This is a genomic window from Flavobacterium chuncheonense (assembly GCF_042686145.1).
In the GTDB taxonomy this organism is placed as follows: Bacteria; Bacteroidota; Bacteroidia; order Flavobacteriales; family Flavobacteriaceae; genus Flavobacterium; species Flavobacterium chuncheonense.
Genome location: NZ_JBHUPC010000006.1, coordinates 1 through 114,673, shown reverse-complemented (window position 1 = coordinate 114,673; position 114,673 = coordinate 1). Strand labels below are relative to the sequence as shown.

Here is a 114,673-nt window from a genome sequence, read left to right as displayed (position 1 = left end):
CCAACTACAACCAATACTACACAAGAGTTCTGCGCAAGTCAAAACCCTACTGTGGCTGACTTACAAACAAATGAAACACCAGTAATTTGGTATGATGCACCAACAGGTGGTACTGCTTTCGCTCCAACTACTGCCTTAACAAATGGTATTTACTATGCAGCATATCAAGGGGCTACTTGTGAATCAAGTGTTCGTTTAGCAGTTACTGCAAATATTACAGACGAAGCAACGCCAACTACAACCAATACTACACAAGAGTTCTGTGCAAGTCAAAACCCTACTGTGGCTGACTTACAAACAAATGAAACACCAGTAATTTGGTATGATGCACCGACAGGTGGTACTGCTTACGCTCCAACTACAGCCTTAACAAATGGTATTTACTATGCAGCATATCAAGGGGCTACTTGTGAATCAAGTATTCGTTTGGCAGTCACTGCAAATATTACAGACGAAGCAACGCCAACTACAACCAATACTACACAAGAGTTCTGTGCGAGTCAAAATCCTACTGTGGCTGACTTACAAACAAATGAAACACCAGTAATTTGGTATGATGCACCGACAGGTGGTACTGCTTACGCTCCAACTACTGCCTTAACAAATGGTATTTACTATGCAGCATATCAAGGGGCTACTTGTGAATCAAGTATTCGTTTAGCAGTCACTGCAAATATTACAGACGAAGCAACGCCAACTACAACCAATACTACACAAGAGTTCTGTGCAAGTCAAAACCCTACTGTGGCTGACTTACAAACAAATGAAACTCCGGTAATTTGGTATGATGCACCGACAGGTGGTACTGCTTACGCTCCAACTACTGCCTTAACAAATGGTATTTACTATGCAGCATATCAAGGGGCTACTTGTGAATCAAGTGTTCGTTTAGCGGTTACTGCAAATATTACAGACGAAGCAACGCCAACTACAACCAATACTACACAAGAGTTCTGTGCGAGTCAAAATCCTACTGTGGCTGACTTACAAACAAATGAAATTCCGGTAATTTGGTATGATGCACCAACTGGTGGTACTGCTTACGCTCCAACTACAGCCTTAACAAATGGTATTTACTATGCAGCATATCAAGGGGCTACTTGTGAATCAAGTATTCGTTTAGCAGTTACTGTTATTTTCAATACAACTAATGAGGCTACAATTGATGGTGAAGTTGATACTATTTGTTACAACAACATCTATACATATACTACAGAAAACAATATGTCTAATTATGAATGGACAATTGTAGGTGGTACAATAGTAGCAGGTGGTGATTCAGCGTCAAATTATGTAACTATAGATTGGGACGACGTTATGTCGGGTAGTATTACTGTTACTTATTATGATAGTTCACTTTGTAATGGTACAGCAACTAAAACTATAGATGTAACAGCTAATATGTGTTCAAACTTAACTATAACAAAAGTTGCAGATAAAGAAAATGCCCCAGTAGGTGATACTGTTGTGTTTACAATTACGGTGAATAATGAAGGTACTTCAGATATTGAAAATTTAGAAGTATCTGAATATATTCCATCAGGCTATACTTATGTATCACATACTACTACAAAAGGTCTCTACAATCCTACTTCGGGTATTTGGACAATTGATGAATTATTAGCTAATGAATCGGCTATTCTAACGGTAACTGTTACTATTAATTCAACCGGAGATTATGTTAACACCGCTACCATTATAACATCAAATCCTCTAGATGCAACAATTGGAGATAATGACGCTTCTGCAGAAGTTGGTTTAATGTGTTTAACTGTATACAATGAGTTTTCACCAAATAGCGATGGTAATAATGATTATTTTATAATTGATTGTATTGAAAACTATCCAAACAATAGTATTAATATCTTCAATAGACATGGACACGAAGTATACCAAAAAGACGGGTACCTAAACGACTGGAATGGTCTTGCAAATGTTAGTGGCGTTGTTAACAATGGAGAGCCTCTACCTGTAGGAACTTATTACTATGTTCTTAAAATTGATGAGATAAACTACACAAAAACAGGATGGTTATACATCGCAAGATAATTTCAAAAATACAATTCAAATACGTAAAAAGATGAAAACTATATATAACTTTTCAAAAGGTATACTACAACTTTTTGTACTCACGTTGGGCTGTACCGCAATACAAGCCCAACAGCAACCACAGTATACACAATACATGTACAACACTATGAGTATTAACTCAGGATACACAGGTACAAATGGACGATTAGAAGCCACCCTACTCCATCGATCGCAGTGGATTGGTATCGATGGTGCTCCAGATACACAAGCACTAGGAATACATGGCAAATTGAGTGAAAATACTGGTTTAGGTTTAAGCGTAATCAATGATAAAATAGGGCCGCAATCTCAACAATACATTAATGCTAATTTTGCCTATCGCTTGCGTTTAAGTGAAAACACTATTTTATCATTAGGTATTAATTCTGGTCTTGATTTATTAAATGTAGATTGGTCAAAAGGAATTTATCAAAACCCAGATAACGCTTTTGCAAGCAATATCGAAAATAAAGCGCGCTTTATTATTGGTTCAGGAGCCTTTTTATACGGAGAGAAATGGTATTTAGGTCTATCAGTTCCAAATTTCCTAATTACTGATTCCTATGATGACATTGAAGAATCTGTTATTCGCAAAAAAACGCATTACTACGTACAAGGAGGTTATGTGTTTGATCTGTCAAGTAATTTAAAGTTCAAACCTGCATTTTTAGCAAAAATTGTTGAAGGTGCACCAGTAACCTATGACCTTTCTGGTAATTTCATGATTAACGAAAAATTTGTTCTTGGTGCTGCATACCGATTTACCGATGCCTTTTCAGGTTTAGCAGGATTCCAAATTTCAAAATCTTTATTCATTGGTTATGCGTATGATCATTCGGTTACCAAACTGCAAAAATACAATGATGGGTCACATGAGATTATCTTGAAATTTAACCTAAATGATAAAACCAAATTAGCCCGTTCACCACGATTCTTTTAAAACCTATGTACATGAAAAAAAATATTTATATACTTATACTCTTATGTAACCTGAGTGTATTTGCACAATCAAAAGTTGATAAAGCAAACAAATCGTATAATGAAATGGACTATAAAAAAGCTATTGAGTTATACGAAGATGCCTTAAAAAACGGAAAAGCATCAGGACAAGAAACCGTTTTAAATTTAGCCAATAGCTATTTTAATTTAAACGATTATAGCAATGCTAAAAAATGGTACGATAAATTATATGAAATGCAGCAGTCCACTATGACAGAACCTGTTTTTATACGTTACATTGAATGCTTGAAAGCTAATAGAGACAACAATAAAGCAAATGATTTGTTGAAAAACTATTACAAAGACGACGCTACTAAAATAAAAACACTTGCTTTTCAAAAAAAGGAATTGGATAGTTTGAATTCCAAAAAATCGCTTTACACTATTCAAAACCTACAAATGAACAGTAAATTAAGTGATTTTGGTGCTGAAAAATATGGACCAAATAAAGTGATTTTTTATTCAACACGTGATACTTCCGCCTTTAATTCAAAAAATTATAACTGGAATGATCAGCCGTATTTAAATACCTATTTGGGTGAGAAAAATTTAAGTTCTGGAGAAATTGATAACATTACACCTTTCTTAAACAATTTAAACTCAAATTATCATGATGCCACAGTAGCCTTTTCTAAAGACTTGAAAACAGTCTACTATACTACCAATTATTCTAAGAAAAATAGAATGAAAACCAATAAAGACGGTTATTCAAACATGAAAATTGTAAAGGGGCAAATTGAAAATAATGAAATTGTAAACCAAGAAGTACTTAATTTCAATGATGAAATGTATTCATGTGGTCATCCTACATTGAGTGATGATGGTAAATATTTGTTTTTTACTTCAGATATGCCCGGTGGTTATGGTGCAACAGACATCTATTATGTAGAACTTTTTGAAGATGGCACAAACAATTCTCCTATAAATGCCGGTCCTACCATTAATACAGCGGGTCGCGAAATGTTTCCTTATTTTGTAGACAATATCTTATATTTTGCTTCCGATGCGCATTTTGGAATGGGAGGTTTGGATATTTTCGAATCTAAAATGGAACAAAAAGGGCACTTCTCTATTCCACTAAACTTAGGAGAAGCTATAAACAGTAATATGGATGACTTTGCCTATACCTTTGATGCTACAGCCAGTGATGGCTATTTCTCATCAAACCGTGTTATGGGGAAAGGCGATGATGATATTTACTATTTCAAAAAAGAAAAACCTAAAATGTACCAAACCTACTCCGGTAATGTTTTAGATGAAAAAACAAACGAACCAATCCCTTTTGCCTCAGTTAATGTTACCGATGAATTTGGCGACGAAATACAAGCCATTGAAACCGATAGTTTAGGATATTATAAATTAACCTTACCATGTGATTCCGACTTAAAATTAAAATTCTCAAAAGAAAATTATAGTTCTAAAACAGTTGGAGTTATTACCGATAATGTACCTGAAAAAGAAATGAAAAACAATATCGTGTATTTAGTTAACTATGAAAGCTTAGTTGATAAAGAGGGAGAAGTAGAAAAAATTAAAGTAGCCCCTATTTACTTTGATTTGGACAAGTACGACATTACACCTCAAGCGGAAACTGAATTAAATAAAGTATACTATGCTATGACAGAATTCCCAAATATTACTATCAAAATTGAATCCCACACCGATTCAAGAGGTTCTGATAGTCATAATTTAAAACTATCCGATAATAGAGCCAAGTCTACTCAAAAATATTTAATTAGCAAAGGAATAGATCCTTCAAGAATCATTAGTGCTATTGGGTATGGTGAGACACGTTTAAAAGTAAATTGTCCAAATGGTGTAAAATGTACCGAAGAACAACATGCTATTAACCGTAGATCTGATTTTATAATCATAAGCAAATAAAAAAAAATAATCCGTTGTGTTTCATGAAGCACAACGGATTATTAAACTTCCCCATTTTATCTATAATATGAAAACTATTTCTTTTTATTTAATTAGTTTAGTATTCTTTTTCTTTACTATCGATGACAGCTTGGCACAAGTAGGCATAAACCATACAGAACCTGAGGCTACACTTGATGTCAATGGTGATTTAATTGTTCGCGAAATACCGCTTGCTAGTACAACTCCTGAAAAAATGTTGGTACTCAATAATACTAAAAATAAATTAGAAGCTATAAACTTACCGAAATCCTTTATCAAAGGAAAAGGTGGAAAAGGTTTTTCTATTTTAAATGTAACTTTATTAGGCTCCTGGAAACAAGTATCCTTCCCTACAATTGAATTTGATGAAAATAATGATTACGACACTTCAAATCAATATTTTGTTGCGCCAATGGATGGAATCTACAACATATATGCCTATGCAAAAATGACTTCTTTAATAAGTCTTTCTAGTTTAGGAATTGGTATAGTAAAAGAAACTGGGGGAACTTACGAATTAATCGCTGATCAAACGTATCAATCAATAAGTGTTGTAGGATTTGGTGTCGTATCACCTCCCACAAGACAGATACAAACCTTAGTAAAACTCAATCAAGGTGATAAAATTTACTTTGCGATAAAAAGTACAAATATTGCTGTATTTGCAGATGCTGAAGCACAATTTACCATTCATCAAGTTAAATAACAGTTTAATTAAAAATAGTATACAACATCTCTTTCAATAAATCGTGTTGTGAAATAGAATTGGCTCCTACCCCTTTACTTTTCACATCAATATCACGAAGTTTAGCTACAATGGCACTCACCTTTTTCATAGGATAATTGCGCCCAGCAGTTTCATAGTCACCAACAAAATAAGGACTAACTTTTAAAACAGAAGCTACATTTTTAGGATTCTTGTCTTTTAAACCATGATATTGTAACAGTTGGGAAAAAAATCCAAATACCAATCCGGTTGTCATTACAATCGGATTATCTTTTGGATTTTGCGCAAAATATTCTGCAATCTTATAAGCTTTCAACTGACTCTTTTCTCCAATGGCTTTACGCAACTCAAAAACATTAAAATCTTTACTAATTCCGATGTTTTCCTCAATGTCATTTGCTGTTATGGTATGTCCTTGGGGTAATATGATTTTTAATTTATCCAACTCATTGCTGATTTTAGATAAGTCGGTGCCCAAAAACTCAACTAGCATAGCTGCTGCTTTAGGCTCAATAGCATATTTTTGACCAGAAAGAACCCGCTTTATCCAATCCCCTACTTGATTTTCATATAACTTCTTACTTTCAAAAACCACTCCGTGTTTGGCAAGTAACTTGGTAATTTTCTTTCTTTTATCAAGGGTTTTGTATTTGTATGCAAAAACCAAAACGGTTGTAGGTTGCGGATTTTCTACATAAGCTTCAAGCTTATCGATTGTTCGAGCTAGTTCCTGAGCCTCTTTTACAATAACCACTTGTTTATCCGCCATCATTGGGTAGCGCTTAGCAGCAGAAACCACTTCTTCAATTGAAGTATCTCTACCATACAAAACCATTTGATTAAAGCCTTTCTCATCTTCTGTTAACACATTATCTTCAATAAAAGCAGTTAGCTTGTCTATATAATAAGGCTCCTCACCCATAAAAAAATAAATCGGTTTGGTATTTCCTGCTTTTATATCTTTTGTAATTTGAATGACTTCGTCCATGTAGTGGTAGTTGTGCAGTTATAAATTGGCTACTTCAATTATTTCTTTAATTTTGCTTTATGCAACAACTGAATTTTCCAACCTATTCGTTTCGCTTCAAAAATAGTGAAAATAAACCCTATATTTTTGATGAAATTCGAAAAAAATTTATTGTTCTCACTCCTGAAGAATGGGTCAGACAACATGTTGTTCAATTTCTTTTATTAGAAAAAAAATACCCTAAATCACTTATTAATGTTGAAAAACTCGTAAAAGTAAACGGGTTAAACAGACGCTATGACGGTATTGTTTTTAATCCTGATGGCACTATTTTTTTACTTATAGAATGTAAAGCTCCGGAAGTAACCATTTCCCAACAAACATTCGATCAAATTGCACAATACAATTTGATTTTAAAGGCCGAATATTTAATGGTTACCAATGGTATTAATCATTATTTTTGTAAAATGGACTTTGAAAATGAAAAGTACCAATTTCTACAACACTTACCCAATTATAAAAACGAATAACATTGAAAGAAATCGCAGTTGTCATCTTAAACTGGAATGGTGAAAAATTACTACAAGAGTTTTTACCCAAAATACTACTCTATTCCGATAAAGCTACCATTTATGTGGCGGATAATGCTTCAACTGATAATTCTATTTCCATTTTAAAACGAGATTTTCCAAGTGTTCAAATAATTGAAAACAAAGCCAATTTTGGATTTGCAAAAGGCTATAATGAAGCATTACGTGAAATTCAAGAACCTATTCTAGCATTAGTCAACAGCGATATTGAAGTTACCGAAAATTGGTTAAACCCCATTTTAGCGTTATTAAAAAAAGAACCCAATACAGCAATCGTACAACCTAAAATTTTAGATTACAAAAAGCGTGATTTTTTTGAATATGCAGGTGCTGCTGGTGGGTATATCGATAAATATGGTTTTCCTTTTTGCAGAGGTCGCCTTTTTGACACACTAGAACAAGACAACCAACAATACAATGACATCACCAGTATATTTTGGGCAAGTGGAGCTTGTCTCTTTATTCGTAATGAAGTCTTTCAATCTCTAAACGGTTTTGACGAAGATTTCTTTGCCCATCAAGAAGAAATTGACTTGTGTTGGAGAGCTTTTAACCAAGGATACGAAGCTAAATATTGTAGCGATTCAACTGTATACCATATTGGTGGAGCAACACTACAAACTGGCAGTCCGAAAAAAACTTTTCTTAATTTCAGGAATTCACTTTGGATGCTTACCAAAAACGTTCCTTCCAATCAATTGTTTTTTACCTTGTTTATCCGATTAATATTTGATGGAATTGCAGGTGTTCGATTTTTAATTCAAGGAAAGCCTAAGCATTTATGGGCTGTTCTAAAATCGCACTTTTATTTTTATTGGTTCTTACCTAAGTTTTTGAAAAAGAGAACATATACGAAAAACCCTAATTATTATAAAATAAAATCAGTCGTAACTCGTTATTTTATTAACAAACAACACTACTTTGGTGAATTATTTTAACAATATTTTGGCTTAAAAATTTCGCTGAAACCCTTAAATCTCCCTAATTTTGTTTAAAATTTTATATTAATTATGAAAAAAGCTGCTGTATCAATTTTAGTGTTATCACTATCATTAACTTCTTGTGTATCAAAGAAAAAGTTTACTGAACTAGAAGCAAAACAAAAAGAAACTCAAGATCTATTAAACACAGCCACTGTTAAGCTGAATACTTGTTTAACAGAGCGTGAAGCATTGGCAAATCAAATTGACTATTTGAAGAAAACAAATACCGATTTGATTAACAGTTCAAAAGAACTAACTGTTTTAACAACTAAAGGAGCTCAAAATCTTGAAAAATCTTTGGAAAGTTTAAAAGAAAAAGATTTAAAAATTTCTAGATTACAAGATGCTTTAACTAAAAAAGACAGTGTAACCTTAGCTTTAGTAACTAGCTTAAAACGTGAAGTGGGGATTGACGATCCGGATATCAATATTAACGTTGAAAAAGGAGTAGTAATGATTTCTATTGCAGATAATTTACTATTCAAATCAGGTAGCTATAATGTAACGGATAAAGCTAAAGGTGTATTAGCAAAAGTGGCAAAAGTAATTAATAGCAAACCGGATTTTGAATGTATGGTAGAAGGTCATACAGACAATGTGCCAATTAAAAATGCAGTTTTATTAGACAACTGGGATTTATCAGTAAAAAGAGCTACTTCAATCGTAAGAGTTTTACATACTGAACTAGGTGTAAACCCAAAACAATTAATACCAGCGGGTAGAAGTTATTATATCCCATTAGTGGACAATGATACACCTGCTAATCGTGCTAAAAACAGAAGAACTAGAATAATCATTATGCCTAAAATTGATCAGTTTTATGACATGATTGAAAAGGAAATGAAGAATTTAGAAAAATAACAAAATTCAATTTTAACAAAGGGCTCTTTTAAAGGAGCTCTTTTTTTTTTACATTTACAATAAACAAACTTAACCTTAATTTAATCATGAAAAGATTTTTTTGCACAGCCCTAGTGCTATTCTTTGCACTTCAAACTTTTTCGCAAAGTACAATTGAAGTTGATGGTATCAGTATTCCAAAAACATTGAAGTTCAAAGATGGTAAAAGTAAAACCAAATTGAACCTAAACGGATACGGAATACGAGACAAAATGTGGATTAATCTTTATACACAAGCTTTGTATTTAGAAAACGAAACTGATGACGCGGAAAAAATTTTAAATTCCAATGAAACTATTGCTACTCGTTTATTCATAACCTCATCAATGGTTTCCAAAAAGAAATTAATTCAAGCAATTGAAGACGGTGTCCAGAAATCGTATCAAGGTGACATTTCTGCCGTTAGAGAACGTTTGGATAAATTCAAAGCTTTTTTTGAAAAAGAAATTACAAAAAATGGATTCCTTGACTTTGTGTATACGGCAAATGATGGTGTAACTTCTGTGTATGCCAATGAAGAGTTAATTGGAGAAATTGAAGGACAAGATTTTAGAAAAATGTTATTCGGTATTTGGCTTGAAGTAAATGCTGTTGACAAAACATTAAAAAAACGCTTATTAGGTGATTAAAAATCAATTAGAAAACAAAAAGCCAATTGTATATGAACAATTGGCTTTTTTATACTAATAAGCAAAGATTAAAAAATATCCAAGCTTCCTTTCCCTTCACGGATTACTTCAGGTTCATATCCCGATAAATCAATGATTGTTGAAGCTACATTGTCTCCATAACCACCGTCAATCACCAAATCGACCTTATTTTGCCACTTTTCGAAAATTAATTCTGGGTCGGTTGAATATTCCAATACCTCATCTTCATCATGTATCGAGGTTGAAACAATTGGATTACCCAACATAGCAACAATCTGCAATGCTATATTATTATTAGGTACACGAATACCTACCGTTTTCTTCTTACGAAATTCTTTAGGTAACTCATTATTCCCTGGTAAAATGAAAGTATATGGTCCAGGTAGTGCTCTTTTTAAAATTTTAAAAGTAGCGGTATCAATTTGCTTAATGTAATCCGAAATATTACTCAAATCAGAACAAACAAACGAAAAATTAGCTTTTTCAAGTTTAATCCCTTTAATTTTTGCAATACGTTCTAATGCTCTAGAATTAGTAATGTCACACCCTAAACCATAAACCGTGTCTGTCGGATAAATAATCAATCCTCCATTGCGTAAAACCTCAACTACTTTTTTAATAGCCGCTTCACTAGGTTTGTCTTCGTATATTCTAATAAATTCTGACATACATTTTGAGATTAGTACATAAAGATAAAGCAAATAAACCTAAACTATATTATTTTAAAGGTTATTTTTCTGACAATTAACCAATTACTTCCAATTTAGCAAATTTTAGCAGCAACTTTTTCAAACCACCTACATCAAACTTAATTTCTGCTTTTTTATCAGCTCCTATACCTTCAATACTCACTATTTGTCCTTTTCCAAATCGTTCATGCATAACCACATTACCCACTGTTAAATTGGTTTCAAACAAAGAACTTCCTTGTGTCTTTACACCCGAAACTGGTTTTAACTTGCGTAAATTAGGTTTAGGAACTTCTGCACTTAAATGTACTGGTGGTTTGCTCGCAATTGGTTTTGATAATCGCAATTTTGATTTATCGATGTCACCAAAAATATCAATATCCATCATTGGTTTGTAACGATAATTTCCAGTGTCTACAGGGTTTAAATAATCCAAATATTGATCGTTAATCTCTTCAATGAATCGTGAAGGTTCGCTATCGACTAGTTTACCCCAACGGTAACGCGATTGCGCATACGTCAAATACGCTTGATGTTCGGCACGGGTTAACGCTACGTAAAACAAACGGCGCTCCTCCTCTAGTTCACTTCGCGTATTCATACTCATTGCACTTGGGAACAAGTCTTCCTCCATTCCAACAATAAATACATGAGGGAATTCTAGACCTTTTGCCAAGTGAATAGTCATTAGCGCCACTCTATCATCATCACCTGTATCTTTGTCTAAATCAGTTGCCAATGCAACATCTTCTAAAAACTCAGCTAATGCACCACGAGCACCATCAACTTCTTTTTGACCTTCGGTAAAATCTTTAATACCGTTTAATAATTCTTCAATATTTTCAATTCGAGCAATGCCTTCAGGAGTTCCATCCTTTTTCAACTCTTGTACCAAACCTGTCTTTTTGGTAACATGTTCCGTTAAATAAAAGGCGTCTTGATTTTCATTGATAATTTGGAAACTTTTAATCATGGTTACAAAATCTTGTAACTTTGCTTTAGTTCCACTATTCAGTTTTAAATCAATTTTATCAATGTGTTCCATTACTTCGAAAATAGATCGCTTGTAATGATTAGCAGCAACAGTCAACTTTTCTATAGTAGTATTACCAATTCCTCTTGCAGGATAATTGATTACACGAATTAGAGCTTCTTCATCCTTTGGATTGATAACTAAACGCAAATAAGCTAAAACATCTTTTATTTCCTTTCTCTGATAGAAAGACAAACCGCCATAAATACGATACGGTATATCGCGTTTACGCAACGCATCTTCTATTGAACGTGATTGGGCATTGGTACGATATAAAACCGCGAAATTTCCATTTGGCAACTGATGTTGCATTTTCTGTTCAAAAATGGTAGAGGCTACAAAACGCCCCTCTTCACTGTCAGTTAAACTACGATGAACCTTGATCTTTGGACCTTCATCGTTTGCTGTCCAAACTACTTTATCAAGTTTGGTTTTATTTTTATCAATAACGTTATTCGCTGCTTCAACAATATTTCGAGACGAACGATAATTTTGTTCCAAACGATACATTTGAACGTTGTCATAATCTTTTTGAAAGTTCAAAATATTATTGATATTAGCACCACGAAACGCATAGATACTTTGCGCATCATCCCCTACCACACAAATGTTATGAAAACGATCTGATAACGCACGAACAATCAAATACTGAGAATGATTGGTATCTTGGTACTCATCAACCAAGATGTAACGAAAACGATCTTGATACTTTGCCAAAACATCTGGAAAGCGATTTAAAAGCTCATTGGTTTTCAAAAGTAAATCATCAAAATCCATAGCTCCGGATTTGAAACAACGCTCTACATAATGCTGATATATTTCTCCCATACGTGGCTTTTTACTCATCGCATCGGCCTCTTGCAAATCGGGATTATTAAAATAGGCTTTAACTGTAATTAAAGAGTTTTTATAAGATGAAATACGTCCCAAAACTTGTTTCGGCTTGTATACATCTTTATCCAATTGCATTTCTTTTATAATAGCACCAATTAAACGAACAGAATCCTGTGTATCGTAAATGGTAAAGTTTGATGGATATCCCAATTTATCAGCCTCAATACGTAATATCTTAGCAAAAATGGAGTGAAAGGTTCCCATCCAAAGGTTTTTAGCCTCATTATTTCCAACAATATCAGCAATACGAATTTTCATCTCACGAGCCGCCTTGTTGGTAAAGGTCAAGGCCAAAATATTAAACGCATCTACACCCTGACTCATTAAATTAGCTATACGAACGGTTAAAACTCTTGTTTTACCTGAACCTGCACCCGCAATTACAATCATAGGGCCATCTTTCTGTAAAACAGGCGCTTGTTGTGCTTCGTTTAATTGGGAAATTATATTTTGTATCACTTTACTTTCTTGATTTTATCTAATTTACAAAAATACATTACTAAAGGAGTTATTACAAATGAATTTATCAACTAAATTCAGTAGTTAGGGATAAGTAATGAGTTTCTTATTAAAGGTATTTGCTTTTTAAAATATTAGGCTTTACTTTGCGTTACCAATTATAAAAACAGTTATGGATTCTACTAAAATTATTGAACTTGCTTCTTATACATTGCCAGCCTTAATTACAGGAGGCGTCGCTTACTTTTTATTTCATTCTTTTTTCAAAAACGAAGAAAATAGAAGACGATTTGAACTTTTAAAAGAAAACCAAAAGCAGGCACTTCCTATTCGTTTGCAAGCGTATGAGCGTATGGTTTTATTATTAGAGCGTATTCATCCTGCGCAATTATTGTTACGAGTAGCACCAATAAGTGTTGATAAAAATGATTATGCTACTCTATTGATTCATACAATTCAAACGGAGTTTGAACACAATTTGACACAACAAGTGTATTTAACAGCAAATACTTGGGATGTAATTACAAAAGCTAAAAATTCAACCGTTCAAATGATACGTCAGAAATCAATTGAAGAAGATATTCCAAATGCTGAAAAATTACGTGAAGCTATTTTGATTGAGCTCACCGAAACTGAAGCTCCTAGCGCTATAGCAATTCACTATTTGAAAGAAGAACTTAAAAGAGTGTTTTAATAAAAAAATCCCAATCGAATGATTGGGATTTTTTATTATGCTTTTATAAATTTATAATTATAAACTTCTTTATCGCTATACAATTTAAGTATATAAATGTTGTTTTGAAAAGTTTTTAAGTCTATTCTGTCTAAAAATTCTTCGGAAAAATATAAAACTCTTCCATTTAAGTCTAAAACTTCAACTTTATCTATTAACTGATTTTCAGGGTTTGAAATATAAATAAAATCTTTTGTAGGATTTGGATATACTTTAAAATCATTTGAAGTAAATGCATTTGAAGATAAAATATCTAATTCAAATTTTACTAGCCAAAAATCATTCATTCCATTACTATCGGTAATAAGTCCGTTATTAGAACCCGTTTCACCAAAGACTACTAAATTTCCATCTTGATTTTTAATTAACCTTCTCCCTTGTTCATAATTAGAACCTCCAATTAATTTACTCCAAACAACATTTCCACTAGAATCAAATGCAAAAATTCCTATATCACTTTGTCCGTAACCGCCATTATTATGTGCGAATATAGTTCCACTTACATAAAAACTCCCATCTGGATTTACTATAACATCTTGAGCCCAATCTGAAAAAGCAAAACCAACACTTTTGTCCCAAATCAAATTACCTGAACTGTTTAACTTTAAAATCCAATAATCTCCTATTCCATTTTGAACTGTAACATCTCCATCATTTGATTGAGTAGCACCTACAACCAAAATATTTCCGTCGGCTAACTCTGCCATACTTGCCGCTGAATCTGTATTTGTACCTCCATAACTTTTTTGCCAAATAATAGTACCTGTAGTGTCAAATTTTACCAACCAATAATCACTCATACCATTATTCACAGTAATATCGCCATTTGTTGAAAAAGCATAACCACCTATTAAAAAATTACCATCACTTAACTGAATTATTTTTGGAACAGATTCAGCAGAACTTCCCCCAAAACATTTTTGCCACTCAATTGTACCCAAACTATCAAACTTCATTACTAAAAAATCGGAATTACCATGATTTCCAGAAACATCATTATTATTAGAAAAAGTACTTCCAACAGCTATAAAACCACCATCACTTGTTAAAATTACATCATTAAAAACATCTGCTCCGCCACCACCAACATTCTTTTGCCATTGCAAAACACCTAAATTATTCAGCTTAATTATCCAAGCATCAGAGTTTCCCTTATTAGATGTTAAATCTATATCATTTGAACTTGTATGACCAACAACAACATATCCTCCATCTGAAGTTGATTTTACTGCATAAGCTCTATCTATATTACTTCCTCCAAAATTATTTTGCCAAACTAAATTTCCTGTTGCATCAACTTTTGTGACCCAAAAATCTAAATCACCATTATTTGAAGTAATGTCTCCATCAGCCGATTCACTACTACCGGTTAAAATGTAGCCACCATCTAATGTTAAATCAATTCCATAGCCAATTTCATTCTGGTTCCCACCAAAACACTTTGCCCATTCAATATTAGGAGCTTGTGAAAATGAATGAATTGCTACAAATAATAAGAATAGTTGTAGAGTTTTTTTCATTTTATAAATATTTTTAAGAAAGTTACAAAAAGATATTTAATTATTCTTCATCAGGTATTTCTTGAGTGTCAACTTCTTTTGTTTTTGCATATTCATACCCCGATTGCCACCATTTTTTCATTTCTTCTTTTTTAAAAATCAAAGAATTGGTAGTTAATAAAGTGGGCGTATAATAAAAGTTTATCGTAGCATTCTTGAACTTGGCTTCGTATTTCCCTATTTTGATATTTTGATATTCAATACGGTCCATCATAAAAGTAAACAAATTGGTCAAAGCAGTAAATGGGCTTCGTGCTGGTAATCTATTGTACAACGGCGACTCTGTGTGCAAGATAATTGCATCGACATGAGTAGCGCCACGTTTTATAGCTTCTTCAATTGGTACCATAGCTGCAAAACCACCATCTGCGTACTCACATCCGTTTTTACGAACTAAAGACATAAATGGAATATAATTACAGGAAATCCAAATCCAGTCGCAAAAATCTTCATATTCAAAATCGTTAATCGACTTATACTCCACCGAATTCAAAGACAAGTTAGAAACAGTTACGATACTTTCTCTTTTACTTTGCTTCAACTTGTTAAACTCTTCTTCAGTAAAAAAGTTACCAATTAAAGTTCTAAGATTTTTACTCTCCCCAAATGTTTTATTCCCTCTTAAAAAATTTTTCAAAACATTGAAGTGGTTAATCAAGATGACATCCTCACCATAACGCTTTTTGATTTTAAAAGGACAATTGCTGAAAATACTATTTTGATTTACCGAGGTGTACGCTTCTTTAACTTTATCAACCATTTCTAATGCTAAATGCGAAACCAACAAACTACCTGTAGATGTACCAATATACAAATCATAATCCTTATGCAGATCTTGAATTAAATATTGCGCAACACCTCCAGCAAATGCGCCTTTACTTCCTCCTCCTGAAATAATTAGTGCCTTCATTTAGCGTGTTTCGTTTAAAAAAGTTGCAAATCGTTCTTTTTGAATTGTACTCATTTTAGGTTCTAAGTTTATTAGCATTTGGCGTTTTTCAGGATTGGAAAGTAAAACTCGTAAATTGTCTTTTCCAAATTTAACAAACTGCCATTTATGATGCAATGTTGCATCTATTAAACTCAAATATACTTGCTCGGATGGTATGTTCAAGCTTAAAATGGTTTTTATAGCCGCTTCTCTTACCATAGTTTCATATGGTAATTTCGTCATTTGTTCCAGTCCAAATATAGCTGCTATTTTATCTTGAGGGGCAATTCCTTTGGTTACAATTTTTAAGGTATAATTAGCAACTTTTAAATTGTAATTCAAACCTTCCCATTCATTGCTCGTTAATGCATAATAGTATTGGTCGTCTTTAAAATTTCGCCAAAGTTTAAACAATGCTATCTCTCTTGTAATATACGAATTATCTGCCAATAAAGTCTCAAATTCCTGTTGGAAATTTTGAGGAATGAAATCAACGGTTTCAGCTACAGCCTGTCTTACATGTACATCATTAGTTGCCATAGCTAATTCTATCAAACGTCTTTTGTTCTCAAAAGGGACCGTTCTGCATTGGTACAAAATTTCTTTCTTAGCTTGAAAAAAAACATCCGATTGCATAATTGTTTCAAAATAACTTTTCTTTTCTTCAAAAGCTACATTGTAATTGTTCAATATGGTGTAAAACTCATTCAAAAAACTATTAGAACTAATATACTTTTGGACCGCATTAAAATCAAAACCTGCAGTTTCCAACCACATCATTTTAAAAGTTTTGGTATCAAATTGTGATACTTTATTAATTTCTGCTAAAAAAGCATCGGTATCTGCCGTTTTATAAGCATACTTTTTCAAATAATTCTTTATTGCAGTTTTAAAATTATCCGCACCTACCTCACTTCTTAAAATATGCAATGCCCAAGCTCCTTTCTTATAAAAAGTTAATGAACTCGCTTTTTCATTTAACACTGGTACTTCTTCGTTTGCCTGAGAAAGTTGACGCGCCATATCCCAAAGCTGAAAGTAAAAATAATCATCACCATAAATCAATTGTTCGGCTAATAAAGCATAATATGTAGCAAAACCCTCTTGCAACCAATGATGCTTTCCTTCACGAGCTGTTACACAATCACCAAACCACTGATGCGCCAATTCGTGCGCATTTACATTTACGTAATTCTTATCGTTAAAACCGATCGAATCCACTACAAATTCCTGTGAAAAAATGGTAGCTGTAGTATTTTCCATACCAGCATATAAAAAATCACGAACCGGAACTTGACGGTATATATGCCAAGGAAAAGCTTCTCCAATTTCATTTTCTAAAAAATCAAAAATAACTTTAGAATATCGATACGTAGGTTCAAACTTAGCAACATCACTTTGGTCAATATAATATTCAAGCGGTATTCCTGATGCTGAAATCTCTCTCTCTTTATTAAAATGACCGATTGCTAACATTACCAAATAAGAAGACATAGGTTTATCCATTGTATATTTCCATGTCTTACTCCCATTTTGAACAATCGCCGACTCTAATTTACCATTTGACAAAACCGTGAAAATAGGATCATATTCAATTGCTAAATTAAAAATCACTTTTTCATTTACATCGTCAAAACTTGGCAGCCAATGACTGGTATATTTACCTTGTCCTTGCGACCATATTTGATAATCATCACCTTCACCTGTGAAATACAAAGCTTGTTTAGGTGTTGCTTTATAATGGAAAGTTAAAGTGTTTTTCCCCTTTTTGAAACCTTCAAAAAATTTTATTTCAGAGTTTGTAACTTTATAATTTACCGATTTACCATTTATTTTCACATTATCAAATTGCATGTTTATGGCATCAATACTAATTGTATCTTTTTTATTTTTCACCACAAAATCGTAAGTTACATCACCTGTAACAGACTTACTTTCAAAATGGGGATACAATTGGGCATTCAATGAAGTAAAATCAACATTTTCAATTTGCTGACTGTAGGAAATAAAACAAAAAAATAAAAGTAGGTACGTAAGTCGTTTCATATTGATAATTCTGATGTTTCCAAATTTACAAAGCTTTTAGAAAGTTTGAAGCATAATTTGTAAGTTTACTCCAAAATTGTACCCCAAAATGAAAAAGAAAGCACTTTTTAACTGGAGTAGTGGTAAAGATTCAGCACTTGCATTATACAAAACCTTACATAATCCTAATTTTGAAATTGTTACCCTCTTAACAAGCGTAAGCGAACAATACCAACGCATTTCAATGCATGGCGTAAGAGTAGAATTACTAGACCAACAAGCCAGAAGTCTCGGAATTCCACTTACTAAAATGATGATTCCAGAAATGCCAACTATGGAAGTTTATGAAAATGTAATGCGTACAACCTTAACAAATTTAAAAGAACAAGGCGTCACACATTCAATTTTCGGTGATATCTTCCTAGAAGACCTACGCATGTATCGCGAAAACAAATTGAAAGAAATGGGCTTTGAAGGTGAATTTCCACTTTGGAAAGAAGATACGAAAGCGCTAATTGAAGAGTTTTTATCTTTAGGTTTTAAAACAATTGTGACTTGTGTTAACGAAAAGTTTTTAGACAAAAGCTTTGTAGGGAGAATAATTGATCAACAATTCATTGCTGATTTACCTGACAATGTTGATGTATGCGGTGAAAATGGTGAATTTCACACTTTTACTTTTGATGGCCCTATTTTTGACAAGCCTATAGCTTTTGAAATTGGTGAAATTGTACATCGAAAATATGAAAAACCAAAAGGTACTTCAACTTCTAATACTGCTTGTGATACCGATGATACCCCATCTGAATTTGGTTTTTGGTATTGCGATTTAATTCCGAAATAATTTCTATTTTTACTTTTAGAATATAATTGCCATCCAAAAAATGAATCTACTTGAGACTCCTATTGAATATCTAAAAGGCGTAGGTCCCCAACGTGGTGACCTGCTTCGTAAGGAGTTGAACATTCATAAATACGGTGATTTACTGAATTTATACCCCAATCGTTATATAGACAGAACCCGCTATTACAAAATCAACCAATTGGTTAATAGCAACTCTGAAGTACAAGTAGTTGGTAAAATTGTCAATATCAAAACGGTTGAACAAAAACGTGGAAAACGTTTAGTAGCAACCTTTGTTGACGATACAGGACAAATGGAATTGGTGTGGTTTCAAGGCCATAAATGGATTAAAGAAAGCTTAAAAATAAACGTAGTTTACGTTATTTTTGGAAAAGTAACGCAATTCGGTGCAGTATTCAACATGGCCCATCCTGAAATGGAATTGCTAGAAGAGCACAAAGCTAGTTTACGTTCGGCTATGCAACCGGTATATCCAAGCACTGAGAAACTAACCAATAAAGGAATTTCAAATCGTGTCATCAACAAAATGATGCAACAATTATTTGTTGAAACCCAAGCTTTATTCTCAGAAACACTACCTTCCTATTTGGTAGAAGAATTGAAGTTAATTCCTAAAAATGCGGCCATATTCAATGTGCATTTTCCTAAAAATCAAGAATTACTTTCCAAGGCACAATTTCGATTAAAATTTGAAGAGTTATTCTTTATCCAACTGCAATTAATAACCAAAAACTTAATTCGAAAACATAAAATTAAAGGCCATCCATTTGAAATAGTGGGTGATAATTTTAATAATTTCTATAAAAATCACCTTCCTTTTGAATTGACCAATGCACAAAAGAGAGTTATCAAAGAAATTCGAAATGATTTGGGTAGTAATGCCCAAATGAACCGCTTATTGCAAGGAGATGTAGGTTCTGGAAAAACCATTGTAGCCTTACTATCAATGCTGATTTCAAAGGATAACGGTTTTCAAAGTTGTTTGATGGCACCAACAGAAATTTTGGCCAACCAGCATTTCATGGGGCTTTCTGATCTTGCGAAAAATCTCGATATCAATATTAAAATACTTACGGGTTCTACCAAAACCGCTGAACGAAAAATCATTCATGAAGAACTTGAAAATGGCAGCTTGGATATCTTAATTGGTACCCACGCTTTACTTGAAGACAAAGTAGTTTTTCATAATTTGGGACTTGCTATTATTGACGAACAACATCGCTTTGGAGTAGAACAACGCAGTAAACTTTGGAAGAAAAATGAAATCCCGCCACACGTTTTGGTCATGACAGCTACTCCTATTCCGAGAACGTTGGCGATGAGTTTGTATGGCGATTTAGATGTTTCGGTAATTGATGAACTTCCTCCTGGAAGAAAACCCATTCAAACAGTACATCGTTATGATAGCAACCGATTAAAAGTTTGGAAATTTTTAAAAGATGAAATTGCCAAAGGACGCCAAGTGTATGTTGTATATCCGTTGATTCAAGAATCTGAAAAAATGGATTACAAAGATTTAATGGATGGCTACGAAAGTATTTCAAGAGATTTTCCACTACCACAATATTCAATTTCTATCGTGCACGGGCAAATGAAACCCGCAGATAAAGACGAAGAGATGCGTCGTTTTGCAGAAGGGAAAACCAATATTATGGTGGCCACTACTGTGATTGAGGTAGGTGTAAATGTTCCTAATGCTTCTGTAATGGTAATTGAAAGTGCCGAGCGTTTTGGTTTATCGCAATTGCATCAGCTTCGTGGACGTGTAGGCCGTGGTGCCGAGCAGAGTTATTGCATCTTGATGACCGGTCATAAACTAAGCAACGATAGTAAAGTTCGAATGGAAACCATGGTTAAAACTAACGATGGTTTCGAAATTTCAGAAGTGGATTTAAAACTACGCGGACCAGGAGATATTATGGGAAAACAACAAAGTGGTGTACTCAATTTACAAATAGCCGACCTAGTAAAAGACCGAGAAATTCTACAACTTGCACGTCATCATGCTGTAAAAATACTTAAAGATGACGCTCCGATGGAAAAACCGGAACACAAAAAAATGCGAGAGGTTTTTATTGAAATCAGTAAGAAAAAGACAATTTGGAATTATATTAGCTAAAAGCTACTCTCATTTAAACTAAATTTTGACAATATAAAATGATACAATACAACCCAAAAGACTGGATTACATTTATTTTTCGCTTTCATAAATCGGATACTTTTCGTCAATTGATTCCAATGATGCTTACTATCGGATTGTACTCATATGGAGTTGCCTACTTGGAAATTGAATATTGGAAACTTAGCGATAATCATCACTTGAAAAACTTAACAATCATGCATGGTTTGGTAAGTTTTGTTATTTCGCTTTTATTGGTTTTCCGTACTAATACAGCCTACGACCGTTGGTGGGAAGGACGCAAACATTGGGGTGCTTTGGTAAACAACAGTCGCAATTTAGCATTGAAATTATCCGCTTATCTTAAAGATGAAAATGATCGTGTTTACTTTCGAAAATTAATTCCGAGTTATGCTTCAATGTTACAAAAACACTTAACGGATGAAGAAACAGCATTAATGCTTATTGAAGGTCTTGATTTGGAAATTGACCACCACAAACACCGCCCAAACCAAATTGCGAAGATGCTTTTTCAAAAAGCGAATGCTTTGTACACTTCCAATAAAATTACAGGGGATCAGTTTATCATCATCAATGCAGAATTGCAATCTTTTACCGACATCTGTGGCGCATGCGAGCGTATCAAAAACACGCCTATCCCTTATTCTTACAGCTCATTCATCAAAAAGTTTATTTTCATTTATATCATGACATTACCATTTGGTTATGTATTTAGTCTAGGCTACTATACCATTCCTGTTGTGGTGTTCATTTTTTATGTATTGGCGAGTTTAGAACTTATTGCAGAAGAAATTGAAGATCCTTTTGGTCAAGATGCCAACGATTTACCTACTGCAAAAATTGCTGCTAATATTAAAAAACATGTTGAAGAAATTATTTAAAGTACCTTTTCAAAATTTATAATTTCACATTTCTATTTAAAAATTTAAAAAGTATCTTTGCAATCTTAAAATTCGATACAAAATGCGTATTTCATACAATTGGTTAAAACAATTTATTAAAATAGAAAAAAGTTCAGAAGAAACAGCCGATTTACTCACCGACTTAGGTTTGGAAGTAGAAGGTGTAGACAAATTTGAAAGTTTAAAAGGAGGATTAGAAGGTGTTGTTGTAGGACATGTACTTACTTGTGAAAAACATCCTGATGCAGATCGATTAAGAATAACTACAGTTGATTTGGGCGATGGTAATCCACCGGTACAAATTGTTTGTGGTGCTCCTAATGTAGCGGCTGGTCAAAAAGTACCTGTTGCAACAATTGGAACAAAATTGTATGATAAAGAAGGAAACGCTTTTGAAATCAAAAAAGGTAAAATCCGCGGGCAAGAAAGTCACGGAATGATTTGTGCTGAAGACGAATTAGGCATTGGAGAAAGTCATGACGGAATTTTGGTTTTAGACGACCAACTTAAACCAGGTACGCTTGCAAAAGATATCTTTGACATTGAAGTAGACGAGGTTTTCGAAATCGGACTTACACCAAACCGTGCCGACGCTATGAGTCACTTTGGTGTAGCACGTGATTTAAAAGCCGGATTAGCACATAAAGACAAGCATTTCGAATTAATAACACCTTCTGTTAGTAATTTTAGAGTTGACAAACGTACTCTAAAAATTGACGTTGCTATCGAAGATGAAAAATTAGCACCACGTTATTGTGGGGTTACTATTTCGGGAATTACAGTTAGACAATCGCCTTCTTGGTTACAAAACCGATTAAAAGCTATTGGGTTAACGCCTAAAAACAATATTGTGGATGTTACCAATTACGTTTTACACGAATTGGGTCAACCGCTACACGCTTTTGATGCCAACCAAATCAAAGGAAACAAAGTAATTGTTAAAACGGTAGCAGCGGGCACAAAATTCACTACACTTGACGATGTAGAACGTACTCTAGATGCTGAGGATTTAATGATTTGTCACGCTGAAGGACCTATGTGCATTGCTGGGGTTTTTGGTGGTAAAGATTCTGGGGTTACAGAAAACACTCAAACTATTTTCTTAGAAAGTGCTTATTTCAACCCTGTTTCGATACGTAAAACAGCAAAAAGACATGCTTTAAACACCGATGCTTCTTTCCGTTTTGAAAGAGGAATCGACCCAAATATTACTGAATACGCTTTAAAACGTGCTGCTTTATTGATTCAAGAAGTAGCAGGAGGTGAAATTACTTCTGATATTGTTGATATCTATCCTAAAAAGGTTGAAGACTTTCAAGTTTTCTTAAATTTCAACAATGTAAAAAGAGTTATTGGTGAAGATTTACCAAAAGAAACAATCAAGAAAATTTTAGTAGCACTTGACATTAAAGTGAACAATGTAACTGAAGCCGGTTTAGGCTTGGTTATTCCTTCTTACCGCGTAGATGTACAACGTGAAATTGATGTTATTGAAGATATTTTAAGAGTGTATGGCTATAACAACATTGCCATTCCTACAAAATTGAACGCTACTATTGCCAATGTTTCACGTACTGAAGAATACAAAATTCAAAATATTGTTGCCAATCAATTGTGCGCCTTAGGCTTTAATGAAATGATGGCCAATTCATTGACAACACCCGATTACTCAAAACTTTCAGAAAACATTAAAGACGATTTTAACGTATTAATGTTAAATCCTTTGAGTAACGATTTATCGGCTATGCGCCAATCAATGTTGTTCTCTGGATTAGAAGCAATTTCATTTAACACCAATCGTAGACGTAGTGATTTGAAGCTTTTCGAATTTGGTAAAACGTATCACAAGTTACCGTCTGGATTTGAAGAAAACAAGCATTTAACAATGTTTGTGTGTGGAAATAGAAACGACGAAAACTGGAACCAAGCACAACAAAAATCAGATTTCTTTTTATTCAAAGGCTATATCAACAGTATTTTTTCACGTTTAGGTTTGGATACAAAATTAACAAATTTACCACTTGAAAATGATGTTTTTGCAGAAGGAGTTGCTCTAGCTATTGGAAAAGAAATTGTTGTAGAGTTCGGAACGGTTAAAAAGAATATTTTGAAACACTTCGACATCAAACAAGAAGTTTTATACGCTGATTTTGCTTGGGCTCGCATTCAAAAATACATTTCAAACAAACTGAAATTTACAGATATTCCAAAATATCCAGAAGTACGCAGAGATTTAGCTTTATTATTAGACGATACTGTTTCATTTGAACAATTATTCAAATTAGCAAAACAAACCGAGAAAAAACTATTAAAAGACGTAAATCTGTTTGATGTTTACCAAGGTAATAACTTACCAGAAGGTAAAAAATCATATGCCGTAAGTTTCACCATTCAAGATGACAACAAGACCTTGAATGATAAGGAAATTGAAAAAATCATGACAAAATTACAAACCAATTTCGAAAAAGAGTTGGGTGCAACTTTACGATAATCACATACATTACTCCAATAAAAAAACTCCCGCTATGAAATCGGGAGTTTTTTGTTTAACCAAATCTGAATTACAATTATTGTTTAATAAACTTTGCACTTGTACTACCGTTATCGGTATTGATTTTAATGAAGTACGCACCACTTTCTAAACTTGATACATCAACTGTTGTACTAGCATTTGGCATTGCCAAAACCAATTGCCCTACTACATTGTAAATTTCAATTGATTGAATGGCAATGTCATTTTTAGCTTGCAAGTTCAACACCGCTTTCGCAGGGTTTGGATATAAGGCAAATGCCGTATCAAATTCAAAACTTTGTGCATTCAACACTTGATACGTTGAAGTAGCGGTATTGGTAACAATAGGATAGTTGTAATCAAAATATATTTTTGCCGTATTGCTAATGGTACTGTTAACCGTTAAAGTAGACAACGTTTTGATTTTAAAAGCTATATAACCATCATTAGTTGCATCATCAAAATCTAGGTTGATGTTTTCAAAAACAAACTCTACTTTGTTGCCGTTGATACGGGTGTAGAACTCATGACTTCCACTTAAAGGTACTAACGTTGCAATATCAAATTGCGTAGGGTCGATATCATCACGTACAACAATATTTTCGGCTGGGTAGGTACCGGTATTTTCAAAACGAATCATATAATGTACATACTCCCCTATCATTGATGGATTAATAGTTTCCCCTTCCAAACACGTTTTATCATTAGGATCGTAAGAACCAACCACCGTTTGATTCAAAGTTACAGTATTATCAGCTGGTGTTTCATCGGTATTTTGAGTAGTTATAGTGGCGGTGTATACCAAAATATCCCCATTGTTAACCGCTGGGGTTTCCATAGGTGAATTCACATTAAATGCTATTGTAATTGCTCTCGATTCAAAAGGTTGTAAACTGGTATAATTCCAAGTATAACTATTGATTGCCGAATTACTATAAACAGGATTTGATTGTATATAATCCAAAACTGAATCGTCATACGTAAACGTAATACTTCCATTTTCCACTTCTGTTCCTTTGTTACGGAAAATTAACTTGTATGAGGTATCAAAACCTGGACGCGCAGGAGTAGTTGGAATTAATGCAATTTCTACATCGGAATGCACGCCTGTTTTTGTTACACAAAAATCTTGAGTGAACGGACTTGCTTGCGTAGGAAAATTAACGGTTACACTTGAAGGTGAAATCGTAAAATACGTTGGATTCTCCAACACCGGATTTATAGTATAAGTACCCTGTTGCACATCATAAAAATAACTACCCGTTACATCAGCTATTAAACCTCCCACAGTTGTACCATTACTGATATCCAATTTTAAATTTGCAAAATTAATATCACCAGCATCACACCCATTGGTATTAAAATCATAACGATTGTTACCTTCAATGGTATAATAATTGCCTCCTGGAGTAAACGAGCAATAACTGTTAACATGACAGGTAGTATTTAATCCATATTGATTTATCATATTTTGAATCAAGGAAATATCTTCTACATCAACACAAATATATTGAAGATTAGGATTACCAGAAAAATAAAAATTAGACCAATTAGTATTACCATTTTTTAAATTTAAACTTATCAGCTGATTCGAACTACATCCAAAATTTTCTAAAATTGGCAATCCAGAAACATCTAAACTTGTCAATTGATTACTAGTACAATAAAAACTTTCTAAGTTTAACAATCCTGTTACATCTAAACTACTTATCTGATTATCAGTACAGCTAAAATATTCTAAATTTGTCAAACTAGAAACATCTAAACTAGAAAGTTGGTTTGACAAACATGTCAAAAAATTTAAATTTGGCACTCCTGAAAGATCTAAACTTTGCAATTGATTTAATGTACAATCTAAATGCTGTAAATTTGTTGCTCCTGTGAGGTTTAAATTCGTTAACTGATTATTATTACATGATAAATATATCAAATTAGTATTCCCTGAAACATCCAAATTAGTCAATTGAGCATGACCACACTGTAGCCTTTTCAAATTATTCAAACCTGAAACATTTAAATTAGTTAATTGGCTATTGCTACTATTGTATGGGTAAATGCTACTAATGTATAAGTATTCCAAATTAATATTTTGAGTAACATCAAGAGTAGTTGTATTTCTTCCACATATTAGATATTTCAAATTTACCAATCCAGATATATTCGATGTTAATAATTGGCTATCATAAGGACATTTTAAAACTTGTAAATTAACAAACATTTCAAGCCCCGTAAAATCAGCAATAGTTAAACTTGTACTAATTAAATTTAAATACTTAACATTAAATGCTTCCGATACTTGAATTTCTCCATCACCATTAGTATCAATAACATGATAATTTGAAACAACCGATGAAGCCCCTGTTAAACTAATATTTAAAATAGGTGTTTCAGTTGACGCAATCTGATTACTTGAATTAGCATTTAATAATTTTGCTTTAAAATTGGCATCAGGTATGTTTACAATTTGTGCTTGAGCAACTAGCCCCAACACTAAAAAAGCTAAAAAATAAAGTTTTTGCATAAGATTGTTTTTTATTACAATACTAATTTAACTTACTATTTCACAAAAACATATAGTGATTTAGTAAACGAGCCTTTTGAATTAGAATTCGATTTTTTATAGACGATAATAACAGTAGAAACCTACTTGAAATCCAATACTTACAATGTCCATTTCAACTCATTTTCATAAAACAAAACACATAACGTATAACACCTTAAATAAAAAACTCCCGATATGAAATCGGGAGTTTTTGTATAACCAAATCCGAATTACAATTATTGTTTAATAAACTTTGTACTTGTACTACCGTTATCGGTATTGATTTTAATGAAGTAAGAACCACTTTCTAAACTCGATACATCTACTGTTGAACTAGCATTTGGTAATGCTAAAACTAACTGCCCTACTACATTGTAAATTTCAATTGATTGAATGGCGATACCGTTTTTAGCTTGCAAGTTCAACACCTCTTTCACAGGGTTTGGATATAATGTAAATGCCGAATCAAATTCAAAACTTTGAACATTCAACACTTGATACGTTGACGTTGCGGTATTGGTAACAATTGGATAGTTATAATCAAAATATATTTTAGCCGTATTGCTAATCGTACTATTCACTGTTAAAGTTGACAACGTTTTGATTTTAAAGGCAACGTAACCATCATTGGTTGCATCATCAAAATCTAGGTTGATGTTCTCAAAAATGAACTCTACTTTATTACCATTGATACGGGTGTAAAACTCATGACTACCACTTAACGGAATTAATGTATTTATATCAAATTTTGTTGGGTCAATGTCATCTCGTACTACAATATTTTCCGCTGGATACGTTCCCGTATTCTCAAAACGAATCATATAATGTACATACTCCCCTATCATTGATGGATTAATAGTTTCCCCTTCCAAACAGGTTTTATCATTAGGATCGTATGAACCAACCACCGTTTGATTTAAAGTTGTGGTATTATCCGTAGGAGTTTCATCAGTATTTTGAGTAGTTATAGTGGCGGTGTACACCAAAATATCCCCATTATTAACCGCTGGGGTTTCCATAGGTGAATTCACATTAAATGCTATTGTAATTGCTCCCGATTCAAAAGGTTGCAAATTGGTATAATTCCAAGTAAAACTATTGGTTGCCGAGCTACTATAAACAGGATTCGATTGTATATAATCCAAAACTGAATCGTCATACGTTAAGGTAACGCTACCACTTTCAATTTCTGTTCCTTTGTTTCGGAAAATTAGTTCATATGTTGCATCAAAACCAGGACGCGCAGGAGTAGTTGGAATTAATGCAATTTCTACATCGGAATGCACACCAGTTTTTGTTACACAAAAATCTTGCATAAAAGGGCTTGCTTGCGTAGGGAAATTAACTGTAACTGATGTAGGAGCTATATTAAAATAAGTTGGATTCTCTAAAACAGGATTTATAGTATAATTCCCCTGTTGCACATCGTAAAAATAACTACCCGTTCCATCAGCTATTAAACCTCCTACAGTTGTACCATTACTGATATCTAATTTTAAATTTGCAAAATTAATATCACCAGCATCACACCCATTAGTATTAAAATCATAGCGATTGTTTCCTTCAATGCTATAAAAAGTACCGCCTGGAGTAAACGAACAATAACTATTGACATGACATGTAGTATTTAATCCGTACTGATTAATTTTATTTTGCACCATATTAATATCTTCATCATCCACACATACATACTCTATATTAGGATTATTTGAGAAATTTATATTTACCCAATTACTATTAGTATTCTTCGCAAAAATGCTTATTAATTGATTATCATTACAAGCTAATGCCTCTAAATTAGTATTTTGAGAAACATCTATACTTACTAATTGATTATAACTACAAGCTAATGTCTCTAAATTAGCGTTTTGAGAAACATCTAAACTTGTTAGTTGATTATAACTACAAGTCAAATGAGTTAGAGCTGTATTTTGAGTAACATCTAAACTTGATAAATTATTTCCATTACAAATTAAATGAGTTAGAGCAGTATTTTGAGAAACATCTAAATTTGTTAATTGATTACTAAAACAACTGAAATATTCTAAATTAGATAAATTCGATACATCTATACTTGCTAATTGATTACTTGAGCAATACAATATTTCTAAAGCTAAATTTTGAGAAACATCTAAACTAGTCAATTGACTATTAGTACAACTTAAGTATGTCAATAATGTGTTTTGAGAAACATTTAAACTTCCTGATGATATTTTACACGATAAATAAGTGAGAGCAGTATTTTGAGTAACATCTAAACTTGTCAATTGATTATCATAGCAGGATAAACTAGTTAATCCTGTATTTTGGGAAACATCTAAACTTGTCAATTGATTATTATAACAGTATAATCCTGTTAAACCTGTATTTTGGGAAACATTTAAACTGGTTAATTGATTAATACTGCAACCTAAAACTGTTAATGCTATATTTTGGGAAACATCTAAACTTGTTAATTGATTATCATTACAAGTTAAATTAGTTAACGCTGCATTTTGAGTAACATCTAAACTTGTTAATTGATTATTATAGCAGGATAACCTTGTTAACCCTGTACTTTGAGAAATATTTAAACTTGTTAATTGATTATAGCCACAATACAATTCAGTTAACGCATTATTTGAGGAAAAATTTAAACTTGTAAGTTGATTATTTTTACAGTACAAAATAGCTAATACATTATTTGAAGAAAGATTTAAACTCGTCAATTGATTATTATCACAGTACAAATTAGTTAATACATTATTTGAAGAAAGATCTAAACTCGTCAGTTGATTATTACTGCAACTCAAGGTTTTCAGCAATGGACATTGGCTAACATTTATACTCGATACTTGACTGTTATTACAATTCAAAAATTCTAATGCTGTATTCTGTGAAAAATCTAAATTATTTAAATTGTTAGATGCGCATTTCAAATAAATTAAATTAGTAAATGCTTCAATACCTGTTAAATCATATATAGTTGCTAAAGTTAAATTTTTATAAACATCTAAATATTTAATAGCCTGTGCTTCTGACACTTGAATTTCACCATCATTATTAGTATCAATTTTATGATAATTAGTAACATAATTATTACTATTTGAGTTATAAATTGGTATTTCTGTTGAGGCAATATTACTATTAGGACTTGCACTTAGTAGTCTTGCTTTAAAAGCAGGGTCTGGAATATTTACAATTTGTGCTTGGGCTACAAACCCCATTACAAAAAGGAATAAAAAATAAAGTTTTTTCATATAGTCTAGATATTTATAATTCAATACAAAATATTACAAAATACTTTAAAAAAAGATAACAAATTAGAATTCGATAGGTTTGAATTAGAATTCGATTAAATTTAATTAAAAAACAACCTTTATTTACTTATTTTTTATTATAAATGTTAAAATTTAACAAAATTACCAATTTAAGATAAAATATTAACAAATTACAAGTTGTTAATTTACAATAGTTTATTAAACCAAAAACGCCCTCATATGAGAGCGTTTTTTATCATCTTGGTAATCTTTATTCTTTAATAAACTTTGTAGCTGTAATTCCGTTATCGGTATTGATTTTCATAAAATACGTACCGCTTTCTAAACTTGATACATCAATTGAAGTACTAGCATTAGGTAATCCTAAAACCAACTGCCCAACTATATTGTAAATTTCAATTGATTGAATTGCAGTGCTATTTTTAACTTGTAAATGCAACACCTCTTTCGCTGGGTTTGGATACAAGGTAAATACTGAATCAAATTCAAAACTTTGTGCATTCAACACCTGATACGTTGAAGTCGCCGTATTGGTAACGATTGGATAGTTGTAATCGAAATATATTTTTGCCGTATTGCTAATAGTACTGTTCACTGTTAAAGTAGACAACGTTTTGATTTTAAAAGCTACATAACCATCATTAGTTGCATCATCAAAATCAAGATTGATGTTCTCAAAAATAAACTCTACTTTGTTGCCGTTGATACGGGTGTAAAATTCATGACTAGCACTTAAAGGTACTAAAGTAGCAATATCAAATTTTGTAGTGTCTATATCATCACGAACTACAATATTTTCCGCTGGGTAGGTACCGGTATTTTCAAAACGAATCACATAGTGCACATACTCCCCTATCATTAATGGATTAATGGTTTCGCCTTCCAAACACGTTTTATCATTAGGATCGTAAGAACCAACCACCGTTTGATTTAAAGTTATGGTATTATCAGCTGGTGTTTCATCAGTGTTTTGAGTAGTAATAATAGCATTGTACACCAAAATATCCCCATTATTAACCGCAGGGGTTTCCATAGGTGAATTTACGTTAAATTCTATTGTAATTGCTCTCGATTCAAATGGTTGCAAATTGGTATAATTCCAAGTAAAACTATTAGTAGCAGTGCTGCTATAAACAGGATTCGATTGTACATAATCCAAAACGGAATCGTCATACGTTAAGGTAACACTACCACTTTCAACTTCTGTACCTAGATTACGATAAATTAACGTGTATTTTGCATCGAAACCAGGGCGCGCAGGAATATTTTGAATTATTGAAATTTCTACATCGGAATGTACTCCAGTTTTAGTAATACAAAAATCTTGAGTGAAAGGACTCGCTTGCGTAGGGAAATCAACGGTAAAACTCGGAGATGAAATAGTATAATATGTGGGATTTGTTAAAACAGGGGTTACTGTATGAATCCCTGCACCAACAGGCATATAGTAACTACCTGATGTATCTGCTATAAAAACACTACTACTTACCCCATCAGTTATGCTAAATTTTAAATTTGAATAGTTAACATCATCTATATCACAACCATTCGTATTACTATCAAACTTGGCTTGCCCGGATATTTCATAAAAAACACCACCAGGCATAAAGGTACAATAGGTGTTAACGTGGCATGTTGTACTCAATCCGTATTGATTTATCTTATTTTGAACCAAGTTTATATCTTCCTGATCCACACATATATATTCAATGTTGGGATTATTAGAGAAATCTATATTTACCCAATTACTATTATTATTTTTCGCAAAAACGCTTATTAATTGGTTATCATTACAAATTAACGACTTTAAATTAACATTTTGTGATACATTTAAATCCGTTAATTGATTACCACCACAAAACAAATATATTAAGTTAGCTAATGAAGACACATCCAAACTAGTAAATTGATTTCCGCCACAATTAAACATTTCTAAAGCAGTATTATTTGAAACATCCAAGCTAGTCAACTGATTACCAACACAGGATAACTTTTCTAACGCTAAATTTTGAGTAACATCTAAACTTATTAATTGGTTTGTATTACAAACTAAATCTTTTAAATTAACATTCTGAGAAACATCTAAACTTGTTAATTGATTTTGGTCACATTGCAACTTTTCCAAATTCGTTAATGTAGAAACATCCAAATTCGTTAATTGAATATTACTACAAGTCAACACTTTCAAATTTGTACAATTTGAAACATCTAGACTTCCAAGTTGATTTGAAGTAAAATATAAATATACTAAATTTGTCAATGTAGAAAGATTTAAACCTACCAATTGACTATTAGTACCTCCACAGCCTAAAAGTTGTAAATTTGATAAACCCGTAAAGTCTAAATTTAATAATGGATTTCCATGACATTGTAAGTGTAGCAAATTGTTTAAATTTGTTAAATTCATACTTGTTAATTGATTACCTAGACAGTGTAAAACTTCCAAATTGGTAAACGCCTCGATACCTGTTAAATCGGAAATATTTGAACTATTTACATTCAAAAATTTTATAGCTTGCGCTTCACTCACTTGAATTTCACCATCTCCGTTTACATCAATAGTATTAGAAGTATATGAATTTGAAATTAAATAACCCGATGCTGAATCGAAAACAGGTGTTACTGTAGATGCAACAAAATTACTTGAGTTTGCACTTAACAATTTCGCTTTAAAATTAGCATCGGGTATGTTTACAATTTGCGCTTGTGCTACAAAACCTACTGCTAAAAAGAATAAAAAGTAAAGTTTTTTCATGTAGTTTAGATATTTATAATTCGATACAAAATATTTCTAAATAATTTTAAAAAAGGTAACAAATTAGAATTTGAAGTATTTGAATTAGAATTCGATTAAATTTAATTAAAAATAACTTTTAAATACTTATTTTTTTATTAAAACGTTAAAAATGAACAAACTAATTAATTTTAAATAAAATTTTAACAAATAACATACTACCGTAACGAAGTTTATAAAACAAAAAAAGCGCTCTCATATGAGGGCGCTTTTATATATTCTTAGTAATCTTTATTCTTTAATAAACTTTGTACTAGCACTACCGTTATCGGTATTGATCTTAATGAAGTATGAACCACTTTCTAAACTTGATACATCAACTGTTGTACTTGCATTTGGTAACGCTAGAATCAACTGCCCAACTATGTTGTAAATTTCAATTGATTGGATTGTTATGTCATTTTTGGCTTGTAAATTCATTATCTCTTTCACCGGGTTTGGATACAAGGTAAATGCTGAATCAAAAACAAAACTTTGTGCATTCAACACCTGATACGTTGATGTAGCAGTATTGGTTACAATAGGATAGTTGTAATCAAAATATATTTTTGCCGTATTGCTAATGGTGCTGTTCACTGTTAAAGTAGACAACGTTTTGATTTTAAAAGCTATATAACCATCATTAGTTGCATCATCAAAATCTAGGTTGATGTTTTCAAAAATAAATTCTACTCTATTTCCATTGATACGTGTGTAAAACTCATGACTACCGCTTAAAGGTACTAAAGTAGCAATGTCAAATTGCGTAGGGTCGATATCATCACGAACTACAATATTTTCTGCCGGATACGTTCCCGTATTCTCAAAACGAATCACATAATGTACATATTCCCCTATCATTGATGGATTAATGGTTTCTCCTTCCATACACGTTTTATCATTGGGATCGTACGAACCGACTACAACCTGTCGTAAGTCAGAAGTATTATCTGACATATCTTCGTCTGTATTTGTTGTACTAATTTGAGCAAATAAACCTAAAATATCATCAATATTAACCGCTGGCATTTCTGTAGGGGAATTGACATTTAAAACAATATCAATTTCGCGAGTTTCAAATGGAAGTAAGCCTGTATAATTCCAGACTAAACTAGTTGTATTGTTACTAGATGTTGACTGACTATTAAATACAATCGAACTTGATACAAAATCCAACACATTATCATCAAAATCAAAAGAAACATTTCCATTTTCTACTTGATTGCCAATGTTTTTATAAATAATTCTGTAATGAGCATCGAAACCTGGACGAGCTGGTATTGTAGGAATAACAGCTATTTCTACATCAGAATGCATTCCATTAGCAGTGACACAAAAATCTTGTGTAAACGGACTAGCTTGTGAAGGAAAATCTACTGTAAAACTAGTTGGTGAAATGTTGAAATAATTAGGGTTTTGTAAAACGGGAGCTACCGTATGCATTCCTGCTAAAACTGGAATTGAATAGTTGCCTGTTGAATTAGCAATAAAACTTCCTGTATTTGTATAATTAGTAATATTAAACCACAAATTTGAATAATTTATATCAGAAACATCACAACCATTACTATCAAAATCAAAATTAGCATTTCCAAAAATTTCATAAAAAGTTCCATTAGGAACAAATGAACAATAGCTATTTACGTGACAAATTAAACTATAACCATAAAAATCTATTTTACTTTGTATATAACTTAGTTCTTCAGCATCAGCACAAATATATTGAAGGTTATTATTATTAGCAATGTTAAATATCCCCGAAGAATTTATTGTGTTATTTTTAACAATTAAAAATTCTAAATTTGGATTGTTTTGACACTGAAGCGAAGAGATTTTAGTCGAAGAAAAGTCTAAAGAAATAAAATCATTATTATTACACTGCAAATTCCCTAAATTTATATTTGAAGTAAAATCTATATCTACTAATTGATTATAAAAACAATAAAAATTGATTAAAGCTACATTTTGCGAAATATCTAATGAAGACAAACTGTTGTAACCACAGTCCAAGAGTATTAATAAAGGATTTTGAGTTACATTTAATGAGGTAAGTGAATTGGATCTACATCTAAAATCTTGTAAATTAGGATTATTTGTAACATTAATATTAAATAAAGGATTTGATGAACAATCCAAATTTTCAAGTAATGTATTTTGAGATAAATCTAATACGCTAATTTGATTCCATGAACAATTAAGGTTACTTAGCAGAGTATTTGGAGTAATGTCTATTGTACTTAAAACATTATTAGAACAATTAAGGTTACCTAGCAGAGTATTTGGAGTAATGTCTATTGTACTTAAAACATTATTAGAACAATCAAGATATTCTAAAAAAGAATTTACAGTTAAATCAATTGTAGAAATTTGATTGTTATCACATTCTATCCTTTTAAGATTAGCTGATGATGAAAAATTTATTGAAGAAATCTGATTCCCAGAACAAATAATGTTTATCAAATTATTGGAATTTGGTAAATTTAAGTTTGTTAAATTAGCATTAGTCACATTTAAACACTCTAAACTGGTAAGTCCGTTTAAATTTATACTAGACATATTGTATAAATTTGCTGCAAATAACATTTTAAGGTTTTGAAGACCAGACAAATCTAAGTTACCGTTAAAATAATAATTATTACTGCATACAAAACCTTTTAAATTAGTAAAAAACTCGATTCCAGTAAAATCTGATATATTAGACGAACCTACGTTTAGGTATTCTACTGACTGAGCTTCAGATACTTGAATTTCGCCATCACCATTTGAATCAAGAGTTATATATGGTCCCGCACTAAGAGTGAAAGACATTGGGTATAATGACAACAAATTAGTTGCCGCAACATAATTACTAGGACTCGCACTCAATAATTTCGCTTTAAAATTCGCATCGGGTATATTTACAATTTGTGCAATAGTCCCAAAACTAAACACTAAGCAAAATAAGAAGTAGATTTTTTTCATAGCTAACGAATTAATTTTGTTAAAGTTAATAATAAAATAACACAATAAAGCTACAAACGTTAATTTTTAATGAAAACACATTTTAACCTATCTGAAATCAAAAATCATTAATCTTTATTCTGAAATCAATTCTTTAAACAAAAAATAGTATTTTCGCTTTATGCAAAAAGTAACGGTAATCGGCAGTGGTAATGTGGCGCAACACTTAATTAAAGTGTTTTTGCAATCAACTGAAATTGAGTTAGTTCAAGTGTTTGCACGCCAACCTAAAAGTGTATCCCATTTGGTACCGCAAAACAAAATTGTTAGTAATATAACTCAGCTGGAAAAAGTTGATGTTTGTATTGTATCCGTTACCGATAATGCAATAGCTGAGGTAGCGGCACAATTGCCTTTTCAACAGCAACTGGTGGTGCACACTTCGGGGTCTACTGAACTAACGGCTCTCGGGTTAAACAACCGAAAAGGAGTATTTTATCCGTTGCAAACCTTTTCAAAAAACAAAACCGTTGACTTTAGCAACATACCGCTTTGCTTGGAAGCCGAAAATGAGAACGACTATAAACTTTTAGAACAATTGGCACATGCTATTTCTAAAAATGTGTATCGCATTTCTTCGGAGCAACGCAAAAGTTTGCACGTTGCCGCCGTATTTGTGAGCAACTTTGTAAACCATATGTATTACATCGGGAGTGAAATTTGCCGGGAGCATCAAATTCCTTTTGAAATTTTGCAACCGCTAATTCAAGAAGTAGCACACAAAATCACGGAACTACCACCTGCCGAAGCTCAAACGGGACCAGCGCTACGCAACGATACCAAAACCTTGAACAAGCATATTGCTTTTTTAGAAAATTCAAATTATCAAGATATTTACAAATTACTAACGCAATCGATACAAAATGTCAAAAAGCTATAAAGAATTAATGAACGACATCACAACTTTTGTTTTTGATGTAGACGGTGTATTAACCGATGGAACCATACACGTAACCCAAACCGGAGAGATGCTTCGCAATATGAACATTCGCGATGGTTATGCCATGAAAGCAGCTGTTGAAAACGGTTACAATGTGTGTATTATTTCTGGTGGAAGTAATGAAGGAGTACGCGTACGTCTGCGTAACTTAGGCATTACCGATATTCACCTTGGGGTTTCCGACAAAGTGGAAACTTTTAAAGAGTATTGCGACATATATGGCATTAAACCGGAACAAACATTATACATGGGGGATGATATTCCAGATTATCACGTGATGAAGTTAGTAGGTTTACCTACCTGCCCACAAAATGCTGCACCTGAAATTAAAAGTCTATCCCGATATATTTCGCATAAAGATGGCGGTATGGGATGTGTGCGTGATGTTGTGGAACAAGTAATGAAAGTGCAACACAAATGGATGGAGCATTTTGATGCGAAATACGATTAACTTTTTCAATACCCCAAAACAATCAATTAACGAGAATACTTAAAATGAAATACCTAAAACTTGTCCGTTTTCAAAACTTAGCCATGCTTGCCTTGATGCAAATTTTATTTCGCTATACGTTTATGAAATCGGCGACTTATACCGAACTGACGCCTACCTATAACTTTTTAGCTTTATCACACGCGCAATTTTTTCTATTGGTTCTTGCAACGGTTTGCATTGCAGCTGCGGGTTATGTGATAAACGATATCATGGATCAAGAGACTGATGAAATTGCAAAAAAACGTGTTGTAGGTAAAACCATATCAGAAAAAGCAGCTTATAACTTGTATGTGATTTTAAACGTTACAGGAGTGGGTATTGGTTTCTATTTGTCAAATGCAATTGACAAGCCAAGTTTTGCTTCGCTGTTTATATTCACCGCTGCCCTTCTCTATTTTTATGCTACAACTTTAAAACAAATCGCTGTTTTAGGAAATATAGTGGTTGCAGCAATCTTATCGTTTAGTATACTCATTTTAGGGCTTTTCGATTTAGTGCCTTCTACACATGAAGGAAACGCTTTTTGGCAAGGCAACAAAGCACAAATGCGTCAAGTTTTTGGTATTCTTACCGATTATGCCATTTTTGCTTTTATTATTAACTTTTTAAGAGAATTGGTAAAAGATGTAGAAGATACCGATGCAGATTATGCGGCTGGAATTCCTACACTGCCTGTTTTAATTGGAAAAAACAGAACCATGAAAATTGTTTTCGGTTTATCGTTTATTCCAGTGTTGCTATTTATTTACTATGTAAATGCTAATTTAGCGCAGTACAGCTATGTTTTATTCTATGCTTTACTTTTCATAATAGCACCTTTATTAATTTTTACCATCAAAAGTTGGTCTGCTAAATCCAATAAAGAGTTTAAAAACTTAAGCTTTTTATTAAAGGCTGTTTTATTTTTTGGAATACTTTCAATTGCTGTTATAACTTACGCTACAACGCATCATGCTTAGGGAAAAATTACAACATAAGAATATCATTTTAGCTTCGGGCTCGCCAAGAAGACAGCAATTTTTCAAAGAATTGGATATTGATTTTTCAATCCAACTCAAAGAGGTAGAAGAAATTTTCCCCGATTCACTGAAAGCGGAAGCAATTACCAATTTTCTTGCCGAATTAAAAGCCAACGCTTTTAATACATTAGAAGAGAATGATGTATTAATTACAAGTGATACTATCGTGTGGCATGAAGGAAAAGCATTGGGTAAACCCAAAGATTACAACGATGCATTCAATATGATACAATCGCTTTCGGGTAAAACCCACAATGTCATTACTTCGGTTTGTTTTAAAACTTCAAGGTCAACTGAAACTATTTTTGAAACAACTAAAGTTACGTTCAAACCTTTGCGTGATGAAGCCATTCACTATTATCTAGAGAACTATAAACCTTTTGACAAAGCAGGTTCATACGGTATTCAAGAATGGATAGGACTAATTGGAATTTCAAAAATTGAAGGTTCCTATGCAAATGTGGTTGGAATGCCAATTGATAAAGTTTATGATAAATTATTAGAATATGCTGAAGTTTATTGAAAATCCGTATTTACATGAAGAAATAGTAACGCTTATAATCATTATTGTTTTCTTCTTATTCAAATCAATAATTGGTAAAATTGTACGCAAATATGCTACGGTTAACCAAGCGCTCGAACACCGCACCAATTTAATTATTAAGTACATCAACATATTACTGGGTACTATAGCGCTTACAGGAATAGTGATTATTTGGGGTGTTGAAAAAAATCAATTTTTAGTATTTCTTTCTTCTGTTTTTGCAGTTGTAGGTGTTGCTACAGTAGCACAATGGTCTATTTTGAGTAATATAACGTCAGGGGTAATTCTGTTTTTCGCTTATCCTTTTAAAATTGGCGATATTATTAAGATACATGACAAAGATTTCCCGATTGAAGCTGAAATTGAAGATATTAAAGCTTTTTACATTTTATTAAAGACTAAGGATAATGAAATCATTACGTATCCTAATAATTTACTAATGCAAAAAGGAATATCGGTTAAGAAAATTGAACATGAAACTTCTGAATTCACCGACTAAATACAAACTTTAAAATAATGTTAAAAAGAGTGTTACAAAAGCGCTCTTTTTTTTTATTGTTTATTTTTGATTCAAACAAAAAAATATGCTCCGAAAATTTATTCCATTTATACTTTTAGTACTTGCAACGGTAACAGTTGCTCAAGCTCCAAAAAAGCCCAATGCTACCGAAATATATAGTCAAATTCAAAAGCTAAACTTTCTTGGAAAAGTATTATATGTTGCGGCTCATCCCGATGATGAGAACACCAAATTAATTTCGTATTTTTCAAATCACTACCACGCACAAACTGCTTACTTGTCTTTAACACGTGGTGATGGCGGTCAAAACCTTATAGGTCCGGAATTACGTGAGAAATTGGGTGCTATCCGTACGCAGGAATTACTAGCTGCTCGAAACGTAGATGGTGGTCAACAATTTTTTACTCGGGCAAATGATTTTGGGTATTCCAAAGAACCGAACGAAACTTTTGCCATTTGGAACAAAGAAGAAGTTTTAGCAGATGTTATTCAAACTATTGAAACTTTTCAACCTGATATCATTGTGAATCGTTTCAACCACCGTACTCCCGGTACAACACATGGGCATCATACCGCTTCAGCTATGCTAAGTTTGGAGGCCTACGATTTGGTCAAAGTAAAACCGAGTCGCGTGTTCTTCAATACATCATGGTGGTTTTATGGTAGCCATGAAAAGTTTGACAAAGCCGACAAATCAAATTTATATGCAATAAATGCAAACGTATATTTTCCGATAATAGGCAAAAGTAATTTTGAAATTGCTGCTCTAAGCCGCAGTCAACACAAATGCCAAGGTTTTGGAACTACTGGAACAAGAGGTAATGAAACAGAATACCTTGAAATTTTGAAAGGAAAACTACCTTCTTCTGATAATATTTTTGAAGGAATTGACACTTCGTGGAATCGTGTGCAAGGTGGAGCACAAATTGGTGCAATTTTAAACGCTGTGGAAACTAATTTTAATTTTAAAAACCCATCAATACACATTCCTCAATTAATTGAAGCATATCAATTGATTGAACAATTAAAAGATGAGCATTGGAAAACTATTAAGCTAGAACAACTTTCCCGTATTATAGAAGCTTGTAGCGGTTTGTATCTTGAAGCAGTTGCCTCAACTCCTTACAGTACAAAAAACAACACAATAGATATAGCTTTTGAAACCATTAACCGCAGCAATGCAAATGTAAAATTGTTGAACGTTTCAGTTTTAAACAATAAAACTATTTCAAAAAATACCGTTTTAGAAAACAATACTAACGTTACTTTTGAAGAGAAAGGTTTTAGCATTCCAAGTACTATTGAATATTCCAATTTATTTTGGCTAAAAGAACGCCCAACAGTAGGAATGTATCAAGTAAGCAATAAAGCTATTCGTATTTTACCAGAAGAAAAACTACAATTTCCAGTAATTTTTTCATTGGACATTAATGGTAAAAAGATTGATTTCGTTAAAAATTTAGTGTACAAAATTAATACTCCCGAAGAAGGAGAAACCTATACGCCGTTTACCCTCTTACCAGATGCAACTTCTGAAATTGTTAACAAGGTTAGTATTTTTAATGCCAATCAAACCAAAGAAATAACCGTAAAAGTAACGACACACCGTGATAATTTTAAAGGTAATTTGGAATTAGTTACAAATCCTAATTGGACAATTGAGCCACAGAATATTTCTTTTGAAATAACAACCAAAAACGATAGTAAAACCTTTACCTTTCGTGTTACTTCTGCTAAAAAAGAAGAAAATTCAGTAGTTGCAGCAAAAATTACTAGTGATGATTCTGTTTTTGATCAAGAGCTGATTGAAATCAAATATCCACATATTCCCAAACAAACTATTTTACAACCATCTGAAGCCAAATGGGTAAACCTTGATATTAAAACAAAAGGCAAAAACATCGGTTATATTATTGGTGCTGGTGACGAAGTGGGGAAATATTTGGAAAACCTCAACTTCAACGTAAGTTATTTAACACCACAAGATGTAACCGTTGAAAAGGTACAGGCGTTTGATGCTATCATAATTGGAATTAGAGCTTTCAACGTATTGGATGAGTTAAAGTTCAAAAATAAAATTCTATTTAACTATGTTAAAAACGGTGGTAACTTAATTGTTCAGTATAATACTGCTCATAATTTGGTAACCCAAGAAATAGCACCATTTGAGTTATCCCTTTCGCGCGATCGTATAACCAATGAAAATGCAAAAGTGACATTTTTGAAATCAAAATCAAATATTTTAAAATCTCCAAACACCATAACGGAACAAGATTTTGAAGGTTGGGTTCAAGAAAGAGGATTGTATTTCCCAAATAAATGGAGTTCTGATTTTATGCCTATATTAGCCATGCAGGACGATGGTGAAGCTCCAACAAATGGCGCTTTACTTATTGCAAATTATGGAAAAGGACACTATGTATACACAGGTTTAAGCTTTTTCAGGGAACTCCCAGAAGGCGTAAGCGGTGCCTATAAATTACTAGCCAATTTAATTGCTTTAGATTAATTATGGAAAAAAAACAGCATTGGAAAAAAAGTTATACGATTGTATTGTTACTCAATGCCATCTACATTTTAGTGTTCTATTTATTAATGGAAATTTATTCATAATATGGAAAGTTTAGATTGGATTGTACTTTCGTGTACACTGCTTTTCATAGTAGTTTATGGCGCAATGAAAACAAAAGGTAGCGCTAATGTTAAGGATTATCTTTTGGATAATAATGAAACACCTTGGTTCACAGTAGGAATTTCGGTAATGGCCACTCAAGCCAGTGCAATTACCTTTTTATCTACTCCAGGTCAAGCTTATCACGATGGAATGGGATTTGTGCAATTTTATTTTGGTTTACCGCTAGCCATGATAGTTATTGCCTACACTTTTATACCTATTTATCACAAACTGAAAGTATATACCGCTTATGAATATTTAGAGCAACGTTTTGATGTAAAAACACGTTCCCTAGCCGCTATTTTATTTTTAATACAACGTGGTTTAGGAACGGGATTAACCATTTACGCCCCTTCCATTATACTTTCGGCTCTTTTAGGATGGAATTTAACCATGTTAAACATTGTTATTGGAATACTTGTAATCGTCTATACCGTTACTGGTGGTACAAAAGCTGTAAATGTCACCCAAAAACAGCAAATGTTCGTCATCATGTCGGGGATGTTTATTACATTTTTTACCATACTTTCCTACTTACCTGAAGATCTTGATTTTTCAAATGCCCTACATATTGCAGGTGCAAATGGTAAAATGAATATTCTAGATTTCTCCTATAATCCAGAAACACGATACACTTTTTGGAGTGGTATCACTGGGGGGTTCTTTTTAATGCTTTCCTATTTTGGAACCGATCAATCGCAAGTTGGTCGATATTTATCTGGAAAATCGATTAAAGAAAGCCAAATGGGATTAATTATGAATGGAATTTTAAAAGTTCCTATGCAATTCTTTATCCTACTTACAGGAGTTTTAGTATTTGTCTTCTTTCAATTTAATGACACACCACTACATTTTAATCCGAATAATGTAAACCGTGTTAAAGCTTCCGATAAAAAGGAAATTTATGAAGACTTAGAACATAAATTAGCTGAGATAAATGTTGATAAAAAAGTAGTCAATCAAATTTATATCGAACAGTTGAAACACAACGACTACGATAATCCAACTTTAAGAAAACAAATGGTAGCTTTGGCTGATAAGGAAAAAGGCCTGAGGGAATCTGCAAAAGATGTAATTGCTAGTATTGATGGTTCTACTGAAACCAATGATAAAGATTACGTTTTCTTATATTTCATTTTACACTATTTACCAAAAGGATTGCTTGGTTTACTCTTAGCCGTAATCTTCAGTGCTGCTATGTCATCTAGTGCCTCTGGTTTAAACTCATTAGCTGCCACTACTGCAATTGATATTTACAAGCGTAATGTTGGCGATAAATCCGATAAACACTATGTGTATGCTACACAATATTTCACCTTATTTTGGGGACTTGTTGCAATAGGTTTTGCATGTATCGGTACTTTATTTGAAAACTTAATCCAATTGGTAAACATTATTGGTTCTATCTTTTATGGAACCGTTTTAGGAATTTTCTTAGTTGGATTCTACATCAAGTATGTAAAAGGAAAAGCCATATTTATAGGTGCTTGTTTAAGCCAATTAACCATTTTCTATATCTATTATATCGATGTAGTTAGCTTTTTATGGTTGAACTTTATTGGTGCCGTACTAACAGTATTACTTTCATTATTCTTTCAATTCATGTATAATAAAAAATCCCGAGTTTAACTCGGGATTTTTTTATCTTGTAAATACCAGCTTGGTGTCTGTAGACAAATTAGCATCTAAAGCATAACCTTCATAATTAAACTTTTTCAAATCGTCTAATGTTTTCGCATTCATATCAATAATGTAGCGAACCATTAATCCCCTAGCCTTTTTTGCAAAAAAACTTATCATTTTAAGTTTTCCATCTTTGTAATCTTTAAACTCAGGTGTAATAACCGGTACTTTTAAAGCTTTTGTATCTACAGCGCTAAAATACTCGTTACTGGCCAAGTTGATGAACAGTTCACCTTTATCTAACTCTTTATTAAGTGCATCAGTGACATTTTTTTTCCAAAACTCGTATAAATTTTTCTTGGTTCCAACAGTCAATGAAGTTCCCATTTCCAATCGATAAGGTTGAATCAAATCCAAAGGTTTTAAAAGACCGTACAACCCCGAAAGAATACGTAATTTATCTTGAAGTATATCCAATTTATCTGTAGGAATCGTATATGCATCTAAACCTACATATACATCTCCATTAAATGCATATACCGCTTGTCGAGCATTTTCTGGAGTAAAAGGTGTTTGCCAATCTTGATTACGTTGCCAATTTAGATCTGCTAACTTTTCCGAAATATGCATCAACTCCATTAATTGCTTTGGTTTTTTCTTCTTTAATGTTTTCTGAATAGTTTCCGATTTAACTAAAAATTCAGATTGTGTAAAGGTTTCTGTAGGTACAGCAGTTTCAAAATCCAACGATTTTGCAGGAGATATAACTATTTTCATCTTTTTAATTTTGTTTCAAAAATACTAATTCAAAAATGGATTACACAGTACTGAAAATGGAAAGTTTTAATATAAGTATAATCAATATCTATAAAAAAAGCTCCTAATGGAGCTTAAATCTATTTTTTACTTGCTTTTTCATACATGATGGTTTCAACAGTTTCAAAATCTGTTGGCTTGTCATCATTAAAGAAATATTTCACCAAAATCTGTCCCCACATATCACCATTTGAATATTCAGCAATAATCCATCTATGATTTAAAACCTTAGCTTTATTAATGATAAAAGGCTTTCCATCTATTGGTTCATATGGAATCAATGAATTACCTTTTTTGTTTGTATTCAAGCTTACTAAATCTTCATTTACTCTTGCCATTACTTTTTCATAATCTAAATTTTTCGAATAGAAATATTCTTGTGCATCTTGATCTTTTTCAATATCAAAATAGTCATTATACTGCGCAACAGCAACGGAGTCTCTAGCTATTTTCAGTTTCTCATTTAAATTAGCCACTTTACTATTCATATCTTTAGTTGCAGCATCTAAAATTTTATTAGAGTTTACGTATTGAAAAATATTGATTAAAAGTGAAAACACAAATAAGTATAAGAAAGTATTCTTCATATTATATAGTTATATTAAAATTTCTAAATTATCGTAAGCCACAAAAACATTTTCCGGTAACCTTTTTTCAATCTCGCTATGAAAACCAAACAAATGACTGATATGTGTTAAATATGCTCGCTCGGGTTGCACCAAAGATATAAATTCTAAAGCTTCTTCTAAATTAAAATGTGTGTTATGCGGTGTTTCCCTTAAACAGTTTATTACCAAAACTTTGCAATTTTTAATTTTTCCTATTTCGGTTGCTTCTATGGTTTTTACATCAGTCAAGTATACAAAACCTTCTATTTGATATCCAAAAACTTGCAAATTACCGTGACTGGCATTAATCGGGTTTACTTTTACCTTATCTATTAAAAAAGGCTGGTTTTCCACTACTACATGTTGTGTAACAGATGGCGCACCAGGATATTTATTTTCATTGGAAAAAATATAATCAAAACGTTTTGCTAGATTATCCAATACTCTTTTGTGCCCATACACAGCAATATCTCCTTGCTTGAAATAAAAAGGGCGAATATCATCAAGACCTGCAGTATGATCGGCATGTTCATGGGTAAATAAGAGAGCATCAATTTTAGGGCAATTTGAATTTAACATTTGTTGTCTAAAATCGGGACCACAATCGATTACAAACGAAAAATCATCGGAATAAATCCAAACCGAAACACGTAATCGTTTGTCTCTTTTATCGTTACTTAAACAAACAGGATGATTGCTACCTATTACTGGAATACCTTGTGAGGTTCCTGTTCCTAAAAAATAAACTTTAAAACCTTGCATATGCTACAAAAATAAGAATATTTGCAAGATATTTTAAGTATTTCATTAACTTTGCAATATAAGTTTTAAACAAGAGATTTTCACAAATATTTCTAAATGGAAAGTAATACTAAAGATATCCAAATTAGAGGGGATAAGGTTATTGAACACATTCCTTCTATCAAAGATAAAGCGCTTCGAATAAATCTTAATGAAAGTATTTACGGTACTTTTGCCGAAATTGGAGCAGGACAAGAAACCGTTCGCCATTTTTTTAGAGCAGGAGCATCATCTGGAACCATTGCAAAAGCAATGTCAGCTTATGATAAAGACTTCAGTGATGCTATTTATGGTATCGAAGAAGACGGACGCTATGTTACTGAAAGCCGTTTAAAAAAGATGTTAGCACATGAAACGCAACTTATAGAGGAGCGTTTAAAAAGAGATAAACACCCTAATAAAATCTTTTTCAGTTATGCTAATACTGTTGCAACTATTGACTTTGCAAAACAGTACAAAGGTCATGGATGGGTTGGAATTAAATTTCAAGTAGAACCAGATGAGGAGTACAATGAAATCATTCTACACATTCGTTTTAAAGAAACTGATGCTAAACTACAACAAGAAACGCTTGGTACATTAGGTGTAAACTTAATTTATGGAGCATTTTATAAACACAACGATCCAAAACGATTGTTGCGTTATTTATACGATCACTTAGATAAAGATCAATTAGAAATCGACACGATTAACTTTTCAGGACCTCGTTTTGCAGATGTTGACAACCGTTTGATGAGTTTACAATTGGTTAAAAATGGTATGACAGATGCCGTAATGTTTGGACCGGATGGAAATAACATATTACCAGCAGCTGTATTGTATAAAAAGAATATTTTAGCACTTCGTGGAAGCTTCAGACCTGTTACCAAAGTAAACATGAACATGTATAAAAAATCATACAACATGTTTATTGAAGAAAATAAGGTAGATGAAGAAAACACATTTGTAGTTTTTGAAATTACACTTTCAAACTTAAAAGCAGAAGGTGAAATTAACGAACGTGATTTCTTAGACCGTGCAGAATTACTTTGTTCTTTAGGACAAACTGTAATGATATCAAATTTTCAAGAATACTTCAAAGTAGTTGAATATTTCTCAAATTACACCAAAGCACGTATGGGACTTGCTATGGGAGTCAGCAATTTGGTTGATATATTTGATGAAAAATATTACCGCCATTTATCAGGAGGTATTCTAGAAGCTTTTGGTAAATTATTCTACCGTGATTTAAAAGTTTACTTGTACCCTATGAAAGATGAAGATGGTGTAATTATAAATTCTAATAATTTAAAAGTACATCCTAGAATGAAAGAATTATACAAATTCTTTAAATTCAATGGTAAAGTAGTGGATATCACCGATTTTGACGAGAAAAACTTAGAAATTTTTTCACGTAAAGTTTTAAAAATGATTAATACTGGTGGTGAAGGTTGGGAAGAAATGCTTCCTCAAGGTATTGCAGAAATTATCAAAAAAGACCATTTATTTGGTTACCAAGTTGAAACCAATACAATCAATCAATAACAAAAAGTCCCAATTTAAATTGGGGCTTTTTTTATTCATCTAATATTTGCTTGCTGTGTTCTTTCGTTTTAACTTTTTCAATTACTGCATCAATAATCCCCTCTTCATTAATTACAAAAGTAGTACGATGGATTCCATCAAACTCTTTCCCCATAAACTTCTTTGGCCCCCAAACACCAAACGCCATAATTACCGATTTATCTTCATCTGCAAGTAAAGGAAAAGGTAAATTGTTTTTAGCAATAAAGTTTGCTTGACGCTTAGCACTATCTGCACTTACTCCTAATAGTTCGTATCCTTTTGCTTTAAAACGCTCATAATTATCTCTAAGATCACAGGCTTCAACTGTACAACCTGGTGTACTCGCTTTAGGGTAAAAAAAGACTACTAATTTCTTACCCTTATATAAAACCAAACTATGTTCGTTACCATCTTGATCCAATCCTTTAAAATCGGGAGCTTTATCCCCTACTTTTAATGTTGTCATACTATATATTTAAAAAGTTTAACTTTGTTTCAAAGTTTAAAAGTACAAAAATGACGAAGAACGAAAAAGTAACATTTGTTATAAATACCTTAAATGAATTGTATCCTGAAATTCCAATTCCGCTAGACCATAAAGACCCTTATACTTTATTAATTGCTGTTTTACTTTCTGCACAATGTACCGATGTAAGAGTGAACCAAATTACTCCCCTACTATTCGCAAAGGCAGACAATCCATATGATATGGTAAAAATGAGCATCGAAGAAATAAAAGAAATAATCAAACCTTGTGGTTTATCACCAATGAAATCAAAAGGTATACATGGCTTATCTGAAATACTTATTGAAAAATACAATGGTATTGTACCGCAAAGTTTTGAAGCCTTAGAGAGTTTACCTGCTGTGGGCCACAAAACAGCAAGTGTTGTTATGAGTCAAGCCTTTGGAGTTCCTGCATTTCCAGTAGACACCCACATCCACAGACTGATGTATCGTTGGAATTTAAGCAATGGTAAAAATGTTCAGCAAACCGAAAAAGATGCTAAAAGACTATTCCCCAAGGAATGTTGGAATGATTTACACCTACAAATAATATGGTATGGTCGTGAATATTCGCCAGCTAGAGGTTGGAACTTAGAAAAAGATATTATAACTAGAACGATAGGAAGAAAAAGTGTGTTGGAAGAGATACAAAAAAAGAAAGCTTCGTAATTACTTTACGAAGCTTTCTCATTAATTAGCAATAGTTTCAAAAGTCAATTTACCCACTTTTGTAATACTTAACGCCTTTGAATAGTTAAGTAAAAACGAAATCGTTTCTTTTTTAGGTAACATTTCTTGAGTTGCTAATTTTTTCTTAGAGTAGAGTTTTGCCATAAATAATATTAATTATACTACTACAACGCAACAAAACTCATTTTATTGTTTTAGTTCACTAAAATAACTTGATTTTTTTCAATTACCTTTCTTAAGTTCATTAACGCATAACGCATTCTTCCTAAGGCAGTATTGATACTTACTCCAGTCAAATCTGCTATTTCTTTAAAACTAAGATTTTGATAAATACGCATCATCAATACTTCTCGCTGATCATCAGGCAATTCATCAACTAGACGAACTAAATCCATTTCCACTTGCTCTAGTATTATTTGATCTTCAATATTTAAACTCGATTCCGACATAACCGAGAATATTGAAAATTCTTCGGAGTCACGTTGCAATGGCATTTTCTTTGCCTTACGAAAATGATCGATTACTAAATTATGTGCTATTCGCATCACCCAAGGTAAAAATTTACCTTCTTCATTATAAGACGAAGATTTCAGTTTACGAATTACTTTAATAAAAGTATCCTGAAATACGTCATCACACACATCTCTATCAGGAATTTTTGAATAAATAAAACCGTAAATTTTCGATTGATGCCTTTCGATTAATGTAGCAATAGCAGATTCGTCTCCTCCTACATAGTTCTTTATCAAAATTGCATCTGGTAGTACACAATTAGCCATAATAATACTTTTAAATTAGAATTTGGGTTACTCGTTTTTTTAAAAGTATTTTTCTGTAATAGGCCTTTGTTTAAGATTATGGTTCAAATTTAATTCATTTTTCTTCTAAAATCCAAATTATTTTCAAACTTTTTATTTTTTTTCTATACATAATACAAATAAAACACCTAATAAATACATTAATCGTAGTTTATAATATCAACTTCTGGAGCGCAAAAAATACTTAGCAATTGTTATCTTTGCAATTCTTTACTTTTTATCATGATAAAAACAGATTTTTCCAAATTAGAGCCTAAAAAAAATATTTTAATCAAAGGTGCACAACTTCACAATTTAAAAAATATTGATGTTGCCATTCCCCGTAACCAACTGGTTGTGATAACGGGGTTGTCGGGATCTGGAAAATCAAGCCTTGCGTTTGATACTTTATATGCAGAAGGGCAACGTCGTTACGTTGAAAGTCTTTCATCGTATGCAAGGCAGTTTTTAGGCAGGTTAGACAAACCTAAAGTGGAATATATAAAAGGAATTGCTCCTGCAATTGCTATAGAGCAAAAAGTAAACACCACCAACGCCCGTTCAACAGTTGGAACTTCTACAGAAATATATGATTATTTAAAATTATTGTTTGCACGTGTTGGAAAAACGTATTCTCCAATTTCAGGAAGAGAAGTAAAAAAAGATACTGTTTCAGATGTTATTGAAGAAGTAAAATCGCTTGAAGAAAACAGTAAATGGCTACTCCTTGCTCCTATTCATTTAGAAGAAGGAAGAGCGCTTGAAGACAAACTAAAAGTATTGCTACAACAAGGATTTGCACGTATTTTAGTTAACAATGAAATGGTACGTTTGGATGAAATTGACCAACATTCACTCGACAACAAAGACATTTTATTAATCATTGATCGTATTGTAGTAAAAACAGAAGAAGAATTTTTCAATCGTTTAGCAGATGCTATTCAAACTGCATTTTATGAAGGAAAAGGAGAATGTTACTTACAAGAATTAAATTCTGATAAACGCATTGTTTTTAGTAACAATTTTGAACTAGACGGACTTACTTTCTTAGAACCTAACGTCCATCTATTCAGTTTCAACAATCCTTACGGTGCTTGTCCAAAGTGCGAAGGTTACGGAAATGTAATTGGTATTGATGAAGAATTAGTAATTCCTAATACTGCACTTTCTGTATATGAAAATGCCATTTTCCCTTGGAGAGGAGAAAGTATGAGTTGGTTCAGAGATCAATTGGTAAATAACGCTTATAAATTTGATTTTCCCATCCACAAACCTTTTTTCGAACTAACTGCGGAACAAATACAGTTGATTTGGGTTGGAAATAAATATTTTACCGGATTAAACGACTTTTTTACAGAACTAGAAGAAAAGAATTATAAAATCCAAAATCGTGTATTGTTATCACGCTACAGAGGTAAAACTAAATGTACTGTTTGTAAAGGAAAACGTTTACGTCCTGAAGCAAACTATATCAAAATAGCAAGTAAAACCATTACCGAGTTGGTTGACCTTCCTATTGTTAAACTAATTGACTTTTTTAAAACATTAAAACTTAACGAATACGATGCTAAAGTTGCCAAACGCCTTCTAATCGAAATCAACAATCGTTTAGGCTTTTTAGCGAATGTAGGGTTGAGTTATTTAACCTTAAATCGAAATTCGGCAACCCTTTCGGGTGGTGAATCGCAACGTATCAACCTCGCCACTTCATTGGGAAGTAGTTTGGTTGGATCGATGTATATCTTAGACGAACCGAGTATTGGATTACACCCAAAAGATACCGAACGACTTATTGAAGTACTTAAAGATTTGCGTAATCTTGGTAATACAGTAATTGTGGTAGAACACGATGAAGACATTATGAAAGCTGCTGATATGATTATAGATATTGGTCCAGAAGCGGGTACTTTTGGTGGACACTTAGTGGCGCAAGGAACCTACGACGAAATATTACAAGCCGATTCTTTAACAGCACAGTATTTAAGTGGAAGGGCCCAAATAGAAGTTCCAAAAAAGAGAAGAAAATTTAAACACCATGTTGAAGTAATTGGTGCTCGTGAAAACAATTTAAAAAATGAAAACTTTACTTTTCCTCTAGAGTGTTTAACGGTAATTACAGGTGTTTCAGGAAGTGGTAAAAGTACATTAGTCAAGAAAATTTTATTTCCTGCAATCCAAAAGCAATTGGAAGGAGTGGGAGAAAAAGCAGGCCAATTTACAGAACTAGCAGGAAATTATTCCAACATAAAACATATAGAATACGTTGACCAAAACCCTATTGGTAGAAGTTCACGTTCAAACCCAATAACGTATATCAAAGCTTACGATGATATTCGCGATTTATTTTCCAAGCAATCGGTTTCAAAATTAAGAGGCTATCAAGCCAAGCACTTTTCGTTTAATGTTGATGGAGGTCGCTGTGAAACTTGTAAAGGAGATGGAGAAGTTACCATTGAAATGCAATTCATGGCAGATGTACACTTGGAATGTGAAACGTGTAATGGTAAACGATTTAAAAAAGAAATTCTGGAAGTAACATTTGAAGGAAAAAATATCGACGATATTTTGAAAATGACAATTGATGATGCCATATCCTTTTTTGAAAATCACAATCAAACCAAAATTACTCAGAAAATCAAACCTTTAAAAGATGTTGGTTTAGGTTATGTGCAATTAGGACAATCTTCTTCTACCCTATCTGGTGGTGAAGCACAACGTATCAAACTTGCATCCTTCTTGGTAAAAGGAACTGTAAAAGATAAAGCGCTGTTTGTATTTGACGAACCTACCACGGGTTTGCATTTTCACGATATTAAAAAATTACTAGCCTCTTTTGATGCATTAATTGAAAAAGGACATTCTATTATCGTTATCGAACACAACTTGGATTTAATCAAATGTGCCGATTACATTTTAGACATAGGTCCTGAAGGTGGTGAAAATGGTGGTAAACTAATTGCTTTCGGCACACCGGAAGAAGTAGCCAAAAACAAAAATTCCGTAACCGGTACATATTTGTCTGAAAAATTGTAAATTAGAGTTCAATTTTTAAAGAAATACTACTATGAAAAAATTATGGAGCATTTTGGTTTTTGCTTTATTAGTGAGTTGTAGCACTACTAACACAGTTGTTTTAGACAGTTGGAAAGATCCAAAAACTTCTGTTCAAAAAGAGCATTTTAAAAAAGTAAGTGTAGTGGCTTTAGTAAAAAATGAATTGGTCAGAAGACGAATTGAAGATCGTTTTACAGAAATTGACCCAATTTTTCATTCGTCGTATAATTTTTTAAACGAAACCTCAAACATAGACAAAGAACTTCTTGTAAAGCTTTTAAAAAGTGAAAATGTCGATGGTGTTGTTACCATGCGTTTAGTTGACAAAACAAAGGAAACCGATTACGTACAAGGTAGCACTATGCCCTATAATAATTATTACGGTTATAGAGGTTACGGCTACTTATTTAACAATTGGTATGGTGCATATTCGCCTTACTACTACACACCAGGTTATTATGTAGAAAACACTTATTATATCGTTGAAACCAATATCTTTTCTCTAGCTGAAAACAAACTAATATGGAGTGCTCTTACTAAAACTAAACAATTCAATGATATCGAAAACGGAATCAATGATATTATTGCTGCTTTGGTGCAAGAAATGAAAAAAGATGGCTCTATCAGTTCCGATACTGATTCTAAATAAAAAAAACGTTCCTTTAACCACAATCATGAACATAAAATTAATTGCCATAGGCAAAACCGACAACAAAAATTTACAAGCCTTAATTGATGAATACATCAAACGTTTGGGATTTTATGTAAAATTTGATTTGGACATTATACCCGATATCAAAAACGTAAAAAACTTAAGTGAAGCACAACAAAAGGAAAAAGAAGGCGAATTAATCCTATTCAAAATTAATCCTACTGACCATTTGATATTGCTTGATGAAAATGGCAAAGAATTTTCTAGCGTTGGTTTTTCCGATTTTTTACAAAAGAAAATGAATGCCGGTATCAAAACCTTAGTTTTTGTGATTGGTGGCCCATATGGATTTAGTGAAACAGTGTACAAACAAGCTGCAGGCAAAGTGTCTTTATCACAGATGACATTTTCGCATCAAATGGTGCGTTTATTCATCATTGAACAAATTTACAGAGGCTTTACAATTTTAAGGAACGAACCGTATCATCATCAATAAATAGTTAAGTTTACTTCATAAAACAACAATGTGTTATTTTTTTCTTTGTGAATTTTATTTTTTAGTATATATTTAGCAAAAATTAACCTAAAAGACTTTGAAAAATTTAATTAATTAAAATTTATGAAGAAATTTATTTTCGGATGCGCCCTGCTATCTACGTGTTTATCGTTTTCTCAGATTAAAGTTATAGAAACTACACCAATCATTCGTTTAGGTTCTATTGGACAAAATGATGTCTATATTCAAAATGAAGGTGACAAGTATACCTTTTATTATAAAAATATTGAAAACGAAGATGTTATTACTACCAAATCATTTGCTTTTAGAGATTTAGATAATGATTTTGAAAACCTTCATAGAATCATCTTAAATGGCTTTGAATCAAACCCTTTATTGGATATCAAATTAGAATTACCAGATGAATACGTTTGGTTACACTACTCCAAAAGTTTAGATCGTACTTTTGTACAATTCATGACAAGAAACAAGAAAAATGAAGCTACAGGTTTCTCAAAAGTTTTCACAATGGACCAAATCAACAAATTATTTGAGAAAAAATCGCCAAAGCGCAATATTGAAGCAAGTAAAGACGATACTATGTCTGAATTTAAATAAGATATATTCCTATAAAAAAAGACCAGCTTTTGCTGGTCCTTTTTTTTATAAAGTACATCCACACTCGGGAAGCTTATCGGCGTCATATACAAACTCAAAAGAAGACAATTGAATACTGGCAGATGTTAATTGCCACATCATAATTTTGTTTTGAATGTATTGATCAAAAGTTAAGTGTTTTTCAAAATTCAAATGCAAAATGGTAATTTTCCCATCACTCATAAACTCTGAAAACTCTTTAATAAAAGCAATTAAGTCCTTACGTTCAATAGGATTTCCATCTACAGTAATACTATTATCCCTATTAAAATTAATCGTGAAATTATTATAATTCATATACGCTTCCGCATGCTCTTTAATGTAGAATTTTGAAAACTTATCATCATACAAAAACCTAACATCTGTAAAAGGTAAAAAAGCTAAATTTGTTCCTACACTATCTGCATACGAAAAAACATCAATTGCCCCCTCCTTTGTATGTGTAGCATTTTTCTTTTTTTGTTGTAATACTTTTACTTCTGGTATTACCGCATGCAAAGGCAAACGCTTGTCAATATTGAAAATCCAATTGGTAGTACTTATCGAATTTTTTTTGTTTACTTCAGCAATCGTGTCGTTTCCTTCAGTTCTAAAGAACATATAAATAGGTGAATGATCATCAATTTCTTTCATCACTGACACATTTGCTTTAGAAAGCTGAACATCCTCATTATGACAAGCTACACTTAGCATTATCCCTAATAAAACTACAATTTTTTTCATTATAATTGATTGATAATTTTTACACATTCGACAGCTTCTTTCACATCGTGAACTCTTAATATTTTAGCTCCTTTTTGCAAAGCAATTGTATTGAGCACTGTTGTACCGTTGAGCGCAGTATCTGGAGTACTTTCTAATAATTTATAAATCATTGATTTTCTAGAAATTCCAACAAGAAGTGGTAATTCAAGCATATTGAAATATTCCATTTTCCCAAAAACCTCATAATTCTGTTCCAAAGTTTTAGCAAAACCAAATCCTGGATCTATTATAATATCATTCAACCCAAAACTTCTCGCTTTATTGATACGTTCAGAAAAATAGAACATCATTTCTTTAAGAATATCATCATAATTGGTCATTGACTGCATCGTTTCAGGATTCCCTTTCATATGCATCATAATGTAAGGTACTTGCAAGGATGCAACTGTTTCCAACATCTTATCATCCAAAAAACCTGCAGAAATATCGTTGATGATTGCTGCCCCACTTTCAATACATTTTTTGGCCACTTGACTTCTGAATGTATCAATTGAAAGTACAGTATTGGGAAACTCCTTTAAAATTATTGTTATTGTCGAAAGTAAACGGTTCTGTTCCATTTCTTCCGAAACAAATTCTGCCCCAGGTTTGGACGAATACGCCCCTAAATCAATAAAAGTTGCTCCTTCAACAAGCATTTTTTCAACTTGTAATAAAATAGCAGCATCGCTTTTATATTTACCGCCGTCATAAAATGAATTTGGGGTAATATTTAAAATCCCCATTACTTTAGGAATCGATAAATCAATTAAATCACCTTTACAATTTATTGTCATTACTCCTTAAAATCTGCTTTTTAGTACTTTTAAAACTTCTTTTTGTTTTCTATTTTTCTCTTTCTACTTAATTAACTATTTTTGACGCTAGACTAAAGGGTCAATTACCAAGAAAAAATCACACAAATATACCGAATAAATGACGAAAACTTCTCAACAATATGATGCTGTAATTGCGATTTGTCGCGATTTGTTTACTAAAAAAACAAAAGATTACGGTACAGCTTGGCGTATTTTACGTTTACCTTCGTTAACCGACCAAATTTTTATAAAAGCGCAACGTATAAGAAGTCTTCAAGAAAATGAAGTACGAAAAGTAGATGAAGACGAAACTTCAGAATTTATTGGCATTATCAATTATTGCATTATGGCATTAATTCAAATCGATAAAGGCATTGCTGACCAACCCGATTTAGGCTTTGATGAGGCCGTGAAATTATACGATGAAAAAGTAGCCCTTACCAAAAAACTTATGGAAGATAAAAATCATGATTATGGAGAAGCTTGGCGCGATATGCGTGTGAGTAGCCTAACTGATTTAATTCTTCAAAAACTTTTACGTGTTAAACAAATTGAAGATAATAAAGGAAAAACTTTAGTATCGGAAGGTATTGACGCCAACTACCAAGATATGATTAACTATTCTATTTTTGCTTTAATCCTACTAGAAAAAATATAAAAACTAGCATTAACAAGGGATTAACATCTTGTTTGCAAAAATTCCCAAAACAAAGGTTTATTTTTAAAGAAAAATTTTATGAAAAATATAATTACACAAATTTCAAGAATACTTGTTGGAGTATTATTTATCATTTCAGGATTAATAAAACTTAACGACCCTATTGGGTTCTCTTACAAACTAGAAGAGTATTTCAATGCCAATGTTTTAAATATGGAATTTTTAATTCCGTTTGCGCTCTTGATTGCTTGTTTTGTGGTGATTTTTGAAGTTGTATTAGGCGTAATGCTTTTATTAGGTTTTAAACCAAAATTCACCGTTTGGAGCTTACTCGCCATGATTGTGTTTTTTACCTTCCTTACCTTCTACTCTGCTTATTTCAATAAAGTAACAGATTGTGGTTGTTTTGGAGATGCTCTTAAACTTACGCCATGGGAATCCTTTACAAAAGATGTAATCTTATTATTTTTCATTCTTATTCTATTTGTAAACCAAAAATTAATAAACCCATTATTAAGCAAACCTGCAATGAATTTGACGGTTTTTGCAGCATATTCACTGTGTTTGTTTATGGCTTTTTATGTATACCAGCACTTACCGTTAAAAGATTTTAGAGCGTACAAAGTAGGGACTAACATTCAAAAAGGTATGGAAATTCCAGAAGGAGCTGAAAAAAGCGAATACGAAATGATATTTATTTATAAAGTAAATGGTGTTGATACAGAGATAAGCTATGCCGATGTAATGGCCAACAAAGTACCGGCAGGAGCGGAATTTGTAGACCGTAAGGACAAGCTAATTAAACAAGGTTACGTTCCGCCTATCCATGATTTTACGATTGAAAAAGATGGAAATGATTATACCGAAAGTGTATTAGAAGAACCTAAAGTGGTACTATTTGTTGCTTACGATTTGAATAAATCCAAAGAAAAAGGAATGAAATTGTTAGAAGAGTTTAACCAAAAAGCTGCAGCAAAAGGATATACTGTAATTGGATTAACTTCTTCCAATCCAGAATTAATTGCTTTAACAAAACACCGTTACAACCAAAATTTTGACTACTATTTTTGTGATGCTACAACATTAAAAACAATTGAGCGTGCCAATCCTAGTATCGTAATCTTAGAAAAAGGAAATATTGTTCAGAAAGCACACTTTAACGATATTGACAAAGTAGAATTAAAATAACGTTTAATTTTAATTGAATTATTAAAATGAAAAAAATCATCATATTATTAACAGTCGCTATAATTAGCATTTCATGCACCCAAGCTCAAACAAAGTTTAAAAAGGAAGCATTGGAAAATGTAATGAAAACTACCACTAATACCACTATTTCATTTGAGGAAATACTAAAAAAATATAAAGGAAAAACCATTGTAATCGACGTATGGGCTTCTTGGTGTTCTGATTGTATCAAAGGAATGCCAAAAGTAAAAGCATTACAAAAGCAATACCCTGATGCAACTTATCTATTTATTTCAATGGATAAAACTTTTGAAGCATGGCAAAAAGGTATCGAAAAATATGATTTACAAGGTGAGCATTATTTAACTTCTGATGGAATGAAAGGAATTTTTGGAAAATCAATCGAATTGGATTGGATCCCAAGATATATGGTAGTGGATAAAAAAGGAAGAATAGACCTTTTTAAGGTAATTGAAGCGGATGACGAAAAACTAATACATACACTTAACAAACAAAAATAATGAGAAAGTATATTGTTGCAGGAAATTGGAAAATGCATAAAAACAACACTGAAACTACAGCGTTGTTAGACGAAATAATTGCTAAAAAACAAAATACTACAACTGAAATTATTGTAGCTCCTACATTTGTAAATTTAAAAACAGCTGTTGATACGGTTAAAGGACAAAATATTACGGTTGCGGCTCAGAATATGCACCAAGCGGAAGGTGGTGCTTTCACAGGTGAAATAGCAGCAAATATGCTTACAGATATTGGTGTAAACACAGTAATTTTAGGACACAGTGAGCGTCGTGCTTATTTTCATGAAACTGATGGTTTATTAGCAAATAAAGTTGATACCGCATTAAAACACAACATGAGCGTTATCTTCTGCTTTGGTGAAGAGTTGAAAGACCGCGAAAAAAACAATCATTTTAATATTGTGGAATACCAATTGCGTGATGCTTTATTTCATTTGAATAAAAACGATTGGAACAATATCGTATTAGCATATGAGCCAGTTTGGGCAATCGGGACAGGTGAAACCGCTACTCCAGAACAAGCACAAGAAATTCATCAATTCGTAAGAGAGCTTATTGCGAAAGTATACGGAAACACAGTTGCCGATAGCGTTTCCATTTTATATGGAGGAAGTGTAAAACCAGACAATGCTAAAGAAATTTTTTCTAAACCAGATGTAGATGGTGGTCTTATCGGTGGTGCTGCATTAAAAGCAGATGATTTCTTAGCCATTGTAAATAGTTTTTAATTGATAACACAAATAATTATAATATTTAAACTCCGAAACTTTTCGGAGTTTTTTATTTTTGATAACAAAATTTCATTTTATGAATCCTGATATTAAAAAATATAATGATACCCAAACTATAGAAGACCAAGCCATTTGCAATCTATTAGTCAATGCCATTGATACGAATTTAAAAAATGCTGAAAATAAAATTTGGCACAGACACCCTGTTTGGTTTATTGAAGGTAATCCTATTGTGGGCTATAGTAAACTTAAAAATTGCGTTCGGTTACTGTTTTGGAGTGGTCAATCGTTTGACGAGCCTACCCTGAAAATTGAAGGAAGTTTTAAAGCGGCAGAAATTCGATATACTGATTCGTCTCAAATTGACATGGAAGATTTAAAACGTTGGTTGCAAAAAGCACAAGCCATTCAATGGGATTATAAAAATATTGTAAAACGAAAAGGGCAACTGGAACGTTTAAAATAATAAAGGTCCCAATTTAAAATTGAGACCTTTTGAATATTTTATTGATTCATCGAAATCAAAAACTCTTCATTATTGGCCGTTTTCTTGAATCGATCGTGTATGAAATCCATTGCTTCAATTGGGTTCATATCGGCTAAATACTTACGCATAATCCACATACGTTGAACGGTATTCTCATCCAACAATAAATCATCACGACGCGTACTTGAAGAAACCAAGTCGATAGCTGGGAAAATACGCTTGTTTGCAATTCTTCTGTCCAACTGCAATTCCATATTACCAGTACCTTTAAACTCTTCAAAGATAACTTCGTCCATTTTTGATCCTGTTTCTGTAAGTGCTGTGGCAATAATACTTAATGATCCTCCATTTTCTACATTACGTGCCGCTCCGAAGAAACGTTTTGGCTTTTGTAGTGCATTTGCATCTACACCCCCACTCAATACTTTACCTGAAGCAGGTTGTACCGTATTGTAAGCACGTGCTAAACGCGTAATAGAATCCAAAAGTACAACTACATCATGCCCACATTCGACCAAACGTTTTGCTTTTTCCAAAACAATATTGGCAATTTTAACATGCTCCTGTGGTTCACGGTCAAAAGTAGAAGCAATTACTTCTCCTCTAACACTACGTTGCATATCGGTAACCTCCTCTGGACGCTCATCAATTAATAGTACTATTAAATACACTTCTGGGTGATTAGCAGCAATTGCATTGGCAACATCTTTCAACAACATGGTTTTACCCGTCTTTGGCTGTGCTACAATCATACCACGTTGTCCTTTTCCAATAGGAGAAAACAAGTCAATAATACGCGTTGAAACTGTACTACCTCTTTCGGCTAAGCGGAATTTTTCTTTTGGGAAAACTGGTGTTAAATGTTCAAATGAAATACGATCACGAACTACTTGCGGATCATGGCCGTTAATTTTTAACACTTTTACAAGTGGAAAATACTTTTCTCCTTCTTTTGGAGGACGTACTACTCCTTTAACTGTATCTCCCGTTTTTAATCCAAATAAACGAATTTGAGATTGTGATAGGTAAATATCATCAGGAGATGCTAAATAATTATAATCTGAAGAACGCAAAAAACCGTAACCATCAGGCATCATTTCTAATACACCTTCACTTTCAATGATACCATCAAACTCATAATCGGCTTCTCTGAAATTTGATTTTTGATTTTGTTGCTTATTTTGATTTGGCTTTTTATAATCAGGGTGATTTGGATTATTCTGATTGGCCTTGTGATTGTGATTTTTCGTTTGAGGATTTGCTTTTGGAGTCTCTGCAACCTCTTCTGGTTTTGAAGTAGCTGTTTCTGCTACAGGTTTTGCTTCTGCGTTAGAAGCTTCTTTAGGAGTTGGCTTTACAGCTTTTCTAACTTCTTGCTTAGCCACCTCGTCAGTCTCTACAACTTCTCTTTCCTTTTTTTCTATTTCCTTCTCTAAAGGTAAAGCTTGTTGACTTTCTGTTTTCTTTTCCGGTCGTTTTGAAGTCGTCATTCGAGCACGTTTAGGCTTTTCACCAACTTGCGCCTCTGTTGCTTCGGCTTTTATCGTATCTGGATTGGCTGCTTGTACGTCTAAAATTTGATAAATAAGTTCGTCCTTTTTTAACGTCCTGTACTTTTTAACTTTAGCGACTTTAGCAATCTCTTGCAAGTCGGAGAGCTTCATCTCCTTTAATACTTCAATATCAAACATGGATATGGGATAAATAAATTAATTTAGAAAAAATAGTGCTTTGGTTGTTTAAAAAAAATAATAGTTTTTTTTCGGGGCTGTTATAATCGTAGAATGAAGTACTTACGATTGTACTATGCAATATTACGAATAAAAATAAATAAAACAATAGTTTTTTAAAAAAAGAAACTATATTTTTGCTGAGTTAACAAGTGATAACAATGATTCAACGCATACAAACTTTATACTTAACAATCAGTTTTATTGCATCAGCAATAGTACCTTTTATAGTTCCAGTTTGGATAGAAAATGAAACTACTGCTGTGTATTTTACCGATGCATTGCCTAGTATGATTTTATTTGGATTAAGTTCACTGTTGGCTTTAATTAGTATATTTAGTTTTAAAAAGAGACAAACTCAATTTGTATTAAACAGATTGAACATCATATCAAACTTTATTTTACTAGGATTTTTTGTGTATCGAACACTAAACTTATCCGGAGGAACGGAAGTTTCTGAGAAGGGTATTGGGATTGTTCTTCCAGCCATTTCTATCGTTTTACTTGTTTTGGCAAACAAAGCAATTAAAAAGGACGAAGATCTCGTAAAATCTGTGGATCGATTGCGATAAACCTAACATCTTAGTTTATTAGTGCGTTAAAAATCCGAAACTTTAATTAGTTTCGGATTTTTATTTTCTACCCAGTTCAATCACTTCCAACTGTTGAATTTTTTCGCCATCGATTTCAAAACGCAACATGGTACGAACTTGATGAAACCCATGTTTACCACAAGCTCCAGGATTCATGTGCAACAAATTCAATTTCTTATCAAACTGCACTTTTAAAATATGGGAATGCCCACAAATGAATAATTTTGGTGGATTGCTTTGAATTTCATCACGTATAGCAACATTATACTTATCAGGATAACCACCGATATGCGTTATCCAAACATCAACTCCCTCACACATGAACCTATTGTTCAACGGAAATTCCACACGCGCTTTTGCGTCATCTATATTTCCAAAAACAGCTCGCAAGGGCTTTTCTTTTTGAATCGCATCAGTCACACTTAAGTCTCCAATATCACCAGCGTGCCATACTTCATCAGCTTGCCGAACGTATTTCATTATTTGTTCATCAATAAAACTATGGGTATCGGAAAGTAGTAGGATTTTTTTCATGGTACAAAAATAGATTTTTAATATTTTATTAGGAACAGATACTAGCAAAATGCCTAATCAATTTTGTAACTTTGCTACGCTAAAAATTTGACAGTACGATTTGAGATATTTTATTGAATTTGCCTACAACGGAAAAAACTATTTTGGTTTTCAGGTACAACCTGATGCCATTTCTGTACAAGAAACACTAGATAAAGCATTATCATTATTATTTAAAGCGCAAATTGAAATTGTAGGTGCTGGTAGAACCGACAGTGGTGTCCATGCCAAACAAATGTACGCTCATTTTGATTTTGACGGCGAAATTGACACTTCGATATGGGTAAAAAAGCTCAATTCCTATTTACCAAAAGACATTGTTATTTACAACATCTTTACAGTAGCCGATGACGCTCATGCCCGATTTGACGCTAGCAGTAGAACGTACGAATATTACATCCATACTTTCAAAGATGCTTTTATAAATGACAATAGCTGGTACTTTCACAAAGCTTTAGATATTGAAAAAATGAATGAAGCTTGTAAAGTACTTTTTGAATACCATGATTTTGAATGTTTTTCAAAAGTTCATACCGATGTCAAAACCTTCAATTGTAAAATAACCGAAGCAAAATGGGAACAAAATGGGAATCAATTAAAATTCACCATTGCTGCAGACCGTTTTCTTCGCAATATGGTAAGAGCAATTGTAGGCACCATGGTTAACGTTGGGCTTGGTAAAGTATCCATTGACGATTTTAGAAAAATTATCGAAAGTAAAAACCGTAGCGCAGCTGGATTTTCTGTTCCTGCTCAAGGTTTATATTTGGTTAAAGTAGAATATCCCTATATTTAATAAATTTTTGAAACGAATAAAATGAAAGCAATAAGCTCCAAATCATTAAAAAAAGTAATGCATTACACCAAACCGTATCAAAGTCGGTTCAATTGGGTAATTGTTTGGGCTATATTATTATCATTATTTGCCGCTTCACGCCCCTATTTATTAAAACACACGGTTGATGATTACATGACCAATCATGATCAACAAGGCTTATTACTTTATATCGTAATAATGGGCGTTGTGTTACTTTTGGAAGTATTAGCACAGTTTTTCTTTACGTATTGGGCTAACTGGTTAGGTCAAGATATTATCAAAGATATTCGCGACAAACTGTTCCGCCATATCACTTCATTTAAGATGAAATATTTCGACAATGAACCTGTGGGAAAATTGGTCACACGTAGCGTATCGGATATTGAATCAATAGCCAGTATATTCAGTCAAGGACTTTTCATGATCGTAAGTGACATGCTTAAAATGCTAGTTATTTTGGGTATTATGCTGTACATGAACTGGAAACTTACACTTATTGTACTTCTTGCAATGCCCATTTTAATTTATGCTACGAATATTTTCCAAAAGAAAATGAAAGTTGCTTTTAATGAAGTACGTAATCAAATTTCTAACTTGAATACTTTTGTTCAAGAACGTATCACGGGCATGAAAATAGTACAACTTTTTAACCGTGAAGAAATTGAAGCAGAAAAGTTTAGCGTAATCAATCAAAAACACAATAAAGCTTGGCTGAAGAATATTCTGTACAACTCCATCTTCTTCCCTATTGCTGATTTTGTATCCTCTTTGACACTTGGTGCTATTGTTTGGTATGGAGGTGCTAATATTTTAGAAGGAGATGCCACCACTTCGTTTGGTGACTTGTTTGCCTATACAATGTTAATCAACATGCTTTTTAACCCGTTGCGCCAAATTGCTGATAAATTCAATGTGATGCAAATGGGTATAATTGCCGCAGAACGCGTGTTTGAAATATTGGAAACAGACAGTCAAATTCAAAACAAAGGAGATATAATTGCACAGAAATTTAACGGTAAAATCACCCTAGATAATGTACGTTTTAGTTACATACCTGATGAAGAAGTTTTAAAAGGAATCAACCTTTCCATTAAACCTGGAGAAACAATTGCTATTGTTGGTAGTACAGGAGCTGGAAAATCAACCATTATAAACCTTTTGAACCGTTTTTACGAAATTGACTCAGGCATGATTGCAATAGATGATATTGACATCAAAGACTATACTTTAGAAAGCTTACGCCAACAAATTGCAGTGGTATTACAAGATGTATTCTTATTTGCTGATACTATCCTTAACAACATCACTTTATACAACGAAGAAGTGACTGAAGAAATGGTAATTGCCGCTGCTCAGAAAATTGGTGTTCACGATTTCATTATGAGTTTACCAAATGGATACCATTACAATGTAAAAGAACGTGGGGTGATGCTTTCATCAGGACAGCGTCAATTGATTGCATTTTTACGTGCTTATGTAAGTAATCCAAGTATATTGATTTTAGACGAAGCTACTTCATCAATTGACACATATTCTGAAGAAATGATTCAAAATGCGACTGAAGTACTAACAAAAGGAAGAACTTCAATTGTAATTGCACACCGTTTGGCAACCATTATTAACGCAGACAAAATTATCGTTATGGATAAAGGTCAAATTGTTGAAAGTGGGAATCACAACCAACTTTTACAGATAGAAAATGGCTTTTATAAAAATTTATACGAGGTACAATTTTCTGTAGCAACAGAGTAAAATATTAGGTAATAACAAATTATCATTTTGATATGAATTTGCATTATCAAATAGAAAATTTTCAAAATAAATCCTTAAATTCGCAAACGATTTAGAATTTTGAATTTAAAGACTCTTTTTTTCAAATATTCTTCATTTAACAAAACATAAAAATACTTTACAAATGAAATACGATATCATAGTTTTAGGAAGTGGTCCTGGTGGTTACGTAACTGCAATTAGAGCATCACAATTAGGCTTTAAAGTAGCCGTTATTGAAAAAGAGAATTTAGGTGGTATATGCTTAAATTGGGGATGTATCCCAACAAAAGCTTTATTAAAATCTGCTCAAGTTTTTGATTACCTAAAACATGCTTCTGACTACGGTTTGACTGTTAAAGAATTTGATAAAGATTTCAACGCGGTTGTAAAACGTTCAAGAGATGTTGCAGAAGGAATGAGCAAAGGTGTTCAGTTCTTAATGAAGAAAAATAAAATTGACGTTATCGACGGTTTTGGAAAAGTAAAACCAGGTAAAAAAGTTGATGTAACAGCTGCAGATGGTACTGTTACGGAATATACTGCAGATCATATTATTATTGCTACCGGTGCACGTTCACGTGAGTTACCAAACTTACCACAAGATGGTAAAAAGGTAATTGGTTACCGTCAAGCGATGACATTGCAAGAGCAACCAAAATCTATGATTGTTGTAGGTTCTGGAGCTATTGGAGTTGAGTTTGCACATTTTTACAATGCAATGGGTACTGATGTAACTATTGTTGAGTTTATGCCAAACGTAGTTCCTGTTGAAGATGAGGATATCTCTAAACAATTTGAGCGTTCTTTAAAGAAAGCTGGAATCAAAGTTATGACCAACTCTTCAGTAGAAAGAATTGACACTACAGGTGCTGGTGTAAAAGCATTTGTTAAAACAGCTAAAGGAGAAGAAGTTTTAGAAGCGGATATTTTACTTTCTGCAGTAGGTATTAAAACCAATATTGAAAATATCGGTTTAGAAGAAACAGGAATTGCTACCGATAGAGATAAAATCTTAGTTAACGATTTCTACCAAACTAACGTTCCAGGATACTATGCTATTGGAGATGTTACTCCAGGACAAGCATTAGCACATGTTGCTTCTGCTGAAGGAATTTTATGTGTGGAAAAAATTGCTGGTTTACATGTTGAAGCTTTAGATTACGGAAACATTCCAGGTTGTACTTATGCAACTCCAGAAATTGCTTCTGTAGGTTTAACAGAAAAAGCAGCTAAAGAAAAAGGATACGAAATTAAAGTTGGTAAATTCCCATTCTCAGCTTCTGGAAAAGCAAAAGCTGCAGGTACTCCTGATGGTTTTGTAAAAGTAATTTTTGATGCAAAATATGGCGAATGGTTAGGTTGCCACATGATTGGTGCTGGTGTTACCGATATGATTGCTGAAGCAGTTGTAGCTCGTAAATTAGAAACTACAGGTCATGAAATCTTAAAAGCAGTACACCCTCACCCAACAATGAGTGAAGCGGTTATGGAAGCTGTTGCTGATGCTTACGGTGAAGTTATTCACTTATAAGATTTTTCCCTTAATACTTACAAAAAATCCGTTTAGAATTATCTGAACGGATTTTTTTACTTAAAATATGAAACACCTCTTTCTATTACTAGCGTTTATAATAGTAAATAAATGCTTTAGTCAAAAAATCACAAAGGATTCTATAGAAATAACTTATAAGGAATGTCACTTTCAAAATATTTCAAGCAAAAGAAATAGAATAGTAGATGGTGTTACACTCCAATTAGGTTCTATTAAAATTAAAATCAAAAACAAAGAAGGTAAAGAAATCCAATTTAGCGCTTTTTCATTAGTTGACGTTACCAATAAATTTCGATACCGATTAGATAATGTGGGAGAAACACCTAATTATTACTTTTTTTCAACATCAGAAAAAGACGAGTTTAATCCACTATTTAGCGGAGATAAATCCACATTAAAATTTAGAAAAACTAAAATTTACTCTAAAAATGGTTATGAAATTGTATATCAAATTAATATACCTGAATATGACCCAACAGTTAAGGATTATTTTTATGATTATAATTTAAAGGGGATTACCAATCTTGAATTTCAAACGGACTATGGTAGTAAAAAATATCCCAAAAAAACAATTACATACATTGGAAGTCTTAAAAATAAATACATTGCTTGTAGCTTAGAATTTAAAATAGCTCAACTTTACTTGCACTCTGAATATGATTTATATTATAAGGATGAAAAAATAGCCTCTTTGAAATTTTAATAAAAAATCCCAATCTTTCGATTGGGATCTTTTATTTGGAAAATTAAATAACACAAGCTTATTTTGACCATTCAGCAATGCTATCTTTATTCATTTTTTCATAATCCGCATTACCAGCCTTTTTTGCTCCTTCCAATGATAATTTAGCCGTTGCAACAGCTCCTTTTTTATCACCCGATTTTGCCTGAATTAAAGACTTTAAACGTAAATACCAAAAAGGCACATCTTTACCTGATGGTGTCATTTCAATTGCTTTATTAACCCAAGTAAGTGCTTTATTCATATCATTGTCTGTTTGGTAGTAATATTGAGCAGCAGAAAAATATTCACTAGCTGAAGGACCTGCAAATGCTTTTTCGATACTCTCCATTGCCATCTCTTTAGTAGGTACTGAAAACGGTACAGAAACCATTGTTCTTTCCCAAGCAATATCTAAAGTTGCCATATCATTTGACAAATTATTTATTGCAATAGTAAATGTTTCTAAAGATTTGTTTATTGTTTCTGGTTTTACCACAGCTTTTAAAGCTACTTTTGCATCATCCCATGATTGTGGTAACCCCCAGTTATTTGTATCGGTGTAAAAAATTACTTCCCAGCTATCTGCTTTTGGAGTTGTATATAAAGCATACTGACCTTTCTTTAGCGTGTTCCCTTGTATCGTTACATCTTCACTAAAAGAAATTAAAGTGTTTGCATTTGCACCAGTTCTCCAGTGTTTACCATAAGGAACCAACTCACCATAAACTGTTCTACCCTTAGAGCTAGGGCGAGAATACTCTAACTTTACATCTGTTAAACCAACAACCTGCTCCACTTTTGCTGTAGGACTTGCCTGAGGCGTTTTAATTTGTCCTTGCATTGCAATAGATCCTAATGCAAAAATTGCCGTAATAAATAATTTTTTCATTTTCATTTTTTTGTGTTAATATATGTTTACGAAATTACTAAAATTGCCTCAAACTTTTGTTAATCAATTCCTAAAATCATCATTTTTTTGTTTAATAATTTTGTATTTTTGTTAAACAAAAAAATTATGAAAGTATATACCAAATATTCGACTCAAAAATTACCCATATCACTTGAAAAGGCATGGGACTTTTTATCTGACCCTAAAAACCTTAAGACAATTACTCCTGATTATATGGGATTTGAAATAATTTCCGGAGCCAACAAAAAAATGCATCCCGGGCAAATCATTCAATACAAAGTTACCCCAGTGCTAAACATTCCTTGTACATGGATAACAGAAATCACTCATGTAATCGAAAATCAATTTTTTGTTGACGAACAACGATTTGGCCCCTATGCTTTTTGGCATCATAAACATTTTTTAAAAGAGATTCCCGGTGGTATAGAAATGGAAGACCAAATAGATTATAAATTACCTTTAGGAATTTTAGGTCAATTGGTACACCCTATTTTAGTTAAACCCAAATTGGATGAAATTTTTAATTACAGAAGCAATAAACTAATAGAATTGTTTGGTCATTATACTACACATTAATTATGAATATATTTTGGTTTAGAAGAGATTTAAGACTACAAGATAATGCAGGGTTATTTCATGCACTTAATAACGATGAAGAAGTACTCCCTATTTTTATTTTTGATGAAAATATACTTTCACAATTACCCGAAAATGATGCTAGGGTTACTTTTATATACACCCAATTGGAAACCATTAATAACGAACTAATCCAAAAAGGTAAATCTCTAGCTGTATTTTATGGCACTCCAAAAGCTATTTTCGAAAAACTAATCGTTGATAATACTATCAAAACGGTGTTTACCAATCATGATTACGAACCCTATGCTAGAAAAAGAGACAAAGAAGTATATGAACTATTAAACAATAACTCCATTGAATTTAAGACTTGTAAAGACCTAGTTATCTTCGAAAAAAATGAAGTTGTTAAAGATGATGGTACACCCTATGTCGTTTATACGCCGTATTCCAAAAAATGGAAAGAAAAACTATCTACAACAATTGTTACACATTATCCATCTGAAACCAAAATAAACAAGATTGCTAACCACAACTATCCATTTTTGAGCTTAGAAGATATAGGTTTTACAAAAAGTCTGATTTCAGTTCCTCATTTTGATATTTCGAATAAACTAATTGAACAGTATCAAGAAACACGAAACTTTCCTGCCCTTGATGGAACTTCTCGATTGGGGATTTATCTTCGATTTGGAGTTGTTTCTACTCGAGAAATGGTCAAAAAAGCGCAACAATTTGACAATAAAACCTTTCTCAACGAACTGATTTGGAGAGAGTTTTTTATTCAAATTTTATGGCACTATCCACACACAATTAACTCTTCTTTTAAACCTAAATATGATGCCATAAAATGGTCGAACAACGAAGCCCATTTTCAAAAATGGTGTGAGGGCAATACGGGTTATCCATTTGTAGATGCAGGAATGCGAGAATTAAATACCACAGGACACATGCATAACAGAGTGAGAATGGTAGTTGCGAGTTTCCTTTGTAAACACTTACAAATCGATTGGAGGTGGGGCGAAGCCTATTTTGCAACAAAATTACTTGATTACGAACAAGCAAGCAATGTAGGTAATTGGCAATGGGCCGCTGGATCTGGAGTTGATGCAGCACCCTATTTCAGAATTTTTAATCCAATCGAACAACTTAAAAAATTTGACAAAGACTTGGAATACACAAAAAAGTGGATTCCAGAATTGGAAACATCAAAGTATCCAAAACCTATAGTTGAACATAAAGACGCAAGAGAAAAATGTCTTGAAATGTATAAAGAGGCTTTAAATTAAAAGCCTCTTTTAAATGCTTCAATGTCAATCTCATTAAAATGATTAACAATCTTATTTGCTTTACTCAAATCTTGTAATTTTGAGTTTGTACTTCTATAACCTACACAAAATATTTCAGCAGCATTAGCCGCCTCTACTCCATTTGTACTGTCCTCAATTACGATACAATTTGCTTTTGGATGTTGCGACAAACTAGCTGCATGTAAAAAAATCGCAGGATGTGGTTTTGATTTTGGAAAATCTTCACCACTCACAGTATGCGAAAAATATTGGTGCAAATTGAAACGATTGAATACTCTTTGAATCGTTCCTTTTGAAGCTGAAGATGCTAAAATTAACTCCATACCGTGTGCATGCAAGCTTTTAATTAAATCTTCAACTCCTTCAATTAAATATAAATCCTCTTTTGTATCGAAAGCATCGTTAAATAAAAAGCGTTTGCGCAAAATTAAATCTTCAACTTCATGTGATAAGTTAAAAGTATCTTTTACTTTCTGAAAAACATTTCGTGTTGAATTTCCTGTAAACGAAGCATACAATTCATCTGAAACTTCAATATTCAACTCTTCAAAGTGTTTGTAATATGCGTATTTATGTACGGGTTCTGTATCTACAATAACCCCATCCATATCAAAAATTACAGTTTTAAGCATGGTATTTTTTGTTATTTGTGCAAAAGTAATACTAAAATTTTAAACCCAAAGAATTAAACCTTTTTCATTATATTTAGTCCTAAGATAAAAGCTAAAAATTGCAAGACGAAAAGACATTTATTGCTACTTTATTGAACCCTAAAACGCAACAAGAAGCCTTTAGGGAGTTATTGCAATTGTATCAAAAACCTTTATACAATCACATCCGATCTATAGTTTTGAATCATGATGATACCGATGATGTTTTGCAAAATACTTTTTTAAAAATTTTTCAAAATATTGGTAATTTTAAGGGAGACAGTAAACTTTTTTCATGGATGTACCGAATAGCAACTAATGAAGCATTAACCTTTTTACAGCAAAAAGCCAAAAAGCAAGGAATTTCTAATGTTGAGCTTCAAGATAAAGCTTTAAAAAATCTAGAAAGCGATGTCTATTTTGAGGGAAATGACATTCAATTGAAATTACAAAAAGCCATTGCAACATTACCGGAAAAACAACAATTGGTTTTTAAAATGAAATATTTTGAAGAACTTAAGTATGAAGAAATTGCAGAAATTGTTACAACTTCTGTGGGCGCTTTAAAAGCAAGTTACCATATTGCTGTTAAAAAAATAGAAGATTATTTAAAAAGCAATTAAACCATTATAGTAAAAACATGTCATATGAATATGAAACCTTTTGATTTACATAATAAACCAAAAATAGAAACAGGATTCAAAGTTCCCGATAATTATTTTGAAAACTTTGAAGCCAAAATGCTTACTCAAATATCAGCCAAAGAAACTAAAGTAGTATCTATTTTTCATAGAAAACAGCTTTGGATATCGAGTATTGCTGCTGTTTTGCTAGTAATAATTGCATTACCTGTTTATTTTAATTTGGCTAAAAAATCAAGTCTTGATGAAAATGCCCTTGAGTATTATTTAACTAACGAATACTCTACTTATGAACTCGTAGATAAGCTTTCAGATGAAGACATTTCAAACCTAGAAAGTGCTATAACTATTAACGACGAGGTAGTTGAAGAATACCTCATCAATACACCTAATTTAGATTATTACATAAATGAATAAAATTATGAAAACAAAATTCATTATTCTCCTTTTGTTATTCCTTTCTACACTTTCTTTTTCTCAAACATTCAAAGAAAAAAGAGATAAGATTAAAGCACTTAAAGTAGCTTATATAACCGAAAAACTGGATTTAACTTCGGAAGAAGCACAAAAATTTTGGCCAGTTTACAACACCTATGATGACAAACAGTTTGAGATACGTCATCAAAAAGGAAAAAGCATTATGAAAAAAATTGAAGCAACAGGTTATGACACTTTAACCGAAGAAGAAGCTAAAAAATTAATTGTACAAATAGAAGCAAATGAAGAAGAAATGTATGAAGTGAAGAAGAAATTCATACAAGATCTTCAAAAAGTTTTACCTGCTAAAAAAATCATTCTACTAAAAAAATCTGAAGATGAATTCAATCGAAAATTATTAAAACAATTTAGAGAAAATCATCCAAAAAAATAAAAAAGCGACCTCCTTTGGTCGCTTTTTTATTTTAACCAGCCTTCCCTATCCAAACTTCTGTACTGAATTGCTTCTGCTACATGATGAGAGGCGATGTTTACGGATGGCTCCAAATCTGCAATTGTTCTGGAAACTTTTAAAATTCTATCGTAAGCACGAGCGGATAAATTCAAACGATCCATTGCGGTTTTAAGTAACCCTAATGAAACCTCATCCAGCTGACAATATTCGCGAATCAATTTACTACTCAATTGTGCATTATAATGGATATTTGAAAAACTCTCAAAACGTTTTGATTGAATCTCTCTCGCTTTGGTAACCCGATTTCTGATTTCTTTACTACTTTCTCCTTTTCGAGATTCTGATAACTTCTCAAAAGGGACAGGTGTTACTTCAATATGAATATCAATCCTGTCTAATAAAGGTCCCGAAATTTTACTCAAATAACGTTGCATTTCTAGCGGTGAACTTGACACTGCTGCATTAGGATCATTAAAATACCCACCCGGACTGGGATTCATACTTGCAACCAACATAAATGACGACGGATAGGTAATCGTAAATTTAGCTCTTGAAATGGTTACTTCCCTATCTTCCAAAGGTTGGCGCATTACTTCCAAAACCTCTCTTTTAAATTCGGGCAATTCATCTAAAAATAAAACACCATTATGCGCTAGCGAAATTTCACCCGGTTGCGGATAACTCCCTCCTCCAACTAGCGAAACAGAACTTGCAGTATGATGAGGACTTCGAAAAGGTCTTTTCGTTAGTAAACCTGACTCCTTTATCTTGCCTGCAACAGAATGGATTTTAGTAGTTTCTAAGGCTTCATGCATCGACATAGGAGGTAAAATACTTGGTAAACGTTTGGCCAACATTGTTTTTCCAGAACCTGGGGGACCAATTAATATAATATTATGTCCACCTGCTGCGGCAATTTCCATACAACGTTTAATGGATTCTTGTCCTTTTACATCACTAAAATCAAATTCTGGAAAATCTAATGTTTGGTTGAATTCTTGTTGACAATCAATAACTGTTGGTTCAAGACTTTCTTTTCCATCAAAAAAGTCGATTACTTGTAAAATGTTCTCAGCACCATAAACTTCAATTCCATCGACAACTGCAGCTTCTTTAACATTCTGAACAGGTAATACAACTCCTTTAAACCCTTCTTCTTTTGCCATTATTGCCATTGACAATGCGCCCTTTATAGGTTGCAAACCACCATCTAAAGACAATTCCCCCATAATAACATAATCAGCGACTTTCATCGACTTTACTTGACCTGAAGCCGCTAAAATACCAATTGCTATTGTTGCATCATAAGCAGCTCCTTCTTTGCGCAAATCTGCAGGAGCCATATTGATGGTTATTTTTTTTCCGGGAAGATTATAATTATTGTTCTTAAGTGCAGCAGCAATACGATAGCTACTTTCTTTTATAGCAGAATCAGGTAGACCTACTAAGTGATAACCGATACCTTTATCAATATTTACTTCAACGGCTATAGTAGTAGCCGTAACGCCAAAAACGGCGCTTCCAAAAACTTTTACTAACATGGCTTTTACTAATTTACAGGCTTATAATAGACTAATTTAAGATTTTTTCATTATACTTTCAAAAAAATATCCTAAAAAGTGCTGTTTATCTAAAAAAAAGTATATTTACCATCTAATTTCATAATTTGTTATTTACTCATGAAAAAACATTACTATTTTACATTATTATTTATTTTAACAAGCTTTGGTATTTCCTTTGCACAATCCAATTTGTACCTTCATTTTGACGGTGTAGATGACCACGTTCGTTTGGACAATGCTTCTGCACTTTTAAATGGTTCAAATACCATTAGTATGACAGGTTGGTTTTACCCAGATAATCTTAATTATGGTGGAGGTCTAATGGGACTAAGAGGTGAAGGAACGGGTACTGGAGGAATGTATGTTTTAATGCTTGGCAATGGAAAACTTGAATGTAGAGTTTTAACTGGAACAGGTACTCATCAAATTCAAACTGCTCAAAATGCAATTACCCCAAATCAATGGAATCATATCGCATGGGTTTGGAATCAAACAACTCTTACTTTATATATTAACGGAACTCAAATTGGGACCTCAACTGCTAGTGGCACTTTTCAAGCTACAAACCGTCCTTTTGGTATCGGTAAATCATTGATACCTGGGTATAACTTTATATACACTGGAAGAGCAGATGAAGTTACTTTATGGAATAAAGCATTGTCTGCTGCAGAAGTTAGTGCTATGATTACAAATGAATTAACTGGCAATGAATCCAATTTATTATTATATTACAAGTTTGACCAGGGAATACCTAATGCTGATAATTCCTCTATCACACAACTTCATTCTGAAACAGGAACTAGTTATGATGGTGATTTAATGAACTTTAGTCTAAATGGTAACACTTCAAATTTTGGTGGAACATTGGAAGCCGATTTTCAATCTATTAGTTTCCCGAGTATTGCTACTAAAATTACTTCGGATGCTCCTTTTGCTTTAAATGCGGTTTCAAGTTCTGGTTTACCTATTACCTATACTGTAATGTCTGGACCAGCAACAGTAAATGGAAATATAGTAACTTTAAACGGTACTGAAGGTGAAGTAATAATTAAAGCAAGTCAAGCTGGTAATACTCAATACAATGCTGCTTCTAATGTTTTTAATAGTTTTAACGTAGTTGACCCAATGACAAACCTTCCACAAATTGAATTAACTAATCCAACACCTGGAAGTTTAAAAATGCCTACTTTATCAGCTACACAACTTGCAGCGGTTTCAAGTATTCCATATGATGATACTTTTTCAGTGCAAAGTTTAGCATTTCAAGTAGACGGTCAAACTATTCCTGCAGTTCACCATGGAAATGGTTTTTATACTGCTTGGTGGACTCCTAGTTCATTTGGTTCACATACTATTGATGTTATAAGTACAAATAATTTTAATTATTCGTCAACTGTATCCAATACTGTTAATGTTTCCAATTTTGCATTAACACAAAATGTAACTGCTGCTAGCCAAGTTTGGGTTTACAGTCAAGTATATTCTCAAGAAGTAGAAGTGACACTTCCGAGCTTTGTTGGTGCTTACAGCCAAATTAATGGAACTTTAAATATTGATTGTCCTTCAGGAGGTTGTGACCCTTGGGATAGAGTTTCCCATGTTGAAGTACAAGGCCATGATGGAAATTGGTATGAAATTATCCGCTATTTAACTCCTTATGGTGTTGCTTGTAGTCATAATATCAATTTAACCGACTTTATGTCCTTATTACAAGGGAAAGTTAAATTTAGATTTACTCTTGGAACTAGCGGCAATGGCTTTCTCTATACATTAAACCTTCAATATGTTATGGGAGCTCCAACCTATAAATACTCGACTGTAGAACCTCTTTGGAATAATACTTATTCTTTTGGAAACATGGCAAATTTACAACCATGTGAAATTTTAAATGTTAATTTTGATAGTTCTGTTCAGGCAGCCAAAATTAAAATGGTTTCTACAGGTCATGGCTGGGGTGATAACAACTCAGGTAATGCTGCTGAATTTCATCACGATTATCACCATATTTGGGTAAACGGTGCTCAAACTTTTACTCAAGATAACTGGAACATCTGTAACCCTAACCCTGATAACTGTAGCCCACAAAATGGGACATGGTATTACAACAGAGCGGGATGGTGCCCAGGATCAATTGCACAATTTTTCGATTTTAATTTAACTCCATTTATTGGAAATAATGTTGAATTAAAATACATTTTAGATCAAAACTATGTTGATTATTGTCACCCAAGTAACCCTGACTGTGTAAGTGGCGTAACTTGTCCAAACTGTAATGATGGCTTTAATCCACATTTGATTGTTGACTCTTATTTGATTAAGTATTCAAATAGTACTAACTTTTTATCTTCAGAAACTTTTGAAACTACACCAAAAAACTTTGTAGCCTATCCAAATCCTTCTACTGGTAAATTTACTATTGAAAATTATACTGAAGGGACTAATAATGAAATTGCTATCTACAACACTAATGGTGCTTTAATTTATGAGAAAAATGACAAAAATTTAGACGATAAATTTGAAGTAGATTTAAGTGATAAAGCAAAAGGTGTTTACATCATTAAATTCAAAAACAACGAATCGGAAGGGGTTCAAAAAATAATTATTGAATAAATTTTTTGAACATAATAATAAAAAAAGAGGTTGAAAGTTTTCAACCTCTTTTTTTATTATTGGTAAATCATTAAAACACAATAACTAATATTCAGATTAGGGATTCCAAGTTAAAATTTGTAAGTTTGTATTTCATGATTCATTTACCTCTATTATGAGATAAATATCTATTAAGTTATCGTACATAACTTTCTTTTTAATCATTCGATTTGCAGTATACTGCATCTTGCCTCTGGAAAAATTCCAAATCGGGCAGCCTAATTTGAAATACAAAATAATGCACACAGTAGATTATTTAATCTTTGTTGTTTACATGTTAGCTATGCTAGCTGTAGGATTTTACTTTTATAAAAAAAATAAATCTTCTGAAGATTTTTACGTTAGTGGACGTAACATGAACAGTTGGCATATTGGTTTATCAGTAGTCGCTACAGATGTTGGTGGAGGTTTTTCAATTGGTTTAGGTGGCCTTGGATTTACAATGGGAATTTCAGGTTCTTGGATGCTTTTTACGGGTTTAATTGGTGCATGGTTAAGTGCCGTTTTACTCATTCCAAAAATTAGCACATTAGGACACAAACATAAATTCTTCACTTTCCCTCAGATTTTTAATCACTTTTATAATGCAAAAGTAGCTTTATTAGCAGGTGTAATTTCTGCAATTGGCTATCTCGGTTTTACCAGTTCTCAAGTTTTAGCTGGAGCTAAACTAGCCTCAGCAACAATTGAAGGATTAAATTTACAATGGGCTTTAATTATTATGGGAGCAATTGCCGTAATTTATACCTCTATAGGTGGTTTAAAAGCGGTTATTTATACCGATACCATTCAATGGATTATTTTGATTGCAGGATTAGTTTTTATTGGTATTCCAATAGCTTATAATGCCGTAGGAGGTTATGACGTTATAAAGTCTACTTTAGCACCTGAATACTTATCGTTACAAAATGTTACTTGGTACCAAATTTTAAATTGGTCTGTTACTATAATTCCCATTTGGTTTATTGGAATGACATTGTACCAAAGAATATATGCTTGCAAAAGTGAAAAAGAAGCCAAAAAAGCTTGGTTTATTGCTGGTTTATTTGAATGGCCAATAATGGCCTTTATGGGAGTTATTTTGGGAATGCTCGCCAAAGTTGCTGCTGTACAAGGTTTATTTGATGGTATAACGGACACTTCTACTATGGATAGTGAAATGGGGCTACCTATATTATTAAGTACCATCTTACCTGTAGGACTTATGGGATTGATGCTTTCCTCCTATTTTTCTGCAATTTTATCAACGGCAGATAGTTGTTTAATGGCTGCTTCAGGAAATATAGTAACGGATATCATTTCAAAATTTTCCAAAAGAGAATATTCAGAGAAAAAAATGCTTCAAATTTCTCAAATTGTAACACTTTCAATTGGATTATTTGCAATTGTATTGGCTTCACAAATGCAAAATGTTTTGGAGCTCATGCTCTATTCTTATGCCTTTATGGTATCAGGACTATTTGTACCAGTAATAGGAGCTTTATACTGGAGAAAAAGCAATCCTAAAGCTGCATTTTGGAGTATGCTATTAGGAGGTTCAACAACAATTATTTTAATTATAACCAACAATAAGTTACCCTTTGATATGGCTCTACCCAAACATCTTGATGCCAATATTTTTGGGATTTCAATATCTTTAGTAACATTTATACTATTATCCAATTATTACTCTAAAAGAATCAATCATGGAATTTAAAATTATTACTCCTGAAACTGGAGCACACAAAATTTATAACCCTCAAACGATAGCCGAATTTCTTTTCAAACACTTAGAACAATATGGTGATAAAACAGAAGATATTCTTAAATGTATTGCTTACGCGATGAACCCTTCAAAAGGTGGCAATATTATTGTTGGCATTGACAATAATGAAATTGTTGGCATTGTAATTTTAAACAATACTGGAATGGGTGGATTTATCCCAGAAAACATATTGGTATACATTGCTGTAGATAACAGTAAACGAGGTAAAGGATATGGCAAAAGATTAATGCAAAAGGCTATTGAAACAGCTAATGGTGACATAGCACTACATGTAGAACCGGATAATCCAGCAAAAAATTTATATGAAAAACTAGGCTTTACCAATAAGTATCTAGAAATGCGTTTAACGAAATAATCTATTTTGGAAGAACTTAAAAAGTTAAGATATAAACTACATCAAATTCCTGAAATATCGGGAAATGAAAAAAGAACATCTGAAGAAATTCTGGCGTTCTTGAATCAATACCCGCCTTCAGAAGTTATTTCTTCAATAGGGGGAAATGGAATTTTAGCACTTTTCAAAGGAGAAGAAAAAGGAAAATCTGTACTTTTCAGATGTGAATTAGATGCTTTACCCATTGAAGAAATAAATACTTTTCAACATAAGTCTATACACAAAGGGGTTTCACACAAATGTGGACACGATGGCCACATGAGTATATTATGTGGATTAGCTCGTAAATTATTCCAAAACCCTATAAAAAAAGGTACTGTAGGTTTACTTTTTCAACCTGCTGAAGAAAATGGAAACGGTGCCGCAGCAGTAATTTCGGATTCAAAATTCGAATTCTTCAAACCAGACTACGCCTTTGCACTACACAATCTTCCTGGATTTCCTTTACATCAAATTATTATAAAAGAAAATGCGTTTACTTGTGCTGTAAACAGTATAATTATAAAATTAAAAGGAAAAACAGCCCATGCCGCGGAACCCGAAAACGGAATCAATCCTGCGCTAGCCATCAGTGAAATTATTAACCATTTCAATTCTAAAATTCAACCCGATATCACACTACAAGACTATTGTGTAATAACGCCAATTTATATAGCCATGGGAGAAAAAGCTTATGGCGTTTCTGCAGGCTACGGCGAGGTTCATTTTACTTTGAGAAGTGATAGTAATCTATTTATGAAACAAATGGAAAAGGATCTAAAGGCAACGGCTACCCAAATTGCCATACAACATAATTTACAATCTGATATTGAGTGGACTGAAAAATTTCAAGCAAATGAAAATGATAGTAAAGCTGTAGATATCGTTAGAATTGCCGCAAAAGCAAGTAATCTTAACCTATTTGAAAAAGATACTCCTTTTACTTTTGGAGAGGATTTTGGATTGATAACACAACACTTTAAAGGCGCAATGTTTGGAATAGGAGCCGGTGAAGAAAGCCCTTCCTTACATAATCCAGACTATGATTTTCCTGATGAAATAACAGATACCGGAATTCAATTATTCTATCAAATAACAAAAGAAATTATAGATGCATAAAAATTCAATTATAGAAATTGATCATAAAGCACACAAAAACAATATTGCATTTCTAAAAAAACTTTTTGGAAAAAAAATCATCCTATCGTCGGTGGTTAAAGGCAATGCCTACGGACATGGATTGAAAGAGTTCGTTATCATGGCATTTGAAAATGCTATAACACACTTTTTTGTTTTTGATGTTGAAGAAGCTAAAATAATTTTTGAAGCATTAGGAAATAAAGTAACCATTGTTATTATGGGGTTTGTTGCCGATGATGATTTAGCATGGGCAATTACCAATAAAATTGAATTTTTCGTTTTTGAGCGATATCGATTAGTGAAAGCAACAAAGATTGCAAAACAATTGAATCAAAAAGGCATCATACATATTGAAATTGAGACAGGAATGAACCGTACCGGTTTTAAAATCAATGAAATTCCAAAAATAGCACAATATCTCATTAAAGAACGACAAAATTTACATTTCAAAGGTTTATGCACTCATTATGCAGGTGCAGAAAGTATTGCTAACTATCTGAGAATCAAAAATCAAATCACAGCTTTTAAAAAAGCAGAATTACTTTTTGATACTTTTAATTTAAAACCTGACATCAGGCACTCCGCTTGTTCTGCTGCAGCTATTATGTTTCCAGAAACTCGTATGGATTTAGTTCGAATCGGTATCTTACAATATGGATTATGGCCAAGTACAGAAGTCTTGGTAAGCTACTTAAATACAAAAAAGAAAAAGATAGACCCTTTGCAACGCGTTATTACTTGGAAAAGTGAAGTCATGAGTATTCAAAAAGTGAAATCAGGTGAATTTATAGGTTATGGAACATCATTTATGGCTAAAAACAACATGAAAATTGCAACAATTCCATTAGGATATTCACATGGATATAGTCGTTCATTAAGTAACCATGGACGTGTTTTAATTAATGGACAACGTTGTGTTGTAGTTGGAACAGTAAATATGAATATGATTACCGTTGATGTTTCTGAAATTGATCTGGTAAAAAAAGGAGATGAAGTTGTTTTAATAGGAAACCAAAACGATCTCTCTATTTCAGTTGCTTCTTTTAGTGATTTTAGTAATCAATTGAATTATGAATTATTAACCCGAATATCTAAAACAATACCTCGAAAGATAAAATAACTATGGCTTTTATAAAACTATACCGAAATAAATTAAACGACAACTACACCTTTTTGAATGCAATATTCAAAGAGCGAAATATTGAATGGGGCGTTGTTACCAAGCTACTTTGCGGAAACACTATTTACCTTAAGGAATTGATTAATTTAGGTGTTACCGAAATGCATGACTCTAGAATTAGTAATTTAGAAAAAATTAAAGCGCTTGACTCTAGCATTCAAACTTGTTATATTAAACCACCTTCAAAACGAAACATCAAACATATTATCAAGTATGCCGATGTAAGTTTCAATACCGAAATTTATACCATTCAAATGCTTTCTGAAGAAGCTAGAAAAAATAATAAAACCCATGGCATCATCATTATGATAGAAATGGGTGATTTAAGAGAAGGGGTACTAGGTGAGGAATTGTTAAGTTTCTACGAACAAGTTTTCAGTTTACCCAATATTGAAATTAAAGGAATCGGCACCAATTTAAACTGCCTTAGCGGTGTGATGCCCACACAAGACAAATTAATCCAGTTAAGCTTATACAAACAACTCATTGAAGCCAAATTCAATGTAAAAATCCCATGGGTATCTGGAGGTACATCAGTTGCTGTACCCTTAATGTTGAAAAATGCGAGACCTATGGCTGTCAATCATTTTCGAATTGGTGAAGCATTGTTTTTTGGAAAAGATTTATTTACTGGTGAAACTATTGAAGGGCTGCACAACGATGTTTTTAAATTGTATGCTGAAATAATTGAGATAACAGAAAAACCCGATAGTCCAATAGGTGAATTGGGCGAAAATGTTGCAGGGCATACTTATGAAGTGAATGCCGATACCGACTTAAGTGCTTCCTCATTGCGTGCTATACTCGATATTGGTTTATTAGACATGCAACCTCAATATTTAGAAACGGATAATCCCAACATTTCTATTGTAGATGCCAGTTCTGATATGATGGTGGTGGACATTTCAAATTCTGAGAAAGAATACAAAGTGGGTGATCTTATCTCCTTTAAACTTCAATACATGGGTGCTCTTTACCTTTTAAACTCAGATTATATTGAAAAAATTGTAGAATAAATAAAAGTATACTTTACTTTTTGTAAATTTTATTTGTCTATATGTAAAACAAACTTTACATTTGAATAAATCAAAATTATTCAAATATGAAAACACATTTTCTTTTTCCGAATTTTTTTAAAACAATAGGATGGATTATATTAATTCCAAGTTGCATTTTATCTTTATATGTTTTAAGAACAGATTCAGTAATTAAAATTTTAAATTTTAATGTTTTAGCTATTTACTATGATGAAATACTTGGAATAAAATCAGGTTTTTTTGAAATTATCGAAAATAATCTTACAGATGAACTCATAGTTTTTGGCCTAATTGTTGGGGCATTATTAGTCGGTTTTTCGAAAATGAAAAATGAAGATGAAATGATCACAAAAATACGATATGAAAGTTTGGTATGGTCTACCTATTTCAGCTATGGCCTTTTGTTAGGGTTTAATCTGTTTTTTTATGGACCTACATTTTATAGTATTATTATATACAACACATTCACTTTTATGCTATTTTTCATAATCCGCTTTCATTTTATGATTTACAAACTGAATAAAGCCAGCAACGATGAAGAATAATTTGAAAGTCTTGCGTGCTATTAAGAATATATCGCAAGAAGAACTAGCCCATCAAATAGACGTAAGCCGACAAACCATAAGCGCTATGGAAAAAGGGAAATATGTTCCTTCTACGTTACTTGCTCTCAAATTAGCTCGTTATTTTAATAAACCAGTTGAAGAAATTTTTGAACTTGAAGATGATGAATAAAAAAAGCCCAATCTTGCGATTGGGCTTTTTTTATTATTTCTTGAAATTGGCTATTCCATTTTCTAGCCATGTTTTATATTCTTCAACATCTGGTGTATAACCTACCGGTGTTGCAATATCATTTCCTTCAGAATCTAAAACAATGTAAAAAGGTTGTGCGTTATTTTTATAACGTGTAATTTGATAATCACTCCACTTGTTTCCAATTGTTTTAATCTCTTTCCCTGTTTCAGGAGAAATGTATTTATCTGCTTCTGCTAATTCTCGCTTATCATCTACATAAAGTGAAATTAAAACTACTTCACCTTTCAAAATGGATAACACTTCCGGTTGTGACCAAACATGCTCTTCCATTTTTCTACAATTCACACAAGCATGACCTGTAAAATCTAATAAAATAGGTTTTCCTACTTCTTTAGCGTATGCTACTCCTTCTTCGTAATCATGGAAAGCAATTATTTTATGTGGCCCAAAATGAGCATGCTCTGGTAAAGCTTCAGCCACTTCTCCTCCACCTTGTGTGTTTCCTACTCCATAAGGGCTTTCACTATACGTCATTGGTGGTGGGAATCCCGAAATTAATTTAAGAGGTGCTCCCCACAATCCAGGAATCAAATAAATTGTAAAAATTGATACAAATAAAGCTAAAAACAATCTACCAACTGAAATATGTGTTATTGGACTATCATGAGGTAATGTGATTTTACCAAATAAATACACTGCCCAAGCTCCAAATATTACAATCCAAATTGTCAAGAAAACTTCTCGTTCTAACCAATGTGCTTGTAAAACCAAATCGGCATTTGATAAAAATTTGAATGCTAAAGCCAATTCTAAAAATCCTAAGGATACTTTAACCGTATTCAACCATCCTCCAGATTTTGGTAAAGAGTTCATCCAACCTGGGAACATTGCAAACAACATAAATGGTAATGCTAATGCAGAAGAAAAACCTAACATTCCAACAATTGGAGCAATTCCTCCTTTAGAAGCTGCTTCAACCAATAACGTTCCTACAATAGGTCCTGTACATGAAAAAGATACAATAGCCAAAGCCAGTGCCATAAACAATATCCCTATAATTCCTCCTCTATCTGCTTGACGGTCTACTTTGTTTGCCCATGAATTTGGTAAAACAATTTCAAAAGCCCCCAAGAATGACGCCGCAAAAAATACAAGTAAGAAGAAGAAAATAATATTAAACCATACGTTTGTTGATAATGCATTTAAAGCATCAGCTCCAAAAATCCAAGTAACTAACGAACCTAAAAGAACATAAATTAAGATAATTGAAATACCGTAAATAAAGGCATTTTTCTTTCCTTGTGCTTTTGTTTTACTTTGTTTGGTAAAGAAACTAACTGTCATCGGTATCATTGGGAATACACATGGTGTTAACAAAGCTGCAAACCCACCTAAGAACGCTAAAATGAAAATACCCCAAAGACTTTTCTTCTCTTCTTTTGGCATCCCTTTTTCCTCTTTAGCAACTTCTGCAACAACTTCTTTGCTTTTAACTACAGAATCTTCTTGGATTGCTGCAGTTGTCTCCATTATAACCGTATCAGCTACTGCTGCAACTGTTTCTTCTGTTTCAACAACTGTTTCTTCTTTAACCGGTTTTGCTACTTCCTCAACTTGAATTGCAGGAAGTTTAAATGTAAAAGTTTTGTCCAATTGAATACATTGTTCCAGACAAGCTTGATACTCAACATAAACTTTTACTTGAGTTAATTTAGTATTAGTAACTTTTATAAGTTGCTTAAAAGTAGCCTTGTTCTCAAACATGTACTCGTCAACCTCAAAAATATCGTTGTAAACTTTTTTGTATTTGCTTTCTGTTGTTTTACCAACTAATGTATAATTTCCTTTTTGATTTTTATATTCAAATACACTTGGTAATGATCCTCCATCTGGTGTATATTGTGAAAACATATGCCAATGTTCCTCAATGGCAGCCTCCATAACCAATTCAAATTCTGTATTTGATTTTTGCACTACTTTAGTGGTCCATTTAACAGGATCTAAAATTTGAGCATTCCCCAAAAAAGAAAGCGTTAATAGTAATAATGTTAGTAGTTTTTTCATGGAGTAACTTCTATTTTTAAAATATTTATAGTTGATTCATTTGCTAAGAAACGTTGGTCTGCCCTTCTACCCACAACCCAAACAATTTCATTATTGTAAGTAAGCAACCATTGATTGTTTTTATCCAACAATGATAATTTTTCATCTTTAAAGTACTTACTTACCTTTTTCTTTCCTTTCATTCCAGAAGGGAAAAAATAATCCCCTTCTTGTTTTTTTCGCAAACATAAAGGAAAGTCAATTTTGTTTGCGTCCACAAATATAATATTGTTAGTCGATTTTGAAAGGTTATCTACCTTACAAAGGGTAATATTTAAGGGAAATTTAAGAGAATTATCACTCTCCGTTAAATAAAAACGAGCCTCCATATTGGATTTATCATTTTCAAACAACAATAAGTTTGCTCTATTTTTTAAAAGTGTATGTGACGGAGATAATACTTTTTTTCCCGATTGCGCTTCAATTAAATTGTATATGTCTTGCCAGGCTGTAAATCCAAATGGATTCAACCAATGGTACAAATAATTTTCATAATGTTCCGTGTTTTTAATCGCTTCTACTGAAAGCATAAACACTCCATCTTCTTCTTTTATATGTAAACTAGAAAAGTTCTCAAAAGCAGCATCCACCAATTGGTTAGCTTGTTCTAAGTGTTCTAACGTATTTTTAAAGGAACTCAAAAAATTACTGTTTAACTCCTTTAAAATTGGAACAACATGATGTCTGATTTTATTGCGATAGTATTTATCGGAACTATTACTGCTATCCTCTCGCCATTGAATACTCATCTGTTGAGCATACTCTTGTATTTCACTACGTGAAAAATGTAGTAATGGTCGAATAATATTTCCGTTTAACATTGGTATACCTGTTAGCCCTTCTAATCCGGTACCACGTGTAAAGTTGATTATAAAAGTTTCCACTTGATCATCCAAATGGTGTGCCGTAGCGATATAATCAAACCCTTCTGATTTCAGTACTTCATTGAACCAATCGTAACGTAATTTACGAGCTGCAAGCTGAATGGATAACTTATTCTGCTGCGCATATTCTGCTGTTTGAAATGCAATTGCAAAAAACGGAATTTTCAGTTCTTCTGCCAATTGTTTTACAAAATCGGCGTCAGCATCACTTTCTGTTCCTCTAAGTTGGAAATTACAATGCGCAATACCAATATTCAACCCCATTGCTTTACAGAGATGCACCAAAACAACACTATCGATTCCACCGCTTACTGCTAACAATAGTTTTTCTTTTGCCAAAAAAGGGAAATTCGTTACAATATGATCTTTAAATTTTTGAAGCATAGACAAAAATAGGGATTATTTATTTTGTAAAACTTCAAACATCGCTCTAGCTTTTACTAGGCATTCTTCAAATTCCTGTTCCGGAATTGATTTTGAAGTAATGGCACTTCCTACAGAAAACGATAAGTAATGCTGTTCAGCATTGTATAAAATACTTCGGATAACCACATTAAAATCAAAATCACCATTGGGTTTAAAATATCCCACTGCCCCACTATATAAACCGCGCTTAGTTTCTTCAAGCGCTTCAATTATTTTCATAGCTGAAATTTTAGGAGCACCTGTCATACTTCCCATAGGAAAAGTGGTGCGTAAAATTTCAATTGGAGATGTGGTGTTTTCTACTGTTGACACCACTGTAGAAATCATCTGATGCACTTGTTTAAAGGTATAGATACCACATAATTCTTCTACTTGAACACTTCCTTTTGTAGCCGTGTGCGATAAATCATTACGTACCAAATCCACAATCATAATGTTCTCAGAACGCTCTTTTTCATTGGAAGACAAACGTTCTTTTAACTTTTCATCTTCAACCCTATCTGTACTTCTTTTAGCGGTACCTTTAATCGGCTGGGAAATTATTTTAGTATCTTCTTTACGCAAATAGCGTTCAGGTGAAGCTGAAAGTAAATATTGTTTGTTGTTTTTAAAATAAACAGCAAATGGAGGAGAAGAAATTTTATTCAAATCTTCATACACCACTGTAGGATTTATTGTAACGTCATCAGCATAAAATTCCATGCAAAAATTAGCTTCATAAATATCCCCTCTGTTTATATGCCCCAACATTTTCTCTACTTTTTTTATGTAGTTCTCTTTTGGAATACGTTGCTTAATTTGAATACTTTCCGCTTTAGAAAATTCCATTAAAGCATAATTTGAAATTTTATCAAAATCATATTCCAGTTCATCATCACACATTCTTAAATATTGAATTTCAACCTGATTTTCTTTTAAGAGAAAAAGCTTTTTAGGTTGAAAGAAAAACAAATCGGGAAAATCCAATCCGTCAAAATTGTTTGACTTTAAATGTTCAATATCATTTTTTAAATCGTAGGATAAATAACCAAAAAGCCAATCTTGCGTAGTCGACTGATACTGATACAGATCGTCAAAAGCATTATGATAATCGGTTTTTAAAAGCGTAAAAGCTTCCACTGCCAATACACAATCATACTCTGAATAATTATTGCGATAATCATTGGAATCTAAAAACACAACTTCTCGAAATTGATTGGACCAATTTAAGAGTTGTTGTTTGAATTTTTCTGGGTTTTGGATTCCTTTTTTTACTACTGTTCTCAAGATACAATTTTTGGAATTCAAAAATACAATAAATAATAAAAGCCACCTTTACGGTAGCTTTTATTTATAATACAATTCGAATAAAATTAATTGATTTTTTCAACATTTAAAGTGGTTGCATTTGCTAAAATATATGTTTCATAATTTGACATTGTAGCGTATACCGAAACCGCATCATAAGCATTCAATCGGCACAATTTTGTCAATGTAATACTTTCTTTTTCGTTATTTGCAATTGTTACAAATGTACGTGTTCCAGGAATTTCATTTCCATAAATCCCCAAATAAAACTCAGGAACTATCTCACTTCCATTTCCGTTTCCACTACCATATTTTCCTATACCGATAGTATAACTAATACGATAAACTCCTGTAGTTTGAACCTGAATACTATTACTTGTTGAAGATGCCGTTACGTTTGTAGTTGCATTTGTATTTACTTGATTGAAACTAATTTGACCAGCAACCATGTACGTACTTGAACTTTTATATATTTCACCATATGCCAGTGCAGCTGTTAAAGTACTTGGATTCTTCCAACTCGCTTTACCATTTGCATCTGAAGTTAGTACATAATTATTGGCTTGTGTTCCATCAACAATTTTAACGGTTCCTACAACATGTAATTTTTCATCAGGAGAAGAAGTTCCCATACCAATTTTTGAATTTGCAGCACCTAAAACAATAGCATTATCTTGAGCAGTAGTCGCTTGATATCCAATCGCAGTTGCATTTTGACCAGAAGCATTTGTTTGATAACCAATTGCCATAGCATTCAATCCTGAAGCATTTGACTGGTAACCAACAGCCAATGTTTGCTCACCAGAAGCAATTGCACTTGTCCCTATAGCAGTTGCATTATTTGATGATGCTGTAGCATTATACCCTAAGGCCGAAGATAAATGTCCCGATGCAACTGACGTTTGTCCTAAAGCTGTTGCGCCATTATTAGAAGCTTCAGCAGATTTTCCTAAAGCTATAGACTGATAACCATTAGCTTTGGCATCAACACCTAAAGCCACAGCTTCATTATTGTTAGCAGCTAATGCATTTTTACCTATTGCGACTGAACTTTCATCATTTGCACTTGCTCCTTTTCCAATAGTAACACCTCCGTTTGGGTGAAATTTGGCAAAGTTGTCATTATTCACTTTAAGAACCAAAGATTGATAATTTGTAGTACCTATAAAATCATTATTTGAAATAGCATTACCATCCAATTCCCAATAATCAGAACCAGCTGAACCACTACTTGTTGCAACACCAACTCTAGCCCAACTACCATCCCAATAATAAAATCCTTTTGGAAGAACGGCTTCATTTATATTAAAAACCAATAGCCCAATAGCTGGTGACGGAATCGTTGTTACATCCAAAACTCCCTGTAAACTTACTCTAGGAATTAATAATCCAGAATTTGAACTCGTTATATCCAATATCGACGAAGGATCTGGGGAAGTTGTTCCAATTCCCACTTGGCCGTAAAGAGTTGTTACATTGTAGGTTGCAAAAATGGTGAATAGCAGCAAAATTTTTTTCATTACAAAACTTAATTTTTAAATTAATCATAGGTTTAGAAATTGCTAGATTTAAAAATAGCAGTATTCTAAGTAGTTCATTTTAACTTAATATCAATTATATTTTTACATTTTACTATGCAAGCATAACAAAACATAAAAAGCAAAAAAACTCATTCTAAAAATTAGACCATAAAAAAAAGATTAGTACTTGGGGAGAATAACTAAAATGGTTAATAACAGCAATTTCCTTAGACTAATCTTTGAACAATTCAGTGAAGTAACTAAAATGGTTAATAGTAGTAACTTTTCAGTATTGCCTAACTTGAACGTTTCCATAAAATTTATTAAAATCTTATTACCAAGACTTTATCTATTCATTTCATTTTCCTCAACATCAATACGTCTTGAATTGCGATTCAAATATATAACATTAATTAAATTATATTTTAAATTTATAACAATATTTATAATTCAAAAATATCTTACAGAAATTAAATTTTTAATAACCTAAAAGACTCATGATTAATATTATATCAACAAATAGACTTTAAAAAGAAAAAAAATTCAAACTAAACAGAATACGAAATCTTAAATGTTATTTTTAAAACAAATTTACCTTTTATTTTAAATTATTGTACTTTTTGTTAAATTAACAAAATAAAAATAAAAAAGCACCCTGTAAAGGGTGCTTTATAAAATATAGTATAATAAACTATTATACGTGTAAAGCTCTATTATCCGTAGCAGCTAAAGCTGCTTCTTTAATTGCTTCAGCAAATGTTGGGTGAGCATGAGACATTCTAGAAATATCTTCAGCACTAGCTCTAAACTCCATTGCAGTTACTGCTTCTGCAATTAAATCTGCAGAACGAGCGCCAATCATATGGATACCTAAAACCTCATCCGTTTTAGCATCAGCCAAAATTTTAACAAAACCATCAGTATCAGCACTTGCACGAGCACGTCCTAACGCTTTGAATGGAAAACTTCCTGCTTTGTAAGCAATACCCGCTTCTTTTAATTGCTCTTCAGTTTTACCAACAGCAGCAACTTCAGGCCAAGTATAAACCACTCCAGGAATTAAATTATAATCGATATGAGGTTTTTGTCCTGCTAAATATTCAGCAACCATTACACCTTCTTCTTCAGCTTTGTGCGCTAACATTGCACCACGTACAACATCACCGATTGCATAAATATTAGAAGCTGTTGTTTGTAAATGATCGTTTACTTCAACTTGTCCTCTTTCAGTGATTTTAACTCCAGCTTTCTCAGCGTTCAACCCATCTGTATATGGACGACGACCAACAGAAACTAAAGCGTAATCTCCTTCTAAAGTAATAATTTCACCTTTAGCGTTTTCCGCTTTAACAGTTACAGCATCTCCAGTTCTCTCCACCGATTGAACTTTGTGAGACGTATAGAATTTCATCCCTTGTTTTTTCAATACTTTAGTCAATTCTTTTGACAAAGCACCATCCATACCAGGAATAATACGATCCATAAATTCAACTACCGATACTTTTGCACCTAAACGTAAGTAAACTTGACCTAACTCTAATCCGATTACACCTCCACCAATAATTACTAAATGTTGTGGCACTTCTTTTAATTTTAACGCTTCAGTTGAAGTGATAATTCTTTCTTTATCAATTGTGATGAATGGTAAAGAAGATGGTTTTGAACCTGTAGCAATGATGATGTTTTTTGACTCAATTACTTCTGATGAACCGTCATTTTTAGTGATTTTTACTGACGTAGCACTTTCAAATGAACCAACACCTTCAAAAACAGTAATATTGTTTTTATCCATTAAATATTTAACACCACCTGAAGTTTGATCCACAACTGATTGTTTACGAGCAATCATTTTTTCAAGATTCACTTTTACGTCTCCAGAAACTTCAATTCCGTGATCTGCAAAATGCTGTAACTCTTCATAATGATGAGAAGAGGCTAACATAGCTTTTGATGGAATACAACCAACATTTAAACATGTTCCCCCAAGTGTTGAATATTTTTCAATAATAGCTGTTTTGAAACCTAATTGTGCACAACGAATAGCCGAAACATATCCGCCTGGTCCAGAACCAATAATGGTTACATCAAATTGACTCATTTTGTCTATATTTTATTAGTAATTACTAAACTTTTTAAAAATCGGATACAAAAATACAATTTTTAAAAGAATTAAGGATTGGCTTTCACCAAAATTAAGTGTTATTTGCCAAGATTATAAATTTCCTGTATTGATTTTAATTTTTCTTCAAAATTAATGTTCAAATCTATTAATTTACCAGTTTTTATATCAAAAACCCAACCGTGAACTGTAGGGGTTTTACCTGCATTATAGTGTTTTTGAAAAATTGCTGTTTTAATTACATTAAGACATTGCTCTTCTACATTTAACTCAATTAAACGATTGTAACGTGCATCTTCATCTTCAATTGCGTTTAATTCTTCACTATGTAAACGAAATACATCTCTAATATTGCGTAACCATGGATTTAAAACACCTAAATCTTGCGCTTGCATAGCGGCCTTAACACCTCCGCAGAAGTAATGACCACAAACTACTACATGCTTTACATTCAAATGACCAATTGCGTATTCAATAACAGAAGCTGAATTATTATCATTATTAGGTACCAAATTAGCTATATTACGGTGTACAAACATTTCCCCTGGTTTCATTCCCGTCATATCTTCAGCCGTTACACGACTATCGCTACAACCTATGTATAATACCTCAGGTGATTGTCCTTCTGCTAAATGTTTAAAAAAATCAGCATCTGTTGCTTGTTGCTTTTCAATCCAAAGTTTGTTTTTTTCAAATACTTCTTGATACAAATTCATTACTTATAATTTTATCTGTTTCTACTTTAATTTACATTATATCATTAAGTCTACAGCTTAAAAGCTGTGGTGTTTTTTACTTCACCAATCATAAAAGTACTGTGTGTGCTTCCTATATGTTGAATTGTAGTAAGTTTAGTTACCATAAACTCACGATATTCTTCCATATCTTTTACGTAAATTTTTAAGATATAGTCATAATCTCCACTCACATGATAACATTCTAACACCTCATCAATTTTGGTAACCTCATTTTCAAATTGCTTAATTAAGTCAATATTATGTTGTGTTAATTTAATATGACAAAATACTACGAAATTTTTTTCTATCTTTGACTTGTCTAAAATAGCGACGTATTTATCTACAACGCCTTCACGTTCTAACTTCTTTATTCTTTCATAAACTGCCGTAACAGATAAGTTTAATTTTAAAGAAAGTTCTTTTGTTGTTTTTTTGGTATCCTCTTGTAAGAGTTCCAATAACCTTCTGTCTATTTTATCAAGTTTCATTTCGCTTTGTTTTTAGAATAAAAATTACATTTAATAGCTTAAAAAACTACATTTTTAAACAAAAATAGAATAAAATTCTAAAAAAACCACACCTTATTGAGAATTATTTAACTATTCATGATTTTTGAGAAACCAAACTTAAAACAATAAAATTATGAATCAATTCAATCCTGCCGATAAAATCCAAGATTTACAGTATTTCGGAGAATTTGGCGGTGTAAATCCTTCAATATCTGATAGCTCTACTTATACGTTTCTTTCAGCCAAAACAATGTTTGATACTTTTGAAGGTAATGCTGAAGGTTGCTACCTCTATTCACGTCATTCGTCACCTAGTAATTTATACTTGGATCGCGCTTTAGCTGAAATGGAAGGAACAGAATCTGCTAATGTATCTTCTTCAGGAATGGGAGCTATTACCCCTACCCTTTTGCAACTTTGCGGAAATGGAGATCATATTGTATCTAGCAGAACCATTTATGGTGGTACTTATGCCTTTTTGAAAAATTTTGCTCCAAGAATGGGAGTCGAAACATCATTTGTTGATATTACTAAACTTGATCTTGTTGAAGCAGCAATTAAATCGAATACAAAAGTAATCTATTGTGAAACGGTTAGTAACCCACTTCTTGAAGTTGCTAATATTGAAGAGCTTTCAAAAATCGCAAAAAAGTACAATCTTAAATTAATCGTTGACAATACATTTTCACCCTTATCAGTATCACCTATCAAATTAGGAGCTGACATCGTAATCCATAGTTTAACTAAATATATAAATGGAAGTAGCGATACTGTAGGCGGAGTAGTCTGTGCATCACAAGAATTTATCAATGATTTAAAAAATGTAAATTCAGGTGCTAGTATGCTACTAGGACCAACAATGGATAGTATGCGTAGTGCAAGCGTATTGAAAAACTTGAGAACTTTACATTTGCGTATCAAACAACACAGCCATAATGCAGCATTCTTGGCGGAAAAATTTGAAAAAGACGGGTTAAAAACGGTTTATCCAGGATTGAAAAGCCATCCAAGTCACGAAATCTACAAAACCATGATTAACCCTGAATATGGTTTCGGTGGAATGCTGACGATTGATGTTGGAAATTTAGACAAAGCTAATGCTTTAATGGAATTGATGCAGGAACGCAATTTAGGATATCTGGCGGTAAGTTTAGGTTTTTACAAAACGTTATTTAGTGCACCTGGAACCTCAACTTCTTCTGAAATACCATTAGATGAACAAAAAGAAATGGGACTAACAGATGGTTTAATTCGTTTCTCTATAGGTCTTGACAACAATATCGAAAGAACCTACCAAATGATGAGAGAATGTATGGTTGAGTTGAGTATTCTCTAACTTTTCACATAAAATAACAAAAAACCGATTCATTAGAATCGGTTTTTTTTATAAACAGTTGTCTAATTGTGTAATCTTTATAGATTTTCTATCTTGCGCTTTCAAACAAAAATAAATGGATACTAAAATTATTAAAAATAAAGAACTTAATATTTGGGAAGCCTTAATTCCTGTTTTTGCTCTTATTGGCATGCTGGCATATAACGTTTTGATTGCTTATAGCGGCGAAGATGATGATCCACTTGGAGGAAGTAATCAATTTGTATTGCTTCTAGGTGCAGCAGTGGCTGTTATAGTAGGGCTTTTCAATAAAGTTTCTTTCCAAACCATGATTGATGAAGTAGCTGAAAACATCAAATCAACTGCTGGAGCCATTTTAATTTTGTTAATGGTAGGAGCTTTAGCCGGTACATGGTTAATTAGCGGAATTATTCCTTCTATGATTTATTACGGACTTCAAATTTTAATTCCTGAAATATTTTTACCAGCTACCATGGTAATTTGTGCTGTCATTTCCATTGCTACTGGTAGCTCTTGGACTACTTCAGCAACCGTAGGTATTGCTCTAGTCGGAATTGGTGGTGCAATTGGTTTTCCAATAGGGATGGTGGCAGGAGCGGTAATTTCTGGTGCTTATTTTGGCGATAAACTATCGCCAATGTCTGACACTACGAATCTTGCGCCAGCAATGGCCGGTACTGATCTATTTACCCATATTCGTTATATGACTTTAACCACAGTACCGACTTTTATTATTTCTTTAATATTATTTACGGTTTTAGGATTAACAATTGACATAAGTGGTAATACTGATACTAGTGTAATGCTTATTGATATTGAAAAATCATTTAACATTACAGGATGGTTATTTATAGTCCCAGTAATCGTAATTGGTTTAATTTTTAAAAAAACAGAACCACTTATTGCTTTGTTTGTTGGGGTTATCTTAGGTGCTATTTTCGCGTTAATTTTCCAACCTCAAATTATCAACCAACTTACTAATACAGACCACATTTCATTTAAAACAGCATATAGAGGTTTAATGGATGCCATTACAATAGAAACTGTTATTCCTACCGAAAATCCAAACTTGGTAAAGCTTTTTAAAGCAAAAGGGATGAGTGGAATGTTAGGAACTATTTGGTTAATTCTTTGTGCGATGACCTTTGGTGGCGTAATGGATGCCATTGGAGCCCTATCAAGAATTAGTAAATCCTTATTAAAATTAGCAAAATCAACTTTAGGATTATTTGCTTCAACTGTAGGTAGTTGTTTAGCCTTAAACATTACAGCATCAGACCAATATTTAGCAATTGTTGTACCTGGTAAAATGTTTGCAAAAGCTTATAAAGAAAAAGGCTTAGCACCTGAAAACTTAAGTAGAACATTAGAGGATTCTGGAACAGTAACTTCTGTTTTAGTTCCTTGGAATACATGTGGAGCCTATCAATCGGGCACATTGGGAGTTGACACTTTTGATTATCTACCATTTGCATTCTTTAATCTTATAAGTCCCGTAATGACGTTAATATTTGCTGCTTTTAACATCAAGATACGACAATTAGTTTCAAAAGTTGCATAAAAAAAGAGGTCTTTGAAGACCTCTTTTTTTATAGCGTATTCTTATTTAGGCTAAATCAAAACGATCTAAATTCATGACTTTAGTCCAAGCCGCTACAAAATCATGAACAAATTTATCCGAAGCATCATCACTTGCATAAACCTCTGCTAAAGCTCTCAACTCCGAACTTGAACCAAAAACAAGATCGGCACGAGTAGCTGTCCATTTAACTACTCCAGTTTTGCGATCTCTTCCTTCAAATAATTCTTCTGAACCTAGCGGAGTCCATTGTGTTGCCATATCTAAAAGATTTACAAAGAAGTCGTTTGATAGTGTTTCTGCTTTATTGGTAAAAACTCCATGATTAGAACCGTCAAAATTTGTATTCAATACACGCATTCCTCCTACAAGTACCGTTAATTCTGGAGCAGTAAGCGTTAACAACTGTGCTTTATCAACTAACAGTGCTTCAGTAGTTACAGGAAATTCTGTTTTACGATAATTACGGAATCCATCCGCAAACGGTTCTAAGTATGCCATTGAATCTATATCTGTTTGTGCTTGAGAAGCATCCATGCGTCCCGGTAAAAAAGGAACTTCTACGTTTTTACCTGCATTCCTGATTGCTTTTTCAATACCTACATTTCCAGCAAGCACAATAAGATCGGCTATAGAAACTTTTTTACCGCTAGCAACAAATTCCTTTTGAATGTTTTCTAAAACCGTTAATACTTTATTCAACTGTGCCGGATTATTTACCTCCCAACTTCTTTGTGGCTCTAAGCGAACGCGAGCACCATTTGCTCCACCACGTTTATCAGAACCTCTAAAACTAGACGCCGAAGCCCAGGCGGTACTTACCAACTCTGATACTGATAACCCTGAAGCGACAATTTTAGATTTCAAAGCGTCTATTTCCTGTTGGTTTACTACTTCATGATCCAATGCTGGGATTGGGTCTTGCCATAACAATGTCTCTTTCGGAACTTCTGGTCCCAAATAACGACTTACTGGCCCCATATCTCTATGTGTTAGCTTATACCAAGCTCGTGCAAAAGCATTTGCAAATTCATCAGGATTTTCATAAAAACGTCTTGAAATTTTTTCATATTCGGGATCAAAGCGCAAAGACAAATCTGTAGTTAACATAGTAGGTAAATGTTTCTTTGAAGCATCAAATGCATCTGGAATGCTTGGTTCAGCACCTTTAGCCACCCATTGTTTTGCACCTGCAGGACTTTTCGTCATTTCCCATTCGTATCCAAAAAGATTTTCGAAGAAATAATTACTCCATTTAATAGGGGTTTGTGTCCATGTAACTTCTGGCCCTCCAGTAATTGCATCTGGTCCTTTTCCAGAACCAAAACTATTATGCCAACCAAATCCTTGTGCTTCTATAGGGGCAGCTTCTGGCTCTGGTCCAACATATTTACCTGGATCTGCAGCACCATGTGTTTTACCAAAAGTATGTCCTCCAGCAATAAGTGCTACCGTTTCTTCATCATTCATTGCCATACGTTTAAAAGTTTCCCTAATATCAATTGCGGCTGAAAGTGGATCACCATTGCCATTTGGACCTTCTGGGTCTACATATATCAATCCCATTACTACCGCTGCTAATGGATCCTCAAGATCCCTTTTGCCCGAATAGCGCTTGTCTTCTAACCAAGTTTTTTCAGATCCCCAATATACATCTTCCTCAGGTTCCCAAACATCTTCACGACCACCGGCAAAACCAAAAGTTTTGAATCCCATTGATTCTAGCGCCACATTACCCGCTAATATCATCAAATCGGCCCAAGAAATTTTCTTACCATATTTCTGCTTAATTGGCCATAACAATCGTCTGGCCTTATCCAAACTGGCGTTATCAGGCCAACTATTAAGTGGCGCAAAACGCTGTTGACCTGCTCCTGCTCCACCTCTACCATCACCTACACGATAAGTACCCGCACTGTGCCAAGCCATTCGAACAAACAAACCTCCATAATGCCCGAAATCAGCAGGCCACCAATCTTGAGAATCCGTCATTAATGCATGTAAATCCGCTTTTAAAGCATTATAATCTAATTTCTTAAATTCTTCTGCATAATTAAATTGTTCCTCCATTGGATTCGATAGCGAAGAATGCTGACGCAAAATATTAACTTTCAATCGATTTGGCCACCAATCTTGATTTCTAGCACCTCCCCCCGAAGTATCTTTAGGTACTCCTCCAGAAAAAGGACACTTATTACCATTTGAAGAGGCATTGTTGTGAGCGTTGTTCTCCATAATATTATAAATTTTATAGTTGCTAATTATTTCCCTCTAATTTAACAATTTTAATATTATATTATTTGAGTTTTAAATAGAAATAATCTATTTAACTATTATTTAAAACTACTTCCTACGAAAAATGCATTTTAAACAATAAATAGAAACAAAAAATGTGGCACTAAATACATACTCAAAAAGAATAAACTTATACTACAATAGAAAATTACAATGGTAAGCAGTTTTTTAATACGAAAGAAGCACTTAGATTTGCAGCATCAAAAAAATAACATTTAAAACATACAAATTATGTCATTAGTAGGAAAAAAATTCCCAAACATTACAGTTGATGCAATTTCTGAAATGGGAGACAATTTAAGAATCAACGTTTTAGAAGAAGCTACAAAAAACAACAAGAAAGTTTTATTATTTTGGTATCCAAAAGATTTTACATTCGTTTGCCCTACTGAATTACATGCTTTTCAAGCTGCTTTAGGAGAATTTGAAAAAAGAAACACTATGGTTATCGGTGCATCATGTGATACAAATGAAGTTCACTTTGCATGGTTAAACACTCCAAAAAACAACGGTGGAATTGAAGGTGTAACTTACCCTCTTTTAGCTGACACTACACGTAACTTATCTGCTGCTTTAGAAATTCTTGATGCTGAATGGGTTTACGATGAAAACTTAGGAGAAGAAATTCTTGAAGGTTCAAATGTTACTTTCAGAGCTACTTACTTAGTTGACGAAACAGGTAAAATTTTCCATGAGAGTGTTAACGATATGCCATTAGGAAGAAACGTTAACGAATATTTACGTTTAATTGACGCTTATACTCACGTTCAAACTAAAGGTGAAGTTTGTCCTGCAAACTGGGAAGAAGGTAAAGAAGCAATGACTGCTGATCGATTAAGTACTGCTGCTTACTTAAGCCAAAACTAATATTTACTAAAATATATTTAAAGCAATTGCGGTGAATGTGAAAACATTGCAATTGCTTTTTTTAAACCCTCATATTATGTTACAAGAATTAAATCAAGATAATTTACAAGAGATTGTAAATACAAACGAAACTGTAATTGTACAATACTCTGCTTCTTGGTGTGGAAATTGTCGTATTATGAAGCCAAAATTCAAAAAAATGGCAACTGAGAACGAAAATATTCCATTCTTTATTGTTGATGCAGAACAATTTCCAGAATCAAGAAAATTAGCAAAAGTGGACAACTTACCAACATTTGCTACTTTTAAAAATGGTCAATTGGTAAACCAAACTCAAACCAACAAACTTGAAGTTTTAACAGAATTAGTAAGCGAAGTACTTTAATATGAAATTACCTGTAATCAAACAATTAACACAATTTATTGAGGATAATGACCAAGATTACTTGGTAGAAACCATAGAAGTTTTGGAAAACCTAACAGAAATTCCTTCTTTAAAAGACGAAGAACTTGATGTTATTGGTGAATTAATTTCAAATATGTATGGCGCATTAGAAGTACACAAATCAATTCAAGGTGGTGCTGATAAAAAAACTGCTTTAAATGATTTTATGAAACGCGTACTAGGCTCAATAGATAAAGAATAAAAAAGCTCTCAAATTTATGAGAGCTTTTTTTATTTGAACTTAATCACAATGTTGTGTATAAAACAATCCGATTTCTTTTATATCTGCTTCTTTTAATTCTTTTTCATCCAATTTATTTACCAATGCTTCACAACCTGCAAAACATTCTTTTGCCATCTTTTTAAATTTTTTCATTGAATAAGAACTATAAATTAAATCTAATTTTGATGTGGTTTTAAATAAACTATAGTATTCATTATAACTTGATACTAAACTTCCATTATATGTTGGACCATGTCCTGTTGGTACACCCGAACTAAATCCTCCTACTTGCGCCCCTGTTCTTGAAAAATTCAAATTACCATAAATCTCTATTTTATCACTTGAATAGATAACCCCCATTAACTTGTACTTATCGTTAACCAATACACTTTTAAAAAGTACATTTTCTGTAGTTTTCGATTTTTTATCAAAAACAGAAAAATCTACTTTCTCTACCTCGTCAAATTCAAATTTTAACTTTTCATTATTTTGTTTTACAGCAAGTTTTCTCTCAACTCTTGCTAAACCATTTAAAACTTTGCCATTTTTTAATGTAATTGTTGCCTCTTGAAATTTAACATATTGAGTATGTCCAGCTAATGCAAAAAATAAAAATAAAAATGTAATTTTTTTCATATCCTTTTTTTAAAGGCAGCAAATTTAACATAAATATTATTTAAGAATTGCTTTTATATTAGAAAAACTTACAGCTTTTACTAGAATCAAAGCCATCAACATTCCTAAAATAGGTGCTAAAAAATAAAGCCAAAGTACACTTGTGTTTCCTGAAACTAAAGCAGGTCCAAAGCTTCTTGCTGGATTCATTGATGCTCCACAAATATACCCCGCCAACCATGCTTCTAAAAAAACTGTAAAACCAATTAAAAAAGGAGCATATTTTTTTATTTTTTCTATTGTAGTGGAAATTAAAATAACCAACATTAATACTAAACTTAAAAAAAACTCATAAATAAAAGCTTCTTCCCAAGTAGCTCTAGGTAAAGTACTCCCCAATTTAACATTTTCGGGAAATAAAAAGTGTAAAACAAAACTTGCCAATAAAGCTCCTAGCAATTGCAATCCAATAAACACTATACCCTTATTAAAAGTTAATTTTCGATCAGTAAACATCACAAATGTAACGGCTGGATTAATATGACAATCTGAATACTTACCCAAAATTTGAATCAATAACCAAACAATTCCACCAAAAGCCAGGCCGATTCCAAAATCATCAAAATAATCAAATTCTTGACTAATGATTATAGAACCTGTACCCACTAAAACAAGTAAAAATGTACCCAAAAATTCAACAAAAAAATTTAATCTCTTTATCATATTATTTTATTTGAGAAAAAACATAAAACATCTCAGCTGCAATTTGTAAACTGCGCTCTTCATATTTGGCATTCATAAGCTCAGTACCATCAAATGCTTTCGGATCTTCATAACGTATTGGTAAGCGTATCTCCGAACCCGCTACAAATGGACATCCCTCATCTGCCGATGAACAAGTCATTATTGCCGCAAACTTTGAATTTGGATTAAAGACATCGTCAAATGTTTTTGAAAAACAAATTAACGGATGCTCGCATTCATCATATTTAACAGCGTATATTGGATTTGCGGCATCGCTTATTCTAAAAATTTCAAATCCTTGTTCATTCAAAGTCTCACCTACTTTTGGAAACATTGCAGTAACTTCAGTCCCACCAGAATAACAAAAAACATTTGTTACATTAAAATGAAATGCCATTGTTTGTGCCCAAATTTGCCCTAAATGACTTCTTCTAGAATTGTGGGTACAAATAAAGTTTAAACGAATTTCTTCATTCAAGTCTTTTTTGTTTTGAATATAATCTACTAAAGCATCTAATATACTTTTGCGCTCTTGTTCAATTGGTAGATTTGATACATTACCAATTGTCTCGTTTAATTTTAGATACATTTATCGTTTTCTATAATGACAAAAAATAAAATTTTGAATAGTATCAAAAGGTGTTTGATGATCTTCGGTAAAACAGTTTTCAAGTTCAAAATCATCACTAAAAATAGTTTCCATTTTTTCAACAGAATATTGCGTAATATCAAGACCACTACATTTTATTGGTCCCTCTTCTGAAAAAGTTCCTAAAACAAAATGACCATTGCTTTTTAATGAAGCTAAAACATTTTCTTTATACCTTTGAATATCCTTTTCTTCTGTTAGAAAGTGAAATGAAGCTCTATCATGCCATACATCAAATAGTTCTGATGAAGTAAAATTTAAACTATCCGAAACAATAAAAGTTACGTTTTCAGCTTTATCACCTAATCGCTTTTTGGCACGATTAATAGCATTATTCGAAATATCTAATAAATATAAATTCGTATAACCCTGATCCAATAAACTATCAATTAGATAGCTATCACCACCGCCTATGTCAATTATTTTAGCATCTTTGGCTACTCTGCACGATTGTACTAATTGTATAGACGTTTCCGGTTTCTCCTGAAACCAACTTACTTCATTTTCTGCTTTTGTTGCAAAAACGTTTTCCCAATGTGCTACTTTTTGATTTTCCATATTAACAACATCCCGAATTAGGTGTACAATTATTATTTTTCACTTTCCATTCCCCTATTTTAACCTTAGGTTTTTCCTGTGGAACTCCACATTTATCTTTTGCTAAGCAATCGGTTAACTTTGAAATTAAAAGAAAATGCTTTCCATCAAACTCTAAATCGAATTTCCCTATCGTTGAAGCCATTTGGTATTCTACTTCTATTTCTAAATCGGGAATTTGAAGTTTTTCTATTGATAAATCAATAATGTGAATCAATTTTTCTGGATGCAAACTATGATCGTAATCATTTGCTTCCCAAAGTTGGAAATTCACTACTTCTTCCTTTCTAATAGTTCCACCACAATCGATAAAATTTTTAGTTATCATTCCTACTTCAGTGACATGGAAATGACCTGGTACAAAATCGCCATTTGGCAATTGAAACACTATGGTTTCTAAATTTTGTAAAATTGCTTTAATTGCTGATACTTTCATTTTCGTTTTATTTAACAACATTTATTTTTCAATTGAACTGAAATTGTCTTGAAATAAGTCTCAATTACAGCTATAGTTTCTGGATTCAAACAATAACATATAGCAGTTCCTTCTATAGTACCTTTAATAATATTTGCATTTTTTAATTCTTTTAAATGCTGTGAAATGGTAGGCTGTGCCAATGGCAATTCATTTACGATATCTCCACAAATACAAGAATCGACTTGCAATAAAAATTGAATAATAGCAATACGAGCCGGATGTGACATTGCTTTAAACAATGAAGCTAACTTATTTTGCTCGTCTGTAAAAAAATCTGATTTTGATGCTCCCATAAACAAATTACTATATTGCAATATTACGATATAATAATTTACAAAAAAAATAATTCAAAAAAAAAGTCTCGATATAAATCGAGACTTTAATTATTTATAAGAAATTAGAGATTATTTTTCTCCTTTTTCCATTTTAGCTTTTAATTCAGCTAATGCATCGATATCTCCTAAAGTAGATTTCTCAACATTATTGTTTGAAGAAGTTACATTAGCAGATGCTTCTTTAGCAACTTTTTCTTCTTCTTCACGGAAAATTGCAGTATGAGAAGCTACAACTCTTTTGAATTCTTTATTGAACTCAATTACTTTGAAATCTGCAGATTCACCTTTTTTCAATTTCTTACCATCTTCTTTTTCTAAGTGACGAGTAGGAATGAAAGCAACGATATCATCACCAAATTCTACTGTAGCACCTTTATCAACGATTTCAGAAATTTCACCATTGTGGATAGTACCTACTGCGAAAGCATCTTCGTATTTATCCCATGGATTAGCTGTAGTTTGTTTGTGACCTAAAGATAATTTACGTCCTTCAACATCTAATTCTAATACAACAACATCTAAGTTATCACCAACATTTACAAATTCTGATGGGTGTTTGATTTTCTTAGTCCAAGACAAGTCAGAAATATATACTAAACCATCAATACCTTCTTCTAATTCAACGAAGATACCAAAGTTTGTAAAGTTTCTAACGATACCTGTATGCTTAGAACCTACTGGGTATTTAGAAGTAATATCAGTCCAAGGATCTTGTGTTAATTGTTTGATACCTAAAGACATTTTACGCTCATCTCTATCTAAAGTTAAGATAACCGCTTCAACTTCATCTCCAATTTTCATGAAATCTTGAGCACTTCTTAAGTGAGTTGACCAAGACATTTCAGAAACGTGGATTAAACCTTCAACACCTTCTGCAACTTCGATGAAAGCACCGTAATCAGCTAAAACAACTACTTTACCTTTCACTTTATCACCAACAGCTAAGTTAGCATCTAAAGCATCCCATGGATGAGCGTTTAATTGTTTTAAACCTAATTGGATTCTTGTTTTCTCATCATCGAAATCAAGGATAACAACGTTTAATTTTTGATCTAATTCTAATACTTCGCTTGGGTGATTGATACGAGACCAAGATAAGTCAGTAATGTGGATTAATCCATCAACACCACCTAAGTCAATAAACACACCGTAAGAAGTAATGTTTTTAACAACACCTTCTAATACTTGTCCTTTTTCTAATTGACCGATGATTTCTTTCTTTTGTTCTTCGATATCAGCCTCGATAAGCGCTTTGTGAGAAACTACTACGTTTTTGAACTCATGGTTGATTTTCACAACTTTGAATTCCATAGTTTTGTTTACGTATTGATCGTAATCACGGATTGGTTTCACATCAATTTGAGAACCTGGTAAGAATGCTTCGATTCCGAAAACATCAACGATCATACCACCTTTAGTTCTACATTTAACGAAACCGTTTACGATTTCACCAGACTCATGAGCAGCAATCACACGATCCCATGCTTTGATAGTTCTAGCTTTTCTGTGAGACAATACTAATTGTCCTGTTTTATCTTCACGAACGTCGATAAGTACTTCTACTTTATCACCAACTTTTAAGTTAGGATTGTAACGGAATTCGTTTAAAGAAATAACACCTTCTGATTTAGCATTGATATCAACGATAGCGTCTCTATCTGTAATTCTTACTACAATACCTTCTACAACATCTTGATCATCAGTAGATACAAAAGTTTTAGATACTAAATCTTCAAATTCTTGTAAGTTTTTTTCATCTACTGCATCAATTCCTTCTTCGTAATTGTGCCAGTTAAAATTTGCTAAAAACTCTTCTTGTGTTTTGTTAATTTCAGACATGCTGATTAAAAAATTTGTATGCTGCGTCTTTAATGAGTTTCAATGCAGTTTAAAAACAACAACAGTATTTTACATAAATAATTGATACCTAAAGGAAACTCTTCTCTGCCAAAAGGTGCGCAAAGGTAACACTATTTTTCTGATTTGCAAAAACTTATTATTCTTTTTACATACAACTAAACATTTCTAAACCATAAAGATAAATGGCAAGAAGAATAAAACGAAATGCCTAATAACAAGGGTTTAATTTTTCAATTTATCATGCACCAATTGAAGAACCAATTGAAACTGTTCCTCTTTTGACAACGTTGAATTGTCCAATACAACAGCATCTTCAGCTTTAACTAATGGTGAATCTATTCTGTGTGTATCAATATAATCGCGTTTTTCAACATTTTCAAGTACTTCTTCAAATGTTACACGTTGTCCTTTTTCTACCAATTCCTCAAAACGTCTTTGCGCACGAGTACGAGACGATGCTGTCATGAAAATTTTCAATTCAGCATCTGGAAACACCACAGTACCAATATCACGACCATCCATAACAACTGCTTTTTCTTTTCCCATTTCTTGTTGTTGTTCTACTAGTTTGGAACGCACTTCTGAAATTTCTGCAATACGACTTACATTTTGTGACACACTTAGGGAGCGTATTTCGTTTTCAACATTATTCCCATTTAGATACATCTCAGCAAATCCTAAACTTGGATTAAATTGAAAATGCAACTTTATATTAACTAAACTTTTAACAATTTGATCCTTAGCAATTTCCACCTCTGATATCCAATTATTTTGCATGGCGAAAAAAGCAACTGCTCTATACATAGCTCCTGTATCAACATATACATAACCTAATGCTTTAGCTAATTGTTTCGCTAAAGTACTCTTTCCTGTTGAGGAAAAACCATCTATGGCTATTGTAATTTTTTTCACTCTTATTGTAAATTAATCATTAAACCAAATAGACTTGTATTGGCAGCAAGGGTATATCTTGAATACGAATAATCGAAACGAATTCTACCGACTCTAAGTCCAACTCCCAAAGAAAGTCCTGAAAAATTTCTTTGATCTACAATACGTAACTCTTCACCCCTTCTAAAATTATATCCCAATCGTATATTGAATCCTTTTTCCGGAAATAATTCAGCCCCCAATATCAAGTGACGCAATGCATTATTAAAAAAAGACACCTTCTCTTCTATTGTTTCACCTTCAAGAGTTGTCTCTGCACGATTCGGGTTTGAAAAGGCAATATTCCACTGTTGCAAATTTTCCAAAGTAATATGCCAACGAATAGGCACATTCTCCATTAATTGTGAAACACCCGCATCTATAGACAAAGGCAAGCGTTCATTGGTATCAGCATAAGGTTTGATTTGAAAACCAAGATTACGAATCGAAAGTCCGTAATTTATATCATTATCTTCATCGATATACAAAAGACCTAAATCTGTTGCAGCACCCCATGAATTATACGTTTCAAGAGTAGAAGAAATCAATTTTACGTTGGCTCCCACATAAAAATCTGTCCAAGGCAAATTATAAGCATATCCCAAAGACACTGCAGTTTCACTTCCAGTGAAATCAGATGTCAAATTACCAACTTCATCTCTCCCTTCAAAAGTTCCGTAGTTAATATAACTCACACCCGCATGAAAGGTTTGTAAATGTTGATCCCAAGTGTAGGCATATGCAGCAGTACCATAAGAAATTTCACCGTAAAAATTACCATAACTAACCCCTAGTTGGTTGTGCATTTTTCCATTTATGGTTGCTGGGTTATAAATTGCTTGATTCACATCGTAATCGACATTCGTAACCGTTTTCCCACCAAGTGCTGCTTGACGTGGTGATTGTACTAAGTTCAAGAATTGATACACATACTTACCTCCGATTTGGCCATTTACAGCCGAACATAGAAGGAGCACAAATAAACAGATAAATTTTCTTAGCATTTTTTTAGGTATCATTTCTATAACGCAAGTGCGAAGATAAAATTATAAGCTTTATATAAAAAACAAATTCCGACTAATTTAATTAATCGGAATTGAATTCTATACTTTGTAATACGATTATTTTAAACTCTTAGCGTTTTTTGCTTTTTGATTGGTAACCGCAATAGCCAAAACTTCTGACATAGTTTCAACATAATGAAACGTAACTCCTTTTAAATATTCCGGATTAATTTCATCAATGTCTCGCTTATTTTCAGCACACAATATAATCTCTTTAATATTTGCACGTTTAGCTGCAAGAATTTTTTCTTTAATACCTCCTACTGGTAACACTTTTCCTCTTAAAGTAATCTCTCCTGTCATTGCTAAGTTTTTCTTTACTTTCTTCTGTGTAAAACTCGACACTATAGAAGTCAACATAGCAATACCCGCACTAGGGCCGTCTTTCGGAGTTGCTCCTTCAGGAACATGAATATGAATATTATAATTACTCAATACTTCTGATGGAATGCCCAACTCCTCATTATGCGACTTAATATACTCCAAAGCAATAGTGACCGATTCTTTCATAACAGTACCCAAATTCCCTGTCATGGTCATTGTTCCTTTACCTTTTGAAATAGACGATTCAATAAACAAAATATCACCACCAACAGATGTCCAAGCAAGTCCTGTTACAACACCTGCTGTATCATTATTCTCATATTTATCACGCTCTAATCGAGGCGCCTTTAAAACAGCAATGATATCTTCATCCGTAACCTTCACGTTATACTCCTCTTCCATTGCAATTGATTTTGCAGCATGACGAACCATTTGTGCTATTTTCTTTTCTAGTCCACGCACACCTGATTCTCTCGTATAACCTGCTACAATTTTTTCTAATTGCTTTTTACCAATTTGAAGGTCTTTCTCTTGTAATCCATGCTCTTTTAATTGCTTCGGTAATAAATGCTTTTTCGCAATCTCAATCTTTTCTTCAATAGTATAACCGGACATGTTGATAATCTCCATTCTATCACGTAATGCTGGTTGAATAGTTGACAAACTATTTGAAGTAGCAATAAACATAACTTTAGACAAGTCGAAACCAATTTCTAAGAAATTATCATGAAACTCATTATTTTGTTCTGGATCCAAAACTTCCAATAACGCAGATGAAGGGTCACCCGTATGACTAGTTGACAACTTATCTATTTCATCTAAAACAAAAACGGGATTAGCCGTTTTCGCTTTTTTCAAACTCTGTATAATACGTCCAGGCATAGCCCCAATATATGTTTTTCTATGTCCGCGGATTTCCGCTTCATCACGCAAACCACCTAAAGAAATACGCACATACTCTCTACCCAATGCTTCAGCTATAGAACGTCCAATTGATGTTTTACCAACTCCTGGAGGTCCGTATAAACAGATAATTGGTGATTTCATATCGTTACGTAACTTTAACACCGCCAAATGTTCAATGATACGTTTTTTAACATCCTCAAGTCCAAAATGATCTTTATCTAAAACTTTTTGAGCATGTTTTAAATCGAAATTATCTTTTGTAAATTCATTCCAAGGCAACTCTAAAAATAATTCTAAATAGTTACGTTGGATACCGAAATCTGGTGAATTTGGATTTGTACGCTGTAATTTTGAAAGCTCTTTTTCAAAATGTGTAGCAGTTTTCTCATCCCATTTTTTAGCTGTAGCTTTTTCACGCATTTCATCTATTTCAGCTTCATGTGAAACTCCACCCAATTCTTCTTGAATAGTTTTCATTTGTTGCTGTAAGAAATACTCGCGTTGTTGCTGATCCAAATCAAAACGAACTTTAGATTGAATGTCATTTTTCAATTCTAATTTTTGCAATTCCAAATTCATGAAACGCAATGTTTCTAAAGCCCTATCTCTCAAATTGTTAATTGACAATAAGCCTTGTTTATCAACAACCGAAAGATTCATGTTGGATGAAACAAAGTTGATTAAGAACGGATTGCTTTCAATATTCTTAATCGCAAAAGTTGCTTCAGTTGGAATATTTGGACTTTCTTTTATTATCTGAATAGCCAATTCCTTAATCGACTCTACAATCGTTTTAAACTCATTATCGGTTTGATCAGGACGTTCTTCTGGAACTTCTTTTATAGTTGCTTTAAAATAAGGTTCTTCCTGTGTAAAAGCATCAATTTCAAAACGCTTTTTTCCTTGTAAAATAACGGTTGTATTACCATCAGGCATTTTCAAAACTTTGATAATCTGCGCAACAGTACCAATATGATAAATATCTGCAGGTGTAGGCTCTTCAACCGATTCGTCGATTTGAGAAACTACTCCAATTACTTTCCCTGCAGCATTAGCATCATTTAAAAGTTTTATAGATTTGTCTCTCCCAGCGGTAATAGGAATTACAACGCCTGGAAACAAAACCATATTTCGCAACGGTAATATCGGTAAATCAGCAGGAAGTAATTCATTATTCATCTCTTCCTCATCTTCGGGAGTCAACAATGGAATTAATTCTGCATCAGTATTTATTTCTTGTAGTGACAAATTGTCAAGGGATAAAATTTTATTTTGTGGCATAACAATATAATGGTCATTTTGTCATTAAACATATCAATTCTGGGCGTATACAAAATCTTAAAAAGAACAAAATTACTGACTTACAGCATTTTAAACTAAAAAAACTTACATACTATAGTATAAAAGTCAAGATTTGTGCCATAAAAAAAGCCGAAGTAAATTCTTCGGCTTTTAATTAATATTGTGGTTTGAATTAGTTAAGAATATAATCAACTAATAAAGATTCATAAGTAGCTCCTTGTGAAGATGTAGTTGATTTTATAGGTCCAACATCTTTTGCAAACCAAAAATTAGTAACTGTTACAACATTTTGTCCCGTACCTGTTGTTGTTTGTGTAAACTCAACATGAATCACATCGGTATAAGTTACTCCTGAAACAGCCAAAGTAGTCCCTTTTTCTACAATTTTCCCTATATAAGTTGTATTTAACGTTACTGATGGAAATGTAGGATCACTAAACGAACTAACTTGTTGATAAGAACCATCCCAAGTTTCGTTCACGTTTAAATAATCTTTTAAAGTAATATATTCAAAACCTGTCTGAGTACCTGATAAACCTCCAGCGTTGAATGTAAAATCTTCTACTTTAATATAGTAGTCACCTCCTACTTTTTTAGCGCGTGATGCAACACCTGTTACAGAATTACCTGCCATAGATTGTCCCATTAAACTATCAAAATTAAAATACACTTCACCATTTATGGTTGCTGTTGAAGTCACTTCCATATCAGAAATAGAACCATTTTGTGAAAATGACCATAAATTTCCAACAGCTAAAGGCCAATAATCACCTGTTGAAGCACTAGGTATACCTGTTTGTGTTGCCGCTAATGGATCAATTGGTTCAACATTACATGATGCTAAAGAAAATACAGCAAGAAATACAAATAATGTATTAATAATATTTATTTTTTTCATTTTATAGAGATTTAAGGTTTCAAAAATAATATAATATTTTATTTTTTAGGAACTCTCATCAACAAAATTAAACCAACAACAAAAAACAATGTTAGAAAAACAACAGAATTTCTCATACTACCTGTAATTTGATCTATTACACCGTAAATTAACATTCCTATTACAATTCCTATTTTTTCTGCTACATCATAAAAACTGAAAAATGAAGTGGTATCATTGGTCTCTGGTAAAAACTTAGAATATGTAGAACGCGATAAGGATTGAATTCCTCCCATAACCAATCCAACAAAACTTGCAGTGATATAAAATTCAATTGGTTCTGTTACAAAATAGGCACATACACAAATAACAGCCCAAATAGCATTTATAATTATCAAAGCCTTTATATTACCTAATCTCTCTGATAACTTAGACGTCAAATAAGCACCTAAAACCGCTACTAATTGTATCACTAAAATACTAACGATCAGACCTGTTGTTTTTTCACTATCCGATTTCCAATTAATTTCTTGTTCTCCAAAATAAGTAGCGACCAGCATAACGGTTTGAACTGCCATACTATAAACAAAAAATGCAATTAAATAACGCTTTAGTGTAACTTCTTTAAAAAGTTGTTTTTGCACTTTAAGCAATTCTTTAAAACCATTAAACAAAACGCTCTTATGCATTTTATTGGCATTACTATTTCCTTTTGGTAAATAGTAAAAAGTATACTGACTAAAAAATATCCACCATGCTCCTGTTAAAACAAATGACAAACGCATAGCATGTAAAGCTGCTTCTCCTTCTTTACCTAATATTAAAACAAACAAACAAAAAACCAATAAAAGAACACTTCCTATATAACCTAATGAATATCCTTTAGCACTCAAATCATCTTGCTGCTCTGTAAACGCAATATCTGGTAAATAGGAATTATAAAAAACCAAACTCCCCCAAAAGCCAATTAATCCCGTATAAAAGCATAATATGCCAAAATAAATATTATCCGCAGTAAACCAATACATCCCGATGCAAGATGCTGCTCCCAAATAACAAAAAAACTGCATAAATCTTTTCTTGTTTCCAATAAAATCTGCAACACCCGAAAGTAGAGGTGACAAAAAAGCTACTGTCAAAAAAGCAAAAGCAGTAACAAAACTTATTAAAGCCGTACTTTTAAATTCATATCCTAAAAACTGTATTTGAGAATTTTCTTTAGTAAATAAAAATCCGTAATAAAGAGGAAAAATGGCAGAAGAAATTACCAATGCATATACTGAATTTGCCCAATCGTAAAATGCCCAAGCATTACGTAACTTACTACTACCCTTTGCTAAATTTGCCATAATATAAAATTAAAAAAGTCCCACTACTGTGGGACTTCGAATATATAACTTTTTTATAAATTACTTAAAAGTAATGCCAAATTTAGCTGCTTCCTCTTTAGCTTTTGGTATTAACGATTTAATATTTGCTATACGTGTATCATTACTTGGGTGTGTACTCATAAATTCGGGTGGCGCTTGTCCTCCTGAATTTGCGGCCATTCGTTGCCAAAATGCAATTGCAGTATCCGGATTGTATCCAGCGATTGCCATTAAAGTTAAACCTATCATATCAGCCTCGCTTTCATGACTTCTACTAAAAGGCAACATACCGGCATATTCTGTAGTAGCACCGTAGGCTGTCATAGCTATTTGCTGTGTTTGCTCTGATTTCCCACCTGTTGCAATAGCTACACCTGCGGCACCAGCTTGTTGTAACATACCAGCACTCATTCGTTGTTGACCATGATTAGCAAGAGCATGTGCTACTTCGTGCCCCATAACAGTTGCCATACCAGCATCATCCTTACAAATTGGTAAAATTCCAGTGTAAAAAACAATTTTCCCACCTGGCATACACCAAGCATTTACTTCTTTACTTTCTACTAATTTATATTCCCAAGCATAGCCATCAAGATAATTTGAATACCCGTTAGCATTTAACCATCTTTCAGCTGCCGTTTTAATTTTCATACCCACCGTTTCAACTCGCTTTGCATCTGCAGTACCAGTTACTACCTTATTTTCAGATAAAAATTGATTATATTGTTGAAAAGCTGAAGGTAAAATTTCACTATTTGAAACCAATGCTAAACTACTTTTTCCTGTGAATGGATTTTTAGAACAAGACAAAACCAATCCAAACAATAAAATCGCACCTATTTTAATTTTAACATTCATACGTTATGTGTTTTTTACAAATTTAATTAATAATAAAAGTCAATTCAAAACGGATTGCTTTATTTTTTATGATAATTTTAATGTACTTCTATCTCATTAAAATCTAATTTTGTGTAAATTTTGAAAATGAAAAGACATAAGAAAAATACTTACACAAATACTGTTCCTAAACCTATTATATATACAGCAAAGGTCTTACAATTCATTTCAACAAGTTTAGTTGTTGAATTTGCTAAAAAAATTTTTACAACTCCTATTAAATATAAAATTCCAAAAAGGGAGTTTGAAATGAATAAAAATTCAAATCAATATTATTTAAATATTCCTGCAATTGATAAAAAGATAATGGTCTATGAATTCGGTAGTAGTCCAAAAAAAGTATTATTAGTACACGGTTGGTCAGGAAGAGGAACTCAATTGGTAAAAATTGCAGAAAAATTGTTAGAATTAGGCTATTCTACGGTAAGTTTTGACGCCCCTGCCCACGGAAAATCTGCTGGTAAAAATTCTATTATGTTAGAGTTTATTGAAAGTATTTTGGAAATTGAAAAAAAATACGGCCAATTCGATTTTATAATTGGACATTCATTGGGAGGAATGGCTACTTTAAATGCAATAAAAAGAGGATTCAAAGCGCAAAAGGCTGTAATCATTGCAAGTGGTGATAGTGTAAATGATATACTTAATGATTTTGTAAAAAAACTTAAACTAAAAAAAGAAATTGGCAACAAAATGAGAATGTCATTTGAAAAAAAATTCAACGAACCAATGGAAAGTTATTCTGCATATGTGGCCGCAAAAGATGTGACTATACCAGTATTAGTTATGCACGACTATGACGACGATGATGTTCCTTATACTGCTGCAGAAAACATCCATCAACATTTAGAATCAGGATCATTACTCTTAACAAAAGGATTAGGACATCGCAAAATATTAGGCGATAAATATGTAATTTCTAAAATTGAAGAATTTATTCAATAAATCAATCCACTTTTTCCAAAATCAAACCAGTAGCAGTCAATCCAGGTCCAAAAGCAATAGCAATTACTTTTGTATTAGATTTAATTGATCTATCATTAACGATTTCTGTAAAAACATGGGGTATTGTAGCTGATGACATATTACCTCTTTTTTTCAACACTTCGTATGACCATGCCGCTTGTGAAGGATTAATTTCCAATTCAGCAACTACATAATCAATAATTTTTGGACCTCCTGGGTGAATTGCAAAATATATTGAATCTTTTTCAACATCAAAATCAATATTAATTTTATCACACAAAGTAGTCATAAATGCTTTAATGTTTTTTCTGATGAATACAGGAACACGTTTTGAGAGCGTCATCAAAAAACTATATTCACCCAAATCCCATGTCATATCTTCTAAAGAGTCTGGTATTATAACTTCATGAGCTGCTAAAATTTTTAAACCTGCTTGACGAGATTGCTTTTTAAATATATCAAATGACACTTGATCATAAAGTGAATAACCAATAAATCCATCAGAAAACAACGAACAAATCATCGTATTTGCAGATGAAAATTCAGTCAAATTCAAATGTGCAGAAAGTAGCTCCGTATGTATAATATCAACACGCCCATTTACATCACTTTGACACAAAAGCCCTCTTGCTGTTCGAATAGCTGGAAATGCTCCATAACACCCCATGTGATACGAATGTGTAACTTTAACACTAGCCCAATTGCGATGTACAACAGCTTCCTGTGCCAAACTAGGTGATGAATAACCTGAACAAGTAACATGAATAAGATTTTCAGGCATTTCTGGGGTTAACTCATAAAATTTATCAAAAACAAAACGCAATTTCTGCTTAAACCAATCCATCCTAACCTGAATTTTTGGTCCATAATGACTTCCTGGTATAACCTCAAAACCAACAGGAAATTCATATTTACGGGGATCAGTATCTTTCATTTTATTAGTGATAAAATCTTCTACTTCATCAAAAATCAGAACCTGACGCTGATTAATATTCCCAGATGAAACAGCATAACGATCTACTTGATCGGATACATAATCAAAAGTAATTTTATCATCATCTGATTCATTTGAAATGACTAAAGGATGATTTTGAAAATGATGGTATAAAAACTTTGTGTATTGATTTAATTTTGTTTGTTCAATTAATTTTCCAACCAAAATTGGGTGAAAATTGGAAAGTATAGCAGTTTTCATATTCAAGTTATTTTAAGCTTCATACAAAGTTAGCTAATAAAACATCCTTACATAAATTTAACAACTTGATTTTCAATAAACTATATTTAATTAAAAAAATATTAACACGAAAATCGTCAAAGGGTATAAAATATCTATTAACTGTTAATTCTTAATTATAATCAAAATTATAGCCAAAAGAAAACTTAAACTATCCCCAAAACAAAAAAACCTATCCGATTTGGATAGGGTTTCTAAAAGACTCGATAACTATGCTCAACTGAGCATTTAATCGTAAGAGGAGGAAGTCCGGTAG

The 114,673-nt window shown here is 32.7% G+C and carries 100 protein-coding genes; 55 read left to right on the top strand and 45 right to left on the bottom strand.

The features are described from left to right. From ACFS5J_RS00765 to ACFS5J_RS00750, 4 genes are all read left to right on the top strand, one after another. The coding region (locus ACFS5J_RS00765; protein WP_379810003.1) for a T9SS type B sorting domain-containing protein at positions 1-2,049 on the top strand (2,049 nt) is incomplete at its 5' end. Between the two features lie 31 nt (positions 2,050-2,080). Next, positions 2,081-3,010 (top strand): PorP/SprF family type IX secretion system membrane protein, encoded by a 930-nt coding sequence (locus ACFS5J_RS00760; protein ID WP_379810002.1) that lies wholly within the window; start codon positions 2,081-2,083, stop codon positions 3,008-3,010. Between the two features lie 11 nt (positions 3,011-3,021). Continuing rightward, positions 3,022-4,953, top strand: coding sequence for an OmpA family protein (locus ACFS5J_RS00755; RefSeq protein WP_379810001.1), 1,932 nt, complete (start codon positions 3,022-3,024; stop codon positions 4,951-4,953). A gap of 67 nt (positions 4,954-5,020) precedes the next feature. After that, positions 5,021-5,680, top strand: a complete 660-nt coding sequence (locus ACFS5J_RS00750; RefSeq protein ID WP_379809999.1) for a hypothetical protein — start codon at positions 5,021-5,023, stop codon at positions 5,678-5,680. A gap of 4 nt (positions 5,681-5,684) precedes the next feature. On the opposite strand, the gene holA is transcribed toward ACFS5J_RS00750, so the two are convergent. After that, positions 5,685-6,689: a DNA polymerase III subunit delta gene (gene holA, locus ACFS5J_RS00745; protein ID WP_379809997.1), complete on the bottom strand. Its 1,005-nt coding sequence runs from the start codon at positions 6,687-6,689 to the stop codon at positions 5,685-5,687. A gap of 59 nt (positions 6,690-6,748) precedes the next feature. Here holA and ACFS5J_RS00740 point away from each other — a divergent pair, with 59 nt between their 5' ends. The 4 genes from ACFS5J_RS00740 to ACFS5J_RS00725 all read left to right on the top strand — a co-directional run bounded on the left by ACFS5J_RS00740 (position 6,749) and on the right by ACFS5J_RS00725 (position 9,770). Continuing rightward, the gene (locus tag ACFS5J_RS00740; protein ID WP_379809996.1) at positions 6,749-7,198 is read left to right on the top strand and encodes a type I restriction enzyme HsdR N-terminal domain-containing protein; all 450 of its coding nucleotides are present in this window, start codon (positions 6,749-6,751) and stop codon (positions 7,196-7,198) included. A gap of 2 nt (positions 7,199-7,200) precedes the next feature. Next, positions 7,201-8,196, top strand: coding sequence for a glycosyltransferase family 2 protein (locus tag ACFS5J_RS00735; protein WP_379809994.1), 996 nt, complete (start codon positions 7,201-7,203; stop codon positions 8,194-8,196). A 72-nt stretch (positions 8,197-8,268) separates the two neighbouring features. After that, positions 8,269-9,102: an OmpA family protein gene (locus ACFS5J_RS00730; RefSeq protein ID WP_379809992.1), complete on the top strand. Its 834-nt coding sequence runs from the start codon at positions 8,269-8,271 to the stop codon at positions 9,100-9,102. Between the two features lie 86 nt (positions 9,103-9,188). Further along, complete coding sequence (locus ACFS5J_RS00725; protein WP_379809990.1) at positions 9,189-9,770, top strand: chalcone isomerase family protein; 582 nt, start codon at positions 9,189-9,191, stop codon at positions 9,768-9,770. Positions 9,771-9,838: 68 nt separating this feature from the next. Here the strand turns inward: ACFS5J_RS00725 and ACFS5J_RS00720 are convergent, their stop codons facing one another. Both ACFS5J_RS00720 and ACFS5J_RS00715 read right to left on the bottom strand, forming a co-directional pair. After that, positions 9,839-10,459, bottom strand: a complete 621-nt coding sequence (locus ACFS5J_RS00720) for an L-threonylcarbamoyladenylate synthase (RefSeq protein WP_379809989.1) — start codon at positions 10,457-10,459, stop codon at positions 9,839-9,841. Between the two features lie 76 nt (positions 10,460-10,535). Beyond that, the gene (locus ACFS5J_RS00715) at positions 10,536-12,863 is read right to left on the bottom strand and encodes an ATP-dependent helicase (RefSeq protein WP_379810198.1); all 2,328 of its coding nucleotides are present in this window, start codon (positions 12,861-12,863) and stop codon (positions 10,536-10,538) included. 175 nt (positions 12,864-13,038) lie between these two features. On the opposite strand from ACFS5J_RS00715, the gene ACFS5J_RS00710 reads away from it, so the two are divergent. Then, complete coding sequence (locus tag ACFS5J_RS00710) at positions 13,039-13,560, top strand: DUF7935 family protein (protein WP_379809988.1); 522 nt, start codon at positions 13,039-13,041, stop codon at positions 13,558-13,560. A gap of 35 nt (positions 13,561-13,595) precedes the next feature. Here the strand turns inward: ACFS5J_RS00710 and ACFS5J_RS00705 are convergent, their stop codons facing one another. Genes ACFS5J_RS00705 through ACFS5J_RS00695 form a run of 3 tightly spaced genes read right to left on the bottom strand, consistent with a single transcriptional unit; the run spans position 13,596 to position 18,135 of the window. Next, the gene (locus tag ACFS5J_RS00705; protein WP_379809987.1) at positions 13,596-15,119 is read right to left on the bottom strand and encodes a T9SS type A sorting domain-containing protein; all 1,524 of its coding nucleotides are present in this window, start codon (positions 15,117-15,119) and stop codon (positions 13,596-13,598) included. Positions 15,120-15,159: 40 nt separating this feature from the next. Further along, positions 15,160-16,068: a patatin-like phospholipase family protein gene (locus ACFS5J_RS00700; protein WP_379809986.1), complete on the bottom strand. Its 909-nt coding sequence runs from the start codon at positions 16,066-16,068 to the stop codon at positions 15,160-15,162. Next, positions 16,069-18,135: a M1 family metallopeptidase gene (locus ACFS5J_RS00695; protein ID WP_379809985.1), complete on the bottom strand. Its 2,067-nt coding sequence runs from the start codon at positions 18,133-18,135 to the stop codon at positions 16,069-16,071. It abuts the gene before it with no gap. 88 nt (positions 18,136-18,223) lie between these two features. Between ACFS5J_RS00695 and ACFS5J_RS00690 the strand changes: the two genes are divergently transcribed. From ACFS5J_RS00690 to pheT, 4 genes are all read left to right on the top strand, one after another. Then, entirely contained in the window at positions 18,224-18,958 is a 735-nt protein-coding gene (locus ACFS5J_RS00690; RefSeq protein WP_379809984.1) for a Dph6-related ATP pyrophosphatase, read from the top strand. Positions 18,959-18,998: 40 nt separating this feature from the next. Continuing rightward, the gene (gene recG, locus ACFS5J_RS00685; RefSeq protein WP_379809983.1) at positions 18,999-21,098 is read left to right on the top strand and encodes an ATP-dependent DNA helicase RecG; all 2,100 of its coding nucleotides are present in this window, start codon (positions 18,999-19,001) and stop codon (positions 21,096-21,098) included. A 38-nt stretch (positions 21,099-21,136) separates the two neighbouring features. Continuing rightward, positions 21,137-22,000 (top strand): bestrophin family protein, encoded by an 864-nt coding sequence (locus tag ACFS5J_RS00680; RefSeq protein WP_379809982.1) that lies wholly within the window; start codon positions 21,137-21,139, stop codon positions 21,998-22,000. 82 nt (positions 22,001-22,082) lie between these two features. Beyond that, positions 22,083-24,512 (top strand): phenylalanine--tRNA ligase subunit beta, encoded by a 2,430-nt coding sequence (gene pheT, locus ACFS5J_RS00675; protein WP_379809981.1) that lies wholly within the window; start codon positions 22,083-22,085, stop codon positions 24,510-24,512. A gap of 76 nt (positions 24,513-24,588) precedes the next feature. Here the strand turns inward: pheT and ACFS5J_RS00670 are convergent, their stop codons facing one another. From ACFS5J_RS00670 to ACFS5J_RS00655, 4 genes are all read right to left on the bottom strand, one after another. Then, positions 24,589-27,054, bottom strand: coding sequence for a DUF7619 domain-containing protein (locus tag ACFS5J_RS00670; RefSeq protein WP_379809980.1), 2,466 nt, complete (start codon positions 27,052-27,054; stop codon positions 24,589-24,591). A 257-nt stretch (positions 27,055-27,311) separates the two neighbouring features. Next, positions 27,312-30,314: a DUF7619 domain-containing protein gene (locus ACFS5J_RS00665; RefSeq protein ID WP_379809979.1), complete on the bottom strand. Its 3,003-nt coding sequence runs from the start codon at positions 30,312-30,314 to the stop codon at positions 27,312-27,314. Between the two features lie 271 nt (positions 30,315-30,585). Then, on the bottom strand, positions 30,586-33,090 hold the full coding sequence (locus ACFS5J_RS00660; RefSeq protein ID WP_379809978.1) for a DUF7619 domain-containing protein: 2,505 nt from the start codon (positions 33,088-33,090) through the stop codon (positions 30,586-30,588). A 270-nt stretch (positions 33,091-33,360) separates the two neighbouring features. Then, complete coding sequence (locus tag ACFS5J_RS00655; protein WP_379809977.1) at positions 33,361-36,069, bottom strand: DUF7619 domain-containing protein; 2,709 nt, start codon at positions 36,067-36,069, stop codon at positions 33,361-33,363. 160 nt (positions 36,070-36,229) lie between these two features. Here ACFS5J_RS00655 and ACFS5J_RS00650 point away from each other — a divergent pair, with 160 nt between their 5' ends. From ACFS5J_RS00650 to ACFS5J_RS00620, 7 genes are all read left to right on the top strand, one after another. Then, positions 36,230-36,988: a Rossmann-like and DUF2520 domain-containing protein gene (locus tag ACFS5J_RS00650; RefSeq protein WP_379809976.1), complete on the top strand. Its 759-nt coding sequence runs from the start codon at positions 36,230-36,232 to the stop codon at positions 36,986-36,988. Next, positions 36,972-37,499 carry a KdsC family phosphatase gene (locus tag ACFS5J_RS00645; RefSeq protein WP_379809975.1) on the top strand — a complete coding sequence of 176 codons (528 nt, stop codon included), beginning with the start codon at positions 36,972-36,974 and terminating at the stop codon, positions 37,497-37,499. The genes ACFS5J_RS00650 and ACFS5J_RS00645 overlap by 17 nt, the downstream gene beginning before the upstream one ends. Before the next feature lie 44 nt (positions 37,500-37,543). Further along, a complete protein-coding gene (locus ACFS5J_RS00640; protein WP_379809974.1) occupies positions 37,544-38,500 on the top strand; it encodes a geranylgeranylglycerol-phosphate geranylgeranyltransferase in 957 nt (318 codons plus the stop codon). Further along, complete coding sequence (locus tag ACFS5J_RS00635) at positions 38,493-39,083, top strand: Maf family nucleotide pyrophosphatase (protein ID WP_379809973.1); 591 nt, start codon at positions 38,493-38,495, stop codon at positions 39,081-39,083. The genes ACFS5J_RS00640 and ACFS5J_RS00635 overlap by 8 nt, the downstream gene beginning before the upstream one ends. Next, positions 39,067-39,603 (top strand): mechanosensitive ion channel domain-containing protein, encoded by a 537-nt coding sequence (locus ACFS5J_RS00630; protein WP_379809971.1) that lies wholly within the window; start codon positions 39,067-39,069, stop codon positions 39,601-39,603. The genes ACFS5J_RS00635 and ACFS5J_RS00630 overlap by 17 nt, the downstream gene beginning before the upstream one ends. A gap of 85 nt (positions 39,604-39,688) precedes the next feature. Next, on the top strand, positions 39,689-42,133 hold the full coding sequence (locus ACFS5J_RS00625; RefSeq protein ID WP_379809969.1) for a PIG-L family deacetylase: 2,445 nt from the start codon (positions 39,689-39,691) through the stop codon (positions 42,131-42,133). A gap of 105 nt (positions 42,134-42,238) precedes the next feature. Next, on the top strand, positions 42,239-43,927 hold the full coding sequence (locus tag ACFS5J_RS00620; RefSeq protein WP_379809968.1) for a sodium:solute symporter: 1,689 nt from the start codon (positions 42,239-42,241) through the stop codon (positions 43,925-43,927). A 12-nt stretch (positions 43,928-43,939) separates the two neighbouring features. Here the strand turns inward: ACFS5J_RS00620 and yaaA are convergent, their stop codons facing one another. From yaaA to ACFS5J_RS00605, 3 genes are all read right to left on the bottom strand, one after another. Further along, positions 43,940-44,698 carry a peroxide stress protein YaaA gene (yaaA, locus tag ACFS5J_RS00615; protein ID WP_379809967.1) on the bottom strand — a complete coding sequence of 253 codons (759 nt, stop codon included), beginning with the start codon at positions 44,696-44,698 and terminating at the stop codon, positions 43,940-43,942. Between the two features lie 119 nt (positions 44,699-44,817). Further along, positions 44,818-45,324 carry a hydrolase gene (locus tag ACFS5J_RS00610; protein ID WP_379809966.1) on the bottom strand — a complete coding sequence of 169 codons (507 nt, stop codon included), beginning with the start codon at positions 45,322-45,324 and terminating at the stop codon, positions 44,818-44,820. A 9-nt stretch (positions 45,325-45,333) separates the two neighbouring features. Continuing rightward, complete coding sequence (locus tag ACFS5J_RS00605) at positions 45,334-46,107, bottom strand: MBL fold metallo-hydrolase (protein WP_379809965.1); 774 nt, start codon at positions 46,105-46,107, stop codon at positions 45,334-45,336. Between the two features lie 96 nt (positions 46,108-46,203). Between ACFS5J_RS00605 and ACFS5J_RS00600 the strand changes: the two genes are divergently transcribed. Next, positions 46,204-47,670: a TonB-dependent receptor gene (locus ACFS5J_RS00600; RefSeq protein ID WP_379809963.1), complete on the top strand. Its 1,467-nt coding sequence runs from the start codon at positions 46,204-46,206 to the stop codon at positions 47,668-47,670. 31 nt (positions 47,671-47,701) lie between these two features. On the opposite strand, the gene bcp is transcribed toward ACFS5J_RS00600, so the two are convergent. Continuing rightward, positions 47,702-48,157, bottom strand: coding sequence for a thioredoxin-dependent thiol peroxidase (gene bcp / locus ACFS5J_RS00595; RefSeq protein WP_379809962.1), 456 nt, complete (start codon positions 48,155-48,157; stop codon positions 47,702-47,704). Between the two features lie 50 nt (positions 48,158-48,207). On the opposite strand from bcp, the gene ACFS5J_RS00590 reads away from it, so the two are divergent. Continuing rightward, positions 48,208-48,867, top strand: coding sequence for an endonuclease III domain-containing protein (locus ACFS5J_RS00590; RefSeq protein ID WP_379809961.1), 660 nt, complete (start codon positions 48,208-48,210; stop codon positions 48,865-48,867). Between the two features lie 21 nt (positions 48,868-48,888). Here ACFS5J_RS00590 and ACFS5J_RS00585 read toward each other — a convergent pair whose 3' ends face one another. Together ACFS5J_RS00585 and ACFS5J_RS00580 are read right to left on the bottom strand one after the other, a co-directional pair. Then, positions 48,889-49,032 carry a hypothetical protein gene (locus tag ACFS5J_RS00585; RefSeq protein ID WP_379809959.1) on the bottom strand — a complete coding sequence of 48 codons (144 nt, stop codon included), beginning with the start codon at positions 49,030-49,032 and terminating at the stop codon, positions 48,889-48,891. A 50-nt stretch (positions 49,033-49,082) separates the two neighbouring features. Then, the gene (locus tag ACFS5J_RS00580; RefSeq protein ID WP_379809958.1) at positions 49,083-49,667 is read right to left on the bottom strand and encodes an RNA polymerase sigma factor; all 585 of its coding nucleotides are present in this window, start codon (positions 49,665-49,667) and stop codon (positions 49,083-49,085) included. Positions 49,668-49,928: 261 nt separating this feature from the next. On the opposite strand from ACFS5J_RS00580, the gene uvrA reads away from it, so the two are divergent. The 4 genes from uvrA to ACFS5J_RS00560 all read left to right on the top strand — a co-directional run bounded on the left by uvrA (position 49,929) and on the right by ACFS5J_RS00560 (position 54,505). Next, the gene (uvrA, locus tag ACFS5J_RS00575; protein ID WP_379809957.1) at positions 49,929-52,718 is read left to right on the top strand and encodes an excinuclease ABC subunit UvrA; all 2,790 of its coding nucleotides are present in this window, start codon (positions 49,929-49,931) and stop codon (positions 52,716-52,718) included. A gap of 31 nt (positions 52,719-52,749) precedes the next feature. Then, a complete protein-coding gene (locus tag ACFS5J_RS00570; protein WP_379809956.1) occupies positions 52,750-53,388 on the top strand; it encodes a hypothetical protein in 639 nt (212 codons plus the stop codon). A 25-nt stretch (positions 53,389-53,413) separates the two neighbouring features. After that, the gene (gene rlmH / locus ACFS5J_RS00565) at positions 53,414-53,887 is read left to right on the top strand and encodes a 23S rRNA (pseudouridine(1915)-N(3))-methyltransferase RlmH (RefSeq protein ID WP_379809955.1); all 474 of its coding nucleotides are present in this window, start codon (positions 53,414-53,416) and stop codon (positions 53,885-53,887) included. A 123-nt stretch (positions 53,888-54,010) separates the two neighbouring features. Continuing rightward, positions 54,011-54,505 carry a hypothetical protein gene (locus ACFS5J_RS00560; protein WP_379809953.1) on the top strand — a complete coding sequence of 165 codons (495 nt, stop codon included), beginning with the start codon at positions 54,011-54,013 and terminating at the stop codon, positions 54,503-54,505. Positions 54,506-54,550: 45 nt separating this feature from the next. Here the strand turns inward: ACFS5J_RS00560 and ACFS5J_RS00555 are convergent, their stop codons facing one another. Together ACFS5J_RS00555 and folP are read right to left on the bottom strand one after the other, a co-directional pair. After that, positions 54,551-55,267, bottom strand: a complete 717-nt coding sequence (locus tag ACFS5J_RS00555) for a hypothetical protein (RefSeq protein ID WP_379809952.1) — start codon at positions 55,265-55,267, stop codon at positions 54,551-54,553. After that, a complete protein-coding gene (folP, locus tag ACFS5J_RS00550; RefSeq protein ID WP_379809951.1) occupies positions 55,267-56,085 on the bottom strand; it encodes a dihydropteroate synthase in 819 nt (272 codons plus the stop codon). Before folP ends, ACFS5J_RS00555 begins: the two co-directional genes overlap by 1 nt. Before the next feature lie 139 nt (positions 56,086-56,224). Here folP and ACFS5J_RS00545 point away from each other — a divergent pair, with 139 nt between their 5' ends. The 5 genes from ACFS5J_RS00545 to ACFS5J_RS00525 all read left to right on the top strand — a co-directional run bounded on the left by ACFS5J_RS00545 (position 56,225) and on the right by ACFS5J_RS00525 (position 59,691). Continuing rightward, positions 56,225-56,764: a DUF1599 domain-containing protein gene (locus ACFS5J_RS00545; RefSeq protein WP_379809949.1), complete on the top strand. Its 540-nt coding sequence runs from the start codon at positions 56,225-56,227 to the stop codon at positions 56,762-56,764. A gap of 78 nt (positions 56,765-56,842) precedes the next feature. Then, entirely contained in the window at positions 56,843-57,952 is a 1,110-nt protein-coding gene (locus ACFS5J_RS00540) for a BT_3928 family protein (RefSeq protein WP_379809947.1), read from the top strand. A gap of 26 nt (positions 57,953-57,978) precedes the next feature. Continuing rightward, complete coding sequence (locus ACFS5J_RS00535) at positions 57,979-58,473, top strand: TlpA family protein disulfide reductase (protein WP_379809946.1); 495 nt, start codon at positions 57,979-57,981, stop codon at positions 58,471-58,473. After that, a complete protein-coding gene (gene tpiA, locus ACFS5J_RS00530) occupies positions 58,473-59,222 on the top strand; it encodes a triose-phosphate isomerase (protein ID WP_379809944.1) in 750 nt (249 codons plus the stop codon). The genes ACFS5J_RS00535 and tpiA overlap by 1 nt, the downstream gene beginning before the upstream one ends. Positions 59,223-59,301: 79 nt before the next feature. Then, positions 59,302-59,691: a DUF1801 domain-containing protein gene (locus tag ACFS5J_RS00525; protein WP_379809943.1), complete on the top strand. Its 390-nt coding sequence runs from the start codon at positions 59,302-59,304 to the stop codon at positions 59,689-59,691. A gap of 38 nt (positions 59,692-59,729) precedes the next feature. On the opposite strand, the gene rho is transcribed toward ACFS5J_RS00525, so the two are convergent. After that, positions 59,730-61,403, bottom strand: coding sequence for a transcription termination factor Rho (rho, locus tag ACFS5J_RS00520; protein WP_379809942.1), 1,674 nt, complete (start codon positions 61,401-61,403; stop codon positions 59,730-59,732). A gap of 200 nt (positions 61,404-61,603) precedes the next feature. On the opposite strand from rho, the gene ACFS5J_RS00515 reads away from it, so the two are divergent. Further along, positions 61,604-62,014, top strand: coding sequence for a DUF4293 domain-containing protein (locus ACFS5J_RS00515; RefSeq protein ID WP_379809941.1), 411 nt, complete (start codon positions 61,604-61,606; stop codon positions 62,012-62,014). 60 nt (positions 62,015-62,074) lie between these two features. On the opposite strand, the gene ACFS5J_RS00510 is transcribed toward ACFS5J_RS00515, so the two are convergent. After that, positions 62,075-62,569, bottom strand: coding sequence for a metallophosphoesterase family protein (locus ACFS5J_RS00510; protein ID WP_379809940.1), 495 nt, complete (start codon positions 62,567-62,569; stop codon positions 62,075-62,077). A gap of 100 nt (positions 62,570-62,669) precedes the next feature. On the opposite strand from ACFS5J_RS00510, the gene truA reads away from it, so the two are divergent. From truA to ACFS5J_RS00490, 4 genes are all read left to right on the top strand, one after another. Further along, the gene (truA, locus tag ACFS5J_RS00505; RefSeq protein ID WP_379809939.1) at positions 62,670-63,404 is read left to right on the top strand and encodes a tRNA pseudouridine(38-40) synthase TruA; all 735 of its coding nucleotides are present in this window, start codon (positions 62,670-62,672) and stop codon (positions 63,402-63,404) included. Between the two features lie 21 nt (positions 63,405-63,425). Next, positions 63,426-65,177 carry an ABC transporter ATP-binding protein gene (locus ACFS5J_RS00500; protein WP_379809938.1) on the top strand — a complete coding sequence of 584 codons (1,752 nt, stop codon included), beginning with the start codon at positions 63,426-63,428 and terminating at the stop codon, positions 65,175-65,177. Between the two features lie 163 nt (positions 65,178-65,340). Further along, the gene (lpdA, locus tag ACFS5J_RS00495; protein ID WP_379809937.1) at positions 65,341-66,729 is read left to right on the top strand and encodes a dihydrolipoyl dehydrogenase; all 1,389 of its coding nucleotides are present in this window, start codon (positions 65,341-65,343) and stop codon (positions 66,727-66,729) included. Positions 66,730-66,796: 67 nt separating this feature from the next. After that, complete coding sequence (locus ACFS5J_RS00490; protein ID WP_379809936.1) at positions 66,797-67,453, top strand: hypothetical protein; 657 nt, start codon at positions 66,797-66,799, stop codon at positions 67,451-67,453. A gap of 58 nt (positions 67,454-67,511) precedes the next feature. Here the strand turns inward: ACFS5J_RS00490 and ACFS5J_RS00485 are convergent, their stop codons facing one another. After that, positions 67,512-68,363, bottom strand: coding sequence for a DUF2911 domain-containing protein (locus tag ACFS5J_RS00485; RefSeq protein ID WP_379809935.1), 852 nt, complete (start codon positions 68,361-68,363; stop codon positions 67,512-67,514). 126 nt (positions 68,364-68,489) lie between these two features. On the opposite strand from ACFS5J_RS00485, the gene ACFS5J_RS00480 reads away from it, so the two are divergent. Both ACFS5J_RS00480 and ACFS5J_RS00475 read left to right on the top strand, forming a co-directional pair. Beyond that, positions 68,490-68,960: an SRPBCC family protein gene (locus tag ACFS5J_RS00480; RefSeq protein WP_379809933.1), complete on the top strand. Its 471-nt coding sequence runs from the start codon at positions 68,490-68,492 to the stop codon at positions 68,958-68,960. Positions 68,961-68,962: 2 nt separating this feature from the next. Next, complete coding sequence (locus ACFS5J_RS00475; protein WP_379809932.1) at positions 68,963-70,249, top strand: cryptochrome/photolyase family protein; 1,287 nt, start codon at positions 68,963-68,965, stop codon at positions 70,247-70,249. On the opposite strand, the gene ACFS5J_RS00470 is transcribed toward ACFS5J_RS00475, so the two are convergent. Further along, entirely contained in the window at positions 70,246-70,902 is a 657-nt protein-coding gene (locus tag ACFS5J_RS00470; RefSeq protein ID WP_379809930.1) for an HAD family hydrolase, read from the bottom strand. The genes ACFS5J_RS00475 and ACFS5J_RS00470 overlap by 4 nt on opposite strands. Before the next feature lie 98 nt (positions 70,903-71,000). Here ACFS5J_RS00470 and ACFS5J_RS00465 point away from each other — a divergent pair, with 98 nt between their 5' ends. Genes ACFS5J_RS00465 through ACFS5J_RS00455 form a run of 3 tightly spaced genes read left to right on the top strand, consistent with a single transcriptional unit; the run spans position 71,001 to position 72,432 of the window. Beyond that, positions 71,001-71,543, top strand: coding sequence for an RNA polymerase sigma factor (locus tag ACFS5J_RS00465; RefSeq protein ID WP_379809929.1), 543 nt, complete (start codon positions 71,001-71,003; stop codon positions 71,541-71,543). 24 nt (positions 71,544-71,567) lie between these two features. Next, positions 71,568-71,978 (top strand): hypothetical protein, encoded by a 411-nt coding sequence (locus ACFS5J_RS00460; protein WP_379809928.1) that lies wholly within the window; start codon positions 71,568-71,570, stop codon positions 71,976-71,978. Between the two features lie 4 nt (positions 71,979-71,982). Further along, positions 71,983-72,432, top strand: a complete 450-nt coding sequence (locus tag ACFS5J_RS00455) for a sensor of ECF-type sigma factor (protein ID WP_379809927.1) — start codon at positions 71,983-71,985, stop codon at positions 72,430-72,432. Between the two features lie 26 nt (positions 72,433-72,458). On the opposite strand, the gene ACFS5J_RS00450 is transcribed toward ACFS5J_RS00455, so the two are convergent. Next, the gene (locus ACFS5J_RS00450; RefSeq protein ID WP_379809926.1) at positions 72,459-73,994 is read right to left on the bottom strand and encodes a YifB family Mg chelatase-like AAA ATPase; all 1,536 of its coding nucleotides are present in this window, start codon (positions 73,992-73,994) and stop codon (positions 72,459-72,461) included. A 138-nt stretch (positions 73,995-74,132) separates the two neighbouring features. Between ACFS5J_RS00450 and ACFS5J_RS00445 the strand changes: the two genes are divergently transcribed. The 8 genes from ACFS5J_RS00445 (at position 74,133) to ACFS5J_RS00410 (ending at position 82,894) form a co-directional block, all read left to right on the top strand. Next, entirely contained in the window at positions 74,133-76,625 is a 2,493-nt protein-coding gene (locus tag ACFS5J_RS00445; RefSeq protein WP_379809925.1) for a LamG-like jellyroll fold domain-containing protein, read from the top strand. Between the two features lie 277 nt (positions 76,626-76,902). Next, positions 76,903-78,360 (top strand): sodium:solute symporter family protein, encoded by a 1,458-nt coding sequence (locus ACFS5J_RS00440; protein ID WP_379809923.1) that lies wholly within the window; start codon positions 76,903-76,905, stop codon positions 78,358-78,360. Beyond that, complete coding sequence (locus ACFS5J_RS00435; protein WP_379809922.1) at positions 78,350-78,784, top strand: GNAT family N-acetyltransferase; 435 nt, start codon at positions 78,350-78,352, stop codon at positions 78,782-78,784. The genes ACFS5J_RS00440 and ACFS5J_RS00435 overlap by 11 nt, the downstream gene beginning before the upstream one ends. A 6-nt stretch (positions 78,785-78,790) precedes the next feature. Further along, positions 78,791-79,921, top strand: a complete 1,131-nt coding sequence (locus ACFS5J_RS00430) for an amidohydrolase (protein WP_379809921.1) — start codon at positions 78,791-78,793, stop codon at positions 79,919-79,921. Continuing rightward, entirely contained in the window at positions 79,914-81,062 is a 1,149-nt protein-coding gene (gene alr / locus ACFS5J_RS00425; RefSeq protein ID WP_379809920.1) for an alanine racemase, read from the top strand. Before ACFS5J_RS00430 ends, alr begins: the two co-directional genes overlap by 8 nt. 2 nt (positions 81,063-81,064) lie before the next feature. After that, positions 81,065-82,138, top strand: coding sequence for an alanine/ornithine racemase family PLP-dependent enzyme (locus tag ACFS5J_RS00420; RefSeq protein WP_379809919.1), 1,074 nt, complete (start codon positions 81,065-81,067; stop codon positions 82,136-82,138). An 86-nt stretch (positions 82,139-82,224) separates the two neighbouring features. Continuing rightward, a complete protein-coding gene (locus ACFS5J_RS00415; RefSeq protein WP_379809918.1) occupies positions 82,225-82,704 on the top strand; it encodes a hypothetical protein in 480 nt (159 codons plus the stop codon). Next, positions 82,694-82,894: a helix-turn-helix transcriptional regulator gene (locus ACFS5J_RS00410; RefSeq protein WP_379809917.1), complete on the top strand. Its 201-nt coding sequence runs from the start codon at positions 82,694-82,696 to the stop codon at positions 82,892-82,894. Before ACFS5J_RS00415 ends, ACFS5J_RS00410 begins: the two co-directional genes overlap by 11 nt. Before the next feature lie 33 nt (positions 82,895-82,927). On the opposite strand, the gene ACFS5J_RS00405 is transcribed toward ACFS5J_RS00410, so the two are convergent. From ACFS5J_RS00405 to ACFS5J_RS00375, 7 genes are all read right to left on the bottom strand, one after another. After that, positions 82,928-84,982 (bottom strand): protein-disulfide reductase DsbD family protein, encoded by a 2,055-nt coding sequence (locus ACFS5J_RS00405; RefSeq protein WP_379809916.1) that lies wholly within the window; start codon positions 84,980-84,982, stop codon positions 82,928-82,930. Next, entirely contained in the window at positions 84,979-86,289 is a 1,311-nt protein-coding gene (gene tilS / locus ACFS5J_RS00400) for a tRNA lysidine(34) synthetase TilS (protein WP_379809915.1), read from the bottom strand. Before tilS ends, ACFS5J_RS00405 begins: the two co-directional genes overlap by 4 nt. A 15-nt stretch (positions 86,290-86,304) precedes the next feature. Next, positions 86,305-87,597 (bottom strand): anthranilate synthase component I family protein, encoded by a 1,293-nt coding sequence (locus ACFS5J_RS00395; RefSeq protein ID WP_379809914.1) that lies wholly within the window; start codon positions 87,595-87,597, stop codon positions 86,305-86,307. 86 nt (positions 87,598-87,683) lie between these two features. Beyond that, complete coding sequence (locus ACFS5J_RS00390; RefSeq protein WP_379809913.1) at positions 87,684-89,138, bottom strand: hypothetical protein; 1,455 nt, start codon at positions 89,136-89,138, stop codon at positions 87,684-87,686. 694 nt (positions 89,139-89,832) lie between these two features. Further along, positions 89,833-91,236: a dihydrolipoyl dehydrogenase gene (lpdA, locus tag ACFS5J_RS00385; RefSeq protein WP_379809912.1), complete on the bottom strand. Its 1,404-nt coding sequence runs from the start codon at positions 91,234-91,236 to the stop codon at positions 89,833-89,835. Between the two features lie 101 nt (positions 91,237-91,337). Further along, a complete protein-coding gene (locus ACFS5J_RS00380) occupies positions 91,338-91,973 on the bottom strand; it encodes a carbonic anhydrase (protein ID WP_379809911.1) in 636 nt (211 codons plus the stop codon). Positions 91,974-92,023: 50 nt separating this feature from the next. Next, entirely contained in the window at positions 92,024-92,482 is a 459-nt protein-coding gene (locus tag ACFS5J_RS00375; RefSeq protein WP_379809910.1) for an Lrp/AsnC family transcriptional regulator, read from the bottom strand. Between the two features lie 154 nt (positions 92,483-92,636). Between ACFS5J_RS00375 and ACFS5J_RS00370 the strand changes: the two genes are divergently transcribed. Further along, a complete protein-coding gene (locus tag ACFS5J_RS00370) occupies positions 92,637-93,839 on the top strand; it encodes an aminotransferase class I/II-fold pyridoxal phosphate-dependent enzyme (RefSeq protein WP_379809908.1) in 1,203 nt (400 codons plus the stop codon). Between the two features lie 115 nt (positions 93,840-93,954). Next, positions 93,955-95,421, top strand: a complete 1,467-nt coding sequence (nhaC, locus tag ACFS5J_RS00365; RefSeq protein WP_379809907.1) for a Na+/H+ antiporter NhaC — start codon at positions 93,955-93,957, stop codon at positions 95,419-95,421. A 45-nt stretch (positions 95,422-95,466) separates the two neighbouring features. Here nhaC and katG read toward each other — a convergent pair whose 3' ends face one another. Continuing rightward, entirely contained in the window at positions 95,467-97,674 is a 2,208-nt protein-coding gene (gene katG, locus ACFS5J_RS00360) for a catalase/peroxidase HPI (protein WP_379809906.1), read from the bottom strand. Between the two features lie 291 nt (positions 97,675-97,965). Between katG and ACFS5J_RS00355 the strand changes: the two genes are divergently transcribed. The 3 genes from ACFS5J_RS00355 (at position 97,966) to ACFS5J_RS00345 (ending at position 99,248) form a co-directional block, all read left to right on the top strand. Then, complete coding sequence (locus ACFS5J_RS00355) at positions 97,966-98,601, top strand: peroxiredoxin (protein WP_379809905.1); 636 nt, start codon at positions 97,966-97,968, stop codon at positions 98,599-98,601. A gap of 76 nt (positions 98,602-98,677) precedes the next feature. Next, positions 98,678-98,986 (top strand): thioredoxin family protein, encoded by a 309-nt coding sequence (locus ACFS5J_RS00350; RefSeq protein WP_379809904.1) that lies wholly within the window; start codon positions 98,678-98,680, stop codon positions 98,984-98,986. A 1-nt stretch (position 98,987) separates the two neighbouring features. Beyond that, positions 98,988-99,248, top strand: a complete 261-nt coding sequence (locus ACFS5J_RS00345) for a DUF6952 family protein (RefSeq protein ID WP_379809903.1) — start codon at positions 98,988-98,990, stop codon at positions 99,246-99,248. 39 nt (positions 99,249-99,287) lie between these two features. On the opposite strand, the gene ACFS5J_RS00340 is transcribed toward ACFS5J_RS00345, so the two are convergent. The 13 genes from ACFS5J_RS00340 to ACFS5J_RS00280 all read right to left on the bottom strand — a co-directional run bounded on the left by ACFS5J_RS00340 (position 99,288) and on the right by ACFS5J_RS00280 (position 112,178). Beyond that, positions 99,288-99,905: a hypothetical protein gene (locus tag ACFS5J_RS00340; RefSeq protein WP_379809902.1), complete on the bottom strand. Its 618-nt coding sequence runs from the start codon at positions 99,903-99,905 to the stop codon at positions 99,288-99,290. A gap of 36 nt (positions 99,906-99,941) precedes the next feature. Further along, positions 99,942-100,607: an MIP/aquaporin family protein gene (locus ACFS5J_RS00335; RefSeq protein ID WP_379809901.1), complete on the bottom strand. Its 666-nt coding sequence runs from the start codon at positions 100,605-100,607 to the stop codon at positions 99,942-99,944. Position 100,608: 1 nt separating this feature from the next. Then, complete coding sequence (locus ACFS5J_RS00330; protein ID WP_379809900.1) at positions 100,609-101,217, bottom strand: arsenate-mycothiol transferase ArsC; 609 nt, start codon at positions 101,215-101,217, stop codon at positions 100,609-100,611. Further along, a complete protein-coding gene (locus ACFS5J_RS00325) occupies positions 101,218-101,835 on the bottom strand; it encodes a class I SAM-dependent methyltransferase (protein WP_379809899.1) in 618 nt (205 codons plus the stop codon). It lies immediately after the preceding gene. A gap of 1 nt (position 101,836) precedes the next feature. After that, a complete protein-coding gene (locus ACFS5J_RS00320; RefSeq protein WP_379809898.1) occupies positions 101,837-102,310 on the bottom strand; it encodes a DUF6428 family protein in 474 nt (157 codons plus the stop codon). 11 nt (positions 102,311-102,321) lie between these two features. Further along, positions 102,322-102,645: an ArsR/SmtB family transcription factor gene (locus ACFS5J_RS00315; RefSeq protein ID WP_379809897.1), complete on the bottom strand. Its 324-nt coding sequence runs from the start codon at positions 102,643-102,645 to the stop codon at positions 102,322-102,324. 111 nt (positions 102,646-102,756) lie between these two features. After that, on the bottom strand, positions 102,757-104,526 hold the full coding sequence (rpsA, locus tag ACFS5J_RS00310) for a 30S ribosomal protein S1 (protein ID WP_379809896.1): 1,770 nt from the start codon (positions 104,524-104,526) through the stop codon (positions 102,757-102,759). A gap of 243 nt (positions 104,527-104,769) precedes the next feature. Then, positions 104,770-105,459, bottom strand: coding sequence for a (d)CMP kinase (cmk, locus tag ACFS5J_RS00305; RefSeq protein WP_379809895.1), 690 nt, complete (start codon positions 105,457-105,459; stop codon positions 104,770-104,772). 2 nt (positions 105,460-105,461) lie between these two features. Beyond that, positions 105,462-106,481 carry a type IX secretion system protein PorQ gene (gene porQ / locus ACFS5J_RS00300; RefSeq protein ID WP_379809894.1) on the bottom strand — a complete coding sequence of 340 codons (1,020 nt, stop codon included), beginning with the start codon at positions 106,479-106,481 and terminating at the stop codon, positions 105,462-105,464. 117 nt (positions 106,482-106,598) lie between these two features. Continuing rightward, positions 106,599-109,052, bottom strand: a complete 2,454-nt coding sequence (gene lon, locus ACFS5J_RS00295) for an endopeptidase La (protein ID WP_379809893.1) — start codon at positions 109,050-109,052, stop codon at positions 106,599-106,601. Positions 109,053-109,245: 193 nt separating this feature from the next. Next, positions 109,246-109,971 carry a hypothetical protein gene (locus ACFS5J_RS00290; RefSeq protein ID WP_379809892.1) on the bottom strand — a complete coding sequence of 242 codons (726 nt, stop codon included), beginning with the start codon at positions 109,969-109,971 and terminating at the stop codon, positions 109,246-109,248. Positions 109,972-110,009: 38 nt separating this feature from the next. Next, a complete protein-coding gene (locus tag ACFS5J_RS00285; RefSeq protein ID WP_379809891.1) occupies positions 110,010-111,299 on the bottom strand; it encodes an MFS transporter in 1,290 nt (429 codons plus the stop codon). Between the two features lie 60 nt (positions 111,300-111,359). Further along, positions 111,360-112,178, bottom strand: a complete 819-nt coding sequence (locus tag ACFS5J_RS00280; RefSeq protein WP_379809890.1) for a M48 family metallopeptidase — start codon at positions 112,176-112,178, stop codon at positions 111,360-111,362. A 126-nt stretch (positions 112,179-112,304) separates the two neighbouring features. On the opposite strand from ACFS5J_RS00280, the gene ACFS5J_RS00275 reads away from it, so the two are divergent. Further along, the gene (locus tag ACFS5J_RS00275) at positions 112,305-113,162 is read left to right on the top strand and encodes an alpha/beta hydrolase (protein ID WP_379809889.1); all 858 of its coding nucleotides are present in this window, start codon (positions 112,305-112,307) and stop codon (positions 113,160-113,162) included. A gap of 1 nt (position 113,163) precedes the next feature. Here ACFS5J_RS00275 and ACFS5J_RS00270 read toward each other — a convergent pair whose 3' ends face one another. Continuing rightward, on the bottom strand, positions 113,164-114,378 hold the full coding sequence (locus ACFS5J_RS00270; RefSeq protein ID WP_379809888.1) for a 3-oxoacyl-[acyl-carrier-protein] synthase III C-terminal domain-containing protein: 1,215 nt from the start codon (positions 114,376-114,378) through the stop codon (positions 113,164-113,166). Positions 114,379-114,673 lie beyond the last annotated feature (295 nt).

Excerpts from the sequence above, each read along its gene's own strand:
- ACFS5J_RS00445 (WP_379809925.1), top strand. The coding sequence starts at position 74,133 with ATGAAAAAACATTACTATTTTACATTATTATTTATTTTAACAAGCTTT.
- ACFS5J_RS00500 (WP_379809938.1), top strand. The coding sequence starts at position 63,426 with ATGAAAGCAATAAGCTCCAAATCATTAAAAAAAGTAATGCATTACACC.
- ACFS5J_RS00570 (WP_379809956.1), top strand. The coding sequence starts at position 52,750 with ATGAAAAAATTATGGAGCATTTTGGTTTTTGCTTTATTAGTGAGTTGT.
- ACFS5J_RS00730 (WP_379809992.1), top strand. The coding sequence starts at position 8,269 with ATGAAAAAAGCTGCTGTATCAATTTTAGTGTTATCACTATCATTAACT.
- ACFS5J_RS00635 (WP_379809973.1), top strand. The coding sequence starts at position 38,493 with ATGCTTAGGGAAAAATTACAACATAAGAATATCATTTTAGCTTCGGGC.
- holA (WP_379809997.1), bottom strand. The coding sequence starts at position 6,689 with ATGGACGAAGTCATTCAAATTACAAAAGATATAAAAGCAGGAAATACC.
- ACFS5J_RS00695 (WP_379809985.1), bottom strand. The coding sequence starts at position 18,135 with ATGAAACGACTTACGTACCTACTTTTATTTTTTTGTTTTATTTCCTAC.
- ACFS5J_RS00340 (WP_379809902.1), bottom strand. The coding sequence starts at position 99,905 with ATGAAAAAAATTACATTTTTATTTTTATTTTTTGCATTAGCTGGACAT.
- ACFS5J_RS00585 (WP_379809959.1), bottom strand. The coding sequence starts at position 49,032 with ATGGCAAAACTCTACTCTAAGAAAAAATTAGCAACTCAAGAAATGTTA.
- ACFS5J_RS00560 (WP_379809953.1), top strand. The coding sequence starts at position 54,011 with ATGAAGAAATTTATTTTCGGATGCGCCCTGCTATCTACGTGTTTATCG.
- rpsA (WP_379809896.1), bottom strand. The coding sequence starts at position 104,526 with ATGTCTGAAATTAACAAAACACAAGAAGAGTTTTTAGCAAATTTTAAC.
- ACFS5J_RS00760 (WP_379810002.1), top strand. The coding sequence starts at position 2,081 with ATGAAAACTATATATAACTTTTCAAAAGGTATACTACAACTTTTTGTA.
- ACFS5J_RS00390 (WP_379809913.1), bottom strand. The coding sequence starts at position 89,138 with ATGAAAAAAATTTTGCTGCTATTCACCATTTTTGCAACCTACAATGTA.
- ACFS5J_RS00285 (WP_379809891.1), bottom strand. The coding sequence starts at position 111,299 with ATGGCAAATTTAGCAAAGGGTAGTAGTAAGTTACGTAATGCTTGGGCA.
- lpdA (WP_379809937.1), top strand. The coding sequence starts at position 65,341 with ATGAAATACGATATCATAGTTTTAGGAAGTGGTCCTGGTGGTTACGTA.
- ACFS5J_RS00645 (WP_379809975.1), top strand. The coding sequence starts at position 36,972 with ATGTCAAAAAGCTATAAAGAATTAATGAACGACATCACAACTTTTGTT.
- ACFS5J_RS00555 (WP_379809952.1), bottom strand. The coding sequence starts at position 55,267 with ATGAAAAAAATTGTAGTTTTATTAGGGATAATGCTAAGTGTAGCTTGT.
- alr (WP_379809920.1), top strand. The coding sequence starts at position 79,914 with ATGCATAAAAATTCAATTATAGAAATTGATCATAAAGCACACAAAAAC.
- rlmH (WP_379809955.1), top strand. The coding sequence starts at position 53,414 with ATGAACATAAAATTAATTGCCATAGGCAAAACCGACAACAAAAATTTA.
- ACFS5J_RS00405 (WP_379809916.1), bottom strand. The coding sequence starts at position 84,982 with ATGAAAAAACTACTAACATTATTACTATTAACGCTTTCTTTTTTGGGG.
- ACFS5J_RS00420 (WP_379809919.1), top strand. The coding sequence starts at position 81,065 with ATGGCTTTTATAAAACTATACCGAAATAAATTAAACGACAACTACACC.
- katG (WP_379809906.1), bottom strand. The coding sequence starts at position 97,674 with ATGGAGAACAACGCTCACAACAATGCCTCTTCAAATGGTAATAAGTGT.
- ACFS5J_RS00370 (WP_379809908.1), top strand. The coding sequence starts at position 92,637 with ATGAATCAATTCAATCCTGCCGATAAAATCCAAGATTTACAGTATTTC.
- rho (WP_379809942.1), bottom strand. The coding sequence starts at position 61,403 with ATGTTTGATATTGAAGTATTAAAGGAGATGAAGCTCTCCGACTTGCAA.
- ACFS5J_RS00605 (WP_379809965.1), bottom strand. The coding sequence starts at position 46,107 with ATGCAAGGTTTTAAAGTTTATTTTTTAGGAACAGGAACCTCACAAGGT.
- ACFS5J_RS00415 (WP_379809918.1), top strand. The coding sequence starts at position 82,225 with ATGAAAACACATTTTCTTTTTCCGAATTTTTTTAAAACAATAGGATGG.
- ACFS5J_RS00475 (WP_379809932.1), top strand. The coding sequence starts at position 68,963 with ATGAATATATTTTGGTTTAGAAGAGATTTAAGACTACAAGATAATGCA.
- ACFS5J_RS00740 (WP_379809996.1), top strand. The coding sequence starts at position 6,749 with ATGCAACAACTGAATTTTCCAACCTATTCGTTTCGCTTCAAAAATAGT.
- ACFS5J_RS00725 (WP_379809990.1), top strand. The coding sequence starts at position 9,189 with ATGAAAAGATTTTTTTGCACAGCCCTAGTGCTATTCTTTGCACTTCAA.
- ACFS5J_RS00320 (WP_379809898.1), bottom strand. The coding sequence starts at position 102,310 with ATGAAAGTATCAGCAATTAAAGCAATTTTACAAAATTTAGAAACCATA.
- ACFS5J_RS00290 (WP_379809892.1), bottom strand. The coding sequence starts at position 109,971 with ATGAAAAAAATAAATATTATTAATACATTATTTGTATTTCTTGCTGTA.
- ACFS5J_RS00355 (WP_379809905.1), top strand. The coding sequence starts at position 97,966 with ATGTCATTAGTAGGAAAAAAATTCCCAAACATTACAGTTGATGCAATT.
- ACFS5J_RS00535 (WP_379809946.1), top strand. The coding sequence starts at position 57,979 with ATGAAAAAAATCATCATATTATTAACAGTCGCTATAATTAGCATTTCA.
- ACFS5J_RS00700 (WP_379809986.1), bottom strand. The coding sequence starts at position 16,068 with ATGAAGGCACTAATTATTTCAGGAGGAGGAAGTAAAGGCGCATTTGCT.
- ACFS5J_RS00330 (WP_379809900.1), bottom strand. The coding sequence starts at position 101,217 with ATGTATCTAAAATTAAACGAGACAATTGGTAATGTATCAAATCTACCA.
- ACFS5J_RS00380 (WP_379809911.1), bottom strand. The coding sequence starts at position 91,973 with ATGAATTTGTATCAAGAAGTATTTGAAAAAAACAAACTTTGGATTGAA.
- recG (WP_379809983.1), top strand. The coding sequence starts at position 18,999 with ATGAATCTACTTGAGACTCCTATTGAATATCTAAAAGGCGTAGGTCCC.
- ACFS5J_RS00510 (WP_379809940.1), bottom strand. The coding sequence starts at position 62,569 with ATGAAAAAAATCCTACTACTTTCCGATACCCATAGTTTTATTGATGAA.
- ACFS5J_RS00620 (WP_379809968.1), top strand. The coding sequence starts at position 42,239 with ATGGAAAGTTTAGATTGGATTGTACTTTCGTGTACACTGCTTTTCATA.
- ACFS5J_RS00275 (WP_379809889.1), top strand. The coding sequence starts at position 112,305 with ATGAAAAGACATAAGAAAAATACTTACACAAATACTGTTCCTAAACCT.
- ACFS5J_RS00335 (WP_379809901.1), bottom strand. The coding sequence starts at position 100,607 with ATGATAAAGAGATTAAATTTTTTTGTTGAATTTTTGGGTACATTTTTA.
- ACFS5J_RS00455 (WP_379809927.1), top strand. The coding sequence starts at position 71,983 with ATGAAAACAAAATTCATTATTCTCCTTTTGTTATTCCTTTCTACACTT.
- ACFS5J_RS00350 (WP_379809904.1), top strand. The coding sequence starts at position 98,678 with ATGTTACAAGAATTAAATCAAGATAATTTACAAGAGATTGTAAATACA.
- ACFS5J_RS00610 (WP_379809966.1), bottom strand. The coding sequence starts at position 45,324 with ATGAAGAATACTTTCTTATACTTATTTGTGTTTTCACTTTTAATCAAT.
- pheT (WP_379809981.1), top strand. The coding sequence starts at position 22,083 with ATGCGTATTTCATACAATTGGTTAAAACAATTTATTAAAATAGAAAAA.
- ACFS5J_RS00470 (WP_379809930.1), bottom strand. The coding sequence starts at position 70,902 with ATGCTTAAAACTGTAATTTTTGATATGGATGGGGTTATTGTAGATACA.
- ACFS5J_RS00720 (WP_379809989.1), bottom strand. The coding sequence starts at position 10,459 with ATGTCAGAATTTATTAGAATATACGAAGACAAACCTAGTGAAGCGGCT.
- ACFS5J_RS00480 (WP_379809933.1), top strand. The coding sequence starts at position 68,490 with ATGAAAGTATATACCAAATATTCGACTCAAAAATTACCCATATCACTT.
- tilS (WP_379809915.1), bottom strand. The coding sequence starts at position 86,289 with ATGCTTCAAAAATTTAAAGATCATATTGTAACGAATTTCCCTTTTTTG.
- ACFS5J_RS00665 (WP_379809979.1), bottom strand. The coding sequence starts at position 30,314 with ATGAAAAAACTTTATTTTTTATTCCTTTTTGTAATGGGGTTTGTAGCC.
- ACFS5J_RS00755 (WP_379810001.1), top strand. The coding sequence starts at position 3,022 with ATGAAAAAAAATATTTATATACTTATACTCTTATGTAACCTGAGTGTA.
- lon (WP_379809893.1), bottom strand. The coding sequence starts at position 109,052 with ATGCCACAAAATAAAATTTTATCCCTTGACAATTTGTCACTACAAGAA.
- ACFS5J_RS00710 (WP_379809988.1), top strand. The coding sequence starts at position 13,039 with ATGGATTCTACTAAAATTATTGAACTTGCTTCTTATACATTGCCAGCC.
- nhaC (WP_379809907.1), top strand. The coding sequence starts at position 93,955 with ATGGATACTAAAATTATTAAAAATAAAGAACTTAATATTTGGGAAGCC.
- porQ (WP_379809894.1), bottom strand. The coding sequence starts at position 106,481 with ATGCTAAGAAAATTTATCTGTTTATTTGTGCTCCTTCTATGTTCGGCT.
- ACFS5J_RS00410 (WP_379809917.1), top strand. The coding sequence starts at position 82,694 with ATGAAGAATAATTTGAAAGTCTTGCGTGCTATTAAGAATATATCGCAA.
- ACFS5J_RS00345 (WP_379809903.1), top strand. The coding sequence starts at position 98,988 with ATGAAATTACCTGTAATCAAACAATTAACACAATTTATTGAGGATAAT.
- ACFS5J_RS00630 (WP_379809971.1), top strand. The coding sequence starts at position 39,067 with ATGCTGAAGTTTATTGAAAATCCGTATTTACATGAAGAAATAGTAACG.
- ACFS5J_RS00640 (WP_379809974.1), top strand. The coding sequence starts at position 37,544 with ATGAAATACCTAAAACTTGTCCGTTTTCAAAACTTAGCCATGCTTGCC.
- ACFS5J_RS00600 (WP_379809963.1), top strand. The coding sequence starts at position 46,204 with ATGGAAAGTAATACTAAAGATATCCAAATTAGAGGGGATAAGGTTATT.
- ACFS5J_RS00655 (WP_379809977.1), bottom strand. The coding sequence starts at position 36,069 with ATGAAAAAAATCTACTTCTTATTTTGCTTAGTGTTTAGTTTTGGGACT.
- ACFS5J_RS00680 (WP_379809982.1), top strand. The coding sequence starts at position 21,137 with ATGATACAATACAACCCAAAAGACTGGATTACATTTATTTTTCGCTTT.
- ACFS5J_RS00525 (WP_379809943.1), top strand. The coding sequence starts at position 59,302 with ATGAATCCTGATATTAAAAAATATAATGATACCCAAACTATAGAAGAC.
- ACFS5J_RS00540 (WP_379809947.1), top strand. The coding sequence starts at position 56,843 with ATGAAAAATATAATTACACAAATTTCAAGAATACTTGTTGGAGTATTA.
- ACFS5J_RS00590 (WP_379809961.1), top strand. The coding sequence starts at position 48,208 with ATGACGAAGAACGAAAAAGTAACATTTGTTATAAATACCTTAAATGAA.
- tpiA (WP_379809944.1), top strand. The coding sequence starts at position 58,473 with ATGAGAAAGTATATTGTTGCAGGAAATTGGAAAATGCATAAAAACAAC.
- bcp (WP_379809962.1), bottom strand. The coding sequence starts at position 48,157 with ATGACAACATTAAAAGTAGGGGATAAAGCTCCCGATTTTAAAGGATTG.
- ACFS5J_RS00440 (WP_379809923.1), top strand. The coding sequence starts at position 76,903 with ATGCACACAGTAGATTATTTAATCTTTGTTGTTTACATGTTAGCTATG.
- ACFS5J_RS00485 (WP_379809935.1), bottom strand. The coding sequence starts at position 68,363 with ATGAAAAAATTATTTATTACGGCAATTTTTGCATTAGGATCTATTGCA.
- ACFS5J_RS00580 (WP_379809958.1), bottom strand. The coding sequence starts at position 49,667 with ATGGCTAATTGTGTACTACCAGATGCAATTTTGATAAAGAACTATGTA.
- ACFS5J_RS00270 (WP_379809888.1), bottom strand. The coding sequence starts at position 114,378 with ATGAAAACTGCTATACTTTCCAATTTTCACCCAATTTTGGTTGGAAAA.
- ACFS5J_RS00315 (WP_379809897.1), bottom strand. The coding sequence starts at position 102,645 with ATGGGAGCATCAAAATCAGATTTTTTTACAGACGAGCAAAATAAGTTA.
- lpdA (WP_379809912.1), bottom strand. The coding sequence starts at position 91,236 with ATGAGTCAATTTGATGTAACCATTATTGGTTCTGGACCAGGCGGATAT.
- uvrA (WP_379809957.1), top strand. The coding sequence starts at position 49,929 with ATGATAAAAACAGATTTTTCCAAATTAGAGCCTAAAAAAAATATTTTA.
- ACFS5J_RS00450 (WP_379809926.1), bottom strand. The coding sequence starts at position 73,994 with ATGTTAGTAAAAGTTTTTGGAAGCGCCGTTTTTGGCGTTACGGCTACT.
- yaaA (WP_379809967.1), bottom strand. The coding sequence starts at position 44,698 with ATGAAAATAGTTATATCTCCTGCAAAATCGTTGGATTTTGAAACTGCT.
- ACFS5J_RS00435 (WP_379809922.1), top strand. The coding sequence starts at position 78,350 with ATGGAATTTAAAATTATTACTCCTGAAACTGGAGCACACAAAATTTAT.
- ACFS5J_RS00515 (WP_379809941.1), top strand. The coding sequence starts at position 61,604 with ATGATTCAACGCATACAAACTTTATACTTAACAATCAGTTTTATTGCA.
- ACFS5J_RS00660 (WP_379809978.1), bottom strand. The coding sequence starts at position 33,090 with ATGAAAAAACTTTACTTTTTATTCTTTTTAGCAGTAGGTTTTGTAGCA.
- ACFS5J_RS00375 (WP_379809910.1), bottom strand. The coding sequence starts at position 92,482 with ATGAAACTTGATAAAATAGACAGAAGGTTATTGGAACTCTTACAAGAG.
- ACFS5J_RS00625 (WP_379809969.1), top strand. The coding sequence starts at position 39,689 with ATGCTCCGAAAATTTATTCCATTTATACTTTTAGTACTTGCAACGGTA.
- ACFS5J_RS00325 (WP_379809899.1), bottom strand. The coding sequence starts at position 101,835 with ATGGAAAATCAAAAAGTAGCACATTGGGAAAACGTTTTTGCAACAAAA.
- folP (WP_379809951.1), bottom strand. The coding sequence starts at position 56,085 with ATGACAATAAATTGTAAAGGTGATTTAATTGATTTATCGATTCCTAAA.
- ACFS5J_RS00280 (WP_379809890.1), bottom strand. The coding sequence starts at position 112,178 with ATGAATGTTAAAATTAAAATAGGTGCGATTTTATTGTTTGGATTGGTT.
- ACFS5J_RS00460 (WP_379809928.1), top strand. The coding sequence starts at position 71,568 with ATGAATATGAAACCTTTTGATTTACATAATAAACCAAAAATAGAAACA.
- ACFS5J_RS00545 (WP_379809949.1), top strand. The coding sequence starts at position 56,225 with ATGACGAAAACTTCTCAACAATATGATGCTGTAATTGCGATTTGTCGC.
- ACFS5J_RS00490 (WP_379809936.1), top strand. The coding sequence starts at position 66,797 with ATGAAACACCTCTTTCTATTACTAGCGTTTATAATAGTAAATAAATGC.
- ACFS5J_RS00650 (WP_379809976.1), top strand. The coding sequence starts at position 36,230 with ATGCAAAAAGTAACGGTAATCGGCAGTGGTAATGTGGCGCAACACTTA.
- ACFS5J_RS00670 (WP_379809980.1), bottom strand. The coding sequence starts at position 27,054 with ATGCAAAAACTTTATTTTTTAGCTTTTTTAGTGTTGGGGCTAGTTGCT.
- ACFS5J_RS00690 (WP_379809984.1), top strand. The coding sequence starts at position 18,224 with ATGAAAAAGAAAGCACTTTTTAACTGGAGTAGTGGTAAAGATTCAGCA.
- ACFS5J_RS00750 (WP_379809999.1), top strand. The coding sequence starts at position 5,021 with ATGAAAACTATTTCTTTTTATTTAATTAGTTTAGTATTCTTTTTCTTT.
- ACFS5J_RS00705 (WP_379809987.1), bottom strand. The coding sequence starts at position 15,119 with ATGAAAAAAACTCTACAACTATTCTTATTATTTGTAGCAATTCATTCA.